The sequence below is a fragment of the Paenibacillus sp. CAA11 genome (genome assembly GCF_003060825.1).
GTDB lineage: Bacteria > Bacillota > Bacilli > Paenibacillales > Paenibacillaceae > Fontibacillus.
Genome location: NZ_CP028922.1, coordinates 15,001 through 130,343 on the forward strand (window position 1 = coordinate 15,001; position 115,343 = coordinate 130,343).

Annotated in this window: 107 protein-coding genes, 1 tRNA gene, 5 rRNA genes and 3 riboswitches (2 of these 116 only partly in view); of the genes, 89 read left to right on the plus strand and 24 right to left on the minus strand. The window is 49.7% G+C overall.

All coding sequences use genetic code 11. The annotated features are described in order from the left end of the window. From DCC85_RS00055 to DCC85_RS00065, 3 genes are all read left to right on the plus strand, one after another. Positions 1–1,770 (plus strand): 23S ribosomal RNA (locus DCC85_RS00055) (it extends 1,161 nt beyond the left edge of the window). A 232-nt stretch (positions 1,771–2,002) separates the two neighbouring features. After that, positions 2,003–2,119 (plus strand): 5S ribosomal RNA (gene rrf / locus DCC85_RS00060). A 231-nt stretch (positions 2,120–2,350) separates the two neighbouring features. After that, complete coding sequence (locus DCC85_RS00065) at positions 2,351–2,776, plus strand: 6,7-dimethyl-8-ribityllumazine synthase (RefSeq protein ID WP_199909955.1); 426 nt, start codon at positions 2,351–2,353, stop codon at positions 2,774–2,776. A gap of 77 nt (positions 2,777–2,853) precedes the next feature. On the opposite strand, the gene DCC85_RS00070 is transcribed toward DCC85_RS00065, so the two are convergent. Next, positions 2,854–3,381: a hypothetical protein gene (locus DCC85_RS00070; protein WP_108463738.1), complete on the minus strand. Its 528-nt coding sequence runs from the start codon at positions 3,379–3,381 to the stop codon at positions 2,854–2,856. A 227-nt stretch (positions 3,382–3,608) separates the two neighbouring features. Here DCC85_RS00070 and DCC85_RS00075 point away from each other — a divergent pair, with 227 nt between their 5' ends. From DCC85_RS00075 to rsmI, 10 genes are all read left to right on the plus strand, one after another. Then, the gene (locus DCC85_RS00075; protein WP_108467640.1) at positions 3,609–3,797 is read left to right on the plus strand and encodes a sigma factor G inhibitor Gin; all 189 of its coding nucleotides are present in this window, start codon (positions 3,609–3,611) and stop codon (positions 3,795–3,797) included. 137 nt (positions 3,798–3,934) lie between these two features. Next, entirely contained in the window at positions 3,935–5,524 is a 1,590-nt protein-coding gene (locus DCC85_RS00080; RefSeq protein WP_108463739.1) for an aminotransferase class I/II-fold pyridoxal phosphate-dependent enzyme, read from the plus strand. 25 nt (positions 5,525–5,549) lie between these two features. Then, on the plus strand, positions 5,550–6,188 hold the full coding sequence (gene tmk / locus DCC85_RS00085; protein WP_199910000.1) for a dTMP kinase: 639 nt from the start codon (positions 5,550–5,552) through the stop codon (positions 6,186–6,188). A gap of 227 nt (positions 6,189–6,415) precedes the next feature. After that, positions 6,416–6,745, plus strand: a complete 330-nt coding sequence (locus DCC85_RS00090; RefSeq protein ID WP_068699021.1) for a cyclic-di-AMP receptor — start codon at positions 6,416–6,418, stop codon at positions 6,743–6,745. Positions 6,746–6,917: 172 nt separating this feature from the next. After that, the gene (locus DCC85_RS00095; protein ID WP_108463741.1) at positions 6,918–7,361 is read left to right on the plus strand and encodes a YaaR family protein; all 444 of its coding nucleotides are present in this window, start codon (positions 6,918–6,920) and stop codon (positions 7,359–7,361) included. A gap of 109 nt (positions 7,362–7,470) precedes the next feature. Further along, on the plus strand, positions 7,471–8,463 hold the full coding sequence (gene holB / locus DCC85_RS00100) for a DNA polymerase III subunit delta' (RefSeq protein ID WP_108463742.1): 993 nt from the start codon (positions 7,471–7,473) through the stop codon (positions 8,461–8,463). Between the two features lie 96 nt (positions 8,464–8,559). After that, positions 8,560–9,360 (plus strand): PSP1 domain-containing protein, encoded by an 801-nt coding sequence (locus DCC85_RS00105; RefSeq protein WP_108463743.1) that lies wholly within the window; start codon positions 8,560–8,562, stop codon positions 9,358–9,360. A gap of 31 nt (positions 9,361–9,391) precedes the next feature. Next, positions 9,392–9,757, plus strand: a complete 366-nt coding sequence (locus DCC85_RS00110; RefSeq protein WP_108463744.1) for an initiation-control protein YabA — start codon at positions 9,392–9,394, stop codon at positions 9,755–9,757. An 82-nt stretch (positions 9,758–9,839) separates the two neighbouring features. Beyond that, positions 9,840–10,601 (plus strand): tRNA1(Val) (adenine(37)-N6)-methyltransferase, encoded by a 762-nt coding sequence (locus DCC85_RS00115; RefSeq protein ID WP_108463745.1) that lies wholly within the window; start codon positions 9,840–9,842, stop codon positions 10,599–10,601. Between the two features lie 2 nt (positions 10,602–10,603). Next, complete coding sequence (gene rsmI, locus DCC85_RS00120; RefSeq protein WP_108463746.1) at positions 10,604–11,488, plus strand: 16S rRNA (cytidine(1402)-2'-O)-methyltransferase; 885 nt, start codon at positions 10,604–10,606, stop codon at positions 11,486–11,488. Positions 11,489–11,649: 161 nt separating this feature from the next. Here the strand turns inward: rsmI and DCC85_RS00125 are convergent, their stop codons facing one another. Continuing rightward, positions 11,650–11,904, minus strand: a complete 255-nt coding sequence (locus tag DCC85_RS00125; RefSeq protein ID WP_068778580.1) for an AbrB/MazE/SpoVT family DNA-binding domain-containing protein — start codon at positions 11,902–11,904, stop codon at positions 11,650–11,652. Between the two features lie 308 nt (positions 11,905–12,212). Here DCC85_RS00125 and DCC85_RS00130 point away from each other — a divergent pair, with 308 nt between their 5' ends. The 13 genes from DCC85_RS00130 to DCC85_RS00190 all read left to right on the plus strand — a co-directional run bounded on the left by DCC85_RS00130 (position 12,213) and on the right by DCC85_RS00190 (position 24,517). Further along, positions 12,213–13,496, plus strand: a complete 1,284-nt coding sequence (locus tag DCC85_RS00130) for an HD domain-containing protein (protein WP_108463747.1) — start codon at positions 12,213–12,215, stop codon at positions 13,494–13,496. A 16-nt stretch (positions 13,497–13,512) separates the two neighbouring features. Continuing rightward, positions 13,513–14,280 (plus strand): TatD family hydrolase, encoded by a 768-nt coding sequence (locus tag DCC85_RS00135; protein ID WP_108463748.1) that lies wholly within the window; start codon positions 13,513–13,515, stop codon positions 14,278–14,280. A 215-nt stretch (positions 14,281–14,495) separates the two neighbouring features. After that, positions 14,496–14,719, plus strand: a riboswitch (cyclic di-AMP (ydaO/yuaA leader). A 266-nt stretch (positions 14,720–14,985) separates the two neighbouring features. Continuing rightward, positions 14,986–16,149: a resuscitation-promoting factor gene (locus DCC85_RS00140; RefSeq protein ID WP_108463749.1), complete on the plus strand. Its 1,164-nt coding sequence runs from the start codon at positions 14,986–14,988 to the stop codon at positions 16,147–16,149. A gap of 108 nt (positions 16,150–16,257) precedes the next feature. After that, positions 16,258–16,803 carry a ribonuclease M5 gene (rnmV, locus tag DCC85_RS00145; protein WP_108463750.1) on the plus strand — a complete coding sequence of 182 codons (546 nt, stop codon included), beginning with the start codon at positions 16,258–16,260 and terminating at the stop codon, positions 16,801–16,803. 7 nt (positions 16,804–16,810) lie between these two features. Further along, positions 16,811–17,695 (plus strand): 16S rRNA (adenine(1518)-N(6)/adenine(1519)-N(6))-dimethyltransferase RsmA, encoded by an 885-nt coding sequence (gene rsmA / locus DCC85_RS00150; protein WP_108463751.1) that lies wholly within the window; start codon positions 16,811–16,813, stop codon positions 17,693–17,695. Positions 17,696–17,787: 92 nt separating this feature from the next. Next, positions 17,788–18,693, plus strand: a complete 906-nt coding sequence (gene yabG, locus DCC85_RS00155) for a sporulation peptidase YabG (RefSeq protein WP_108463752.1) — start codon at positions 17,788–17,790, stop codon at positions 18,691–18,693. Between the two features lie 145 nt (positions 18,694–18,838). After that, positions 18,839–19,114: a biofilm formation stimulator Veg gene (gene veg / locus DCC85_RS00160; RefSeq protein ID WP_108463753.1), complete on the plus strand. Its 276-nt coding sequence runs from the start codon at positions 18,839–18,841 to the stop codon at positions 19,112–19,114. A gap of 129 nt (positions 19,115–19,243) precedes the next feature. After that, entirely contained in the window at positions 19,244–19,423 is a 180-nt protein-coding gene (locus DCC85_RS00165) for a small, acid-soluble spore protein, alpha/beta type (protein WP_108463754.1), read from the plus strand. 192 nt (positions 19,424–19,615) lie between these two features. Continuing rightward, on the plus strand, positions 19,616–20,470 hold the full coding sequence (gene ispE / locus DCC85_RS00170; protein WP_108467641.1) for a 4-(cytidine 5'-diphospho)-2-C-methyl-D-erythritol kinase: 855 nt from the start codon (positions 19,616–19,618) through the stop codon (positions 20,468–20,470). A 100-nt stretch (positions 20,471–20,570) separates the two neighbouring features. Continuing rightward, a complete protein-coding gene (gene purR, locus DCC85_RS00175) occupies positions 20,571–21,404 on the plus strand; it encodes a pur operon repressor (protein ID WP_108463755.1) in 834 nt (277 codons plus the stop codon). A 180-nt stretch (positions 21,405–21,584) separates the two neighbouring features. Continuing rightward, complete coding sequence (spoVG, locus tag DCC85_RS00180) at positions 21,585–21,869, plus strand: septation regulator SpoVG (RefSeq protein WP_108463756.1); 285 nt, start codon at positions 21,585–21,587, stop codon at positions 21,867–21,869. 122 nt (positions 21,870–21,991) lie between these two features. Next, a complete protein-coding gene (gene glmU / locus DCC85_RS00185; protein WP_108463757.1) occupies positions 21,992–23,392 on the plus strand; it encodes a bifunctional UDP-N-acetylglucosamine diphosphorylase/glucosamine-1-phosphate N-acetyltransferase GlmU in 1,401 nt (466 codons plus the stop codon). Between the two features lie 171 nt (positions 23,393–23,563). Further along, a complete protein-coding gene (locus DCC85_RS00190; protein ID WP_108463758.1) occupies positions 23,564–24,517 on the plus strand; it encodes a ribose-phosphate diphosphokinase in 954 nt (317 codons plus the stop codon). 119 nt (positions 24,518–24,636) lie between these two features. Here the strand turns inward: DCC85_RS00190 and DCC85_RS00195 are convergent, their stop codons facing one another. Further along, a complete protein-coding gene (locus DCC85_RS00195) occupies positions 24,637–24,876 on the minus strand; it encodes a hypothetical protein (protein WP_199909956.1) in 240 nt (79 codons plus the stop codon). A gap of 39 nt (positions 24,877–24,915) precedes the next feature. On the opposite strand from DCC85_RS00195, the gene pth reads away from it, so the two are divergent. The 33 genes from pth to lysS all read left to right on the plus strand — a co-directional run bounded on the left by pth (position 24,916) and on the right by lysS (position 59,528). Beyond that, positions 24,916–25,476: an aminoacyl-tRNA hydrolase gene (gene pth, locus DCC85_RS00200; protein ID WP_108463760.1), complete on the plus strand. Its 561-nt coding sequence runs from the start codon at positions 24,916–24,918 to the stop codon at positions 25,474–25,476. 67 nt (positions 25,477–25,543) lie between these two features. Beyond that, positions 25,544–25,774, plus strand: coding sequence for an anti-sigma-F factor Fin (locus tag DCC85_RS00205; protein ID WP_108463761.1), 231 nt, complete (start codon positions 25,544–25,546; stop codon positions 25,772–25,774). A 147-nt stretch (positions 25,775–25,921) separates the two neighbouring features. After that, entirely contained in the window at positions 25,922–29,446 is a 3,525-nt protein-coding gene (gene mfd, locus DCC85_RS00210) for a transcription-repair coupling factor (protein WP_108463762.1), read from the plus strand. After that, positions 29,433–30,503, plus strand: a complete 1,071-nt coding sequence (locus DCC85_RS00215) for a peptidylprolyl isomerase (protein WP_108463763.1) — start codon at positions 29,433–29,435, stop codon at positions 30,501–30,503. The genes mfd and DCC85_RS00215 overlap by 14 nt, the downstream gene beginning before the upstream one ends. A 319-nt stretch (positions 30,504–30,822) precedes the next feature. Next, on the plus strand, positions 30,823–31,365 hold the full coding sequence (spoVT, locus tag DCC85_RS00220; protein WP_108463764.1) for a stage V sporulation protein T: 543 nt from the start codon (positions 30,823–30,825) through the stop codon (positions 31,363–31,365). Positions 31,366–31,524: 159 nt separating this feature from the next. Next, on the plus strand, positions 31,525–33,177 hold the full coding sequence (locus tag DCC85_RS00225; RefSeq protein WP_108467642.1) for a putative polysaccharide biosynthesis protein: 1,653 nt from the start codon (positions 31,525–31,527) through the stop codon (positions 33,175–33,177). A gap of 98 nt (positions 33,178–33,275) precedes the next feature. After that, positions 33,276–34,772 carry a bifunctional methyltransferase/pyrophosphohydrolase YabN gene (gene mazG, locus DCC85_RS00230; RefSeq protein WP_108463765.1) on the plus strand — a complete coding sequence of 499 codons (1,497 nt, stop codon included), beginning with the start codon at positions 33,276–33,278 and terminating at the stop codon, positions 34,770–34,772. Positions 34,773–34,900: 128 nt separating this feature from the next. Next, a complete protein-coding gene (locus tag DCC85_RS00235; protein WP_108463766.1) occupies positions 34,901–35,173 on the plus strand; it encodes an HU family DNA-binding protein in 273 nt (90 codons plus the stop codon). After that, positions 35,173–35,454, plus strand: a complete 282-nt coding sequence (locus tag DCC85_RS00240) for an RNA-binding S4 domain-containing protein (RefSeq protein ID WP_108463767.1) — start codon at positions 35,173–35,175, stop codon at positions 35,452–35,454. Before DCC85_RS00235 ends, DCC85_RS00240 begins: the two co-directional genes overlap by 1 nt. Positions 35,455–35,641: 187 nt before the next feature. After that, positions 35,642–35,923: a sporulation protein YabP gene (gene yabP, locus DCC85_RS00245; protein ID WP_108463768.1), complete on the plus strand. Its 282-nt coding sequence runs from the start codon at positions 35,642–35,644 to the stop codon at positions 35,921–35,923. Beyond that, complete coding sequence (gene yabQ / locus DCC85_RS00250; protein WP_108463769.1) at positions 35,920–36,486, plus strand: spore cortex biosynthesis protein YabQ; 567 nt, start codon at positions 35,920–35,922, stop codon at positions 36,484–36,486. Before yabP ends, yabQ begins: the two co-directional genes overlap by 4 nt. Before the next feature lie 23 nt (positions 36,487–36,509). After that, positions 36,510–36,848: an FtsB family cell division protein gene (locus tag DCC85_RS00255; protein WP_108463770.1), complete on the plus strand. Its 339-nt coding sequence runs from the start codon at positions 36,510–36,512 to the stop codon at positions 36,846–36,848. Between the two features lie 167 nt (positions 36,849–37,015). After that, positions 37,016–37,495 (plus strand): S1 domain-containing RNA-binding protein, encoded by a 480-nt coding sequence (locus DCC85_RS00260; RefSeq protein ID WP_108467643.1) that lies wholly within the window; start codon positions 37,016–37,018, stop codon positions 37,493–37,495. Positions 37,496–37,895: 400 nt separating this feature from the next. Next, positions 37,896–40,397, plus strand: a complete 2,502-nt coding sequence (gene spoIIE, locus DCC85_RS00265; protein ID WP_108463771.1) for a stage II sporulation protein E — start codon at positions 37,896–37,898, stop codon at positions 40,395–40,397. Between the two features lie 214 nt (positions 40,398–40,611). Then, a complete protein-coding gene (locus tag DCC85_RS00270; RefSeq protein WP_108463772.1) occupies positions 40,612–41,352 on the plus strand; it encodes a vWA domain-containing protein in 741 nt (246 codons plus the stop codon). Continuing rightward, complete coding sequence (locus tag DCC85_RS00275; RefSeq protein WP_234414435.1) at positions 41,336–42,271, plus strand: serine/threonine protein kinase; 936 nt, start codon at positions 41,336–41,338, stop codon at positions 42,269–42,271. Before DCC85_RS00270 ends, DCC85_RS00275 begins: the two co-directional genes overlap by 17 nt. A gap of 41 nt (positions 42,272–42,312) precedes the next feature. Then, positions 42,313–43,800, plus strand: a complete 1,488-nt coding sequence (gene tilS, locus DCC85_RS00280; RefSeq protein ID WP_108463774.1) for a tRNA lysidine(34) synthetase TilS — start codon at positions 42,313–42,315, stop codon at positions 43,798–43,800. A 14-nt stretch (positions 43,801–43,814) separates the two neighbouring features. After that, complete coding sequence (gene hpt, locus DCC85_RS00285; protein ID WP_108463775.1) at positions 43,815–44,354, plus strand: hypoxanthine phosphoribosyltransferase; 540 nt, start codon at positions 43,815–43,817, stop codon at positions 44,352–44,354. Between the two features lie 100 nt (positions 44,355–44,454). Continuing rightward, entirely contained in the window at positions 44,455–46,581 is a 2,127-nt protein-coding gene (gene ftsH / locus DCC85_RS00290; protein WP_108463776.1) for an ATP-dependent zinc metalloprotease FtsH, read from the plus strand. A 288-nt stretch (positions 46,582–46,869) separates the two neighbouring features. After that, on the plus strand, positions 46,870–47,808 hold the full coding sequence (nadA, locus tag DCC85_RS00295; RefSeq protein WP_108463777.1) for a quinolinate synthase NadA: 939 nt from the start codon (positions 46,870–46,872) through the stop codon (positions 47,806–47,808). A 35-nt stretch (positions 47,809–47,843) separates the two neighbouring features. Beyond that, positions 47,844–49,457 carry an L-aspartate oxidase gene (gene nadB / locus DCC85_RS00300; RefSeq protein WP_108463778.1) on the plus strand — a complete coding sequence of 538 codons (1,614 nt, stop codon included), beginning with the start codon at positions 47,844–47,846 and terminating at the stop codon, positions 49,455–49,457. Beyond that, positions 49,454–50,320, plus strand: coding sequence for a carboxylating nicotinate-nucleotide diphosphorylase (gene nadC / locus DCC85_RS00305; protein ID WP_108463779.1), 867 nt, complete (start codon positions 49,454–49,456; stop codon positions 50,318–50,320). Before nadB ends, nadC begins: the two co-directional genes overlap by 4 nt. A 4-nt stretch (positions 50,321–50,324) precedes the next feature. Beyond that, on the plus strand, positions 50,325–51,092 hold the full coding sequence (locus DCC85_RS00310) for a type III pantothenate kinase (protein ID WP_108463780.1): 768 nt from the start codon (positions 50,325–50,327) through the stop codon (positions 51,090–51,092). Between the two features lie 95 nt (positions 51,093–51,187). Continuing rightward, positions 51,188–52,069: an Hsp33 family molecular chaperone HslO gene (gene hslO, locus DCC85_RS00315; protein ID WP_108463781.1), complete on the plus strand. Its 882-nt coding sequence runs from the start codon at positions 51,188–51,190 to the stop codon at positions 52,067–52,069. 261 nt (positions 52,070–52,330) lie between these two features. Beyond that, entirely contained in the window at positions 52,331–53,269 is a 939-nt protein-coding gene (gene cysK, locus DCC85_RS00320) for a cysteine synthase A (RefSeq protein ID WP_108463782.1), read from the plus strand. A 147-nt stretch (positions 53,270–53,416) separates the two neighbouring features. Further along, positions 53,417–53,998: an aminodeoxychorismate/anthranilate synthase component II gene (gene pabA, locus DCC85_RS00325; RefSeq protein WP_108463783.1), complete on the plus strand. Its 582-nt coding sequence runs from the start codon at positions 53,417–53,419 to the stop codon at positions 53,996–53,998. A gap of 145 nt (positions 53,999–54,143) precedes the next feature. Beyond that, positions 54,144–54,983 (plus strand): dihydropteroate synthase, encoded by an 840-nt coding sequence (gene folP / locus DCC85_RS00330; protein WP_108463784.1) that lies wholly within the window; start codon positions 54,144–54,146, stop codon positions 54,981–54,983. A 22-nt stretch (positions 54,984–55,005) separates the two neighbouring features. Next, the gene (folB, locus tag DCC85_RS00335) at positions 55,006–55,368 is read left to right on the plus strand and encodes a dihydroneopterin aldolase (protein WP_108463785.1); all 363 of its coding nucleotides are present in this window, start codon (positions 55,006–55,008) and stop codon (positions 55,366–55,368) included. A 9-nt stretch (positions 55,369–55,377) separates the two neighbouring features. Then, positions 55,378–55,923 carry a 2-amino-4-hydroxy-6-hydroxymethyldihydropteridine diphosphokinase gene (gene folK, locus DCC85_RS00340; protein ID WP_108463786.1) on the plus strand — a complete coding sequence of 182 codons (546 nt, stop codon included), beginning with the start codon at positions 55,378–55,380 and terminating at the stop codon, positions 55,921–55,923. Further along, entirely contained in the window at positions 55,875–56,078 is a 204-nt protein-coding gene (locus DCC85_RS00345; protein WP_108463787.1) for a helix-turn-helix domain-containing protein, read from the plus strand. Before folK ends, DCC85_RS00345 begins: the two co-directional genes overlap by 49 nt. 31 nt (positions 56,079–56,109) lie before the next feature. After that, a complete protein-coding gene (gene dusB / locus DCC85_RS00350) occupies positions 56,110–57,111 on the plus strand; it encodes a tRNA dihydrouridine synthase DusB (RefSeq protein WP_108463788.1) in 1,002 nt (333 codons plus the stop codon). 324 nt (positions 57,112–57,435) lie between these two features. Then, entirely contained in the window at positions 57,436–57,912 is a 477-nt protein-coding gene (gene greA, locus DCC85_RS00355; protein WP_108463789.1) for a transcription elongation factor GreA, read from the plus strand. Positions 57,913–58,016: 104 nt separating this feature from the next. After that, the gene (gene lysS, locus DCC85_RS00360) at positions 58,017–59,528 is read left to right on the plus strand and encodes a lysine--tRNA ligase (RefSeq protein WP_108463790.1); all 1,512 of its coding nucleotides are present in this window, start codon (positions 58,017–58,019) and stop codon (positions 59,526–59,528) included. 85 nt (positions 59,529–59,613) lie between these two features. Here lysS and DCC85_RS00365 read toward each other — a convergent pair whose 3' ends face one another. After that, positions 59,614–60,219 (minus strand): TetR/AcrR family transcriptional regulator, encoded by a 606-nt coding sequence (locus DCC85_RS00365; RefSeq protein WP_108463791.1) that lies wholly within the window; start codon positions 60,217–60,219, stop codon positions 59,614–59,616. A gap of 83 nt (positions 60,220–60,302) precedes the next feature. Between DCC85_RS00365 and DCC85_RS00370 the strand changes: the two genes are divergently transcribed. The 14 genes from DCC85_RS00370 (at position 60,303) to ltrA (ending at position 77,365) form a co-directional block, all read left to right on the plus strand. Beyond that, positions 60,303–60,863 (plus strand): hypothetical protein, encoded by a 561-nt coding sequence (locus DCC85_RS00370; protein ID WP_108463792.1) that lies wholly within the window; start codon positions 60,303–60,305, stop codon positions 60,861–60,863. A 283-nt stretch (positions 60,864–61,146) separates the two neighbouring features. Continuing rightward, positions 61,147–62,703 (plus strand): 16S ribosomal RNA (locus DCC85_RS00375). A 452-nt stretch (positions 62,704–63,155) separates the two neighbouring features. Then, positions 63,156–66,086 (plus strand): 23S ribosomal RNA (locus DCC85_RS00380). A 232-nt stretch (positions 66,087–66,318) separates the two neighbouring features. Next, positions 66,319–66,435 (plus strand): 5S ribosomal RNA (gene rrf, locus DCC85_RS00385). The 16S, 23S and 5S rRNA genes sit together here, the layout of an rRNA operon. Before the next feature lie 295 nt (positions 66,436–66,730). Then, the gene (gene guaB / locus DCC85_RS00390; RefSeq protein WP_108463793.1) at positions 66,731–68,188 is read left to right on the plus strand and encodes an IMP dehydrogenase; all 1,458 of its coding nucleotides are present in this window, start codon (positions 66,731–66,733) and stop codon (positions 68,186–68,188) included. Positions 68,189–68,388: 200 nt separating this feature from the next. Then, positions 68,389–69,720 (plus strand): D-alanyl-D-alanine carboxypeptidase family protein, encoded by a 1,332-nt coding sequence (locus DCC85_RS00395; protein WP_108467644.1) that lies wholly within the window; start codon positions 68,389–68,391, stop codon positions 69,718–69,720. Positions 69,721–69,866: 146 nt separating this feature from the next. After that, entirely contained in the window at positions 69,867–70,748 is an 882-nt protein-coding gene (pdxS, locus tag DCC85_RS00400) for a pyridoxal 5'-phosphate synthase lyase subunit PdxS (protein ID WP_108463794.1), read from the plus strand. Positions 70,749–70,770: 22 nt separating this feature from the next. Then, positions 70,771–71,355 carry a pyridoxal 5'-phosphate synthase glutaminase subunit PdxT gene (pdxT, locus tag DCC85_RS00405; RefSeq protein WP_108463795.1) on the plus strand — a complete coding sequence of 195 codons (585 nt, stop codon included), beginning with the start codon at positions 70,771–70,773 and terminating at the stop codon, positions 71,353–71,355. A 124-nt stretch (positions 71,356–71,479) separates the two neighbouring features. Then, the gene (gene serS, locus DCC85_RS00410; protein WP_108463796.1) at positions 71,480–72,763 is read left to right on the plus strand and encodes a serine--tRNA ligase; all 1,284 of its coding nucleotides are present in this window, start codon (positions 71,480–71,482) and stop codon (positions 72,761–72,763) included. Positions 72,764–72,835: 72 nt separating this feature from the next. After that, positions 72,836–72,924: transfer RNA gene (locus tag DCC85_RS00415), tRNA-Ser, on the plus strand. A gap of 147 nt (positions 72,925–73,071) precedes the next feature. Further along, positions 73,072–73,218, plus strand: coding sequence for a small acid-soluble spore protein P (locus DCC85_RS00420; RefSeq protein ID WP_108463797.1), 147 nt, complete (start codon positions 73,072–73,074; stop codon positions 73,216–73,218). A 177-nt stretch (positions 73,219–73,395) separates the two neighbouring features. After that, the gene (locus tag DCC85_RS00425; protein ID WP_108463798.1) at positions 73,396–74,316 is read left to right on the plus strand and encodes a YitT family protein; all 921 of its coding nucleotides are present in this window, start codon (positions 73,396–73,398) and stop codon (positions 74,314–74,316) included. A gap of 95 nt (positions 74,317–74,411) precedes the next feature. Further along, positions 74,412–75,488 (plus strand): putative periplasmic lipoprotein, encoded by a 1,077-nt coding sequence (locus DCC85_RS00430; protein WP_108463799.1) that lies wholly within the window; start codon positions 74,412–74,414, stop codon positions 75,486–75,488. A gap of 476 nt (positions 75,489–75,964) precedes the next feature. Beyond that, the gene (gene ltrA, locus DCC85_RS00435; protein ID WP_108463800.1) at positions 75,965–77,365 is read left to right on the plus strand and encodes a group II intron reverse transcriptase/maturase; all 1,401 of its coding nucleotides are present in this window, start codon (positions 75,965–75,967) and stop codon (positions 77,363–77,365) included. A 44-nt stretch (positions 77,366–77,409) separates the two neighbouring features. Here the strand turns inward: ltrA and tadA are convergent, their stop codons facing one another. After that, positions 77,410–77,931 (minus strand): tRNA adenosine(34) deaminase TadA, encoded by a 522-nt coding sequence (gene tadA / locus DCC85_RS00440; protein WP_108463801.1) that lies wholly within the window; start codon positions 77,929–77,931, stop codon positions 77,410–77,412. 376 nt (positions 77,932–78,307) lie between these two features. Between tadA and DCC85_RS00445 the strand changes: the two genes are divergently transcribed. Together DCC85_RS00445 and DCC85_RS00450 are read left to right on the plus strand one after the other, a co-directional pair. Further along, positions 78,308–80,578, plus strand: coding sequence for an ATP-binding protein (locus DCC85_RS00445; protein ID WP_234414285.1), 2,271 nt, complete (start codon positions 78,308–78,310; stop codon positions 80,576–80,578). Between the two features lie 16 nt (positions 80,579–80,594). Then, entirely contained in the window at positions 80,595–81,293 is a 699-nt protein-coding gene (locus DCC85_RS00450; protein ID WP_108463802.1) for a pseudouridine synthase, read from the plus strand. Positions 81,294–81,383: 90 nt separating this feature from the next. On the opposite strand, the gene motB is transcribed toward DCC85_RS00450, so the two are convergent. Both motB and motA read right to left on the minus strand, forming a co-directional pair. Continuing rightward, complete coding sequence (gene motB, locus DCC85_RS00455) at positions 81,384–82,169, minus strand: flagellar motor protein MotB (protein ID WP_108463803.1); 786 nt, start codon at positions 82,167–82,169, stop codon at positions 81,384–81,386. Then, entirely contained in the window at positions 82,153–82,956 is an 804-nt protein-coding gene (gene motA / locus DCC85_RS00460; RefSeq protein WP_108463804.1) for a flagellar motor stator protein MotA, read from the minus strand. Before motA ends, motB begins: the two co-directional genes overlap by 17 nt. A 181-nt stretch (positions 82,957–83,137) precedes the next feature. Here motA and DCC85_RS00465 point away from each other — a divergent pair, with 181 nt between their 5' ends. From DCC85_RS00465 to rbsK, 3 genes are all read left to right on the plus strand, one after another. Then, a complete protein-coding gene (locus DCC85_RS00465) occupies positions 83,138–83,431 on the plus strand; it encodes a hypothetical protein (RefSeq protein ID WP_108463805.1) in 294 nt (97 codons plus the stop codon). Between the two features lie 166 nt (positions 83,432–83,597). Then, positions 83,598–83,897 carry a 4a-hydroxytetrahydrobiopterin dehydratase gene (locus DCC85_RS00470; protein WP_108467646.1) on the plus strand — a complete coding sequence of 100 codons (300 nt, stop codon included), beginning with the start codon at positions 83,598–83,600 and terminating at the stop codon, positions 83,895–83,897. 45 nt (positions 83,898–83,942) lie between these two features. Continuing rightward, a complete protein-coding gene (gene rbsK, locus DCC85_RS00475; protein ID WP_108463806.1) occupies positions 83,943–84,938 on the plus strand; it encodes a ribokinase in 996 nt (331 codons plus the stop codon). 62 nt (positions 84,939–85,000) lie between these two features. Here the strand turns inward: rbsK and DCC85_RS00480 are convergent, their stop codons facing one another. From DCC85_RS00480 to DCC85_RS00500, 5 genes are all read right to left on the minus strand, one after another. Beyond that, positions 85,001–85,486 (minus strand): GNAT family N-acetyltransferase, encoded by a 486-nt coding sequence (locus DCC85_RS00480; protein ID WP_108463807.1) that lies wholly within the window; start codon positions 85,484–85,486, stop codon positions 85,001–85,003. 343 nt (positions 85,487–85,829) lie between these two features. Further along, complete coding sequence (locus DCC85_RS00485; RefSeq protein WP_108463808.1) at positions 85,830–86,300, minus strand: C40 family peptidase; 471 nt, start codon at positions 86,298–86,300, stop codon at positions 85,830–85,832. 4 nt (positions 86,301–86,304) lie between these two features. Further along, a riboswitch (cyclic di-AMP (ydaO/yuaA leader) is annotated at positions 86,305–86,443 on the minus strand. A gap of 353 nt (positions 86,444–86,796) precedes the next feature. After that, entirely contained in the window at positions 86,797–87,288 is a 492-nt protein-coding gene (locus DCC85_RS00490; protein ID WP_108463809.1) for a C40 family peptidase, read from the minus strand. Positions 87,289–87,294: 6 nt separating this feature from the next. Then, positions 87,295–87,432, minus strand: a riboswitch (cyclic di-AMP (ydaO/yuaA leader). A gap of 232 nt (positions 87,433–87,664) precedes the next feature. After that, a complete protein-coding gene (locus tag DCC85_RS00495; RefSeq protein ID WP_108463810.1) occupies positions 87,665–88,492 on the minus strand; it encodes a hypothetical protein in 828 nt (275 codons plus the stop codon). Between the two features lie 10 nt (positions 88,493–88,502). Beyond that, a complete protein-coding gene (locus DCC85_RS00500; RefSeq protein WP_108463811.1) occupies positions 88,503–90,485 on the minus strand; it encodes a M1 family metallopeptidase in 1,983 nt (660 codons plus the stop codon). A gap of 125 nt (positions 90,486–90,610) precedes the next feature. Between DCC85_RS00500 and DCC85_RS00505 the strand changes: the two genes are divergently transcribed. Further along, positions 90,611–91,126, plus strand: coding sequence for a YwhD family protein (locus DCC85_RS00505; RefSeq protein ID WP_108463812.1), 516 nt, complete (start codon positions 90,611–90,613; stop codon positions 91,124–91,126). Between the two features lie 115 nt (positions 91,127–91,241). Here DCC85_RS00505 and DCC85_RS00510 read toward each other — a convergent pair whose 3' ends face one another. The 9 genes from DCC85_RS00510 to DCC85_RS00550 form a co-directional block, all read right to left on the minus strand. After that, entirely contained in the window at positions 91,242–92,405 is a 1,164-nt protein-coding gene (locus DCC85_RS00510; protein WP_159081726.1) for a copper amine oxidase N-terminal domain-containing protein, read from the minus strand. A 73-nt stretch (positions 92,406–92,478) separates the two neighbouring features. Continuing rightward, positions 92,479–93,276 (minus strand): phosphonate ABC transporter, permease protein PhnE, encoded by a 798-nt coding sequence (phnE, locus tag DCC85_RS00515; RefSeq protein ID WP_108463814.1) that lies wholly within the window; start codon positions 93,274–93,276, stop codon positions 92,479–92,481. After that, positions 93,273–94,082 (minus strand): phosphonate ABC transporter, permease protein PhnE, encoded by an 810-nt coding sequence (gene phnE, locus DCC85_RS00520; protein ID WP_108463815.1) that lies wholly within the window; start codon positions 94,080–94,082, stop codon positions 93,273–93,275. The genes phnE (DCC85_RS00515) and phnE (DCC85_RS00520) overlap by 4 nt, the downstream gene beginning before the upstream one ends. Beyond that, entirely contained in the window at positions 94,079–94,849 is a 771-nt protein-coding gene (phnC, locus tag DCC85_RS00525; protein WP_108463816.1) for a phosphonate ABC transporter ATP-binding protein, read from the minus strand. The genes phnE (DCC85_RS00520) and phnC overlap by 4 nt, the downstream gene beginning before the upstream one ends. A 122-nt stretch (positions 94,850–94,971) precedes the next feature. Beyond that, positions 94,972–95,961, minus strand: coding sequence for a phosphate/phosphite/phosphonate ABC transporter substrate-binding protein (locus DCC85_RS00530; protein ID WP_325048397.1), 990 nt, complete (start codon positions 95,959–95,961; stop codon positions 94,972–94,974). 202 nt (positions 95,962–96,163) lie between these two features. Further along, complete coding sequence (locus DCC85_RS00535) at positions 96,164–98,437, minus strand: heavy metal translocating P-type ATPase (protein ID WP_199909957.1); 2,274 nt, start codon at positions 98,435–98,437, stop codon at positions 96,164–96,166. Continuing rightward, positions 98,430–98,813 (minus strand): ArsR/SmtB family transcription factor, encoded by a 384-nt coding sequence (locus DCC85_RS00540; RefSeq protein ID WP_108463818.1) that lies wholly within the window; start codon positions 98,811–98,813, stop codon positions 98,430–98,432. Before DCC85_RS00540 ends, DCC85_RS00535 begins: the two co-directional genes overlap by 8 nt. A gap of 293 nt (positions 98,814–99,106) precedes the next feature. Then, the gene (locus DCC85_RS00545) at positions 99,107–99,796 is read right to left on the minus strand and encodes a DNA-3-methyladenine glycosylase (protein WP_108463819.1); all 690 of its coding nucleotides are present in this window, start codon (positions 99,794–99,796) and stop codon (positions 99,107–99,109) included. A 64-nt stretch (positions 99,797–99,860) separates the two neighbouring features. Next, a complete protein-coding gene (locus tag DCC85_RS00550) occupies positions 99,861–101,915 on the minus strand; it encodes a transglycosylase domain-containing protein (protein WP_199909958.1) in 2,055 nt (684 codons plus the stop codon). A gap of 295 nt (positions 101,916–102,210) precedes the next feature. Here DCC85_RS00550 and speE point away from each other — a divergent pair, with 295 nt between their 5' ends. After that, entirely contained in the window at positions 102,211–103,038 is an 828-nt protein-coding gene (gene speE / locus DCC85_RS00555) for a polyamine aminopropyltransferase (RefSeq protein ID WP_108463820.1), read from the plus strand. A 71-nt stretch (positions 103,039–103,109) separates the two neighbouring features. Here the strand turns inward: speE and DCC85_RS00560 are convergent, their stop codons facing one another. Both DCC85_RS00560 and DCC85_RS00565 read right to left on the minus strand, forming a co-directional pair. Further along, the gene (locus DCC85_RS00560) at positions 103,110–104,123 is read right to left on the minus strand and encodes a ketoacyl-ACP synthase III (RefSeq protein ID WP_108463821.1); all 1,014 of its coding nucleotides are present in this window, start codon (positions 104,121–104,123) and stop codon (positions 103,110–103,112) included. A 100-nt stretch (positions 104,124–104,223) separates the two neighbouring features. Next, positions 104,224–104,601 (minus strand): hypothetical protein, encoded by a 378-nt coding sequence (locus DCC85_RS00565; RefSeq protein WP_159081727.1) that lies wholly within the window; start codon positions 104,599–104,601, stop codon positions 104,224–104,226. 432 nt (positions 104,602–105,033) lie between these two features. Between DCC85_RS00565 and DCC85_RS00570 the strand changes: the two genes are divergently transcribed. From DCC85_RS00570 to argS, 5 genes are all read left to right on the plus strand, one after another. Further along, positions 105,034–105,891, plus strand: a complete 858-nt coding sequence (locus DCC85_RS00570) for a carbon-nitrogen hydrolase family protein (protein WP_108463823.1) — start codon at positions 105,034–105,036, stop codon at positions 105,889–105,891. A gap of 4 nt (positions 105,892–105,895) precedes the next feature. Continuing rightward, a complete protein-coding gene (locus DCC85_RS00575; protein ID WP_108463824.1) occupies positions 105,896–106,567 on the plus strand; it encodes a GNAT family N-acetyltransferase in 672 nt (223 codons plus the stop codon). Between the two features lie 37 nt (positions 106,568–106,604). Beyond that, entirely contained in the window at positions 106,605–107,276 is a 672-nt protein-coding gene (locus tag DCC85_RS00580) for a GNAT family acetyltransferase (RefSeq protein ID WP_108463825.1), read from the plus strand. A 136-nt stretch (positions 107,277–107,412) separates the two neighbouring features. Then, positions 107,413–107,841: a YwiB family protein gene (locus tag DCC85_RS00585; protein ID WP_108463826.1), complete on the plus strand. Its 429-nt coding sequence runs from the start codon at positions 107,413–107,415 to the stop codon at positions 107,839–107,841. Next, positions 107,838–109,517, plus strand: a complete 1,680-nt coding sequence (gene argS / locus DCC85_RS00590) for an arginine--tRNA ligase (RefSeq protein ID WP_108463827.1) — start codon at positions 107,838–107,840, stop codon at positions 109,515–109,517. Before DCC85_RS00585 ends, argS begins: the two co-directional genes overlap by 4 nt. 145 nt (positions 109,518–109,662) lie before the next feature. Here the strand turns inward: argS and DCC85_RS00595 are convergent, their stop codons facing one another. Then, entirely contained in the window at positions 109,663–110,829 is a 1,167-nt protein-coding gene (locus DCC85_RS00595; RefSeq protein WP_108463828.1) for a S8 family peptidase, read from the minus strand. Between the two features lie 464 nt (positions 110,830–111,293). On the opposite strand from DCC85_RS00595, the gene rpoE reads away from it, so the two are divergent. The 4 genes from rpoE to DCC85_RS00620 form a co-directional block, all read left to right on the plus strand. After that, positions 111,294–111,854, plus strand: coding sequence for a DNA-directed RNA polymerase subunit delta (rpoE, locus tag DCC85_RS00605; protein WP_108463830.1), 561 nt, complete (start codon positions 111,294–111,296; stop codon positions 111,852–111,854). Between the two features lie 406 nt (positions 111,855–112,260). Next, entirely contained in the window at positions 112,261–113,871 is a 1,611-nt protein-coding gene (locus DCC85_RS00610) for a CTP synthase (RefSeq protein WP_108463831.1), read from the plus strand. A 209-nt stretch (positions 113,872–114,080) separates the two neighbouring features. Continuing rightward, entirely contained in the window at positions 114,081–114,458 is a 378-nt protein-coding gene (locus tag DCC85_RS00615) for a response regulator (protein ID WP_108463832.1), read from the plus strand. A gap of 174 nt (positions 114,459–114,632) precedes the next feature. Beyond that, positions 114,633–115,343, plus strand: partial view of a class II fructose-bisphosphate aldolase gene (locus DCC85_RS00620; protein WP_108463833.1) — the 5' portion only. It continues 144 nt past the right edge of the window; only the first 711 of its 855 coding nucleotides appear in the window; the start codon lies at positions 114,633–114,635; the stop codon falls past the right edge of the window.

The following is a 115,343-nucleotide window of genomic DNA, read 5'->3' on the forward strand; positions in this document are numbered from 1 at the left end:
AGTGACTCTGCGCCGAAAATGTAACGGGGCTAAACACACCACCGAAGCTATGGCTTGATGCTTTGCATCAGGGGTAGGGGAGCGTTGTGTATGCGTTGAAGGTGTACCGTAAGGAGCGCTGGAGAGTACACAAGTGAGAATGCCGGTATGAGTAACGAAAAGATCAGTGAGAATCTGATCCGCCGAAAGCCTAAGGGTTCCTGAGGAAGGTTCGTCCGCTCAGGGTAAGTCGGGACCTAAGGCGAGGCCGAAAGGCGTAGTCGAAGGACAACAGGTGGAAATTCCTGTACCACCGTAAACCGTTATGAGCGATGGGGTGACGCAGCAGGGTAGTGACGCGGACTGATGGATGTCCGTCCAAGCAGTGAGGCTGGTGTGTAGGCAAATCCGCACACTTTAAGGCTGGGCTGTGATGGGGAGTGAAAATTACAGTAGCGAAGGTCATGATCTCACACTGCCAAGAAAAGCCTCTAGCCAGGTGAAGGTGCCCGTACCGTAAACCGACACAGGTAGGCGAGAAGAGAATTCTAAGGCGCGCGGAAGAACTCTCGTTAAGGAACTCGGCAAAATGACCCCGTAACTTCGGGAGAAGGGGTGCCTCGGTAGGGTGAATAGCCCGAGGGGGCCGCAGTGAAAAGGCCCAAGCGACTGTTTAGCAAAAACACAGGTCTGTGCGAAGCCGCAAGGCGAAGTATACGGGCTGACGCCTGCCCGGTGCTGGAAGGTTAAGGGGAGCGGTTAGGGAGTAATCCCGAAGCTGTAAACCGAAGCCCCAGTAAACGGCGGCCGTAACTATAACGGTCCTAAGGTAGCGAAATTCCTTGTCAGGTAAATTCTGACCCGCACGAATGGCGTAACGACTTGGGCGCTGTCTCAACGAGAGATCCGGTGAAATTTTAATACCTGTGAAGATGCAGGTTACCCGCGACAAGACGGAAAGACCCCATGGAGCTTTACTGCAGCTTGATATTGGACTTTGATACGATTTGTACAGGATAGGTGGGAGCCTAGGAAGCCGGAGCGCCAGCTTCGGTGGAGGCGACGTTGGGATACCACCCTGATCGTATCGGAGTTCTAACCTGGTACCGTGAACCGGTGCGGGGACAGTGTCAGGTGGGCAGTTTGACTGGGGCGGTCGCCTCCTAAAGAGTAACGGAGGCGCCCCAAGGTTCCCTCAGAATGGTTGGAAATCATTCGAAGAGTGCAAAGGCAAAAGGGAGCTTGACTGCGAGACTGACAAGTCGAGCAGGGACGAAAGTCGGGCTTAGTGATCCGGTGGTACCGCATGGAAGGGCCATCGCTCAACGGATAAAAGCTACCCTGGGGATAACAGGCTTATCTCCCCCAAGAGTCCACATCGACGGGGAGGTTTGGCACCTCGATGTCGGCTCATCGCATCCTGGGGCTGAAGTAGGTCCCAAGGGTTGGGCTGTTCGCCCATTAAAGCGGTACGCGAGCTGGGTTCAGAACGTCGTGAGACAGTTCGGTCCCTATCTGTCGTGGGCGTAGGAAATTTGAGAGGAGCTGTCCTTAGTACGAGAGGACCGGGATGGACGCACCGCTGGTGCACCAGTTGTTCCGCCAGGAGCACAGCTGGGTAGCTAAGTGCGGAAGGGATAAGCGCTGAAAGCATCTAAGCGTGAAGCCCCCCTCAAGATGAGATTTCCCAATTAGTAAGACCCCTTGAAGACGACGAGGTAGATAGGCTGGGGGTGGAAGTGCAGTAATGCATGGAGCTGACCAGTACTAATCGGTCGAGGGCTTATCCTAAAATGACCCCACAAAGTGAAGAAAAGGCTGATGAAGCTGATTCCGAGTACTTTGGCGGGGCCCAGAGAATAACTAGAGCGCAATGAAGTTTCGTATCCAGTTTTCAGGTGATTAAACATCTGAACAATTGTGGGTGGATATCAAGGTTTGATATTTACTCGCAGGCTGTTTTTGAAGGTGGGTTATTTTCCTTGATGAATTTCAGGGAGCGATAGCGACCGGAAAAAACCTGTTTGGTGGCGATAGCGGAGGGGTTCCACACGTACCCATCCCGAACACGACCGTTAAGCCCTCCAGCGCCGATGGTACTTGGACCGCAGGGTCCTGGGAGAGTAGGACGCCGCCAAGCGAAGAACCACTGCCGATTACCGGTGGTGGTTTTTATTTTTTTATAAACTTAATAGATATAGAGGTAAGGATTTTGAAGATCCTATCAAAAGGAATGTAACCGTTTTGTTACATTCCAAAAGGACTCAGCCTTTATAATGAGGTAAGATTGTATTATGTGACTATAGGAACTAAGACGAATGACCTGGAACAATTTCAGCGGAGTAGTTTGAACAGAGGGAAGGGGGATATCATGACGCTGAAGAATAAGGGTTATTTATTCTGCTTCCTAGCGGTGATGTCGGCTGTGCTCATCCTGACTGCTGGCTGTAATTCTACAACAGAGTTATCCTGGAAGGCTTTTGACGGTGCGGCGGTAGAACAAAGCTTCCCTGTGCCTAAGGAAGCCAGTACCACTGAAACAGCACCCAATAATTCAAAGGTAGCCTATGTCCGTTATTCTATGCCTGGATTAAAGGAGACCCTTCCAGAGGAGTATGAGGACGAGATCAAGGCTTGGGGATGGACCGAACAGAAAGAGGCTAAGAAAGGCTCTACTCATGTTTATACGAAGAATAAACAAATCGTACAGCTATCCCTGCAGAAGGATTCTATAGTTATCACTGTACCTAAGGAAGCAAATAAAGTGGTGATTCATGGGTTGGAGAGTAATCCTTAATAATAAGGGTATCCTGAACTAACCTGTACTATAAAATAAGAGTTAAACCTGATCCATAAGGGATCAGGTTTTTTTGATTAAGGCATATAGTAAGATACGTCGTTCTCATTAAATTTAATCATTCCATCTTTACGCTGCCCATGCATTCCTATAAAGGCATAAGTTCTAGGGATGAGCAGCCAGATGTGCCAAAAGAAGAGGGAGCCTACTAGGGCAGGTGGACACCATGGGAGCAGGATTGCAGCTAGACAGAATCCGATCCAGGCTGTGTGGATCGTAACCTTACGCATCGTGCCGTAGGCTACAAATTGGCCAGGCATATAGCCGATCCATGGCATTTTTAAGGAATGGTGCCATCGCTTGCGATAGGAATGACTGATAATGATCAGTACAGAGCGCGAAATCACGTATTGGATCCAGTAGGCGACTGGTGCAGCTAGCAGTACGTATACGAAGCTCATCCAGCCCCATAGGATCAGTGCGGTAATCAACCATATGAACGGAATCACTAGAAGACTATGTATAAAGGGATTAGGAAATGCAATTTTTTTTAACAGGCGATATTGATAGTAGGTCGCATTCGTGTTTTTCTCAGCGACATCCATAAACAAGATAACCTCCTACATCTAAATTAAGGAAAAGCCATTTGAGAAGATCTTACTTCATATATCGGCTAAAGTGAATGATTTCTGTAATGAATCGGGTAGGTACAAACACCCAAAGTTATAGGTCTGCATATGATATAGAAAATATCATCACACTATGAGGAGGTTTAAAAGAGTAGAATCTGTGGCATACTGATAGTAAAAGCGATAAGGTGGGATCGCCTATGATGAACGAAAGTGTTAAACAGGATACCTGTATTATATGCGGACAGCAGAAGAAGGACGGCATTTTTATTGTATCTGAGTTTATCTGCGAAGGCTGTGAGGCTGAAATGGTCCACACAGATGTTAAAGATGAAAAATATCATTATTTCGTACATCGTATGAAGCAAATTTGGATGCAAAGAAATGCATAATTTGATGTGATAAGGGACCTGCAGCAGATACGGGGTCCTTTTTTGCTTATATGTACCCAGGCGGATATGAGCTAGTCGCATGAGGGCTTTTACGATAAAATAGGTAAAAAAGCTTTTTCGGAAGGATTTTCATAGAAATGGATAGATATGAACAGCAGGCTCCACTGCTGCAGGCGCTGAATTGTTATGCAGCCAGAAAGGATGCATCCTTTCATGTGCCCGGCCATAAAGACGGCGCAGCTTATAGAGCAGCTGCAGGAGGCCTCACAGCCGTGCTGAGGGAAGCGATGACCATCGATGCTACGGAGATCACCGGACTGGATGATCTCCACCACCCGGAAGAGGTAATCGCGGAGGCTCAGCGCTTGGCGGCTGTGGCATTCGGCGCCGAAGAGACGTACTTCCTCGTTGGAGGAAGTACGTCAGGTAACCTGGCGCTGATTCTTACCGCCTGTGCATCGCCAGGCGACGTGCTCCTTGTGCAGCGCAATGTCCATAAATCCGTCATTCACGGATTGATGTTGGCCCGCGCACAAGCGGTGTTCCTCGCGCCGGAGGTGGACGGCACGAGTGGTCTGGCCACCATCCCGTCGGTGGAGACGGTGTGTGAGGCCTTGCGCCGCTATCCTGGCGCTAAGGGCGTACTCGTCACACACCCGAACTACTACGGGATGGGGGGAAGCCTCAGGCCGCTGGCTGAGGCTTGTCATGCAGCCGGCCTGCCGCTGCTCGTAGATGAGGCGCATGGCGCTCATTACGGGCTGGCAGCCGGCCTGCCGGAAAGCGCACTGGCTGCTGGTGCGGATGGCGTTGTCCAGTCCACGCATAAGATGCTTACAGCTATGACGATGGGGGCAATGCTTCATGTTCAGGGGCCAAGGCTTGACCGGGGACTCCTTCGCCAGCGTCTAGGGATGATCCAAAGTTCCAGTCCATCCTATTTGATTATGGCGTCGCTCGATCTAAGCCGAAGCTATGTTCAGCAGGAAGGCAAGCAGAGGATCGCAGAGGCGCTGAGTGCTATTCAGCAGCTAAAAGAGGAGTTGCGGAGCCTTAAGTATATCGGATGGGTAGAGTGTACAGAGGCCGATGGATTGACAGAGACTGCAGGGAGAGCGGTACCATTCTATAGCACGCAGGACCCTTTTAAGCTTGTGATATATGATAAAGCAGCGGGCCTTAGCGGTTCGGAGCTCCAGATGAAGCTGGAGGAGCTGGGCTGCGTGCCTGAAATGAGCGATCCGCATTACGTGGTGCTGGCGTTCAGCTTGTCCACTTCAGAGCAGGACATTGTTCGCTTAAGGGAGGCTTTAGCTCATATAGATCTGGAGCTGGTGAGCAATCGGGCAAACCCTAATTATCTGGAGATGGCCTCGGTTCAGGATAGCACCGCCCTAGAAGATGACGAAAATAAGAGGAAGACCTTGAGTGTGGAACTTTCCACGTGGAACATTTTGGAGAATGATCCTATATCAGAGCCGATTTCATTTAGCATGGAACCACCCAAGCCGGCTCTGCTTGAGGAGATTCCTATAAATGAAAGCAAAGGGAGATTGGCCGGGGAGATGGTTATTCCTTACCCTCCAGGTATTCCCCTGTTGTATCCGGGAGAACGAATTAAGGATGCTCATATCAAGCAATGGATTCAGCTTAAGAACACAGGGGCGAAGTTTCAAGGTATTGCAGATCCTTCGCTGAGCAGCATCAAAGTATACCAGATGGAATAGATAAGCGGAGGTTATTATGGAAGGTATTAAGAATAGAGGAGTATTTATTACGCTTGAGGGAGGAGATGGCTCTGGGAAGACATCTATGCTCCCGCTGTTGGAGAGTTGGCTGCAGGAACGTAAGCAGCCTTATATGATTACCCGGGAGCCGGGAGGAATTCGCATTGCTGAAGGCATTCGTGAGATCATTCTCAACCCACTCCATACAGAGATGGATATTCGGACAGAAGCCCTGCTGTATGCAGCTGCCCGCAGTCAGCATCTGGCCGAGAAAGTCTTACCCGCTCTTCAGGAGGGAAAGATCGTCCTCTGTGACCGTTTTATTGACAGCAGTCTTGCTTACCAAGGGTATGCTCGGGGACTTGGCTTGAAAGAGGTGCTGGATATTAACATGTTTGCTGCCGGAGGCCGGTTTCCTGATCTCACTTTTTATTTGGATATTGAACCGGAGATAGGGCTTGCGCGGATCAGATCGGCTGAAGGAAGACATGTTGATCGGTTGGATTTGGAGGCTATTGATTTTCATCACAAAGTAAGAGAAGGTTACCGCAAGGTGCTGGAAATGTACCCTGAGCGGATGGTGGTTATTGATGCTGCCAGGACACAAAGTGAGGTATGTCAAGAGATAACTGGCTATCTTGAGACATTTTTAAAGGATTTTTGATCCGATTTGTCAAATAATCATAGTGAAATTACGTTATAATAGATGATAGATGGACTATGATATGAAGACTCTATTATGGCTTAGCTCATAGTTCGGATAGATAAAGAATGTATGTCAGCTCTACAGCAATATCGGAGCATGTATTCTTTATCGCAGGAATAACTACCATAGACGTATATTATTCCTATAGGGCCTTGAACTTATATTCTACGAGGAGGGGTTTCAACATGAAGCTGATCGTGGCGATTATTCAGGATAAGGACAGCAACCGTCTGTCCGGTGCATTGGTTAAGGCAAATTTCCGGGCCACTAAATTGGCCAGTACGGGTGGATTTCTCCGCGCTGGAAATACGACCTTTATGATCGGGGTCGACGACAGCCAAGTAGAAACTGTGCTGGGCGTTATCCGCAGCAGCTGTAAAGTGCGGGAACAGCTTGTTACTCCGGTGACACCGATGAGCGGTACGACCGATTCATATTTGCCACTTCCCGTTGAGGTTCAGGTCGGAGGAGCTACCGTATTCGTTCTGCCGGTTGACCGCTTCGAGCATTTCTAATCGGCTCTAAGCTTTCACCTGTCTGTGCGTGAAGGAAGCTTTAGGGGTTGTTAGCCTCTTCAGCAGGCAGCTCCAAGGTGCCACTAGAGAAGCGGCTGGGAAGTCCATGCAGGGCCTCTCAGCCGTTTTTCACTAGGTATATTCAGTATGAATAAGATGGGCAGGGGGATTTATGAAAATCGATCCAGGGTTCAGGCCCTTAAATAACGGGAGAAGCGTAACTGAAGGAACAGCTAAGCCCGTTCAGGCCAAGAGCTTCTCCGATGTCATGCATCAGCAGGGAGAACGGGCTACACAGGAAGAACTAAACCGGCGATTCAATGAGATTCAGCAGCAGGGAGACCGGCTTGCTCGCTCGATGACCATTAGAGAGCTAAAGGCTTACCGTCTGCTAGTCAAACGCTTTTTGGAGGATACCGTTAGACGTGGCATCGGTGTGAAGGAAACCAGAGGCTGGGACCGCAGAGGCCGCGGCAAAAGGTACAAGCTGCTTGATGAAATTGATTCAGCCCTCTTGTCGATGGCCGATGATCTGTTAGATACGGAACAGGGTAAGATTGATCTGCTGCAGAAAATTGGAGAAATCCGCGGTCTGCTCATTAATTTAAGCTTCTAGATAGATTGAACTAAAGTTTTACATTAAGCTTGTATTTTATAACGACCTTATACGGTCCTATAACATTCAGTTCTTTAGTTCATTCTATCTGAATAGAAAGTGTGATTATATGTCATTCAAGGAGATCATGGGGCAAGACAACGCTAAGAAACTGCTGCAGGGCAGTCTTGCGCGCAAGCGAATCTCTCATGCTTATGTATTTAATGGTCCTCCGGGAAGCGGGCAGATGCAGATGGCGCTTGCCTTTGTACAAGCCTTATTCTGCACGGAAGGCGGAACCGAGGCCTGTGGACAGTGTCTTGAATGCCGTAAGCTGCTTCACGGCAACCACCCGGACCTTCAAATCGTTACCCCGGACGGTTCGTCTATTAAGATTGACCAAATTCGCGATCTCCAGAGAATTTTCTCCTATCGTTCGGAGACCGGTAACCCTAAGGCCTATATTATTGATCAGGCTGAGAAGATGAATGTCCAGGCGGCGAACAGTCTTTTGAAATTTCTAGAGGAGCCGCCCTCTCCGGCTGTAGCGATTCTGCTGACCGACAACGGCAGGGCACTTCTGCCTACGATTCAATCCCGTGCGCAATGGGTATCATTCAACCCTCTGGAACCTTCTCTTATGCTGCAAAAGCTAAGTGATGAGGGGGTGCCTGTTACCCTTGCCCGGTGTGCAGTTCATCTGTCCGCAGGACTCGATGATTGCCGGGAACTGGTAGCCCAGAATTGGTTTGCAGAAATTAGAAACGTAGTGTTACAATTAGGGAAGGAATCCGCAGGCAGAGGCGGCATTCCGCTGATTAAAGCCCAGCAAAGCGTATTTAAAGCAGGATTGGGCGATCATTTGGCCATGATATTTGATATGTTTCATTTATGGTTCAAAGACATGATTCAAGCGCAGGCTGACAAGCACGATCATATCGTTTTTATAGATGAGTGGGAGTTTATCTCCAAAACTGCCGGAAGCCGCAGCACCGGGGCATGGATTGAATGCATGGCATATGCCGCGGAAGCCAAGAAGAAGCTCCGGTACAATATGAACGGCCAATTATGCTTGGAGCAGTTTTTATTGAATATACAACAAGCGGCTTTCGGTGTGAACTGAAGAGACAAGCTATCCTCCCACCATGTAGGTTAAGAATGCTGCAGGACGTGCGGCTTCCATTAAGCAAGTTGACATGTTATACAAGGGGGTTAGTTTTTGTACACTGTAGTCGGTGTCCGCTTCAAGAAAGCGGGCAAGATATATTACTTTGATCCGCTGGACCTTCCTGTTGAGAAGGATCAGAGCGTGATTGTGGAGACAGCACGCGGGATCGAGTATGGCAAAGTGGTTGTCGGCAAGAAAACGGTGGATGAATCAGATGTGGTGCTTCCGCTGAAGAAAGTGATACGGATTGCTGATGACAGTGATGCCCGTGTTGTGGAGGAGAATAAGCTTGCGGCGAGTAACGCTTTCGTCACATGTTTAAATAAAATTAAAGACCATGATCTGAAAATGAAATTGGTCGATGTCGAATTTACGTTTGATCGCAATAAAATTATTTTTTATTTTACAGCTGAAGGCCGTGTTGACTTTCGTGAGCTTGTCAAAGACTTGGCCAGCATCTTCCGGACTCGAATTGAGCTACGGCAGATCGGAGTACGCGATGAAGCCAAGATGCTTGGAGGTATCGGTCCCTGCGGCCGGGTGCTCTGCTGCTCATCCTGGTTGGGTGATTTTGAGCCCGTATCCATTAAGATGGCGAAGGATCAGAGTCTGTCCCTGAATCCTACGAAGATTTCCGGTCTTTGCGGCCGACTTATGTGCTGTCTGAAATTTGAGCATGATAACTATGAGAGCGTGAAGGAAGAGCTGCCAAGTGTCGGTAAGGTCGTCATCACCTCTCTGGGTGATGGTAAAGTCGTCGGCTTGAATACCGGCGCGCGTACAGTGCATGTACAAATTTTTGAGATGGGTAAGGTTAAAGAACTTCCGCTGGATGACGTAGTCATCAAGTAAATACCATAGAGACTGACTCTGGGGTGGGAACTTGGAGAAAAGAGATATTTTTACACACTTGCACGAACTGGAATTGCAAATGGGGACGGCCCAGGAGGAGCTGAGCGTACTCAAGCTTGAAGTGAAGAAGCTGCTTGAGGAGAATCAGCGTCTGTCGCTTGAGAATGAGCAACTGCGCAAGATTCTTAAGAGGGAGGCCGGAGAACCCGGGGATGTAATCCCTACGGAGGGCGAAGCGGTTTCGGGAGAGACGGAAGAAGGAGAGGATATTGTCGGTGAAGGTTATGACAACCTGGCCCGGCTATATCACGAGGGCTTTCATATTTGTAATGTGTATTACGGACATTTACGTACAGAGGGAGATTGTCTCTTCTGCCTGTCATTTTTGAATAAATAAGAAGCCGTAGGTGCAAACCTACGGTTTTTTTGCAAGTGAAGACTGTAATACGCTAACACGAAGGGAAGAGGAATGGAAGGCGATGAATGAAGTACAGTTAAAAGAAAGTGAGCGGGTGGACGACCTGCTTAATCAGGACTTGCAGATTATCCAGAGTGATGAAGTGTTCAGCTTCTCTATGGATGCTGTGCTGTTGTCCAGATTTGCTTCACTGCCAAGGCGTGGAACTATTCTTGACCTCTGCACCGGGAATGGAGTGATTCCCATTCTTCTATCAGTCCGAACAGAAGCGATGATTGAAGGGATAGAGATCCAGGATAGATTAGCTGATATGGCACGGCGCAGTATAGAAATGAACGGGCTTGAGCATAGAATTACTATTCACGCAGGAGACCTGAGAGAGCTGCCTGCTCTTGTAGGGCATAACAAATACGACGCCATTACGATGAACCCTCCATATATGCCGATGCGTACGGGTGATCTGAAGATCAACCCGCATCAGGCCGCTGCACGTCATGAGATCCATGGTTCTCTGGAAGAGCTGATTCATGCGGCAATGAAACTGGTTAGGCCAGGTGGTAAAGTCTCTATGGTACATAAACCACAGCGGCTGGGAGAAATCATCACATTGCTGCGCCAATACCGGCTTGAACCGAAAAGGATTCGCTTTGTGCATCCGAGAATCGGGATGGAGGCGAATATGGTGCTGATTGAGGCGCTAAGAGACGGTAAGCCGGATATCAGGCTGCTTCCTCCATTGATCGTATATGAAGAGAATGGGGAGTACTGCCCGGAGATTATGGACATTTATTATGGATCTATGAGAGATAAAGGGGATTGTTAATCATGAATTTGAATCTGCAAAAAAGCTTTGAGGAGCAGGCGCCAGATTCCCCTGGCAAGCTGTTTCTGGTCGCGACACCGATTGGCAACCTGGAGGATATGACCTACCGGGCTGTTCGGATCCTTCAGGAGGCCGATCTGATCGCGGCAGAGGACACCCGGCAGACCCGAAAGCTGCTGGCGCATTTTGAAATTACAAACAAGAAGCTGTTCAGCTATCATGAGCATAATAAGGCGGCCAGTGGCCCTGAATTAATACGCTATATAATAGAAGGAAAAAATTTAGCCCTGGTCAGTGATGCCGGATTGCCGGCTATTTCAGACCCTGGAAGTGACCTGGTCAAGCTGGCTTTGGAGGCGGGGATTTCCGTCATTCCTGTCCCTGGAGCCAATGCGGCTTTATCTGCGCTCATTGTATCTGGGCTTGGCACAGAGCGCTTTCAATTTCTTGGTTTTCTGCCGCGGGAGAAAAGGGCTAAGGAGGAGCAGCTGCGTTCGGTTGAAGATTACGAAGGCAGTATTTTGCTGTATGAATCCCCTCACCGCGTAATGAAGACCTTAGAGGCGATTCTTGAGGTACTGGGTGATAGAAGTGTGACGCTCGCCAGAGAGCTTACCAAGAGATATGAAGAAATCGCCCGTGGCACAGCGAGCAGCTGTCTGAAGCATTTAGAAGAACATCCACCCCTGGGGGAATATTGTATCGTCATTGGGGGAGCTGAAGCAGAGGAAGTGCAGCAGCGTAGAGACGCTTGGTGGCAAAACTTGACCCTAGAGGAACATGTAGGTCATTATGTAGAGGAAGGGCTGGATCGCAAAGAAGCTATGAAGAGAACAGCGGGAGACCGAGGGGTGTCAAAGCGGGATATTTATAACGCATTGTTATAATATCCTCCGCTGCGGCGGGCGTGCATGAATATACGGTTTTTTCCTAAATAAGGCAAAAAAATGGCCTTCACAAGGCCGGGTTCAAGCCAAGGAAGGCACCAAGGAGATATGAAAAAGGTTAGAATTAACAGATTCAGTAAAACTATTATATACTATAAATCTTAATTTGTCACAGGTGTAGGAAGCTCACTGAGACATTCGTGGCAAACAATTTTGCCTTTGAAGTAGGTTACATTCTCTGCATTACCGCAGAAAATACATGCAGGCTCATACTTCTTTAACATGATGCGCTCGCCGTCCACATAAATTTCAAGGGCGTCTTTCTCACCGATGCCAAGTGTGCGGCGCAATTCAATAGGGATAACAACCCGTCCCAGTTCATCTACTTTTCTTACAATACCTGTTGATTTCATCATAACCGATGATTGCCCCTCTCGCTATAGTTTAAATGCGTCACGATTCGACACAGTTCTCTTTTTTCTGCTTTTTATAATACCAACCATTGCCAGATTAGTCAACCTATTAATGGATAAAAAAGAAGATTGTTTCCTGAAAAAGTTATTTTAACCTCTAAGAACCCTTATAATAAGGCGTAGATACTTATTTCGTCAACTTTCGCCGCTCTTTAGACAAAGCCATCATGAAACGACATCATTCGACAAAAGTAGTCGACAATAGAGATTATTTTATTTTTTTAGCTTGAATGAAAGGTGGTTCAATTCTTATGTATCGATCACTTCGTGAAGAGAAGGTATTTAAAGATCCGGTTCATAACTACGTTCATGTACAGGACGAAATTATTTGGGCTCTGATTAATACCCCAGAATTTCAGCGGTTGCGGCGTATCCGTCAGTTGGGTACATCTTATTTAACCTTTCATGGGGCAGAACATAGCCGGTTTTCTCATTCTTTAGGCGTCTATGAAATTACGCGCCGGATTATCTCTCAATTCGAACGCAGCGGCTATTCCGGATGGCCTCATGAAGAACGACTGCTGGCATTATGTGCGGCACTTCTTCATGATCTTGGCCACGGCCCCTTCTCTCATTCCATTGAAGAAGCCTTCGATATGAATCATGAAGATTGGACGTGCAAAATTTTGGTGGGGGATACACAGGTAGCGGAGGTCCTTCGAAGAGTGTCTTCGGATTTCCCGGAGAAGGTTGCTGCGGTTATTCGCAAAGACTATGAGAAGCCTATTGTGGTTAACCTGGTATCCAGTCCGCTAGATGCAGATCGAATGGACTACCTGCTGCGCGACGCTTATTTTACAGGCGTGAATTATGGCACCATTGATATGGATCGCATCCTTCGTATGCTGCGTCCCTTTCAGGGGCGGGTGGTTGTCAAGGAATCGGGTATGCATGCTGTCGAGGACTACCTCATGTCGAGGTATCAAATGTATTGGCAGGTGTATTTCCACCCGGTCACCCGGAGCTCGGAAATTCTGCTTAGACAGATCTTCCGCAGAGCCAAAGAGCTTCATCAGCAGGGTTATGGGTTCCGCTTCCTCCCAGATCCTCTTCCGGGGCTCTTTGAGCGGGAGCTGACGGTTACAGAATATCTGCTTCTGGATGAAGCTTTGGTGCAGACGGCCTTCATGCAGTGGACAAATGAAGAAGATGAGCTTCTGGGCAGCCTCTGTGCCAGATTTTTAGATAGAAGGCTGTATAAATATGTAGAACTTGATCATATCGATATGGAAATGGTCGATCAGCTGCGCAGCGCATTCGCACAAGTAGGGCTGAATGCTGAATATGACTTAGAAATTGATTTTCCGACAGACCTGCCTTATGATGTGTTCCGTCCTGATGATGAGCTGAAGGGCAAGGAGATTCTGCTGCTGGACAGGCAGGACAATCTGCGCGAAATTTCTGAGGTATCCGATATCGTTCGTTCGATTAGCGGTCTACACCGTGGCCGTTGCCATTTGTATTATCCGAAGGAGAAGCTGGAAGCGGTAAAGGACCAACTGCCGCAACATATCGCACAACTTTTTGAAGTGTAAGGAGGAACTGTACAATATGCTGTTTGATACTCATACGCATCTGGATGCACCACAATTTGACGAAGATCGGGAGGAGACGATTGCCCGTGCTGTTGAAGCCGGTGTAACCCGGATGGTTAATGTCGGATTTAACCGGGAGACGATCCCTTCGACCATGAAGCTTGCTGAAACTTATGATTTCATATACGCTGCCGTCGGATGGCATCCGCAGGACGCAATTACTATGCTGGACGAGGATTTGGACTGGATTGCTGAGCTGTGCAAGCATGACAAGGTGGTAGCCATTGGGGAAATTGGACTTGATTACTACTGGGATACTTCCCCCAAAGAAGTGCAGCATCAGGTCTTCCGCCGTCAAATCGGATTGGCCCGAGAGCTTGGCATGCCGATTGTCATTCATGATCGTGACGCACATGAGGATATTGTGAAGATTTTGCGGGAAGAGAAGGCCAGCGAAGTTGGAGGCATCATGCATTCGTTTTCAGGAAGCTGGGAAACTGCCAAATTATGTATGAATATGGGATTCCATATCTCGTTTGGCGGGCCGATCACGTTTAAAAATGCAAAGCAGCCTAAAGAGGTCCTAAAACAGGTTCCACTCGATCGTTTGCTCATTGAAACGGACTCCCCATATTTAACACCACACCCATTCCGTGGAAAAAGAAATGAGTCTGCTCACGTTCGTTTAGTGGCTGAGATGGCGGCCGAGCTCAAGGGGATGTCCTTGGAGGAAATCGCGCAAATCACTACCCAAAATGCACTGGAACGATTTGACATTCGCTGATATCGGGAGCAAAACCGATGAAAAAACGAGATTTTGGAAAAGATTAATGTTTTTTAATTAAAAAAACAGAGTTTATTACAGATTTTTAACCATTTTTTTAAAAAAACGTAGTTGATCTCTCCTTTACAACATGGTTCCAAAAAGGATAGAATCTTTTCAGTAATGGATTTGCGTCATTCGGCTACGCCGGAACGTCAGTCCTTACATGGTTCCATGAACCAGTCTCGCTGAATCTCCTATTTCTGGAGAACGGGGGAACCGATGCGCTGAAGCTTGCTTTGATTTAATGCTACTTGATGGGCTTCAAGCATTTCGATTTCTTTACCGGGTCTTTGGGGTGAATTTGAGGTCACTCGCCATGAGCGGGTGAACTGAGATAGGGCGTCTCTCTACGCCCGAACCCGACAGCTAACCCCGTAAGCGTCATATGAGAGAGGCAACCTCGTGCGTCCTATCAAGCATCCAAGACATTTTCGGAAGCCACGAAAGAGTTCCTCTAACTCTTTCTATGGCTTCTTTTGTTTTGAATAAAACTGATAGGCACGTCATACTGTTGTAAAACGGGGGTGACTTTATGCCAAACAGACTGGGGAAGGATGCGGAATGCAGGGCTTTATAGCGTTCCGTAAAAAATCGGTATATAGTCGCGTCATATGTAATCATGCATCAACCTAGACGGCGAGGCTATGGAGGAGGACGGAAGAAGTGGGCGTGTTCAGAAAGAACGAAACAACCCATGGTTCACGATCATCCAGTATGTCTTACGCGTTGCGATGGAAGCATGACAAGGTACGTCTCATTTCAATATTCGCTATATTAGCCATCGCGGTAGTTTGCATCGTATTGGCCTGGGTATACGGTCAGGCGAGCAAGAGCATTCATCTGGTAATTGACGGGAAGGAGCAAACCGTTGAGACTCGAACCTCATCGGTGGGGTCCCTGCTGGATGAACAATCCATCGAGCTTAAACCGCAGGATGATATTTCAGCTGCAGTAGACAGTGAGCTTAAGGACGGCGATCAGATCGTGATTGACCGCGCTGTGAAAGTTACTGTGCTTGCTGACGGCAAGAGCAATAGCTACTACACCACAGAAGATACCGTTAAGAGCGTCTTTACCAAACTAGGCGTTTCTGTATCGGAACAAGATAAAGTGTATCCTTCGCTTTCAGCCGGCATTACTCCCGACTTGAAAATCCGTGTAGTCCGCGTGAACAAACATACGGTAGAGGAGCCGATTACAGTTCCTTATCAGGTCGTGAAGAAGAAAGATCCTACCCTGCTTGTCGGCAAGACCAAGGTGGTTCAGCAAGGCAGCAACGGTAAGGTCGTGAGCCGAGTAGAGAAAGTGTTTCAGGACGGAGAATTTGTCTCTAAGAGATGGCTGAACAAGACGGTCGAGAAGAAGCCCCAGGCGAAGATCATTGCCGTCGGCACGAAGAAGCCCGAGCCGGTTAAGCCTAAGCCCGAGGTCCTGTCTGCCAGCATCACCCGGGAACCCGGAGCGGTGAAGATAAGCCAGAACAATAAGGTCACTAAGGGCGGCGTAAGTTTTAAATATAAAAAGCTGATTAAAAATGTATCCATGACGGCCTACTCCTCGGAGGAAAGCGGAATTGGAACGAAGACAGCATCAGGAACAAGCGTAACGGAAGGCAGAACGATTGCGGTTGACCCGAAAGTGATCCCACTGGGCTGGTGGGTATATATTGAGGGGGTAGGCTTCCGCCGTGCGGAAGATACCGGTGGCGCCATTAAAGGCAACAAAATCGATGTGTATTATGATAGTTTAAAAACGGCCAATAAATTTGGACGTAAGAAGGGCCGCACCGTGTATGTGATTGGACCAACCAAACCGGAGCTGAACTGATCCGTTTACTTTAAGAATATAATTCGTTATTATATTGATATAATTACGTTAAACTAAGAAGAGGAGCTTTCCTCTTCTTTTTGTTTTACACGGAAAGGACGGCGCAAGGTGATTAAGGAAGTCATTGTTGTCGAGGGAAAAGACGATACCGTTGCAATCAAGCGGGCGGTAGAAGCCGACACGATCGAGACGGGAGGCTCGGCTATTGGTCCGGCGGTTCTCCGCCGAATTGAGCTGGCTCAAGAGAGACGGGGCGTGATTATCTTTACAGATCCTGATCATGCAGGGGAACGCATTCGCAAGATTGTTGCCGCGCGCGTGCCAGGCTGTAAACATGCATTCCTGACGCTGGCTGATGCCACTCGGGCAGGAGACATCGGGGTGGAGAATGCGTCCCCTGAAGCGATCAGAGCGGCCCTTGAGCGTGTGCGGAGCGAGGCACCCGAGGAGGAAAGTCTGATCGATTGGGAAGACTTAATAGACGCGGGACTGATTGTGCACCCGCAGGCTGCTGCCCGGCGGCGTTATATGGGCGAGCTGCTCGGCATCGGATACTGCAACGGAAAGCAATTCCACAAGCGCCTTCGGATCTTCCGAATCACACCGCAGGAGTTCGCGGCGGCGCTGAGTCAATTGGAGGACAAAGGGGTCTAGAGGCAATATGAGCATGAGAGAAGATATATCCACGCCGAGGCGCACCAAAGAGATTATTCAGCGGCATGGATTTTCATTTAAGAAAAGTCTGGGTCAGAACTTTCTGATTGACCAGAATATCCTTGGGAAAATCGTGGGCTCCGCGGGTCTGGATGCCTCCAAGGCGGCCTTGGAGATCGGTCCGGGGATTGGGGCCTTAACCGAGAAGCTGGCTGAAGTCAGCAGCAAGGTGGTCGCCATTGAGATTGATCAGCGGCTGATTCCCATCCTGGATGAGGTATTGGAACCTTATCCGCACGTAAAGGTCGTACATGGGGATGTTCTCAAGCTGGACCTGAAGGAGCTGTTTGCGGAGGAGTTCGAAGCAGATACCCGGGTCAGCGTGGTCGCCAATCTCCCTTACTATGTCACCACCCCGATTCTGATGAAGCTGCTAGAGGAGCATCTTCCGCTGGAGAATATCGTGGTGATGATCCAGAAAGAAGTGGCTGAGCGGATGGCCGCCTCCCCGGGAGGCAAGGATTACGGCAGCTTGAGCATAGCGGTGCAGTATTTTAGCGAGCCGGAGCTGGTATGCATTGTACCGCATACGGTATTTATTCCACAGCCGAATGTAGATTCGGCCGTGATTCGGCTCAAGGTACGGAAAGAGCCGCCGGTGCATGTGGAGAATGAGGCGTTCTTCTTTATGCTGGTACAAGCTGCATTTGCCCAGCGTAGGAAGACGATCGCCAACAATCTGAAGAGCCGCTTCTTCGCCAAAGAAGGGCGGGAGGAGCTGGAGAGACTGTTGGCTGAAGCAGAGATTGAGCCTTCGCGGCGTGCGGAGACGTTAAGTATTGAAGAGTTTGCACGCTTAAGTAATATTTTCTACCGCCAGGGATTACAATAAGGAGACCCTGTGATTGCCGTGCAGGAACTTCACCTAATATGGGCTGGAGTGGAACCAATCCGGCCTCTCGCCCATACGATGGGAGAGAGGTGATGGAGTTGACCAACATTGGAGACCTAGTGGTCCGTAAATCATATGGCGGGGACGTCACGTTTCGTGTAACGGAAATGCGAAGCCATCAAGCAATTATCAAAGGGACGGATTTTCGGCTGTTGGCTGATGCTCCGCTGGAGGATCTCATTCATGCCAAAGATGCCGTGCCCAGTGAGAAGTCTCAGAGAGCTTATATCAAAGCGCAGCAGTCTGTGCAGAAGCTCCATCAGGACCGAGAGGCACAGGTAGAGCAGACTCGCAGCCGCCTTGCAGGAGATCGGAACTTAGCCGGGGCACAGTCTTATTTTGAGGTGCCGGGTACGGTGCTGCATTTGGACGGCGATCCTGCTTATCTGAAGAAGAGTCTTGATTTATATAAGAAGCTGCGCGTACCGGCACACGGACAATATGTGCCTGAGAATGCGATGGCCCAGGCTCTATATCGTCTTCTGCCCACCATCCAGCCTGATATCGTCGTGATAACAGGACATGATGGGGTGCTCAAGAGCAGAATTCATGGGGACTTGTACAGCTTGTCCAGTTATAAGAACTCCAGCAATTTCGTGGAAGCGATCCAGATTGCACGCCAGTACGAGCGTAACTTTGATGCATTAACTATTGTGGCTGGAGCCTGCCAATCGCACTTTGAAGCCCTGCTGCAGGCTGGAGCTAATTTTGCCAGCTCTCCGGGCCGGGTGCTGATTCACGCCCTGGATCCGGTCTATATTGCAGCCAAGTCGGCACTGACCTCTGTCCAAGGAACGATCCATATTACAGACGTGTTAAGTCATACGGTTAGTGGAATTCAAGGGGTAGGTGGCATTGAGACCCGAGGAAGTTATCGCATTGGCCTTCCTAAGCCGCAAGATCTGTCAAAGCTGAATGTGGTTCCTTCTGCAATCTAAGTGATTTTTCCATTCATTTACCTTACTTTCAGTTTCCAAAAAAAATCGTTGACAAATTATTTTTCACCCTGATATAATTATTTGTTTATTTGACAAACGCCTCTCTTTTTGATACAATGGACAAGGAAAGAGGTGGTCACAGGGTATGGCGAAAAATGCGCTGTCAGAAATTAAACACAATCTCGATGCTTACGTGGGCCAAAAGATTATGCTGCGGGCGAATGGCGGTCGCCGAAAGACTGTTGAACGCACAGGTGTTTTAGAGGAAACCTACCCCTCTGTCTTTATTGTTAAGCTGGACGAGGAGCAAGAGACGTTTAAGAGAGTGTCTTACAGTTATGCTGATATACTTACTGAATCCGTGGAAGTTACCCTTTGCGACGATACCAGCGGGGTACGGATTTCGTATATGAAGTCGTGAGCATCTAAGTTTTTACTAAAGCGGCGGTCCCTTCAGAAGGGGCCGTTTTTTTATTTGGCGCTGCAGGAAAGTTTCTCAGAGTATGAAGCGCTAAGCGAAATCAAATAATATCCCTAAAGGAGGGATGACATGTCACGCCGCAGAAGAAGTGTAATGTCGGAGAGCTTGAAGGTTGAACTCGCGAAGGAGCTTGGCTTCTATAACACCGTTCAGGAAGAAGGATGGGGTGGAATCAAGGCCAAAGATGCAGGCAATATGGTGAAGCGGGCGATACAGCTTGCTGAACAGGCAGCCTCACGCCAGCCTTAAAGCCTATAAGCTTGGAGCTTCTCTCACAAGAGAGGGCTTCATTTTTTTGTTGGAAGAGGATTTTAGATGAGGTTTCTGTTAAGATATGAAAAATAAGGGCACTGCAAGATATGGGAATAGACTTAGAACTACGTATCCCCTATAATATGTTGAGTCGTTTTTGATGGAGATCCTGGATGGTGGGTGAACGCCTTGAAAATTTATGAGAAAGCGCCGGCCAAGATCAATTTGATGTTGGACGTATTACATAAACGCCCCGATGGGTATCATGAGGTTGAGATGATTATGACGATGGTCGATTTGGCCGATCGTCTTGAATTAAAGGAGCTGCCCGGAGATTCGATTATTATCTCCAGTCAGGCTGGATATATCCCGCTGGACGAGAAGAATCTGGCCTTCCAGGCAGCCCGGCTCATTAAGGAACGTTATCAGGTTCGAAAGGGAGTCCATATCCATCTGGATAAGCATATTCCTGTAGCTGCCGGACTTGCGGGTGGAAGCAGCGATGCCGCTGCGGCACTGCGGGGGCTGAACCGGCTGTGGGACTTAGGGATTACTAGCGAGGAGTTACAAACATTAGGGGCGGAGCTTGGTTCGGATGTACCCTTTTGTGTGACGGGGGGAACGGCACTTGCTACAGGACGCGGAGAACTGCTGACGCCTTTGCCTGATCCGCCTCAATGCTGGGTCGTATTAGCAAAACTACCGATTAACGTATCGACAGCTGAGGTGTATGGGCGCTTCCGCAGCCATAAGGTGCAGAGCCACCCCTCTGCTCAGCAGATGATTCAAGCCATTGAGCAAGGCTCCTTCAGCCAGGTTTGCGAAAGGCTTGGCAATGTGCTGGAGGATGTAACGATGGAGCTTCATCCGGAGGTTAGGCAGCTCAAAGAAACTATGCAGCGCCTAGGTGCGGATGGTGTGCTGATGTCAGGCAGCGGCCCGACGGTGTTTGGGCTTGTTTCAAAAGAAGCTAAAGTGGCTCGCATTTATAACGGGCTTCGTGGATTTTGTAAAGAAGTATATGCCGTACGGTTGTTGACTTAAAATAACTCCTCGCAAAATTACGGGGATATAATTGCATAAACCCGTACAAAAATGGTATATTTGCTATAAAATATTCGGATTTTCTAGCGAGGGGTCTTTCGTGAAAAAATTAAAAAGAAGTGCACGTTTGGTTGAAATGACCCAGTACCTGTTGTTTCGTCCACATCAGCTAATTCCGCTGACGACATTTGCTGACCGGTATGGAGCGGCGAAGTCATCTATTAGTGAGGATTTGGCGATCATTAAGGAAGTGTTCGAGGATGAGGGCACTGGGGAGCTTCATACTTTGGCTGGGGCAGCTGGCGGCGTAAAATTTATCCCTAAGATGGGAGGAAATCGCGCTAAGGAGTTCATTGATCACCTGTGCCAGATGCTCTCCGATCCGGATCGGATTCTGCCGGGCGGTTATCTATATATGTCCGATGTGTTGGGGCTGCCGAACTTAATGAACGAAGCCGGTAAGCTATTTGCCACTGTGTTTGCTGACCGGGCGATCGATGTTATCATGACGGTGGAGACCAAGGGGATTCCTCTTGCCTATGCGACTGGAGCCCAGCTTAACCTGCCTGTTGTCCTAGTCCGCCGTGACCATCAGGTAACGGAAGGGTCGGCTGTTAGCATCAATTATGTCTCAGGCTCCCATAAGAGTCTGCATACGATGACGTTGTCGCGCCGCGCCCTGAAGGAGAAGTCCCGGGTGCTTATCGTGGACGACTTTATGAAGGCGGGAGGTACCATTCAAGGGATGGTGGATCTTTTGGCCGAATTTGATGCTACCGTAGCCGGGGTTGGCGTATTGGTCGAATCGGGCGAAGTAGATACGGAACAAAGGCTTTTACATGATTATGTGTCCCTAGCCACTTTGGCTAATGTGGATCCTAAGGTCAAAGAAATTACAGTGAAGCCAGGTAATTATTTTAGCTCTCGAGCGTAACAGGAACTCTGTCGAAACCAAGCTCAAATGACATCGGATTAGGCTGTAAATTGTCGAATTCATTAATCTGTAAAAAAAATTCCTGATTTTAGGGCTTTTTGTTCGTAAAAAAAAAGGATTTTCGTTTGCTGTGTGGAATATTACACCAAGTCTCCGAATGGAAAAAGGTGGTGAACACACATGCAAATTACGGATGTAAGACTCCGCCGGGTAAGCTCTGAAGGCAGAATGAAGGCAATCGCTTCCATTACCATCGATAACGAATTCGTAGTCCACGATATTCGCGTCATTGATGGCAATAACGGAATGTTTGTTGCTATGCCGAGCAAACGCACGCCGGATGGGGAATTCCGAGACATCGCGCATCCGATTTCTTCCGGAACCCGCGAGAAGATTCAAGCTGCTGTACTCGCAGAGTACGAGCGCGCTGCGGTCGAAGAGGAAGTTATCGAAGAAGGGGCTTAAGTTGTAGGTTAAGTAAGTCTAATTGGGGTTCAAGAAAGAGGGCCATGTAACATGGCTCTCTTTTCTTTTTGTCCAGAATAAGATATATTCAGATATGAGTTCAAGAGAAGGAGGCCGAGGACTTGAAGAGATTAGCCATTGTCCTTGCCGCAGGCCAAGGAAAACGGATGAAGTCCAAGCTTTACAAAGTGCTCCATCCTGTATGCGGTAAACCGATGGTCGGACACGTTTTGGATGCCGTGAATAAAGTGAACTGCGAACGAAGTGTTGTAGTGGTAGGTCACGGGGCAGAAGCCGTTCGATCTTATCTTGGAACAACAGCAGAGTATGTACTGCAAGAGCAACAGCTCGGTACGGGTCATGCCGTAAAGCAGGCGAAGGCGCTTCTAGGCGGCGAGGAAGGAACAACCGTCGTAGTTTGCGGCGATACCCCGCTCGTGACACCGGAGACGCTGGAGGCTCTTTTCGCGCTTCATGAAGAACAGGGTGCCGCGGTTACGGTGCTTACTGCATCGATGGACAACCCTCAAGGGTATGGCCGCGTTATTCGGGGAGCTGACAGTGCGGTGCAGCGCATTGTGGAGCAGAAGGACTGTTCGCCGGAAGAGGATGCCGTTAAGGAGATCAATACCGGCACATACTGCTTCGATAATGCGAAGCTGTTCGCCGCACTTGAGAAGGTTACCAATCAAAATGCACAGCAAGAATACTATTTAACCGATGTAGTCGGCATTCTGGTGGCAGAAGGCGAAAAAGCCTGCGCCCACATGACGAAAGACACAGAAGAATCCATAGGTGTGAATGACCGGGTTGCGCTCTCCGAGGCGGAATCTTTCATGCGCCGGCGTATTGTGAAAAAGCATATGCTGGGCGGCGTAACAATTATTGATCCTAGCTCCACTTATATTGGTGCCGATGTAGAGATCGGCGCGGATACCGTTATTTATCCGGGCACAACGATCAGCGGCAAGACAGTGATTGGCGAAGAATGTATCATCGGGCCTCATTCTGAGATTGAAGACTGTATTCTACGGGATAAAGTTACGGTTAAGCACTCCGTGCTCTGTCAGGCAGAGGCGGGCAGTGAGACTACCATTGGTCCTTTTGCATACCTCCGTCCTGGAGCAAAGCTGGGCGAGCATGTGAAGATCGGAGATTTTGTAGAGATTAAGAACGCAACATTGGATGATGGGTCAAAAGTGTCCCATTTGAGCTATGTAGGGGATGCGCTTGTTGGCAAAAATGTCAATATCGGCTGTGGAGCAATAACGGTCAATTACGATGGTTATAATAAATCCATTACCGAGATTGGAGACGACGCCTTTGTTGGCAGTAATGTCAACCTGGTGGCTCCAGTCAAGATTGGCCGCGGAGCTTATGTGGTAGCCGGATCTACGATTACCCATAATGTGCCTGATAGCGATTTGGCTATTGCACGTCAGCGTCAAGAGAACAAGCCTGGTTATGCGGATAAGATTCGCGCCCGCGCCAAAGCGAAGAAAGAAAGAGAGCAGCAATCATAAATAGCCGCACTCCTTTTTAGCGAAAGAGGCTAGGCATGCACGGAACATTTCAGGTGACCTTGTGGATTGATCTAAAGCCCGGTCATTTGGCTGCCGGGTATGCGGCGTCAGCAAGGGCAGCCGCCCGCAGTTTCTTTAGTTCAATCTATACAGCACGGAGGGTTTTTATTAATGACTTATTTTGATTCTAAGTTGAAGATATTTACTTGTAACTCCAATCCCAAGCTTGCTAACCAGATTGCCGATTATATTGGTATTCCTATGGGTGATTCGGATACTACAAGCTTTAGTGATGGGGAAATTCAGGTGAAGCTGTCGGAAAGTGTGCGTGGCTCACACGTTTACGTCGTTCAGTCGACCTGTGCTCCGGTAAATGATAATCTGATGGAGCTGCTTGTTATGGTAGATGCGCTTAAGCGGGCTTCCGCTAAGAGTATCAACGTTGTGATCCCGTATTACGGATATGCTCGTCAAGACCGTAAAGCTCGCTCGCGCGATCCAATTACAGCAAAGCTTGTAGCGAACCTGATTGAGAAGGCAGGCGCGCACCGGGTCATCACCATGGACCTGCACGCCATGCAGATCCAAGGCTTCTTCGATATTCCAGTGGACCATATGCTGGGTGTGCCTATTTTGGCCCAATATTTCCGCTCGAAGAATATCGAGAACCCGGTTGTTGTATCTCCTGACCACGGCGGCGTAGTACGGGCGCGCAAGCTTGCAGACTTCCTGAATGCCCCTCTGGCTATTATCGATAAGAGACGGCCAGAGCCGAATGTCAGCGAGGTTATGAATATTATCGGTAATATTGAGGGTAAGACGGCGATTCTGATCGATGATATTATCGATACAGCAGGAACCATCGTACTGGGCGCAAATGCGCTGAAGGAAGGCGGAGTTAAAGAGGTGTACGCTTGCTGTACACACCCTGTTCTCTCTGGTCCCGCTATGGAACGGCTGGAGAACTCTCCTCTGAAGGAAGTAATCGTAACCGACTCCATTCCGATTACTCATCCGAACCCGACGAGCAAGCTGAAGGTGCTGTCGGTAGCTCCGCTGCTTGGCGAAGCCATTATTCGTGTGCATGAGGAACTGTCAATCAGTAAGCTGTTTGAGATTGAATAATATAGAAACAACAAATAGGGGTTACCCTTCCCGGCAGTGAATGACGGGAGGAGTAACCCCTGCCTTGCATATTAGGGACATCTCAAATCAAATGAAAGCTGTCCTAGGGACAAGGCTGTTTAATAGCCGGGACGGGAAATGAAGGTGAACGCTATCCGGCTGTATAGCGTTCCACCGATTTCTACAAAATCGGCGTCATATCCCGTAATTCTACCAATTCCCGTGTATACTCCCTTGCGGTAAACCTGAACCGGAATATGGTGTTCAAGATGCTGTCGGAAGTGGGAATCCTGAATGAGCTCGGAGCCGAATGCCAGCAAGGTAGCTTCACCTTCTCTAGTTGAATTGGAGAACCTCATATATTCATTCTATTCTAACAAAAGAAAGGGCGCCAGACCATGAAGTGGATCGTAGGCCTAGGTAATCCAGGGCCAAATTATGACAAAACCAGACATAATATCGGATTTATGGCGCTGGACGAGCTTGCCGCCCGTCACAGCATGGAGATCCGTCAAAATAAATGCAAGGCTTTGATCGGTGAAGGGCACATTGGCGGAACTAAGGTTGCATTGATTAAGCCGATGACCTATATGAACCTGTCGGGGGAATCGGTAAGGGCTTATATGGACTATTACAAGGTGCCTCTGGAAGATCTGATTGTTGTCTATGACGATATGGATACAGAGATCGGGAAAATCCGGCTTCGTTATCAGGGAAGCGCCGGAGGACATAACGGCATTAAGTCGATTATTCAGCATACCGGAACACAGGTGTTTAACCGGGTACGAATGGGGATTTCACGGCCTAATCCAGGTTACCCGATTGTTGATTACGTGCTTTCCCCGTTCCCAAAACAGGAACACGAGCTGCTTAAGAAGTCCATAGAGGATGCATGCGACGCGCTTGAGTATAGCCTCAGCCATACCTTTGAGCAGACGATGGCGAAGTTTAACCGGTAAATAAGGGCTAATAGCCCTTTAATGCGGGCATACTGAGGGTATATTGGAACCTTCAGGAGGCATATAGATGGCTATAAACTATGTTTGCAGGCATTGCCGGACGTTTATCGGAAGAATAGACTCGCCTTCGGTTTCGGAGGCAGAGCTAGGTTTTCATTCCTTGACCCCCGAGGAGCGTAGGGATATAATAGCGTATGATTCCAGCGGTGAAATGACGGTTCGGGTAACTTGTGATTACTGCAAAGAGGCGATGGAGCATCATCCGGAGCTCATGCTTCTAGCGAATCCGCTGCAATAAGACAAGTCAGAATCCGAAAGCCTCTATGACGCTATTGGAGCCTTGGCCACAACGCTGAGGCTTATTTTTGGTTAGAATTAAGAGAACGTATCCTGGAGAGGGAAGGGATCTTCCTTTTTCAGGATGAATATAAGAGAGGTGCCCCTTTTGTTACAAGCACTTATACAAGCTTTTTCTAAAGACCCCGACTTCGGTTCATTAACGGCTGGAGTGGCAGCGGGCATGAAGGAGCAGCTGATTTCCGGCCTGTCGGGTTCATCCCGTCAGGTTATGCTTGCAGCACTGCATGAGGATATTCAGCGCCCTCTGCTTGTGGTTACACATAATATGTTTGCGGCCCAGAAGATTGCTGAAGATTTGCAGGAAGCGCTGTCAGCAGATCAGGTGCTTCTCTACCCGGCCAACGAATTGGTAGCTGCGGAAGCAGCGGTGTCTAGCCCTGAGACGCTGGCTCAGCGTATCGAAGTCCTGCTGAGATGCTCGCAGGGCTTTCGCGGCGTTGTCGTTGTCCCCTTCTCCGGGGTCCGCAGGCTGCTTCCCGCCCCGCAAGCGATGGCTGAGGCCAGCATTACGCTGACGCTGGGAGGGACAATACAGCTTGATTCCTTCCTTAGCAGCATGGTTGAACTGGGCTATGACCGGGTGGAGCGGGTGGAGTCCCGTGGGGAAATGAGTGTACGTGGTGGGATTATTGATTTCTATCCTCTTACGACCCCGCTCGCCTACCGTATTGAGCTGTTCGATGATGAGATTGATTCAATCCGGACCTTCGATCCGGCCGATCAGAGATCGGTAGATCAGGTCAAAGAAGTAGTCATTACACCAAGCAAGGAGCTCATCGCTTCATCGGAGCGCTTGACTCAAGCGGCTGAGGCCGTGAGAGTCCGGCTTGAGGCGCAGCTGGAGAAGATGACAGATCGTCAGGCCAAGCATCGTCTTGAGGAGGAAATCTCCAGAGAGATGGAGATGCTGAGGGAGCATGTGAATTTCCCGGAAATCTATAAATATATTTCTCTGATTTACCCTGAGCATGCTACGCTCTATGATTACATGCCGGAAGATACGCTGCTGATTATGGATGAACCGGCAAGGCTTCAGGAGACGGCGAAGCAGCTGGAGCGGGATGAATCGGAATGGAACCTCCATTTGTTCCAGAACGGCAAGAGCTTGCCAGAGCTTCCGTTGTCTATAGATAACCATAAAGCGCTGCATGATCGGTTCTTCCAGACGCTGTTCCTGTCTCTATTCCTGCGCCAGGTTCCGCATACGCAGCCGCAAAATATTTTGAATTTTGTAAGCCGGGCGATGCAAGACTTCCATGGACAGATGAATGTGCTCAAATCAGAGATGGACAGATGGAAGAAGAGCGGGGCTCATGTCGTGATGCTTGCCAGCAACGAAGAGCGGATGGAGCGAATGCGCCGGGTGCTGCAGGATTATAGCATTGACGAACCTGTACTCCTGCAGGGCAATTTGCAGACTGGATTCGAGCTTCCTTCCGTGCATCTGGTCGTCATTACGGAGGGAGAGATGTTCTCCCAGAAGCAGCGCAAGGCCCGCAAGGTAGGAAGAAATATCGACAATGCTGAGCGTATTAAGAGCTATACGGAGCTTAAGATCGGGGACTATGTGGTTCACCAGAACCACGGGATCGGGAAATACGTAGGCATTGGCACCCTTGAAATTAACGGCATTCATAAGGATTATATGCATATTCTGTATGCTGGCGGGGATAAGCTCTCAGTTCCGATTGATCAGATTGATCTGATTCAGAAATATGTAGGCTCTGAGGATAAGGAGCCTAAGGTATATAAGCTGGGCGGCAACGAGTGGACCCGGGTTAAGAACAAAGTTCGGTCTTCGGTTCAAGACATTGCGGATGATCTGATCAAGCTGTACGCCGAGCGGCAAGCATCGTCTGGGTACGGATTTGAGAAAGATTCGGCAGAACAGCAGGAGTTCGAGGCGATGTTCCCTTATGATGAGACTCGGGATCAGCTTCGGGCCATTGAAGAAATTAAGAAGGATATGGAGAGAAGCCGACCGATGGACCGGCTATTGTGCGGTGATGTAGGCTACGGGAAGACTGAAGTAGCGATTCGGGCCGCATTCAAGGCTGCTATTGAGGGCAAACAGGTTGCTGTGTTGGTGCCGACTACGATTTTGGCCCAGCAGCATTACGAGACGTTCCGCGAGAGATTCTCCGGATATCCGATTAATATTCAGGTTCTCAGCCGTTTTCGGAGCCGTAAGGAGCAGAATGAGACGATCAAAGGGGTACGTGCAGGAACGGTCGATGTTGTCATTGGAACCCATCGCCTGCTCTCGCAGGATATGGTGTTTAAGGATCTTGGTCTTCTGATTGTGGATGAAGAGCAGCGGTTCGGCGTTACCCATAAGGAGAAGCTGAAGAAGCTGAAGGTAAATGTGGACGTGCTGACCTTGACAGCTACTCCGATCCCCCGTACCCTTCACATGTCGATGCTGGGGGTACGGGATCTGTCTGTGATTGAGACCCCGCCGGAGAACCGCTTCCCGGTACAGACCTATGTGGTTGAGCATAGTCAGGCGCTGGTTCGTGAAGCGATTGAGCGGGAGCTTGCCCGCGGCGGGCAAGTGTACTATCTGTATAACCGCGTTCAGGGAATTCAAGAGATGGCTGCTCAGATCTCCGCGCTTGTGCCTGAGGCCAAGGTGGGGATTGGGCATGGGCAAATGTCTGAGCAAGAGCTGGAGAAGACAATCCTTGACTTCTTGGATGGCGAATATGATGTTCTGGTCGCTACAAGCATTATCGAGACCGGTGTAGATATTCCGAACGTAAATACGTTAATCGTACATGATGCGGACAAAATGGGGCTCTCCCAGCTGTATCAGCTGCGCGGGCGCGTTGGACGGTCCAACCGTATTGCTTATGCCTATTTCACTTATCAGCGGGATAAGTCGCTGACAGAGGTTGCAGAGAAGCGTCTGCAATCGATCAAGGAATTCACGGAACTGGGCTCCGGCTTTAAGATCGCGATGCGGGATCTATCAATCCGCGGGGCAGGTAACCTTCTGGGTGCGGAACAGCATGGTTTCATCGCTTCCGTAGGCTTTGACCTGTATTCCCAGATGCTTGCCGAGGAAATTCAGAAGCGTAAGGTAACGATGCTCGGTGAAGAGGCTCCGGCTGAAGAGGCCTTTACAACGACAATTGATCTGAGTATCGATGCCTACCTGCCGCCGGAATATATTTATGACAGTATCCAGAAGATTGAAATCTATAAGAAGGTTGCAGCAGTGGCCTCCTTTGAAGAGGTGGCCGAGCTGGCTGATGAGCTGCTGGACCGCTTCGGAGAGCCGCCTGCGGCTGTTGCCAACCTGCTCTCTGCTGCCCGCCTTAAGCTCTACGGGCGCCTGTGCAGAATTGACTCCATCACCCGGCGTGGAGATGAGGTCATCCTTAAATTCCATGAAGGCGGCATGAAGGATCTAGATGGAGCCAAACTGGCGACAATTGGAAATCGGTACGGAAGACGTGTACAATTTAGTCAAGGGCCCGAGATGGTCATCCATATGAAAGTCAAAGGTATGGAAGATCAGGAAATGCTGGACCTGTTAGAGCAATTCCTTGACGCTATCAAGGATTCATTTAAACCGAAAGGGGAACTACAAAATGTTACGAAGTAACAGCCGTTCCTGGAGAACCCTCCTGATCGCTATGATAGCCGTACTGGCTTTTTCCATGCTTGCAGGATGCGGTAAGAAGAACGATGAAGGCAACAAGACTGCGGAGACCAAGAAGGAAGACCAAACTAAGGTGGTTGCCACCTATGAAGGTGGAACCGTAACAGCGGCTGAGTTTGATCTGGAAAGCCGGATTATGGCATTAAGATCTCCTGAGATGGAACAGTATATGAAAGAGGATAGCATCAGACAGCAGCTGATCAAGCAGTTGATTGCCTTTAAATACTTGGCAGGGAAGGCTGACGCCAAGTCGAAGGAAGAAGGGGTCAAACAGGGTAAAGAGCAGCTTGACCAAGAGAAGAAGCGCCTGGGTGATGACCAGTTCAAGAAAATTCTTGACTCACAAAAAGTTACCGAGGATGAGCTGAAGGAATATTTGACCCGTAATTCCACTGTATTTGAGAGCCAGATTTCCAAGGTAACCGAAGATGAAATGAAGAAGGAATTCGAAAGTAAAAAGGATGACTACACGGTGGCTACCGTGCGTCATATTCTGATTAATTTCCAGGATCCTGAAGGTAAGGAGCGGACCAAGGAGGATGCGCTGAAGCTGGCCAAGGATATTAAGGCTAAGCTGGATAAAGGCGAGGACTTCGCCAAGCTGGCCAAGCAGTACTCTGAGGACCCAGGCTCTAAGGAAGCTGGCGGTCTATACAGCGAAAAGCCTGTAGGAACCTGGGTAGAAGCGTTCAAGAAGGCGGCTCTAACGCTTCCGCTGAATAAGATCAGTGATCCTGTAGAGACGGAATACGGATACCATATTATGCGGGTAGAGAAGCGCAAGACTAGAACCTATGAAGAAATAAGCCAAACGGAGAAGGATACGCTGAAGAATAACATCGCTTCTGCCGCATTGGACAAGTTCATGACAGGCGATCTGGAGAAGACTGTGGTTAAGAAGATTGATCTGCCAAAGGTTAGCAGCAGCAAATCTGGAGCTAAAAACTCTGGAACAACTGGGAACACTGGGACAACAAATGAAGATAAGTCCGGCAAATAACTGCCGGATTCGAATAACAAGGGAAGAAGGCAGCGCGATCTCGCGCTGCTTTTTTACTTTTTTAATGCTTTAAACCGCAACTAAACGACCAAACTGATGTATAAGGTTTTGGGAACAGATGAATACTATGGTCAAGATTTAAGCTAATATGGATAAGCAATGTGCTCTTGAACCAAATTTTCCGGGGACTCAATAAGCTAAAGCAATGTTTTCTGTATCCTAGAACAAAAAACGCCAAGCTGGTGTGCATAAGCGGCTGCCGGCTGCGACCAAACAACAGTAGTTCAAAACTTCTTAAGAAAGCGGGGCAACATGTAAAATGAAAGCTACTGGTATTGTACGTCGTATTGATGATCTTGGACGTGTGGTTATTCCTAAAGAAATACGCCGCACCCTACGGATTCGCGAAGGGGACCCTCTTGAAATCTTTGTGGATCGCGACGGAGAGGTTATTCTTAAAAAATATTCGCCAATCGGCGAGTTGGGGGATTTTGCGAAGGAGTATGCGGAATCCTTATATGAAAGCACCGGGCATATTACGTTAATTTCTGACCGGGACTCCATAATTACGCTAGCTGGTGCATCCAAGAAGGAGTATTTGGATAAGCAGGTGGGGAATCTGCTGGAGAATAGTATGGATAACCGCAAGATTGTCCTTGAGACCAATACCGGAACATATGAGATTAGCAAGGATAATGCAGAGAAAATATCGACATTTGTTATTGCCCCGATTATCGCGGGTGGTGACCCGATCGGAACGGTTGTCCTTATCAATAAGGATGAGTCGGTCAAAATGTCCCAGCTAGAGTCCAAGATGGCGGAGACCGCCGCAGGATTCCTTGGCAAGCAAATGGAGCAGTAAGAAGCAATAAGGCCTTGTCAGCCAATTAGGCTCTCGCCGTTCTTTCCTTACTCGGAAGAAGTGGCGGGAGCTTTTGCGTATAGACCAAAACCTTTTATAATGGAGAGATCAGAACAAGAGAGAAGCCGACCTAAGCAGGCCGGAATCGGGGTAGAGGTCATGAAAGAACGAAGTGCGTCATCCAAGTTGCTTAAGGGAGCGTTGGTGTTAGGCCTGGCGGCTATTGTCACCAAGCTTCTAGGGACGCTGCAGAAGATACCGCTGCAAAACATTGGGGGAGACGGTGTATTTGGCATTTATAATACCGTGTACCCGTTCTATACGCTGATTATTACGCTGGCTATGGCCGGATTTCCAACCGCAGTCGCCAAATTCGTCGCCGAGCGTGAGGCCGCTCAGGATTCGCAAGGCGCAAAGGAAGTACTGCGCGTATCTGTCATCATGATGCTGGTGCTCGGGGTGGCAGCTGCACTGGTGCTTTATTTGGGTGCTCCGCTATTGGCACATTGGATTGGCAGCTCCCAGGTGGCGCTCTCGCTGCGTGCAGCAGCTCCGGCCCTGCTATTCGTGCCTTTGCAAGCCGTGCTTCGCGGCTATTTCCAGGGGCGGCAGGATATGATGCCTACCGCCCTCTCTCAAGTGACAGAGCAGATGGTCCGGGTAGCCTTTATGATTACTCTGCTCTTCTACTTCACGCAGCTTGGAGCAGGCGATAGTGAAATGTCGGCCGGCGCTATAGCCGGTTCGGCAGCCGGCGGCTTGGCGGGTCTTATTGTGACCCTGCTATACTGGGGGCGCCATACCGCCCGAGCAAAGGCCAAGCCTGCACTTGATCCGAAAGCGCAAAGCCGTGGGAAGCTGCAGATTCCGGGGCTGAAGGGAGCTGCCTTATTGAAGCAGATGCTGCTTTATGCGCTCCCGATCTGCTTGGCCGCCCTGGCAGTGCCCCTGCTGAGTCTTGCCGATACGTTTACTTTGCCGCGGCTCCTGCAGCAAGAAGGTATGAAGGAGGCGGAAGCCCTGATCCAGATTGGTGTCTATAATCGGGGAATGCCGCTGGTCCAGCTTGTTGCCATGCTGGCCACCTCCTTGTCGGTGCTGTTTATTCCGGCTATGGCGGAGCTGAAAGTGAAGGGTGACCTTAAGCTGGCCCGCCTTCAGGCGGGAACCGCGATGCGCTGGTTCTGGCTGATCGGCGGGGCGGCGTCCGTAGGTCTGGCTGTGCTGGCAGAGCCGATCAACGTCATGCTCTATGCGGATACCGCCGGCAGCGGGGTGCTGCGCTGGGTCGCCTTGTCCGCCGCGCCAGCCGCGCTGGTCACCGTATCGACAGCCTTGTTGCAGGGCCTGGGCTCCGTGATGGCACCGGCTGTCTATCTGGTGCTGGCTGCGCTGCTTAAGATCGCGCTCAATCTCGCGCTCGTGCCGCACCTTGGCATCACCGGTGCGGCGATTGCGGGCACGGCGGCCTATGTATTGGCCGCCGTACTGAATGCGGCACTGCTAAGCCGCCGTCTGAGCCTGCGTGCCGGCTCCTTGGCGGCAGTGCCGCGAAGCTTGGCCGCCCTGGCCATCATGGCGGCCGCAGTGCTGCTGCTGCGCTGGGGATGCATATCGGCCGGGCTGGGTGCCGGGCGGCTTGCTGCCGCAGCAGAGGGGCTTGCCGGCGTCCTGCTGGGCGCCGTGGTGTTCGTCCTGGCCGCGCTGCGGCTGGACCTGATCCGCGCCGCGGAGCTAGCAGCCCTGCCGCGCGTCGGCCCGAAGCTGGTCAGCGGCCTGCGGCGCCTTGGGCTGCTGCCGAAGGCAAGCTGAAATTTGGTGTCAGGCGAACAGGGATGGTATAGTAGACACAACCATTTATTTTGATCACGGCTAAGAAGTACGGTAGAGAGCAGGAGAGTGGGCAAAAGATGAATGCAACGTTAACCGTCGTCGGTCTCGGATCGGGAGACCCGGATCGGCTGACTTTAGGCAATTTACGGACGCTTCAAGAGGCGAAGCGGCTCTATGTGCGAACCGCAGAGCATCCAGTGTTAGACTGGTTGGCAGCCTCTGGCGTGTCCTTTATGTCTTTTGATGAGGTGTATGAAGCCAAGGGTGATTTCCCCTCCGTGTATGAAGAGATCGCCAGCCGGCTTATCGCGGAAGCTTCTCAAGGGCAGGATGTTGTGTATGCTGTACCGGGCCACCCGATGGTGGCGGAAGCCACTATCAAGCTGCTGCGCGAACGCTGCCCGCAAGCTGGGGTTGACTTACAGATTGTGGGCGGGGAGAGCTTTCTGGATGAAGCCTTTACTCGGCTCGGTTTCGATCCGATTGAAGGCTTCCAGCTGCTTGATGCCTCCGGGATGACGGCGGCTCACCTGCAGCCCTCATTGCATACACTGATTGGACAAGTGTATGATGTCTTTACCGCTTCTGATGTGAAGCTGAGCCTGATGGAACGCTATCCTGAAGACTACGAGATTATAGTTGGACATGCCCTCGGTGTAGAGGGGCAGGAGCGCATTGAGCGCATTCCGCTGTATGAGCTGGACCGGGTGAAGGAGTTCGGCAACCTATCGCTGGTGTACGTGCCGCGCAGTGAGGATGAGGATTTGCGTATTCGTACTTTTGAGCGCCTTCATGAGATTGTCGATATTTTGCGCAGTCCGGAGGGCTGCCCGTGGGATCGGGAGCAGACGCATCAGTCTATTCGCAAGAATCTGATCGAAGAGACGTACGAGGTGCTCGAGACGATTGACGAGGACGACCCGCTCCATATGCAGGAGGAGCTCGGCGATCTGCTACTGCAGATTATGCTCCACGCTCAGATGGAGGAAGAAGAGGGCGTCTTCAACGTTTATGATGTCATTCAGGGGCTGAATGAGAAGCTGATCTTCCGTCATCCGCATGTCTTTGGGGAGCTTAGCGCAGAAGATGCTGAATCAGCACTCTCCAATTGGGAGGCCATGAAGGCTGAGGAGAAGCGCCGGAAGGGTCTGCAGCCTGAGGCTATGTCTGCACTGGACAGCGTTCCAAGAGATCTGCCGGCCCTGATGAAGGCTTATAAGCTGCAGAAGAAAGCGGCGAAGGCTGGATTTGACTGGGAGGATGCTGAGGGAGCAATGGCTAAGCTGGAGGAAGAGCTTCAGGAGCTGAGGGAAGCCATTTCGCAGGGTCAGTCTGCGGAAGAGCAGGCGCTTGAGCTTGGGGATGTTCTGTTCTCTGTAGTCAATGCCGCTCGGTTTATCGGGGTTGACCCCGAAGAGGCGCTCTCCCTGACGAATCGCAAATTTGTCCGACGTTTTAAGTATGTTGAGACAGAGCTCCGGGCGCTGGGGAAACAACCTTCGGACAGTACGCTGGAAGAGATGGACCGATTATGGGACCAAGCTAAGCTCAAAGAGCGCCAGCAGTCCGAATAGCAGCCGGCTTTATAAAAAAATAAAAAAATAAGGCCGGGGCTTGCAGGAATTTTAGAGGTAGAACCAGAATACTGAGTAAGCGTTAACCGCAGTTTTTTATTTTTTTGAATTAATAGGAGGCTTTAATAATGAACAAGACAGACCTGATCAACAATATTTCCAGCAAAAGCGGTTTGACTAAACGTGACGTTGAGCTCGTTCTTAACGGATTCTTGGGCGAAGTTACAGAAGCCCTTGCTGGCGGAGACAAGGTTCAACTGATTGGCTTCGGTACCTTCGAAACTCGCAAACGTTCCAGCCGTACTGGCCGCAACCCGCAAACAGGCGGAACCATCGAGATTCCTGAATCCAATGTGCCAGCCTTCAAAGCAGGCAACAAGCTTAAAGAAGCCGTAAAATAATGCGTGTAGATAAATTCTTGAAGGTATCGCGGTTAATCAAACGGCGGACGGTCGCCAAGGATGTGTCTGACCAAGGCCGGGTTCTGATTAACGGACGGGAAGCCAAACCGAGCAGCACGGTTAAGATTGGAGACGAGATCACAGTCCAATTTGGCCAGAAGCTGGTAACGGTTCGCGTGGAACGGCTGGCCGAGAGTACCCGCAAGGAAGAAGCCGCAACCTTGTATACTTTGGTCAAGGAAGAACCGATCGCGAAGAGCAGCGGCCTGGACTGGAATTAACAATTATTTGCGGCAACCCAAGCATGTCCCTTAGGGACATGCTTTTTTTGGTGCTCCAATACCATAGTTAGCAAGCAGCGACTGCTTCGTTTGGATCGTATTTTATTTATCCTTCTTGCATCTTCTACCGTTCTAAAGCTCTTCCACCTCCCATAAGCTTATATCAGTAGAAGGAGGGGTACATGCCATGAACGATCAAGGAAGAGGGAAGCCGCAGGAGATTAAGCTGTATAGCCGCAAGCTGCTTGAGATTTCCGGCGTTAATAATGTGGAGAGCTTCGACAGTGAGGAATTCCAGCTCCAAACCGAGTTAGGCCGTCTAGTTATTCGAGGCCAGAATCTGCATATTAAAAATTTGGATCTAGAGCAAGGCTTCGTTGCTATTGAAGGGACGGTTCATGCGCTATCCTATCTAAATCCAGGCACCCAAACTAAAAGCAAGGGACTTATCGGCAAGCTGCTGCGATGAATCTGGAGGTACAGGGGCTAACCCTGTTGTACATGCTGTTGGCTGGCGGGATGCTCGGTATTGTATTCGACAGCTACCGGATCATATCCGGGCATCTGCATTTTCCCCGCTGGAGCATACATGGGTTTGATCTGGTCTATTGGGTGGGAGCAGCTCTCTTTGTATTCCGTATGCTCTATCATAGTAACCAAGGGGAATTGCGCTTCTATGTGTTCCTAGGGTTATTTTTGGGGGTCTGGATTTATTTTTTATTCTTAAGTGTTATAACAGAGCGATTTGTGGTAATGTTAATGAAGATAGTTAACCGTATTTATGCTGCATTAGTGCGGATATTCCAGATATTAATTGTAGGCCCGTTACGTCTGGCTTGGAAGGCTGTAAGGCTCCTGCTTGGATTTTCGGGAGTGATCCTGATGTTCTTGCTTCGAACCTTTGGTTTGCCTGTCTGGAGACTGATCGTATGGGCGACTTCTCCACTAGTTCGTCGGCTTCGTATTCCGGACGGGCTTCACTGGCTGAAGAGGAAGGGCTCCGCCTTTTATCACTGGTTGTTTAAGAAATAGATGCTTTGTAGGAGGTGTATGTCATGCGCGCAGCAGCTTCCAGATCAGGCCAGAACAGCCGCAATAGCAAAGACAATTCCGGCGCCAAACGGCGGCTTAAGCTGTGGCTTGCAGTGGTGATTATATTTATAGGATGGGCAATTTATATGTTCATTGCTCAATCCGGCGATATTCATGAGAAGTCCCTGCAGCTCGCGCAGACTAAACAGAACCTGACCATATCCGAACAGAATTTGGAGCAAATGAAGTATGAGATCAACCGTCTGAAGGATCCAGAGTACATTGGCCAGATTGCCCGCAAGAAATATGGTCTCTACCAGCCATGGGAGATACCCATTCACAAGGCAGCGGACGGAAACTAACGATACAAACCGTAAACGGAACGATAGCAGGCTAATTGTTCATTTTCCCTGATAGCACTAGGGGATTCGCCTGGTTGACCTGTTCTGAGTCATTCGGTATAATCAAATCACCGCAGCGGGAATTCTATATCTTGCTGTATATTTTTAAGGGAGGATCATTTTATTTTATGGCAATTGAAGTGGGCACCAAGTTAGAGGGCAAGGTGACAGGCATTACGCATTTTGGAGCATTTGTGGATCTGTCTGGAGGTGTCACGGGTCTCGTTCACATCTCGGAAATCGCTGATAACTATGTCAAGGATGTTAATGATCATTTGAAGATCAACGACGTGGTTACAGTTAAAGTCATCAATGTGGATAAGGATGGCAAGATTGGTTTGTCGATTAAGCAGGCGGTAGATCGCCCTGCTGAATCTAGACCTCCGCGTGCGCCTAGACCGGATCGTCCAAGCGGCGGCAGAGACGGAGATCGTCCTGGCGGTGGTTATAACCGCGACCGGGGTGGACGTTCATTCAAGCCTCCGGCTAATAAAGCTTCATTCGAAGATAAGGTGTCACGCTTCCTGAAAGATAGTGAAGAGCGTATTTCGTCGCTGAAGAAGAACACAGAAGGTAAACGTGGAGGACGCGGCGCCAAACGTATGTAAGTCCATAAAGTCAGAAGCTCCGCTGCTCAAGGCCAGCCTAGCCTGATGATGGAACCCATGATGATATATAAACAAACCGTAGACGCAGGTTTTGCGCTCTACGGTTTTTTTGTCGTTGTCAGCTCGTCCGCCGACAGGTTCCTACGGATTTCCAGTTATCTCCGGGCAAATCGCTAATGCATCTGCGGGAGATGCTCTATCTGCTCCTTGTCCACGAGGGGAACATAGGGACGGGTATAGGCCGTTTTCCGTATGGCAGTCGCGAGTTCGCGTGTTTTTTGGATATACTCTCAATTTGTCGTAAGATTTTTTGAGAGGTACCCCGGTTTCTGACAAACTTTCCATGAGGGCCCGCCTATAATGAGACTTACTTAAAACTTGAGAATGGTGGTGCCCGAATATGGACAAGCGGAACGTGATTGCATTTCCTGGATTAAAAAAAGGCAAGGAGGAGCCTGACGGTAAAGGGTGGTTAGCTGGACTGAAGGAACGGCTGGGAGCCCTGAAGGCAGTTCAGTATATTACGGCCAACCGATGGGGGCTCCTGCTGACTCTAATAGGATTTTTGCTGGGGAAAGCTACAATACTGAATGAGCTTAGCCCTTTTGCTGCAGCCTTTTTTGCAGTCATCCTCTTTATGCGGCGGGATTTGGTTGTTCCGGTGTTTGCCTCGATCCTGCTTGGGTCTTTATTCGCACCCCAGATTCAAGCTGTGACCTTATTATTCGAACTGACCATGATCCTGCTGATGAAAAAAGGAATGGAGTCCTTTGAGCGATCCGAGCTATCCTATGCTCCCCTCATGGTTTTTACCTCAACATTTCTCGTAAACCTGTTCACGGCAGTCATTGAACCTACATTGACCTGGTACTCTATGCTAATGGCGGCGATGGATGCTGTACTGAGCTTTGTGCTTACCCTGGTGTTTATTCAGGCCTTGCCTTTATTTGCGTTCCGCAAAAAGAGTTATCAGCTGAGGAATGAAGAGATACTATGTCTGATCATTCTGCTGGCTTCGGTCATGACTGGTGCGGTAGGCTGGGCAATTTATGGCCTTTCGGTTGAGCATATTTTATCCCGTTATCTTATTCTGGTATTTGCTCTGGTGGGGGGCGCCCCTCTAGGGGCATCGGTTGGAGTCGTTACGGGACTTATTCTCAGTCTGGCCAATACGTCTGCAATTTATCAGATGAGTCTGCTTGCGTTCTCAGGCATGCTCGCCGGAATGCTGCGGGAAGGCAAGAGATGGGCCGCAGGCTTCGGGATGCTTCTAGGCTCTTCTATATTATCGATTTATTTAAGCGGGCCAGGTGATATTATGAAGTCTACTTGGGAGACCTGTGCAGCCGTTGTTCTGTTCCTGCTTACGCCTAAAAGTATAATAGCCGTCGTCTCCCGCTATGTTCCGGGAACACAGGATCACAGCCGATCTCAGCATGAGTATGCAAGGCGCATTCGGGATGTTACTGCAGAACGGGTTACCCAGTTCTCTCAGGTGTTCAAGCAGCTCTCTCGCAGCTTTATACAGGTGCCTTCTTCCGGAGAAGTGGCAAGGCGCGGGGAAGAGCTTGATCACTTCATGAATGCAGCTGCCGAGGGGGCCTGTGCCAGCTGTTACCGAAGAGGCCAATGCTGGGACGGCAAGTTCTATCAAACTTATAAATATATGACCGAAATGATGACGGCGATTGAAGAGAACCCCGAAATGGACAAAACAGAGTTTCCGCCGAAATGGAATAAGCTGTGCTGCAAGACGGATCAGGTCCTCGAAGTGATGAAACGGGAATATGAGCTTTACCAACATGATATGCACTGGAAGCGTCAAATATACGACAGCAGGCAACTGGTGGCTGACCAGCTATCCGGGGTATCCCAGGTCATGGAGGACTTGGCCAAAGAAATAAAAAGAGAAGGACAAGCTATGTACCATCAAGAGGAACAAATTCGTGAGGCACTCCAGCACATGGGTCTATCTATTCATAGTATAGATATTATCTGTCTCGATCATGGTCACGTGGAGATTGAGATTATCCATGCATATACTCGCGGCTTTGATGAATGCCGGAAGCTGATCGCTCCGCTGCTCTCTGATATTCTGGGAGAACAGATTGCCGTGATGACGGAGACGATGAGGGACGCTTCGGGGGGCTTGCAGACGGTCACCTTTGGCTCTGCCAAGACGTATGAAATCACTACGGGTGTGGCAGGTGCAGCTAAGGGAGGTGATCTGCTGTCTGGAGATACATTCAGCAGTGTTGAGCTGGGCAACGGCAAAGTTGCTGTGGCGCTCAGCGATGGGATGGGCAACGGCGAAAGGGCTCGCCTTGAGAGCAGCACAGCTCTTGGAATATTGGAGCAGCTTCTTCAGTCGGGGATGGATGAGACTCTTGCCATCAAGTCCGTGAATTCCGTGCTTATGCTGCGTTCTCCTGATGAGGTTTATGCGACAGTGGATATGGCGCTTATTGATGAATACTCGGCCAAAACTACGTTTTTAAAAATCGGCTCCTCCCCCAGCTTTATCAAGCGCGGAGATGAGGTAATCCAAGTGTCGGCCAGCAATCTTCCTGTGGGGATTATCCAGGATATTGAGGTGGACTTGATTACTCTTCAGCTTCAGCCCGGGGATACCCTAATTATGATGACCGATGGCATCTACGATGCTCCCGGGTATGCAGTGAATAAAGAGCTGTGGATGAAGCGGATGATTCTGGAGATGACCAGCGACGATCCTCAAGCAATAGCCGATAACCTGCTTGAGTCCGTGATCCGCTATCAGAAGGACCAAATTCATGATGATATGACCGTAGTGGTCGCGAAAGTGGAGCATCATCTTCCAGAGTGGTCCACATTGCATGTTCCTGGTGTTCAGCGAATGGAGAGACCTCGAACGGTGAGTTAGAGGCTGACTTGATTGGAGTCTACTTGCATGCAATAGAATGAAGCTAGAAGGGACGGCCTCTTTGGCAGCAGTCTGCCGTGGAGCCGTTTCTCTTTTTTATCATTCCTTCCGAGTTTGAATGGTAGTTTTGGTGGAAATACTAGAGACAAGTAGTTAAGCCAAAACGAGGCTACCGCACGTTTTAAGGGCGATAGCGAAACGGAGGAAGTTAGGGATGAAGCAAATTCTTCTTATTACAGACGGATGTTCGAATGTGGGGGAGAGTCCGGTTATGGCGGCAGCCCGTGCCAAGCAGGAGGGGATTATAGTCAATGTGGTGGGTGTTATTGATTACGGCACAATTGGTGAGTTGGGGGCTCTGGAAATTGCTGAAATTGCCAAGGCAGGCGGCGGCATGAGTCGCTTGGCGGAGACTAAGCAGCTGGCCCGCACGATCCAGATGGTCACCCGCAAAACCGTGGTTCAGACAATTCAGCAGGCGGTTAATAAGGAGTTGAAACAAATTTTGGGAGCGGAGTCTGTGGATGCCCTGCCTCCGGATAAACGGTCACAGGTGGTAGAGGTTATGGATGAGCTGACGGAGATGTCCCCCCTTCAAGTAGCCCTGCTTATTGACACCAGTGCCAGCATGAAGCCTAAGCTGGCTGCTGTGGAAGAAGCGATTCGCGATCTTATGCTTAGCCTTGGTGCCCGTAGAGGAGAGAGCCAGCTGGCTGTATTCCATTTTCCCGGAAGGCATAGTGGTGAAGAGGTGGTGCTTGACATCGACTGGACTTCCGAGCTTGGGAGTGCACGCTCTATGTTCAATCGTCTTGTGATGCGCGGAGCAACACCGACCGGCCCTGCGATGTTAAGAGTGATTGATTTCTTCCGTTATGGTACACTTAATGGATATCTTACGGGTTTGGGTGAAGCCGATGACGGGGAAGGAATTCTCGGTGAATACGTCCACTGATTTTGTTTTGGAGCCAGGAACCCTGATCACAGGGCGCTGGCGAGGTGGGAAATATAAGGTGAAGCGTCTCTTGGGCCAAGGTGCTAACGGGGTGGTTTATTTGGTGCAGACGCCAGGCCGCCCCGAGTCTTATGCGCTTAAGATGGGGTATGACACTATTGATCTTCAGTCCGAAATTAATGTGCTGAAAGCGCTCCAGTTCCAGAGTCATGGACGCGGCATTCCGTCTGCCTCCTCTTATTTGGTGGAAGTGGACGATTACCGTATGAAGGACCAGAAGATCCCATTCTATGTGATGAGATATATCAAGGGCGAGCCGCTCAGTTTTTTTGTCGCCCGCAAGGGGGCTGACTGGTTAGGCCTTGCGGGCCTCAGCCTGCTTCGTCAGCTGCGCAAGCTGCATGAATCCGGCTGGGTCTTCGGCGATCTCAAGCCTGAGAACGTGCTGGTCTCCCCATATGGTGAAGCAGAATTAATTGACTATGGCGGCGTTAGCTTGATCGGCCGGAGTGTGAAGCAATTTACCGAATGGTATGATCGGGGCTTCTGGAACGCGGGCAGCCGCTCGGCGGACGAGGCCTATGATTGGTTCGCCTTCTCCGTAGTCTGCATTCACCTGTTGGCTGGTTCTGAGCTTAAAGCAGCAGCAAGAGGATTGCCCCAGGTACGGAGTGTGCAGGATTTGCTGGCTATCGTGGACAAGGTGCCGCGTCTGGCGCCTTATGCAGGATGGCTTAAGTCAGGGTTAACGGGCAAATTCAGCACTACGACGGAGGCCTGCTTGCGGTGGGAGCAAACCATCCGAAAGCCTTCCGTCCGTAAAACCCTTGCTACGCCGAGGTGGCTTTCTAGGGCCTTCATCCTGTCGCTGGTCCTGCTGGGATGCGCTCTTTATTGGCATATCCGGTACCTACTTTAAGTAGTAAGAGGTATTTTGTAAAAGAAAAGAGGGTTTAGCACATGGATCAGCTTAATTTTGATCGTCTGGTAGCACATGTGCGCAGAACGGCAGAAGCAGCAAAGATGTGGTCTCCCGAAGATACCGTGGTGGTCGCAGTATCGGGGGGACCGGATTCTGTGGCCCTTTTGCACGTTCTTCATCAAATTGCATTAAGTGAAGATTGTCCATTACAGCTGATTGTGGCTCATGTGAATCACGGGTTCCGTCCCGAGGAGTCTCGCGAAGAAGCGGAATTTGTGCGCGAGCTGGCTGCTCAGCTCTCCTGGCCTTTTGAGCTCGCAGAAGTTGACGTGCCAGCCTATATGAAGCAGACCGGAATGGGTGGACAGGAAGCCGCTCGCGAAATGCGCTATACATTTCTTCATCAGGTGGCAGACCTGTACGGGGCTCACAGCATTGCGTTGGCGCATCATGGAGATGACCAGGCTGAAACTGTGCTGCTGCGGTTGCTGCGTGGAAGCGGCCTTACCGGGCTTGCAGGAATGAAGCTCAAACGTAGAGAGAAAAATGTGGAACTTGTTCGTCCCTTCCTTCGTATATACAAGACGGACTTGATTCGTATTTGCCATGAATCCGGTTTTACTTATATAACGGACAGCAGCAATTTAACGAACAAATATGTGAGGAACTCGATTCGCTTGGATGTTTTGCCCTTTTTGGGGCAATATAATGGGCAACTGACGGAATCCTTGAACCGTCTGTCCGTGGTCGCGGGAGATGAAGACGACTATATGCAGCTAGCTGCAGAGGATGCCTTCAAGCGTCTTGCATTCACCCGGTCTGATGGGGGAATCGTGCTTGACATAAAGCCGTTTGTTCAGCTACATGTCGCTTTACAACGGAGGTTGATTAAACTAATATTAACTTATCTGCCTTTAAATAAGGAAGAATCGGATTTTACTAAGATTGAAGCATTGCGGTTAAGAGCTCAACAGGAGCAGCCCACAACCTGGAGGCTAGATCTGGGCGGTGGATCATTATGCCGCCGGGAGTACCATCAATTGGTTTTTCTTCCTCAGGAGGAAGAGGGTAAGCCGTTTCAATTCTGTCTGGAGACTCTTCCCGCCAAGGTAGCCATCCCTGGAACGGGGAAGGTGCTTGAGGTTACAAGGCAGACAGAGTTTAATCATGCTGTATCCTTGATGCCGCATAATCAACACGAAGCCTTGTTTGATGCGGACGAGCTGATTTTTCCGCTTACCGTACGCTCCCGCCAGCCGGGTGACGCGATGAGAATCATGGGATTAAACGGAAGCAAAAAGGTTAAAGATATTTTCATTGATGAGAAAATACCTCCTTCGCTCCGTTCTCGCTGTCCTCTTGTCACGGATGCCGCAGGCCGCATCCTATGGATTCCTGGAATTCGGCGCTCAAGTCATGCGCTTGTTGGACCGGGGTCTTCTGCTGTCATTTCTGTTAAATGGAATGAGGAGGAAGGAGAGGCAGCCGGGTTATCGGTGGGATCAGGCTTTCATAGTATAACTTAGGAGGTTCGCGAAAGTTGCAGAACGATATTCAAGAAGTGCTTATCAGCCGGGAACAGATTCAAGAGAAGGTGGCCGAGCTAGGGGCTGCTTTGAGCAAGGAGTACGAAGGCCGTAATCCGCTCGTTATTTGCATTCTTAAAGGTGCCTTTATATTTATGGCCGATCTCGTAAAGGAGATTACCGTTCCGATCGAGCTTGATTTTATGGCTGTATCCAGTTACGGTGCCTCAACTCAATCCTCAGGAGTTGTGAAGATTATTAAGGATTTGGACACTTCTGTAGAAGGGCGCGATGTACTCATTGTCGAAGACATTATCGACAGCGGTCTGACCTTGAGCTACTTGATCGACGTTCTTGAGCGCCGCAATGCGAAGACCATTAAAGTGGTCACGCTGTTCGATAAGCCGGTGCGCCGTACAGTGGATCTCAAGCCGGATTACACTGGCTTTGTGATGCAGGATGCCTTTATTGTCGGCTATGGTCTGGATTATGCCGAGAAATACCGCAACCTCCCGTATATCGGAGTGCTAAAACCGGAGATTTACACTACCTAAGGCGGTGACTTAAGGCAGTCCCCGACAGGGCCCGCCTCAAGTTGAGATCGCTGGTTGGGCTATGGTAAAATAACTAAAGTGTCTCGAGAGGAGGTAGGGGATGAATCGGTTCATCCGGAATTCTGGTTTTTATTTAATACTTTTCTTAGTCGTGGTGGGCATCGTCCAATTCCTCAGCAGTGGAAATGAGTCGGCCGACACCCCTAGGTATGATCAGCTGCGGCAACAATTGCAGAGCGACAATATCGGGGAAATGACTATTCAATTTGACGGATACACGTACCGTGTGACCGGTAAATACAAGGATAAAGTCGATAACAAGACGAATTTCGCGACTTACATTCCTTATGATTCACAGGCTGTAGGCGAGTTGATCGGCAAGAGTGAGCAGAACAAAGTGCAGCTGTCCGTGAAACCGATGCAGGGCGAAAGCATTTGGCTGACCTTCCTGACTTCTATAGTTCCGCTTGCTATCATGTTCATTCTGTTCTTCTTCTTGTTTAATCAAGCGCAGGGCGGCGGCGGCAAGGTCATGAACTTTGGCAAGAGCCGTGCTCGCCTCTATAATGAAGAGAAGAAGAAGGTTACGTTTGAAGATGTAGCTGGAGCGGATGAGGAGAAGCAGGAACTGGTAGAGGTTGTAGAATTCCTCAAGGACCCTCGCAAGTTCTCAGCTGTGGGTGCGCGTATTCCTAAGGGCGTGCTGCTTGTGGGACCTCCGGGTACAGGTAAGACCCTTCTGGCTCGTGCAGTAGCCGGTGAGGCTGGCGTGCCGTTCTTCAGCATTTCCGGTTCCGACTTTGTGGAAATGTTCGTTGGTGTAGGTGCATCCCGTGTACGTGACCTGTTTGAAAATGCCAAGAAGAACGCTCCATGTATTATTTTCATTGACGAAATTGATGCCGTTGGCCGTCAGCGTGGTGCTGGACTCGGCGGCGGACATGATGAGCGCGAGCAAACGCTGAACCAGTTGCTCGTGGAAATGGACGGCTTTGGAGCAAATGAAGGGATTATCATCGTTGCTGCAACGAACCGTCCTGATATCCTTGACCCGGCCTTGCTTCGTCCGGGACGATTTGACCGTCAAATTACCGTTGACCGTCCTGATGTGAAAGGCCGTGAAGCTGTTCTGAAGGTACATGCTCGCAATAAGCCTTTGACCAAAGATGTGAAGCTGGATGTCATTGCGAAGCGGACCACAGGCTTTACAGGCGCAGACCTGGAGAACCTGCTTAATGAAGCAGCGCTTCTGGCAGCCCGCCGGAATCGCAGAGATATCTCGATGACTGAGGTGGATGAAGCGATCGACCGCGTAATTGTCGGTACAGAGAAGCGCAGCCGTGTCATCAGCGACCGCGAGAAGCGGATTGTGGCCTTCCACGAAGCGGGACACACGATTGTCGGTTACTTCTTGGAGCATGCGGATATGGTGCACAAGGTTACAATTATTCCGCGCGGTCGTGCAGGCGGATATGTAATCATGCTTCCTAAGGAAGACCGCATGCTGGTAACTAAGCAGGAGCTGCTGGACAAAGTAACCGGCCTTCTTGGCGGACGTGTAGCCGAAGAACTCTTTATCGGTGAAATTGGCACAGGCGCTTACAGTGACTTCCAACAAGCTACGGGCATTGTGCGCAGCATGATCGTAGAATACGGTATGAGTGAGAAGCTCGGTCCAATGCAGTTCGGAACATCGCAAGGCCAAGTGTTCCTGGGCCGTGATATCGGACATGAGCAGAATTATAGTGATCAGATTGCTTATGAGATCGACCAAGAGATGCAGCGCTTTATCACGGAATGTTATGAACGCTGCCGTCAGCTGCTGACAGAGCATTCTAAGGAAGTGCATCTGATTGCAGAAACCTTGCTCGAGCTTGAGACTTTGGAATTGGATCAAATCAAGCAATTGATTGAGAACGGTCATATTTCCAAGGATACCGAAGGTGACAGCGAGTCTGGCAACGATCCTGAATCCGGCACTCCTATTGTAGACAATATCGGGGATGTGCGCGTACGGATTCAAGGTAAGGATGAGACGGTACCTAATCCGCCGGAAGGCGATATTCCTAACGATGTACCGGGCGGAAGCGGTAATGATATTACCCGTGACGTACCTGTGGATACACCAGAAGGAACCGTTCGAGACATTCCAGATGCCCCTGAAGGTGGCGAAGGTAACAACAACAATAACAATGGTAGCAACGATGGAGGCAATCGTCCGGTGTAACCGGGAAGCATGCCTGATTCGTTCAGACTTTTGAAAGACCGGAGGCCCGGATAGGGCTTACCGGTCTTTTTTATCATCCGCTCTGCTGTGGACCGGTATGGCTCTGAAAAGAGCAGCATTTCTGCGAGCAAACCCATGACTCGCTGATTGACAGTCGAACAGGTTGTTGTGTAAATTAGGTGTTAAACAATGGAACTTCATTCAAGGTACGGGGAACTAGCAGGAATGCCCGTGACATCATAGCGTTGCATTTGTGAAATAAGGTGCAGCAATATAGGAGGAACAGTGGTGGAGGCATTAGCTTTGGAGCGCAGGGCCGCGCAAAATCGCGAGCTGCAGGAAAGGCTTGTTCAACTGAAGAAGGAACGTAATGCAATTATTCTGGCTCATTATTATCAGCGTGATGAAATTCAGGAAGTCGCCGATTTTCGCGGGGATTCCTTTTTGCTTGCCCAGAAGGCTGCAGCAACTGATGCGGAGGTTATTGTGTTCTGCGGTGTTCACTTCATGGGAGAGAGCGCCAAAATCTTAGCACCTGACAAAACCGTTCTGATTCCCGATGAGCGGGCAGGCTGCCCCATGGCGGATATGGTCAATGTGGATGGCCTTCGCAAACTGAAGGCGCAGCACCCTAATGCCAAGGTTGTTACATATATAAATTCTTCTGCCGAGATTAAAGCAGAGACGGATATTTGCTGTACTTCATCCAATGCGGTCAAGGTCATTCAATCACTGGATGCGGAAGAGATCATCTGGGTGCCGGATAAGAACCTCGGCCACTATGTGCAGCAGCATACAGACAAGAAGCTGATCATCTGGGAAGGATATTGCAACACCCATGATATGCTGAAGGTCAAGGATGTCGTGGAGATGAAGGCCAAGTATCCTGGAGCAGAGTTCGTAGTACACCCGGAATGTCGGCCGGAGGTTGTAGCTATGGGGGATTTCGTAGGCAGTACTACAGCAATTCTGGATTACTGCAAAAATTCAAGTTGTCAGGAGTTTATTGTAGGGACGGAAGACGGTACAGGATATCAACTTCGCAAGGACAGTCCGGATAAGGCCTTTCATTTTGCCACGAAATTTCTCGTATGTCCGAACATGAAGGTTAACAACTTGAAGAAGCTGGTCAAGTGCCTGGAAACGATGCAGCCGTCGATTTATGTGCCCGAGAATGTCGCCGCCAAGGCCAGATTATCCCTAGAGCGCATGTTACAAGTGAAGTAGCATGCGCTACTCTCTGTCTTAAGATGGGTGAGAATATGATACCTCAATATTTGGTTGATTTTGATCTGAGTGAAATGCCGATTCGGGATACAGAGGTCATCGTAATCGGTTCTGGAATTGCTGGTTTGTTCGCAGCCATTCAGGCTGCTAAGAATCAGCGGGTCGTGCTGATCGCGAAGCAAAGACTGCTGGAAAGCAATACAAGATATGCCCAAGGTGGAATTGCAGCGGTAATGTCAGAGGACGACTCACCTGAAGAGCATCATAGGGATACACTGATTGCGGGAGCCGGACTCTGTGATTCGAAAGCGGTACATGTCCTGGTGCATGAGGGTCCTGCGGTAGTACGGGAGTTGATGGAGCTGGGAACCGTCTTCGACCAGGAGAACGGGCATCTCGCCTTAACTCAAGAGGGGGCGCACAGTCATCGGCGGATTTTGCATGCCCATGGGGATGCAACTGGTTATGAAATTGTGCGTGCCTTGGCGGAGCAGGTAAAGGCACACCCCCATATAGAGATCTGGGAGCATCACTTTGTGATTGATCTGATTACCGAGCAGGAAGAATGCTTAGGTGCACTGGTTCAAACACCTGAGGGAAGCAGAGTATTTTTGCGCGGGAATGCGACGGTCTTGTGCACTGGAGGCGGAGGCCAGCTCTATAGATACACCACTAATCCCGAAGTAGCTACGGCCGATGGACTAGCAATGGCTTATCGAGCTGGAGCGGTGCTTCGCGACCTGGAATTTGTGCAGTTTCACCCGACTGCCCTATGTTATGCCGGAGCTCCGCGATTTCTTATTTCCGAGGCGGTACGTGGGGAAGGTGCTGTGCTTAGGAACAGCTTGGGCGATCGATTTATGCCGAAGTATCACCCACAGCTTGAGCTCGCCCCGCGAGATATTGTAGCGAGAGCCATTGTATCTGAGATGGAGACATTACGAAGCTCTTTCGCATACCTGGATATCACGCATGAGAAGCCGGATTTGATCCGGCGCCGGTTCCCGACCATTTATGAGACCTGTCTGAGCTATGGGCTGGATATGACCACGGACTGGATTCCTGTAGCTCCGGCTGCGCATTATATGATGGGAGGCGTCCGCACAGATCTTCACGGGGAGACAAACATTCACAGGTTGTTCGCCTGTGGGGAAGTGTCCTCCACCGGTGTGCATGGAGCGAACCGCCTGGCCAGTAACTCCTTGCTGGAGGCGCTTGTATTCGGACGCCGGATTGTGGAGCGTGTGGGCCAGCTTCAACCGTTAAGCTGTAGTGGGCATGTGAAAATGAGCAGCTTGGGCAGAACGGACAAACCTCCTGTTGATCTGGCTGAGCGAAGACTGAAGCTGCAGAAGACCATGGTGCGTAAAGTCGGCCTGCGCCGGAACGCAGTTCTATTAAAACAAGGGATAGAAGACCTCAAACAGGAGATGTCTATATACAAGGCAAAACTTGAAACGATGGAACAGCTCGAATTTGCTAATATGCTGACTGCTTCCTTGCTCATTGCGGAGTCTGCACTGGCGCGGCCGGAAAGCAGGGGCGGACATTATCGTGAAGATGATCTAGCTGCGGATGATGAGCGGCGTTCAGCTAGACATATGCTGTGCCAGAGGGAAAAAGGAATGCTGGAGGAAATCAATCAATGATATTTAATGGATATAATGAAGGTCTGGCCGATTCGATCCACGAATGGCTTAAGGAGGATGTAGGTTCCGGAGATGTCACCACCCAGGTGACGATTCCTGCAGGCCATGAGTCCAAGGGGATTATTCATGCCAAAGAAAGCGGCATTGCCGCCGGTATCCCGGTAGCACGGCTTGTATTTGAAATTGTAGATCCTACCTTAGTGTTCAAGGCTTATGTACAGGACGGAGACTCTCTTGTAAAGGGAACTGTACTTGCAGAGGTGGAGGGAAGCACGCACAGCATCTTGACTGGGGAGCGTCTCGCCCTGAATCTCATGCAGCGGTTATCCGGAATTGCGACAAGGACGCGGCAGTTTGTAAATGAACTGGACGGGCTATCTACCCGGCTTGTGGACACCCGCAAAACCACACCGGGTCATCGGATGCTGGAGAAATACGCAGTAAGAGTCGGCGGTGGCGCCAACCATCGGTTTGGCCTATATGATGCCGTTATGATCAAGGACAATCATATTAAAGGGGCCGGAGGCATCTCTGCCGCAGTCCAGCGGGCCCGGGCTCAGATTCCGCATACAATGACGATTGAGGTAGAGACGGAGAACTTAGAGCAGGTAGAAGAGGCCTTGTCAGCCGGAGCTGATATTATCATGCTTGATAATATGACCCCGGCCAGTATGGAAGAGGCTGTAAAGCGAATTAAGGCCAAAGCACCGCATGTGCGTGTAGAGGCTTCAGGTAATGTCTCTTTGACAACCGTTAGAGGGATTGCTCAGAGCGGGGTCGATATCATTTCGGTGGGAAGATTAACGTACTCCTTCAACAGCCTGGATATTAGCCTAGATTTAAACGGTAAGAAAGAGGGGTAACGGTATGATTCTTGTAGTGGATGTAGGCAACACGAATATTGTACTTGGGATCTATGAGAATAAGGAGCTTTTGCATCATTTCCGTCTAAGCACAAACCGTCAAGCTACAGTTGATGAATATGGTATAATGATTCACAATCTGTTTCAGATGTCTCATATTGCTGTAGGAGATATTGAAGGCGTAATTATCTCTTCGGTGGTGCCTCCACTGATGTATGTGCTGGAGCAGATGTGTGTAACTTATTTGAAAAAGAAGCCGTTGGTGGTTGGCCCTGGAATCAAGACCGGCCTTAACCTGCGGTATGAGAATCCCCGTGAAGTAGGAGCCGATCGTATTGTGAATGCAGTAGCTGCCGTTGAAGCCTACGGCGGTGAGCCGCTTGTTGTTGTGGACTTTGGAACAGCAACGACTTTTGACTGCATTGATGAGAAGGGAAATTACTTGGGCGGAGCTATTGTGCCGGGAATCGGCATATCGACGGAAGCTTTGTACCAGCGTGCTTCTAAGCTTCCGCGTATTGAATTGGAGAAGCCGAAGAAGGTCATCGGACGCAACACCATTCATGCGATGCAGGCTGGCATCATTTTCGGCTATGCAGGTCAGGTTGATGGTATTGTTAGCCGCATTGCCGGGGAAATGAACGCAAAGCCAAGAGTGATTGCCACCGGCGGTTTGGCTGAGCTGATTGCCAGTGAGGCAGGGACAATTGATGAGGTGGATCCTATGCTGACGCTAGAAGGACTGAGACTGATTTACCAGCGGAATGCTTAAGGGTTAAAGCCTGTAAGAAGGATAGAGGACAGATACAATAACTTAATTATAGCAGTGGCCATAATAGAGCCAACGCTAAAAGGAGGCATGTACCCATGGAACAACAAAAAGACCGGTTAATCCGGGGAACGGCAATGGATGGAAAGGTGCGTGCCTTCGCGGTTCGTACCACAGCACTTGTTGAGGAGCTGCGTGTTAGACATGATACGTATCCTACGACTACTGCGGTGCTGGGACGCACAGTAACGGCGGCTGCCATGATGGGCGCTATGCTGAAGGGCAAAGAGAAGCTAACCGTTCAGATCAAAGGGGACGGGCCTGTTGGCACGATCATGGCAGATGCGAATGCTCAAGGGGAGGTTCGTGGTTACGTCACGAATCCACATGTTCATCTTCCAAGCAACAGTCTGGGTAAGCTGGATGTAGCGGGCGCGGTCGGAACTACCGGGTTCATCCATGTGACGAAGGACCTTGGTCTGAAAGAGCCTTATCGCGGAAGCGTACCTATCATTTCCGGGGAGCTTGGCGAGGATTTCACTTACTACTTTGCGGTATCTGAGCAGACGCCTTCTGCCGTAGGCTTGGGTGTATTGGTTGGTGTAGACAATGAGGTCATTGTGGCTGGCGGATTTATTATTCAGCTCCTTCCGGGCCTGAGTGATGATGAGATTACGGCAATTGAACAGGCTGTGAGTACATTGCCGCCTGTAACTTCACTGCTCGATCAAGGCATGGACCTGGAAGAAATGCTGCGCTGGCTGCTGCCTGATGTGAAGGTCATGGAGGAAATGGACATTAACTTTGCCTGCAGTTGTTCTCGCGAACGCGTGGAGAAGACGCTGATTAGTCTTGGCGAGCAAGAGCTGGAGCAGCTGATTGAGGAAGATGAGACGACAGAGGTTGTATGTGACTTCTGCCGAGAGGCATATACATTTACACGAGCTGAGCTGAGAGAATTGTTGGAACAAGCCAAATAAAATGCAAGTTGTGTGTCTCCCCTGCCCTTGTCTTGTTATGAGTTATAATCATAACGGGCGAAGACAGGGGATTTTTTACACCTCAGGTTGACAAGGCAGACCAGGGATTGTTAATATAATAGTAATAAATACCTACTTATTCACTCGGAAATAATAGATTAACTAAGGTATGTACGATGGATTGACCATTGACAGCTTAGATAAACCGCAAGCCTTTGTGATTCATTAGCAAGATCTTTATATTTTTAAGGAGGACTTACAATGGCCAAAGTTGTAGATAATGTAATCGAACTGATTGGCGGCACACCGCTGGTTCGCTTGAACCGGGTCGTTCCGGAAGATAGTGCAGAGATTTACGTGAAGCTGGAATACCAGAACCCGGGCTCCAGTGTTAAGGACCGGATTGCATACAGCATTGTGGAGGAAGCGGAGAAGGCCGGAAGCCTTAAGCCAGGCGGAACGATCGTAGAAGCGACCAGCGGGAATACGGGAATCGGCCTTGCGCTTGTTGCCGCGGCTAAAGGGTATAAGGCAATTATCGTTATGCCTGAAACCATGAGTATTGAACGCCGCAACCTGCTTCGTGCCTATGGGGCTGAGCTTGTTCTGACTCCAGGCTCCGAAGGGATGAACGGCGCTGTTAAGAAGGCAGAGGAGATTTTGGCTGCAAATCCGGACTACTTCCTGGCCGATCAATTCAAGAACGAAGCCAATGTGAAGATTCACCGGGAGACAACCGGTCCTGAGATAGTGGAGGCCATCGAGTCTCTTGACGGCAAATTGGATGCCTTCGTAGCGGGCATTGGTACCGGCGGCACCATCTCCGGTGCAGGAGAAGTGCTTAAGGACCGTTTTCCAGAGATTAAGATTTATGCGGTTGAGCCTGCGGCATCACCTATCTTAGCTGGCGGCAAGCCTGGACCGCATAAGATCCAAGGCCTGGGCGCAAACTTTGTTCCAGAGATCCTGAATCGTGAAATTTATGATGAGATCATCCATGTAGAGAATGAGGAAGCCTTCGAACAGGCCCGTCTGGTAGCGAAGGAAGAAGGAATTCTCTCCGGTATTTCTTCAGGAGCAGCTGTGTTTGCTGCTCTTAAGGTAGCGAAGGAATTGGGCAAGGGTAAGCGGGTAGTTGCAATTATTCCAAGTAACGGGGAACGTTATTTGAGTACGCCGCTTTATAACTTTGAAGCTTAATCTATTTTTATTGAATTTGAGCTCCGCGTTAATCCGTAAGGAATAGCGTGGGGCTTTTTTCTAAGTGAACCAGCTTCCCTCAATTCCCGAATAACATGTTAAGATGGAAGTATAGAAAGCAGTCGGAAACAAGGAGGAGGCACTGCCATGATCTTGGTCATCGATAACTATGATTCATTCACCTACAATCTTGTGCAGTATTTGGGTGAGCTTGGACAGGAAGTGACAGTACACCGTAATGATGAGATTGATATTAAGGGTATCGAGGCTTTGGCCCCTGATCATATTTTAATATCACCGGGTCCTTGCACCCCTAATGAGGCGGGGATCAGTCTTGAAGTTATTCATCATTTCAAAGGAAAGGTTCCAATCTTTGGCGTCTGCCTTGGACATCAATCCATTGGACAGGCCTTTGGCGGTAAGGTGATTCGTGCAGAGCGCCTAATGCATGGAAAGACTTCACCGATTATTCATCATGGCGGTTCCGTATTTGCCGGACTGCCCTCTCCATTTATCGCTACCCGTTATCATTCGCTGCTGGTTGAGCGGGAGAGCCTTCCGGATTGTCTGGAGATCACAGCAGAAACGGATGAGGGGGAGATTATGGGCCTACGTCATAAGGAATATGACATTGAGGGCGTACAATTTCATCCGGAATCCATTATTACGGATTACGGGCATCAGATTCTTCGTAATTTCCTCAGTCGAAAATCGGCATCGTCAATTTAATCATTTTACTTTAAGCATCAAGAGTAGATAGACTGTTTATTGCACTACCAAGCCGTGGTCTGTTGCTTCTTAGAGATCATGGCTTTTTTTGTTTGATTGGTTAAAAGGGACATTGGAAATGTAATATATAGGAGGTGTTAAGGGTATGCAGCCAGTTAGATATGAAAGAAGCTACGCTTATGGCGGTCTTAGTTTTACATTGGACAAGTCCACCTTAATTATGGGAATCTTAAATGCTACACCGGATTCCTTCTCAGATGGGGGGCGTTACAATAATAGGGAGCGAGCGGTAGCCCATGCTCTTCAGATGATTGAGGATGGCGCGGACATCATCGATATTGGCGGGGAATCGACACGTCCTGGACACGCAAGTGTCAGCCTGGAGGAAGAGCTGGACCGAGTGATTCCAATCGTAAAGGCTGTTCGCGAAGCTGCTCCTCATACTCCCATTTCTGTAGACACCTATAAAGCAGAGGTGGCTAGGCGATCGCTTGAGGCAGGAGCTCATATTATTAATGATATCTGGGGATTTAAAGAAGATCCGCTCATGGCAAAGGTTGCCGCTGAATATGAGTGTCCTGTCATTCTAATGCATAATCGCAAGGATCGAAATTACAACAATCTTCTGGCAGACATCGCCTCTGATTTGTTGGAAAGCGTCGAAATTGCACGGCAGGCCGGGGTGTCGGATTGCAATATTATTCTCGATCCAGGCATTGGCTTTGCCAAGGATTATCATGAGAATCTTGAAGTAATGAGGTCGCTTGACCAGCTGGTGAAGCTTGGATATCCGCTGCTCTTAGGCACTTCGCGCAAAAGATTCATTCGTACGGCTCTTGATGTACCGATCGAAGAGACTGCCTTCGGAACAGCGGCTACAGTTGCTTTAGGTATCGCTCAGGGCTGCCAAATTGTTCGAGTTCATGATGTCAAGGAAATGAAACGCACAGCGGCAATGTGTGATGCCATGCTGTCTACCCCATAAAAGGTAAGGAGAAGTGTAAGTTATGGATAAAATGCGGATAAGCCGTATGGAGTACTATGGTTATCACGGTGTTTTTGAAGAGGAGCGCAAGCTCGGCGCAAGATACTATGTTGACCTGGAGCTTCAGCTGGATCTAAGGGAAGCCGGGAAGAATGATGATCTGAGCAAGACGGTGAATTATGCAGAGATTCATGAGACGGTTAAGGAAGCGGTTGAGAAAACCAGCTTCAAACTCATAGAAGCCCTAGCTGAACATATTGCATCTGTCGTACTGGACACTTATACTGTTATAGATGCGCTTACGGTCAAGGTGACCAAGCCGCATCCTCCGTTCGACATTCATTTTGAAGGTGTAACGGTAGAATTGTTTAGGACGAGAAAGTGAGAGCCTGGTATGAATTCAATTCCTTCCTCTGAGTATTCAGAGGCTTATATTGCATTAGGGGCCAATTTGGGAGATCGGGAAGGCACGCTTCTGGAAGCGCTGGAGCGGCTCGATCGACATTCTGAAATTAAGGTCCTTCGCTGCTCATCGTTATATGAGACTGATCCTGTAGGGTATCTGGATCAGCCTAACTTCATCAATATGGCGATTGCAGTCCGCACCCGTCTTCAGCCTGAAGAACTGCTGACTTATATGCTGGAGACAGAACTTGAGCTTGGACGGCAGCGTCTTATTCGCAACGGTCCGCGAACCGTAGATTTGGATCTGCTCTGGATGGGGGGAATCACAATGGAGACGCCCCTGCTTACACTTCCCCATCCACGTATGATGGAACGGGCATTCGTGCTCGTCCCGCTTGCAGATATCACTGAAGAGGACCAGACAGGCCTCTCGGATTTGGTTCGGACCGCTTTAGAGCAAGGGGGCGGAAAGGAAGGAGTCCGCTTTTGGAAAACATGCAGCTGGCGCAGCGAATCCGCGCCTTCCGAAAATTAAAAGGCTACACGCAGCAAGAACTGGCTAAGGAGTCTGGAATCTCGCTAGCGATTTTAGGGGCTATTGAGCGGGGAAATCGTAAAGCGGAAGATCAAATTTTATCTAAAATTGCAGAGGTTCTGGGCATTTCGGTAACGGAACTGACGAAAGAATAAGAATTGTCTTTTCTTTAAGAGAGGTGAAACCATGCTAAAGATCGGCGATATTGAAATGAAAAATCAGGTTGTGCTTGCTCCGATGGCGGGCGTATGCAATCCAGCCTTCCGTCTCATTGCTAAGGAGTTCGGGGCCGGGCTTGTATGTGCGGAGATGGTTAGCGGCAAGGCTATCGTGCATGGCAATCAGCGGACACGGGAGATGCTGTTCGTGGATGAGCGGGAGAAGCCGCTAAGCCTACAGATCTTTGGCGGGGACCGCGATTCGCTTGTTGAAGCTGCTAAGGTGGTAGACCAAGAGACAAATGCCGACATTATCGACATCAATATGGGCTGCCCTGCACCAAAGGTAACGAAAGCTGATGCTGGTGCACGCTGGCTGCTTGATCCCAATAAGATTCATGAAATGGTGTCGGCTGTTGTTGCGGCTGTAAGCAAGCCAGTCACTGTAAAGATGCGCATTGGCTGGGATTCGGATCATATTTTTGTGGTTGAGAATGCCAAAGCCGTTGAGCAGGCGGGCGGTAAAGCTGTTAGTATTCATGGACGGACTCGGGAACAGCAGTATACAGGACGCGCCGATTGGGGATTTATAAAACAGGCAAAAGAAGCCTTGTCGATTCCTGTTATTGGTAACGGGGATGTGGCTACGCCTGAAGATGCACGCCGTATGCTTGATGAGACGGGCTGTGATGGCGTCATGATCGGCCGGGGGGCACTCGGCAATCCGTGGATGCTTTACCGTACAGTGGAATATTTGAAAACAGGCAAGCTGATTAGCGAGCCGACAGCAGAAGAAAAGATTCGTATTGCTATTTTGCATATGGACCGGTTGATTGCCCTGCGTGGAGAAGATGTGGCCGTTCGGGAGATGCGCAAGCATTTGGCTTGGTATCTTAAGGGCTTAGAAGGCGCAGCTCGCGTTAAAGATGTTATTATGGAAGAGACGAAACGGGACGAAATGGTGCGTATTCTGGAGAATTATGTTGAAGGATTGCAGAAGGAGCATCGGGAAACCGTTGAATCGGCTTAAAGGCCGTTACTTCTCCTGAATTTGAAATATTTTGTTTGTGAACATCTGCAGTTTAGTTCATTTTGGTGTCATTGACATTTCGCAGTGGTTCCCCTATAATTTCTCAGTATAAATTCGCCTTTGGGGATAACTTCCACGATAAGGGATGTTCTCATCCCTGCGAGATAGCATATGATATTCTAATAACGATACGTGAACTTTCACGGCCGGCGTCCGAATGGGGCGTCTGCTGCCTCCGTGATGATAGGCTCTTGTCTTAAGAGGCCTGACGCCTGGGGTGCAGAGGGCGAAAATTATTTTTTCATGACAGGAGAATCGGTTGAGATGAGCGACAAAGAAGTCATTCTTACGCAAGATGGTCTGAAGAGACTGGAAGAGGAACTGGAAAACCTGAAGTCCGTGAAACGCCGTGAAGTTGCGGAGCGGATTAAAGTAGCCATTGGCTACGGTGATATCAGTGAGAACTCTGAGTATGAAGATGCGAAGAACGAGCAGGCTTTTATCGAAGGCCGCATTATTACATTGGAGAAAATGCTGCGCAATGCGCGGATTATCAATAATGATGAGATCGACACGGATACGGTAAGCATCGGATCCACTGTTATTGTGGAGGATATGGAGTTTGGCGACAAGATGGAATATGCCATTGTTGGTACCGCTGAGTCCGATCCGCTTCAGAACAAAATTTCTAATGAAAGCCCTGTCGGCAGAGCTATTCTGGGTAAGCGAAAGGGTGAGGTTGTGGACGTAATCGTTCCAGCTGGCACGATTCAATATAAAATCTTGGATATTAAGAAATAAGGCACAGCCGAAAGTAGACGGTGTAAGAAGCTTCCTTAAGGAGGCTTCTTTCCCTGTTTTTACGATATAGAGTATAGTTTGGTGAAGGAGTTGGACATAGGAACATGAGTGAACAAACAACAAACCAAGAATTAGAAGTCAGCGAGCTGCTGCAGATACGACGCGATAAATTGGACGAGCTTCGCGGTCTCGGTGTTGATCCATTCGGTAAGAAGTACGAAAGAACCCACAATGCCGGCGACATTCTTAACGCGTATGACGGGCTTACGAAGGAAGAGCTTGAAGAGAAGAAAGTTCAGGTGCGTATTGCCGGAAGAATCATGGCAAAGCGTACGATGGGTAAGGCAAGCTTTGCTCACATCCAGGATTTGAGCGGTAAGATTCAAATTTATGTTCGTCAGGACAGCGTGCCTGAAACCGAGTATGCTGCTTTTGGAATTCTCGATCTCGGGGATATTATCGGTGTCAGCGGTGAGGTCTTCAAGACCAAGACAGGTGAGACAACCATTAAGGCTGAACACATTGAAGTTCTGACCAAATCGCTATATCCTTTGCCTGACAAGTATCATGGCTTGAAGGATGTGGAGCTTCGTTACCGTCAACGTTATGTTGATTTGATCATTAATCCTGAAGTCCAACAAACCTTTATTACCCGTTCTCGGATTATCCAGTCCATGCGCCGTTACTTGGATTCCCTTGGATATCTGGAAGTGGAAACACCAACATTGCATAATATTGCTGGGGGAGCGGCTGCTCGTCCATTTGTAACCCATCATAATGCGCTGGATATGGAGCTTTACATGCGTATTGCGATTGAGCTGCATCTGAAGCGGCTGATTGTTGGTGGTTTGGAGAAGGTATATGAGATCGGACGTGTATACCGTAACGAAGGGATTTCCACACGCCATAACCCTGAATTTACGATGATCGAGCTTTATGAAGCTTATGCTGACTACAAAGATATTATGGCTCTGACTGAGAATATGATTGCCCATATCGCTCAGGATGTGCTCGGCACCCAAGTTATTAACTATCAAGGCCATGAAGTGAATCTGAAGCCGCAATGGCGCCGGGTATCCATGGTAGATGCAGTTAAGGAAGTAACAGGCGTGGACTTTAGCGTGCACATGACCGATGAAGAGGCTCATCGCATTGCCAAAGAGCATAAAGTACCTGTTGAGAAGCATATGACCTTTGGTCATATTCTGAATGCCTTCTTCGAACAATTTGTAGAAGAGACGCTCATTCAGCCGACATTTATTACAGGACATCCGGTGGAAATTTCACCACTTGCCAAGAAGAATGAAGAGGACCCACGCTTTACAGACCGGTTTGAGCTGTTTATTGTAGCGCGTGAGCATGCCAATGCATTTACCGAGCTGAACGATCCGATTGATCAGCGTCAGCGGTTCGAAGCTCAACTGAAGGAACGTGAGCAGGGTAATGATGAGGCTCATGAAATGGATGATGATTTTATTCGGGCGCTAGAATATGGTATGCCTCCAACAGGGGGACTGGGTATTGGGGTAGACCGCTTGATTATGCTGTTAACAAACGCGGCATCAATCCGCGATGTTCTGCTCTTCCCGCATATGCGTTCTCGTTCAGGGGAGTAAGCTCATAATTGTATCCAACTATAATAAAGGAACGGTATTCTAGTCGAAGCTAGAACCGTTCCTTTTTTGCTATCTGTAAGGGTACCTATTCTATATTTATCCCGTCTTTTAGTAAGGACTGTAGATGATGAAGGACAATGGCCCTCATCTGTTCACTCGTAAAATCTTCTGGCTGCGATATGCCGTGAATGGCCAAACCGTCAACCATAGCATGCAGGCGCTTTGCCTCCAGCTCCGGATCTATATCAGGCTTGGCTATCTCATATTCGATAAGGGATTTTATCATTATAGTAAACATCCCGCGCATCTCCCGATAAACCTGCTGGCTTAGGGGCTTTAGTATCTGGTCAGACATAGCTTTGGCCGTAAAAGCAAACCACACCTCCATTTCGGCCCTGCGTTCATCATCTAATGGTAGTAATTCTTCAGTGAGTGATGTGATACCTGTGAGCAAGGAGTCGTCCGCATGCTGAAGCGCCCTATTCTTGACCCTGTCAGATACCAAACTCATCGAATATTCTAATAATTCAGACTGAGAGTTGAAATAGTGACGAAGCGACCCTGGTGATAAGCCAGCTTCTTCGGCTACATACCGAACGGAGACGCGTTCAAGTCCATCCCTCCGTATAATTCGCCAGGCGGCCTCTGCAACCAGTTGTTTCTGTTTTTCATGATCTACGATTTTTGGCATAGCTATATTATATCATGATTGATTATTTAGTACAGGTGTGCTACATTTAAATAGTACATTTGTGTTAAAAAGAGGAGGATATCATGATTTTAACGTTAATTATAGCGTGTGAAGTTGCTTTTTGGGTATTCGTTGTCTCAGGACTAGCCGTCCGTTATTTGTTTCGTAAGAAGCAGTTAGGAGCTGTTCTATTGTGGTGTACTCCTCTAATTGACCTCATTCTAATTGGGGCAACTGTAACGGAACTTCATAATGGAGCAACAGCCAGCTTCTTTCACGGACTAGCCGCGGTTTATGTTGGGGTTACGCTTGCCCTTGGTCATAGCATGATTAATTGGGCTGATCGTCAATTTGCATATCGGTTTGCAGGCGGGCCAAAGCCTTCGCGCGGTCCCCGGTATGGATCCGCACATGCTAAGAAGGAACGTCAAGGCTGGTATCGTCATTTACTGGCCTGGATGATTGGTTCAGCCATACTAGGAATAATGGTCCTTTGGATAGGAGATGCTAAACGAACAGAGCAATTGTCATTAATGGTTGTTCGTTGGGCAATGATTCTGGGAATAGATTTTTTGATCAGTTTCAGTTATACCTTGTGGCCTAGGAGCCATAAACAAACTAATAGGGACAGCAGCCTTCACTAATAACCACATAAAGTTTGATAAATAGCTTGCTTTTAATCTGTCGTCATGGTATATTATAAATCCGGCCGCAAGTTAGTCATTTTATTGATTAACTAAAGCATAAACAACTTCGAAAAAAAGTGTTGCATTGCTGAGTCGGTTGTGATAAGATATAAGAGTTGATGCCGACGGGTTCGGTTGAGACGAAAGAATAGTTTGATCTTTGAAAACTGAACAACGAGTGAGATATAAATGAGAAATTAAGTTTTCTCGTCAGTTTCAAAATGAGTCACAAGCTTTACCTTTAATGGAGAGTTTGATCCTGGCTCAGGACGAACGCTGGCGGCGTGCCTAATACATGCAAGTCGAGCGGAGTTATTTAGAAGCTTGCTTCTAAATAACTTAGCGGCGGACGGGTGAGTAACACGTAGGCAACCTGCCTGTAAGACTGGGATAACTACCGGAAACGGTAGCTAATACCGGATACACAAGTTCCTCGCATGAGGGATTTGGGAAAGACGGAGCAATCTGTCACTTACGGATGGGCCTGCGGCGCATTAGCTAGTTGGTGGGGTAACGGCTCACCAAGGCGACGATGCGTAGCCGACCTGAGAGGGTGAACGGCCACACTGGGACTGAGACACGGCCCAGACTCCTACGGGAGGCAGCAGTAGGGAATCTTCCGCAATGGACGAAAGTCTGACGGAGCAACGCCGCGTGAGTGATGAAGGTTTTCGGATCGTAAAGCTCTGTTGCCAGGGAAGAACGCTTGAGAGAGTAACTGCTCTTGAGGTGACGGTACCTGAGAAGAAAGCCCCGGCTAACTACGTGCCAGCAGCCGCGGTAATACGTAGGGGGCAAGCGTTGTCCGGAATTATTGGGCGTAAAGCGCGCGCAGGCGGCCATTTAAGTCTGGTGTTTAATCCTGGAGCTCAACTCCGGGTCGCACTGGAAACTGGGTGGCTTGAGTGCAGAAGAGGAGAGTGGAATTCCACGTGTAGCGGTGAAATGCGTAGAGATGTGGAGGAACACCAGTGGCGAAGGCGACTCTCTGGGCTGTAACTGACGCTGAGGCGCGAAAGCGTGGGGAGCAAACAGGATTAGATACCCTGGTAGTCCACGCCGTAAACGATGAATGCTAGGTGTTAGGGGTTTCGATACCCTTGGTGCCGAAGTTAACACATTAAGCATTCCGCCTGGGGAGTACGGTCGCAAGACTGAAACTCAAAGGAATTGACGGGGACCCGCACAAGCAGTGGAGTATGTGGTTTAATTCGAAGCAACGCGAAGAACCTTACCAGGTCTTGACATCCCTCTGACCGGTACAGAGATGTACCTTTCCTTTACGGACAGAGGAGACAGGTGGTGCATGGTTGTCGTCAGCTCGTGTCGTGAGATGTTGGGTTAAGTCCCGCAACGAGCGCAACCCTTAACTTTAGTTGCCAGCAGGTCAAGCTGGGCACTCTAGAGTGACTGCCGGTGACAAACCGGAGGAAGGTGGGGATGACGTCAAATCATCATGCCCCTTATGACCTGGGCTACACACGTACTACAATGGCCGGTACAACGGGAAGCGAAGGAGCGATCTGGAGCGAATCCTAGAAAAGCCGGTCTCAGTTCGGATTGCAGGCTGCAACTCGCCTGCATGAAGTCGGAATTGCTAGTAATCGCGGATCAGCATGCCGCGGTGAATACGTTCCCGGGTCTTGTACACACCGCCCGTCACACCACGAGAGTTTACAACACCCGAAGTCGGTGAGGTAACCCGCAAGGGGGCCAGCCGCCGAAGGTGGGGTAGACGATTGGGGTGAAGTCGTAACAAGGTAGCCGTATCGGAAGGTGCGGCTGGATCACCTCCTTTCTATGGAGAATCGTCTTCGGTGGTGAAGACATTCAAATATCGGTTAACCTGGAGTTAACCAAACCATCTCACTCGTTGGTCAGTTTTGAGAGCTCAAACTCTCAGGACTGTCGCTTCCAAAACTTGCTTGTAGTTAAGTGAGTATGGATGTGATAAGATGATCTTCCGGCTGATAAAGCTGGCAGGTTGACAGAAATTTTGAACAGCACCTCAAGGTGATTGTCCCCAAATTTCGTCCTTGATCCTTGAAAACTGGATAACGAAACGAAATTGCGTTTTAGAAACATCTCTTTAGCTGAAACTTGTGATCGAAGAGAACAAGTGAAGTGATAGCTACAGAGCGAGGTATTTTGGAGACGATCGATCCTTTGTGAGTGGGTTTCAACGTTGATTCATTTCAATCGAGAAACCAAGGAACAACAGAGCGTGTCGGCCCAAAAACCGAGCGATTAGGTTAAGCTATTAAGAGCACACGGAGGATGCCTAGGCGCTAGGAGCCGAAGAAGGACGTGGCGAACAACGATACGGCCTCGGGGAGCTGTAAGCAAGCTTTGATCCGGGGATGTCCGAATGGGGAAACCCGGCTGGTGTAATAGCCAGTCACTCATACCTGAATACATAGGGTATGAAGAGGCAGACCAGGGGAACTGAAACATCTAAGTACCCTGAGGAAGAGAAAACAAGAGTGATTCCGTCAGTAGCGGCGAGCGAACGCGGAACAGCCTAAACCAGAGAGCTTGCTCTCTGGGGTTGTGGGACGTCTCACATGGAGTTACAAAGGAACAGGTTAGTTGAAGAGGTCTGGAAAGGCCCGCCAGAGAAGGTAAAAGCCCTGTAGGTGAAAATGTGTTCCCTCCGAGACGGATCCCGAGTAGTGCGGGGCACGTGAAACCCCGTATGAATCCGCCAGGACCATCTGGTAAGGCTAAATACTCCCTAGCGACCGATAGCGAAGCAGTACCGTGAGGGAAAGGTGAAAAGCACCCCGGAAGGGGAGTGAAACAGAACCTGAAACCGTGTGCTTACAAGAAGTCAGAGTCCTCTATATGGATGATGGCGTGCCTTTTGTAGAATGAACCGGCGAGTTACGTTCACGTGCAAGGTTAAGGTGAAGAGCCGAAGCCGCAGCGAAAGCGAGTCTGAATAGGGCGAATTGAGTACGTGGGCGTAGACCCGAAACCGTGTGATCTACCCCTGTCCAGGGTGAAGGTGCGGTAACACGCACTGGAGGCCCGAACCCACGAACGTTGAAAAGTTCGGGGATGAGGTGGGGGTAGCGGAGAAATTCCAATCGAACTCGGAGATAGCTGGTTCTCCCCGAAATAGCTTTAGGGCTAGCCTCGGAAGAAAAGAGTCGTGGAGGTAGAGCACTGATTGGGTGCGGGGCCCGCCAAGGGTTACCAAGCTCAGTCAAACTCCGAATGCCATGGACTCATATCCGGGAGTCAGACAGTGAGTGCTAAGATCCATTGTCAAAAGGGAAACAGCCCAGACCATCAGCTAAGGTCCCCAAGTGTGTGTTAAGTGGGAAAGGATGTGGAGTTGCACAGACAACCAGGATGTTGGCTTAGAAGCAGCCACCATTTAAAGAGTGCGTAATAGCTCACTGGTCGAGTGACTCTGCGCCGAAAATGTAACGGGGCTAAACACACCACCGAAGCTATGGCTTGATGCTTTGCATCAGGGGTAGGGGAGCGTTGTGTATGCGTTGAAGGTGTACCGTAAGGAGCGCTGGAGAGTACACAAGTGAGAATGCCGGTATGAGTAACGAAAAGATCAGTGAGAATCTGATCCGCCGAAAGCCTAAGGGTTCCTGAGGAAGGTTCGTCCGCTCAGGGTAAGTCGGGACCTAAGGCGAGGCCGAAAGGCGTAGTCGAAGGACAACAGGTGGAAATTCCTGTACCACCGTAAACCGTTATGAGCGATGGGGTGACGCAGCAGGGTAGTGACGCGGACTGATGGATGTCCGTCCAAGCAGTGAGGCTGGTGTGTAGGCAAATCCGCACACTTTAAGGCTGGGCTGTGATGGGGAGTGAAAATTACAGTAGCGAAGGTCATGATCTCACACTGCCAAGAAAAGCCTCTAGCCAGGTGAAGGTGCCCGTACCGTAAACCGACACAGGTAGGCGAGAAGAGAATTCTAAGGCGCGCGGAAGAACTCTCGTTAAGGAACTCGGCAAAATGACCCCGTAACTTCGGGAGAAGGGGTGCCTCGGTAGGGTGAATAGCCCGAGGGGGCCGCAGTGAAAAGGCCCAAGCGACTGTTTAGCAAAAACACAGGTCTGTGCGAAGCCGCAAGGCGAAGTATACGGGCTGACGCCTGCCCGGTGCTGGAAGGTTAAGGGGAGCGGTTAGGGAGTAATCCCGAAGCTGTGAACCGAAGCCCCAGTAAACGGCGGCCGTAACTATAACGGTCCTAAGGTAGCGAAATTCCTTGTCAGGTAAATTCTGACCCGCACGAATGGCGTAACGACTTGGGCGCTGTCTCAACGAGAGATCCGGTGAAATTTTAATACCTGTGAAGATGCAGGTTACCCGCGACAAGACGGAAAGACCCCATGGAGCTTTACTGCAGCTTGATATTGGACTTTGATACGATTTGTACAGGATAGGTGGGAGCCTAGGAAGCCGGAGCGCCAGCTTCGGTGGAGGCGACGTTGGGATACCACCCTGATCGTATCGGAGTTCTAACCTGGTACCGTGAACCGGTGCGGGGACAGTGTCAGGTGGGCAGTTTGACTGGGGCGGTCGCCTCCTAAAGAGTAACGGAGGCGCCCCAAGGTTCCCTCAGAATGGTTGGAAATCATTCGAAGAGTGCAAAGGCAAAAGGGAGCTTGACTGCGAGACTGACAAGTCGAGCAGGGACGAAAGTCGGGCTTAGTGATCCGGTGGTACCGCATGGAAGGGCCATCGCTCAACGGATAAAAGCTACCCTGGGGATAACAGGCTTATCTCCCCCAAGAGTCCACATCGACGGGGAGGTTTGGCACCTCGATGTCGGCTCATCGCATCCTGGGGCTGAAGTAGGTCCCAAGGGTTGGGCTGTTCGCCCATTAAAGCGGTACGCGAGCTGGGTTCAGAACGTCGTGAGACAGTTCGGTCCCTATCTGTCGTGGGCGTAGGAAATTTGAGAGGAGCTGTCCTTAGTACGAGAGGACCGGGATGGACGCACCGCTGGTGCACCAGTTGTTCCGCCAGGAGCACAGCTGGGTAGCTAAGTGCGGAAGGGATAAGCGCTGAAAGCATCTAAGCGTGAAGCCCCCCTCAAGATGAGATTTCCCAATTAGTAAGACCCCTTGAAGACGACGAGGTAGATAGGCTGGGGGTGGAAGTGCAGTAATGCATGGAGCTGACCAGTACTAATCGGTCGAGGGCTTATCCTAAAATGACCCCACAAAGTGAAGAAAAGGCTGATGAAGCTGATTCCGAGTACTTTGGCGGGGCCCAGAGAATAACTAGAGCGCAATGAAGTTTCGTATCCAGTTTTCAGGTGATTAAACATCTGAACAATTGTGGGTGGATATCAAGGTTTGATATTTACTCGCAGGCTGTTTTTGAAGGTGGGTTATTTTCCTTGATGAATTTCAGGGAGCGATAGCGACCGGAAAAAACCTGTTTGGTGGCGATAGCGGAGGGGTTCCACACGTACCCATCCCGAACACGACCGTTAAGCCCTCCAGCGCCGATGGTACTTGGACCGCAGGGTCCTGGGAGAGTAGGACGCCGCCAAGCAGATATTGAGAGCATCGTTGATGATATATCAACGGTGCTTTCTTTGTTTATCTCCCTGTATAAGGAGATAACAAAGAGCGTACACTTTAGCTAAGTCTAATAAACAAGGCTGTTGTGCACTGTGGAAGGACACTGGTTTTTGCAGAAAAGGCACCTTGGTTTTCACACCGGTTTTTCTTGACAGCCTATATCCCCTTTGCTAAGATGGTAAAAATATATTCCCGTAAGATGACTCCGGCCTTGGTGCATAAGGATTTTGGCCGCTGGGACAGTGAATTTAAGGAGGACAACCCAGGTGTGGGAGAATAAGTTTACCAAAGAAGGTCTAACGTTTGATGATGTGCTTTTGATTCCGCGCAAATCTGAAGTGCTGCCTAAAGAGGTGGATGTGTCCACGAAATTAAGCGACAGCGTGAAACTTAATATTCCTCTGATCAGTGCCGGGATGGACACTGTAACGGAAGCAGCCTTGGCCATCGCCATTGCAAGAGAAGGCGGCATTGGAATTATTCATAAGAATATGACGATTGAGCAACAAGCTGAAGAAGTGGATCGGGTAAAACGGTCGGAAAGCGGGGTTATCACGAACCCGTTCTCTTTAACTCCTGATCATCTTGTATCGGATGCAGAACGTGTTATGGGTAAATTTCGGATCTCGGGTGTCCCAATTGTAAATGACCAGCAAAAGCTAGTGGGCATCATAACGAATCGTGATCTTCGTTTTATTCATGATTACAGTATAAAGATTAAAGAAGTAATGACCAAAGAGAACTTAGTGACAGCGCCTGTTGGCACAACGCTTCAAGAAGCGGAAGTTATCCTTCAACAGCATAAGATTGAGAAGTTGCCATTGGTGGATGAACAGAATGTTCTCAAAGGCCTGATCACCATTAAGGATATTGAGAAGGCCATTCAATTCCCGAATGCTGCGAAGGATGCTCAAGGTCGTCTGCTGGTTGGAGCAGCTGTGGGCATCTCTAAGGACACTTTTGAGCGGACAGAGGCATTAGTCAAAGCAGGTGCGGATGTAATTACAGTGGACTCAGCGCATGGCCATCATATTAATATTGTTGATGCGGTTCGCGAGCTGCGTAAGCTTTATCCGAACCTTACGATTATTGCCGGCAATGTAGCTACAGGAGAAGGTACTCGAGAGCTGATCGAAGCCGGTGCTTCTGTAGTAAAAGTAGGGATTGGGCCAGGTTCCATCTGTACTACCCGGGTCATTGCAGGTATTGGTGTTCCTCAAATTACAGCTATTTATGATTGTGCTTCAGTAGCTCGTGAATATGGTGTACCGATCATTGCTGATGGCGGTATCAAATATTCCGGTGAGATTACAAAGGCTATTGCAGCTGGAGCAAGTGCGGTCATGCTGGGCAGCTTGTTTGCTGGAACGGAAGAAAGCCCTGGTGAGTCGGAAATCTATCAAGGACGCCGCTATAAGGTGTATCGGGGTATGGGCTCCCTTAGTGCTATGAAGCAGGGGAGCAAAGATCGTTACTTCCAAGATGATGATAAGAAAATGGTTCCTGAAGGAATCGAGGGTCGGGTTGCTTATAAAGGACCATTGTCCGATACGATTCATCAGTTGCTGGGCGGATTGCGTTCGGGTATGGGATACTGTGGTACCAAGAATTTGAACGAGCTTTGCAACGATACAGAGTTTGTACGCATTACCGGCGCTGGTCTTCGCGAAAGCCATCCGCATGATGTTCAAATCACGAAGGAAGCACCTAACTATTCATTATAATTTTCGGGATTGGTAATATGTTCAAGGGCAGACTCGGCTTTTCAGGCCGGGTCTGTCTTTTTTTTGCGTAATGGCCTATGATAGAATAGTTGATAGGAAAGCGAGTATATCCGAGGGGAGTTTAAGATTCATTGAAACCGAAGAAGATAACTAACAGAACATATAAACGGCGTATCCTGAAAAAGGGCGTAGCGTCCGTAATGCTCATAAATATGCTGTGTTTCTCCGTCCTGCCTGCTGCTGTCTTGGCTGAAGGGACTAATGCTGTACAGACTCAAGCAGCTGCAGCAACTACTAGTACAAGCCAATTGAATGTCGCGCTACCGCAAGCACCTCAGCTTAATGTAAAGTCTGCCGTTCTGATCGAGGCATCTACGGGGCAAGTGCTGCTCTCTACAGGAAACAGTAATGAACCTTTGCCTCCGGCTAGTATGACGAAGATGATGACAGAGTATATCGTGGCTGATTTGGTCAAGCAGGGAAAGCTAAGCTGGGACACAGTAGTCACAGTGAAGGAGAATGCTGCAAAATCCATCGGTTCACGGATATTTTTGGCGGAAGGCGATAAACATACGGTCAAGGAGCTGTACATAGCAATGGCGGTTGGCTCTGCCAACGATGCTACCGTAGCTCTGGCAGAACATGTGGCTGGCTCTGAGCAAGCCTTTGTCAAAATGATGAATGATGAGGCCAAGCGAATGGGTCTGAAGACGGCTTACTTTGCAAATGCTACAGGCCTGAGCATTGCGGATATGCCAGAGAAGTACCAACCTGCAGATAAAAGCAAGGAAACGGTAATGTCTGCTATGGATGCGGCGATTCTGGCGCGTAATATTGTTGAAGATCACCCGGACTTTAAAGATTTCACCACAATCCAGTCATACAAGTTCCGTGAACGCGACAAGAAGCCGATTATTAATTATAACTGGATGCTCGAAGCCAATGCTAGCAATCAAAACTTTAAGAAATACGCTTATCCGGGTCTCGATGGTATGAAGACAGGTCATACAAATGCTGCGGGGCAGTGCTTCACAGGTACTGCAGAGCGCAATGGGATGCGCCTAATTAGTGTTGTAATGGGCGCTGATTCTGAGGGGCACCGCTTTACAGAGACAGCGAAAGTGCTGGACTATGGGTTTAACAATTTCGAAGTAAAACAAGTAGTTGCACCGAAGTCTACAGTTAAGGGCGCAGAGACTGTGGACGTGAAGAAGGGTAAGGATAAATCCGTGCCGCTCGTTACAGATCAAGAGGTTAAATTTGCACTGCCTAAAGGTGCAGATTTAAGCAAGGTTACGTCTAAGGTTAGCTTGACAGAGCAGGGTAAGCTTACTGCTCCTGTTAAAGCGGGAACGAAGGTAGGTACGGTAACTTACTCGTATAAAGTGGATGGGTCTAACCAAACCCTACAGAAGACTGTCAATCTGATTACGGCTCAAGAGGTTGAGAAGGCAGGCTGGTTTAAACTGTTCCTTCGCGCGATTGGAGACTTCTTCTCTGACCTGTTTAATAGCATTAAGAACTTGTTCTAATCCTTGAAGTATTCCGAGTGTTTGAGTTGTGTATTTAAGGGCGATCATGTAAAATTAAAAGTTAGATTATCATGGAAATATGGTTAAACTGCAGATGGCGTAAACAGCCCGAAGCAGCTGAGGATATAATACGGGAGGCATGAGACATGGAAACTGGAACATCTCGGGTTAAAAGAGGTATGGCTGAAATGCAAAAAGGCGGCGTCATTATGGACGTCATGAACGCTGAGCAGGCTAAAATTGCCGAAGCGGCAGGAGCCACAGCAGTAATGGCGCTTGAGCGGGTACCTTCGGATATCCGTGCAGCTGGCGGCGTTGCCCGTATGGCTGACCCGACTATTGTTGAGGAAGTTATGAAGGTTGTGTCGATTCCAGTTATGGCTAAAGCACGGATCGGTCACTACGTAGAAGCCAAAGTATTGGAATCCCTTGGTGTGGATTACCTTGATGAGAGTGAAGTATTAACACCTGCAGATGAAGTCTTCCACATTGACAAGCGTGACTTTACCGTACCGTTTGTTTGCGGAGCTAAGGATCTGGGTGAAGCGCTTCGTCGTATTGGAGAAGGTGCATCCATGATTCGTACGAAGGGTGAGCCAGGAACTGGTAACATCGTTGAGGCTGTACGTCATATGCGTCTTATTAACAGCCAAATCCGAAAAGTCCAAAACATGTCCAAGGATGAGCTGTATGCAGAAGCCAAGAACCTCGGTGTGGCTTACGACTTGCTGCTTGAGGTGCATGAGAACGGCAAGCTTCCGGTTGTAAACTTTGCAGCAGGCGGAGTAGCGACTCCTGCAGATGCGGCATTGATGATGCATTTGGGAGCAGATGGCGTATTTGTTGGTTCCGGTATTTTCAAATCCGATAGCCCAGAGAAGTTTGCTCGTGCAATTGTAGAAGCAACTACTCACTATACAGACTATAAATTGATTGCAGAGGTTTCCAAGAACTTGGGGACGCCTATGAAAGGCATCGAGATTTCGAAGCTGGCTGCTGCCGATCGGATGTCTGACCGCGGCTGGTAAGGCGTAGAAAGAAGGACAGATTATGAAGATTGGAGTTCTGGCGCTCCAGGGCGCTGTTGCAGAGCATTTGAGAAGCATAGAGCTTGCGGGAGCCCAAGGTGTTGCCGTAAAGAAGATAGAGCAGTTGGACGACATTCAAGGACTTATCATTCCTGGTGGCGAAAGTACGACCATCGGAAAGCTCATGCGGAAATACGGATTCATTGATGCGATTCGGCAATTTTCTTCAGAAGGAAAGCCTTTGTTCGGAACTTGTGCAGGGTTAATCGTGCTGGCTAAGACCATTGAGGGCGGTGAGGAGCCGCATCTGGGAGTCATGGATATCCAGGTGTCCCGGAATGCCTTTGGACGTCAGCGGGAGAGCTTTGAAACAGACCTTCCGATGAAGGGGATCGACAATCCGGTGCGCGCTGTGTTTATTCGTGCACCTCTAATTACCGCAGTGGGCGAGAATGTTGAGGTTCTGTCTACTTATAAGGAAGAGATCGTAACGGCACGGCAGGGACATTTACTAGCGACCTCATTCCATCCAGAGCTGACGGATGACTATGCGATGCATAAATATTTTGTAGATATGGTCAAGAGCAGCCAGGCAGCTTCAAAATAATCCTTAGGGATTCATCTGAAGTTTAACTTGCCTTGGAAGTGCTGGCCGAATCTCATTAAGGGGCGGGGAGGAACCGCCTCTTTTGAGGTTTTGGCATAGAGTTGTCTTTAGGAGGGACTACCTAATGTTAGATGTAAAAATATTACGCAACGATTTTAGCCGGGTTGAAGAAGCGCTGAAGGCTCGAGGTAAATCTTTGGACTTAATCGCCGATTTCCCCAAATTGGACGAGAAGCGCCGTGAGCTGCTGCAGGAAAGTGAACAGCTTAAGAATCGTCGCAACGTTGTATCTGGTGAAGTAGCCAAACGTAAGAAGAATAAGGAGAACGCTGACGAGCTGATTGTTGAAATGCGCGAAGTGGGTGACCGTATTAAGGCACTCGATGAAGAAGTGAGACAGCTCGAAGCTCAAATTGATGAGCTGATGCTGGCCATTCCGAATATTCCGAATGAAAGCGTTCCTGTCGGAGCTTCTGAGGAAGATAATGTAGAGATTCGGCGGTGGAGTGAGCCTCGTGAATTCAGCTTCACGCCAAAGCCGCATTGGGATATTGCTACAGAGCTAGGTATTCTGGATTTTGAAGCTGGGGCGAAGGTAACTGGATCGAGATTTACGTTCTACAAAGGACTAGGGGCTCGTCTAGAGCGCGCACTGATTAACTTTATGATGGATCTTCACAGCAATGACCATGGTTATGAAGAGGTGCTGCCGCCTTATATCGTTAACCGTGACAGTCTCTATGGTACAGGTCAGTTGCCTAAGTTTGAAGAGGACCTCTTCAAATTGACGGAAGACGGTTACTATTTGATTCCTACCGCAGAGGTGCCGGTAACGAATTATCACCGGGAAGAGATTCTCGATGCCGACAGCCTTCCTCGTTATTATGTAGCCTACAGCTCTTGTTTCCGGTCAGAAGCCGGTGCGGCTGGACGAGATACACGGGGACTGATTCGCCAGCACCAATTTAACAAGGTAGAGCTCATTAAGCTGGTTCACCCTGAATCATCTTATGAAGAGTTGGAGAAAATGACAACGAATGCAGAACGTGTACTGCAGCTGTTGAAGCTGCCTTACCGCGTACTGGCTCTCTGTACAGGGGATATGGGCTTCACAGCGGCTAAAACCTATGACCTTGAGGTTTGGTTGCCTGAAAGCGGTATGTACCGGGAGATTTCCTCTTGCTCCAACGTAGAGGATTTTCAAGCCCGTCGTGCGAATATCCGATTCCGTCCAGAGCCAAAGGCTAAGCCTGAATTTGTGCACACCCTGAATGGCTCAGGGCTTGCTGTTGGGCGTACCGTTGCTGCCATTTTGGAGAATTATCAACAAGAGGATGGCAGTGTTGTGGTTCCGGAAGTGCTTAGACCTTATATGGGTGGGTTGGAAGTTATTACCTTGAAGAAATAACTTGAAATCACCCTGCGTGTTATGATAAGATCTGTTTGTTACGTTGTATTGATGAACAGCATCTTATCATATGGAGAGATACCGAAGCGGTCATAACGGGGCGGTCTTGAAAACCGTTAGGGTGCAAGCCCACGTGGGTTCGAATCCCACTCTCTCCGCCATACATATTACTGCCAACCGTTGTCCTTAGAGGACAGCGGTTTTTTATTGTGACCAGAACTATCCACACATAGCTGGAGCGTTTTTATCAAAAAATGATACTGACTTAAAATTAGATTCCATCATACAACCAAGAGGAGGACTATGGGATGAGCAAACCAAGAAGTATGCCGGTCCCTGGGGTGCAGCCAAAGCAGGAACGCCGTAAAGGTCAAGGAGGTCCTGAGCCGTTATCGGGTTCTAAGAAGGTTAAGAATCGTAATCATGTGGGTCATCTTAATCCGGAGGGAAGCTAAGTAAGAAACCTATATATAGCCTAAGTAGCCTCGGCAGTTAAGCCGGGGCTTTATCATTTTTTCTTGCGATTTGTAAAGACACACTATCAAAATAGTGTCATAATAGAAATAAGGTTACTACATAATACACAGCTCGTAAGCAGGAATGGGAGATGAATTTATTTATAGAAGGAAGTGATGCCATTGATAAATTTACCGGATCAGTTACCAGCCAAGTTTACACCCCCTAACCCCGCTCCACAACACAACAAACGGACAGCTATAAACATTATGCTCCGCTGTCTATTTATCATTATTGGGGCCGTCATTTACGCGGTTGCCCTTGAGTTATTCCTTGTACCTAATCAGATTACAGACGGAGGCATCACAGGCGTTGCCGTGATTGTAGCCTATTTAAGTGAATGGTCTTTAGGATTGTTCTTATTCCTCTTTAATTTGCCTTTTCTCCTTATCGGATATAAACAAATTGGAAAAACTTTTGCTCTGTCTACCTTGCTTGGTATTGTGGTGATGTCTGTGGTCACGGTACTGCTTCATCATGTAGATGGTGTGGTCAAAGATACGCTGCTCGCCTTTGTGTTCGGTGGTATATTGCTGGGCTTGGGCTCAGGCATCGCCATTCGCTTTGGCGGATCTCTCGATGGGACCGAAATCGTTGCCATTCTCCTTGCGAAGAAGCTTCCCTTCTCTGTGGGAGAAATTATTATGTTTTTTAACCTGTTCATATTGGGAAGCGCAGGTTTTATTTTTGGGTGGGATCAGGCGTTGTTCTCGATTCTTGCGTACTATATCGCATCCAAAGCGATTGATATTACCGTAGATGGATTAAATGAATCTAAATCGGTGTGGATTATCAGCGAACGAATTGACGATATAGGGGATGCTATTATCAACCGTTTGGGCCGGGGGGTAACTTATCTTGCGGGAGAAGGTGGTTTTTCCGGTGATCCTAAGAAGGTAATCTTTTGTGTCATCACCCGTCTGGAAGAGGCTAAGCTTAAAGAAATTGTCAACCAGTTTGATGAAAATGCGTTCTTAGCGGTTGGAAATATACATGATGTAAAAGGTGGGAGATTTAAGAAACGGGCAATCCATTAAATTCATAATTAGGGTTTCTCCTGGAGCTTAAATCGTTTATCATAGATATGTATTGATTTTTTTTTATTTATAAGAGGGAAAAAGGGGAGAAACGAATGAAGAGGAAGTTTTTTAGCATCACGATTATGCTGGTCATGTCTTTGGTACTTGTCCTCTCCGGATGTAGCACCAAGAAGGAATCCAAAGAGGCTCTGCAAAATGCAGCACTTAACGCGTTCAAGATGGATTCCTATGTACTGAATAATCAAATTCAAATTAAAGATTTGTCGCTAAACATTCCTGAAGGCGATACACAGGAAATGCAAAGCGTTGTTCAAATGCTGAAAAATGCACAAATCAACATTACTCAAGTTTACCAAAAGGATCCTATGCAGACAGAAGCTACTTTTGAAGTGAAACTGCAGGGAGATGTATCTACAACGATCTCAATTCCAATCATCTTTACTAAAGAGAAAATGTATGTGAAGGTCCCTAGCATTCCGTTCTACCCGCTTCCAGAATCTGTTGTGGGTAAGTTCCTGGTCCTGGACATGAAGGAACTAGCTGAGCAGGAAGGTACAGAATTCAATCCGGATATGTTCAATATTGACAAGACTCAGAAGCTGGTTGGTGAAATTTCCAAAGCTGCCTTTGAGGAATATGATTCTGGGAAGTACTTTAAGGACATCGACCCTAAGGATGCCAGCCTTCCAGAGGGTGTAGAAGCCAAGCAAGTGGTTCAGTTCTTCATCACCAACGATAATGTAAAAGATGCAATCACGATTCTTGTCAACAAAGTAGCCCCTAAAGTGCTAGACATCCTCAACAAAGAGGAATACCGGAAAATGCTTCAGCTGACTACAGATGATATTGCTGATGCTAAGAAGCAACTATCTGAAGGCGATCAAGCTGAGCTGAGCAAGGGACTGGATGACTTGAAGAAATTCTTAAAAGTCAACACGTTCAATGTGAATACGGCGATTAACAAGGATGAGTTCCCAGTGTACCAGAACCTGAATGGTGACTTGCAATTCAATGATCCTGATTCGGATGAGAACATCAGAATTTCCTTCGAGGCGAAGAGCACTTATACGAAGATTAATGAGAAGCCTGAATTCAAATATGGCATTCCGGCCGATGCTCTCACCATGGAGCAATTTCAAGAAGCAATGAGTTCGGTAGGTATGGAATAATCAAGAGAACAATAATAACCCCCGCGCCTTTGGCGCGGGGGTTGTTTATTGTGCGCCCGGCATGGGCGATAACTCGGCGGTGAAAGTCCGCTACAGGCTTGGCAGTAGGAACTGTTAGCTGAAGGCAAGGGTGTCCGCCGCGAGGCGGAATCTGAAGGAAGCCGGAGGCAAACCCTCGGTCTGACGAACAGAAATCACATAGAAGGCATCATGGGACGGACGAGCTTGCACTACAAAGCAAAGTCCAATACTGCCCGAATCCCATGGTGTAAATGTGGCAGATAGATGAGGGGAAGGTTATCGCTCTTACCCGGGGAGGTCTCACAGACGACAAGTAGGAAAAAAAAAAACCGAAAGACGGAGTAAAGCTTGCTGTGAGAAGTCAGCAGAGGCCATAGTACCCGGAAGGTTTTTTTTTCGGGGAAGGGCCGAACAATCGTAAGTCTCGAGTACATACCGAAAGGAGAGCTGACGCGATGAAAGCAGAATACCGAAAGGGCTACCTGCAAAGGGATAGCGTGGAACGCGAAGAGCATGCGGGAGTGCGGAGCGCCGGTACTCGGGAACGTAAAGAAAGAGGCGGTGCAACAGACCTGCTGGAGCAGATTCTGGACAGAGACAATCTGAACAGAGCCTACAAACAGGTCAAACGCAACCATGGAGCGCCAGGAATCGACGGAATGACCGTAGAAGACGCGCTACCCTGGCTGCAGGAACATAGAGACGAGCTGTTGCAAAAGATCCGGGAAGGCAGATACAAGCCCAGCCCAGTACGGCGCAAGGAAATTCCCAAAGCAGATGGAAGCGGAGTACGGAAGCTTGGCATACCCACGGTCGTAGACCGAGTGATTCAGCAGGCAGTCGCCCAGCAGCTCCAGCCCCTGTTCGAGCCGCTCTTCTCGGAGGGAAGCTATGGCTACCGCCCCGGTCGGAGCGCACAACAGGCCATTCGCAAGGTGAAAGACTATGCAGAACAGGGATACGGCTACGCAGTAGAAATCGACCTCTCCAAATACTTCGACACGCTGAATCATGAGCTGCTTATGCATCTTTTGCGCAAACAAATTCAGGACAGACGCGTAACCGAACTGATTAAGAGATACCTGAAAAGTGGGGTTATGGAGAACGGGGTGCACTGCAAAACAGAAGAAGGCTCCCCTCAGGGAGGCCCCCTGTCGCCGCTTCTGGCGAACATCTACCTGAACGAATTTGACCAAGAGATGAAAGGCCGCGGAGTGAACGTCATCCGCTATGCGGACGATATTGTGGTGCTTGCCAAAAGCAAACGGGCAGCGGTGCGGCTACTGGAATCCTGCGGAAAGTACCTGGAGACCAAACTGAGACTCCAGATCAATACGCAGAAAAGTAAGGTCGGTAGCGTAGTGGCTCGAAAGCACTTCAAATTTCTCGGCTTTGCCCTGGGAAAGAACAAGAACGGCATGTATATCCGTGCCCATGGACAATCCCTCGCAAAAGCGAAGAAGAAGTTGAAAGAACTCACAAGTCGCAGCCAGGGCAGAAATGTTCGCCAAGTCATGGAAAAGGTAAAAGTCTACATTCGGGGATGGATTGGTTACTACTATGTGGCCGACATGAAACGGATCCTGCAAAGCTGGAGCGAATGGTTGCGAAGACGACTGCGGATGTACATCTGGAAACAGTGGAAAAAGCCGCGAACAAAAGTACAAAACCTGCGGAAGCTGGGGATACCGGAATGGCAGGCTTACCAGTGGGGCAATTCCCGTCTCGGGTACTGGCGCATCGCCGGAAGTCCAGTGTTGTCTCGTTCCATAACAAACAAAAAGCTCGTACAGGCAGGATATTATGACTTTCCTGCGCAATACGAGCGTTTACGTAAATTGCACTTATGCGGTTGAACCGCCGTATACCGAACGGTACGTACGGTGGTGTGAGAGGTCGGCTACTCATCTAATGAATAGCCTCCTACTCGATTGCCACGAAGCTTACGGAAGAATTGGGTAAGCAGCGAAGCGCATTCCTCTTGCAAAATGCCGGATACAACTTGGGTTCTGTGGTTAAAGCGGGGCTCTTGCAGCAAATTCATTAGAGTTCCGGCACAGCCTGCCTTCGGATCGGCCGTTCCGTAAATGACTTCCGGAATTCTGCACTGCACGATAGCTCCTGCACACATAGGGCAAGGCTCCAGCGTAACATATAACCTGCAATCAAGCAGCCTCCAGGCGCCAATGCGGTCACAGGCTTCACGTATAGCAATCATCTCAGCATGAGCGGTACCGTCATGAGCGGTCTCCCTTAAGTTATGGCCACGCCCTACGATTTCATTGCCGCGTACGATAACTGCACCAATAGGCACTTCTCCTATGGCTTCTGCTTTACGGGCCTCCTCTATGGCCTGCTGCATCCAATAAGTATGGGAATCCTCTTCAAATAGAACCTCGACTGAATTTGTATTTAATGTCATATGGCTTTAAAGCCCTCCTTTTATCCACCACTGTCCAACGAACAGGCATTCGTTTGTTAACATGTTGTGCGCAAATTTGTGCATAACTACCCCCATATCCACAGCTTTATACACAGTTGAGGATAATAGTTTGTGTACTTGTGCCCAACCTGTGAATAACTTTGTGAATTACTCCAGTAAAAAAGGTAGTTTTGTTCATAACTTTTTTCTGATGGCCTTTTTTACTCATTGTATGGGATAGAAACTAGGAAGATCAACATCTATGCAAACTGTGTCGATAAATGTATCATTAAGGTAGAAATTGTGCCATTTATAACCAGGTGCATGGAGTTGAAAAGGTGTGTCCATATCTATAAAGTATAAGCTCACGATTATAATGTCCTTATCCGTTTTTGCGATATTAATTTTGAATCTAATCCTCAGTTTTATTTCCAGTGAGGCTAATCTGCGCCGGGACAGTGAGTCTAAGTTTATGCTGACTGCTCAGCAGATTGCGGCCGCTATTGATCAAAGCCGGTATAGTTCAGATTATGTGGAACGGCAAATTGCCCAGAAGCTTAGAACGGCAGCGCTGATTGCTGCGGATAAGCTCGGGCCTGATATTGAGCAGATTGAGACCAGTGATTTAGCTGAGCTGAGCCGGTTGACAGGAGTTAGCGGGTTCTCCCTTATGGTCCAGAGACAGGATGATATTGTTGTCACCAAATCTACGGATCCAAAGGAGATTGGGATATCCACAAAAAACTGGGGATACTGGTATAAGGCACTGAAGCAGCTGTTTGCACGCCAGTCGGTAGAAGTTCAGCAAGGACAGTCCTTTAAAGACTTCTGGTCGGGGCCGTTTGACATATCCTTCTCGAATCCGAACAATATCGATAAGTGGGGATATTACCAAGATGGGAAGCGGAATTATCTGATCAATCCCTTCATCCGATCTTCCGATATTGAAGAATATCACCAGGCTATGAGCCCTGAGGGAATTCTGCAGAAGACAATGGAGGTTAATTCAGGGATTGTGGAAATTACCGGGATTAATCCTGATCAATTTATTCTTCATTATGATTCCTCATTAGGAAAGCGCTTTGGCAATCAGTTTGGAGCAAGAAATAGGCCGAAGCCGCTGCTCTTTGGAACCTATCAGATGCCTGGAGACCAGACCGTAAAGCTGACACAGGAAGCATTGGAGAAGAAACAAACCTTAATTAACAATATGACCTATAATGGAAAGCGATATATTGAGAGCTTTGTCCCAATTACTAAAATCGGCAAGGAGCCCTATGTCATTCGCATGCTCTCCAACGATGTGACGCTCTCGACTGTTCTCTGGAGCCAGCTTCGCAGCCAGGTGATAGTATCGCTAGTGTTGTTTATAATCGTAGTTCTCGTATGTTACTTCTTTGCGTGCAGGATGATCCGCCCTATTCAGGATATTCTAGTTAAGGTAAATGATATGGCAAACGGTCAACTTGATGCCCGGCTGCAGGTGCGGCGCAGGGATGAGCTGGGACTGCTTGCAGAGCGCATTAATGTCATGGCTTGCAATTTAGGAGGGTATACAGAGAAGCTGCGCCAAAAGAATGAGGAGAACCGCTTTATGAGAGAGCATCTGGAATCTGTAATTAACCAAACGGCAGATGCTATACAACTAACTGATCTGGAGGGGCGCACGCTTCGGATCAATAAAGCCTTTGAACAGCTGTTTGGATGGGAGGCCTCAGAGGTTGTTGGGAGCCGACTTCAATTCATCCCACCAGAATTGCAGGCGGAATGGGATTTCCGGGATAGCCAACTGCACAGCGGACACCAGCTAGGTGCTGCGGAGACCAGGAGACGCTGTAAGGATGGTACTGAGATTGAAGTCAGTATCAGCCAGTCGCCGATTGTGGATGAACAAGGACAAATTACTTCATTCATCTCCATTTATCGGGATATGACAGAGCATAATAAAATGGAGGAGCTGCTCCGCAGGTCAGAGAAGCTGACCACGGTGGGCCAGCTTGCAGCAGGGGTTGCCCATGAAATCCGAAACCCGCTCACGACCCTGCGTGGCTTTCTCCAGCTTCAACAGAGCAGTGGGAAGGTGAGTCCGCAGCATACGGATCTGATGCTGTCCGAGCTTGACCGCATTAATATGATTGTGAGTGAGTTTTTAATTTTGGCTAAACCACAAGCCACCCATTTTCAAATAAAAGATATAAGATATATTATGGGCGATGTGATTTCGCTTCTGGACAGCATGGCCCATATGTATGGCATTCAGTTCCTAACCGACTTTGCTAAAGAGCCCCTCTATGTACATTGTGAGGAGAATCAGCTCAAGCAAGTATTTATTAACCTGCTCAAGAATGCGGTCGAGGCTATGCCTCAAGGGGGCATGATCGGCTTGGAGATAAAAGCGGAAGAGGATCAAGTTAAGGTATGGATTGTCGATGAAGGGGAAGGAGTTCCTAAAGAGATGCTGTCTAAGCTGGGTGAGCCCTTCTTCACAAGCAAGGAGCATGGCACAGGGCTTGGATTGATGGTCAGCCAGCGGATCATTGAGGTGCACAAGGGCACTTTGGTGATAGACAGCGTAGTAGGCTGGGGAACACTTGTTACGATCTCCTTGCCGAAGATTCAGCCAGAAGAAGCACAGCAACCGGTATAGGAGAGGATGATATAAAGTGCGTATCAATAAGTGGATCAGCGAGACAGGGTATTGCTCGCGCAGAGAGGCGGATAAGCTCGTACAAGCGGGCAAGGTGACGATTAATGGCCAGGTCGCCGAGCTTGGGAGCCAGGCCGAGGATGGAGATGACGTCCGAATTGAAGGGCGTCCACTGGCAGCCAAAAGCAAACATGTTTATATTGCGCTGAACAAGCCTGTAGGTATTACTAGCACAACAGAGGGCCATATTAAGGGCAATATTGTAGACTTTGTAGGTCACCCGGAGCGAATCTTCCCGATCGGAAGATTGGACAAGGATTCGGAAGGCTTAATCCTCATGACAAATGATGGGGACATCGTTAACAAGATCCTAAGGGCAGAAGGCAAGCATGAGAAGGAGTATATTGTTACAGTCAATAAGCCTATCACGCCCCGTTTTGTACAAGCTATGTCGGAAGGGGTTCGCATCCTCGGAGAAATGACACTGCCCTGCAAAGTTACGCGTATCAGCGATAACGTTTTTCGTATTATTCTGACAGAGGGCAAGAATCGGCAAATCCGCAGAATGTGCGCTTCACTTGGCTATGAGGTAAGACGTCTACAGCGAATCCGAGTGATGAATATTCACTTAGGCGCCCTAAAGCGGGGGGCTTGGCGTGATCTTACGCCGGAGGAGAAGGAGGAGCTCGGTAGGCAGCTGAATTATAAGCTTTGAGATATTAGATTAAATACGAGGAAAAAAAGCCTCTGCATTGGATGCAATCCTGCGATCCATCTTGCAGAGGCTTTACTGTAGAGAAAATACTCATGGGGTTACAGAGATTTTTGCTTCCCCATCCTGATACTTCCGGATGATGGATATCTCAACCCGACGATTCTTCGCTCGTCCGTCATTCGTATCGTTAGATGCTACTGGATGATACTCTCCATAGCCGATCGGGCTGAACATCTTAGGCTGCAGCTTGTCATTCAGCAGGAGAATCTCCATGAAGTTACGGGCACGGGCAAAGCTAAGGTCCCAGTTGGAAGCATACTCATTGTTGTCAATCGGAACATTATCGGTGTGACCCGATACCAAGATTTCATAATCCGGGAACTGGGTCAGCATACCGGAGATGGACTTGGCGAGAATGCGGGCCTCAGGCTTCACTGCAGCTTTACCTGAAGGGAACAAGGCTTTATCGCTGATGGTGATCATCAGCTGGGACTGGTTCAGCTTCGTGCTGAGCTGAGAAGTTAGTCCGTTATCTTTAATATATTTATCCAGCTGCCTTTTGAGCTTCTCCAAGTCTTCCTGCTCACGGCGCATCAGCTCATTCTTCTTCTTCTGTGCACTGGTCACTTCGAGCGTCTCAGTCGGCTTGACCGTTGTCTGTCCATCTATGGAACTATTGTCGAGCACTCCGACGCCGCCGTTGAAGGCTGAGCTGAAGGCCTCGCTCATCTCTTCGAATTTCTTGGCATCCAGTGTGCTCATTCCATAGAGAACGATGAAAAGTGCGAGCAGCAGGGTCATCAAGTCAGAATAAGGAAGCAGCCAGCTCTCGTCATTGTGCTCTTCATGATGTTCGTGTTTATTCTTTTTGCTCACCGCTGCCACCTTCCTTAGCCTGGAGTTTAGCGCGTTCTGCCGGTGTCAGGAAGACAGTCAGTTTTTGTTGGATAGCGATCGTGGAGATCCCCGATTGAATGGACAGTAATCCTTCGACCATCATCAGGCGAACTTCCATTTCACGCTTGGACATCCGTTTGAGCTTGTTAGAGATAGGATGCCATAGGACATAACCAGTAAAGATACCAAGCAGGGTGGCAATAAAGGCTGCTGCGATCGCATGGGACAGCTTCTCCATATCACTCATATCGGCAAGGGCGGCAATCAGACCGATTACAGCACCGAGTACCCCGAGTGTAGGTGCATACATCCCAGCTTGGGAAAAGACTAGTGCGCCCGCTCTGTGGCGCTCTTCGGTTGCAGCAATGTCCTCAGCAAGAACGTCGCTGACGAATTCCTGATCATTACCGTCAATAATCATCCGCATGCCGCTGCGCAGGAAGGCGTCATCAATCTCTTCGACCTTGCTCTCAAGGGCGAGAAGTCCTTCGCGGCGGGTAATGGAGGCCCACTCCATAAACAGCGTGATAACCTCTTCCTTGCTGATCATTTTCTTCGGGAAGAGGAGAGCTTTAAAGATGCTGGGGAGACGTTTCATTTCGGACATTGGGAAAGCAACAAACAGAGATGCGAGAGTACCAACGAGAATAATAACATAGGCCGCCGGGTTGTTAACCAGGTTGATAATCGGTGCGCCCTTGAGGAACATCCCTAGTACCAGGGCAATCAAGCCTAGGGCAATACCGATCAGTGTTGAAATTTCCATGAATACACCTCATCCGTGAGATAAAATTGATTCCTTTCGGACCTTCCGGCATCCTTCCGGGAAGGTAGAAAAAAGCATGTTATCTTTTTTATCGACAGAATTCACTTTTTTTTTAAGTGGTTTTTTCCGGTATAATAAAAGCAAGCGGTTTAATTATGATAAAAATAAGGAGGCTGACCTCTTGGGTGTAAAACATGGCAGGGATTATGCGCTGATCTTGGCAGACCTGACGGATGCGATGAGTGCAATTCCGGACAGCTACGTCTTTTTTGAAATGGAAGAATCGGATTGGACAAGTCTGTCGGGGGAGGAGCGGCACGAGGTAAGAGAAGCCTTAGCCGAGGATCTATTCTTTGCTCTAGGCAGTGAGCCTGTAATTTCCGTAGGCAGTGCTGTGGTGATCTATGACGGGGAAGGACACCGAATCAATGTGCTGGTAGGTGAGGAAGAGTTGACTTCGGTTAAGCTGATCTAGAGCGCTGGACTTACCCTGGTTTCTGGATTTACCTAAGAGCCCATGGTAATATAGGTGGGATACGGGGAAGCAATAGGAATGCTGTTATCCCCACTTGTACCAGCTTATCAAACAGCTGAAACGTGCAAAAATGACCGATGTTTTCATATATGAGGAGGAAGCAGTAATGCCATTTACACCGGAAGAAGTGATTACGCATTTAGAGAATTTGGAGGGCTGGGAGCTGGAGGAAGGGCGCTGGATTGTCCGGAAATACACCTTCTCGAACTATATGAAGGGCATCGCCTTCGTGGATGAAGTGGCGGCAATCTCAGAAGCGTTCAATCACCACCCGTTCATCACAATCGACTATAAGACAGTGACGCTTCGATTAACTTCTTGGGAAGAGGGCGGCATTACCGCGGTGGATATAAAGGAAGCACAGCAATATAATGAAGCCTTCGAGAAGATGCGTTCGGCTGAATAACTGCAGAAGGATCGTTCGCTCTGAGAAGAGGAGGCTTCGTGTTATATGAAGGATAACGCTGGTTTACCTAAGGAGAAGATTGGACGTTCTCCGAGAGTTGTCGTTGTGGGGAGCCTGAACTTAGATATGGTGACCCAAATGGAAAAGGTCCCGGCAGCGGGAGAGACGGTGATGGGAGAACAGCTTCATCTATTGCCTGGAGGCAAAGGAGCTAATCAGGCGGTGGCGGCTGCCAGGCTGGGAGCTTCGGTATCCGTGGTGGGCATGGTTGGTGAGGATGAATTTGGGCACCGTCTGCTTGATGAGTTGGCGAAGTCCGGGGTGGACAACTCCAGTGTTCAGAGGCTGCCCGAGGTTCGGACAGGCGTAGCTTCGATCTGGCTGGATGGGGAGGACAATCGCATTGTCGTGGTCCCCGGCGCCAATGCCCACCTGACCGCAGAGCGGATTGAGGCGCTGGAGGTACAGGCGCTTCTGCGCGAAGCGGATGTGGTGCTGCTCCAGCTGGAGATCCCGCTGGCTGCGGCTCAGCGCGCAGCCGAGACCGCGGCCCAGGCCGGCGCGGTCGTCGTGCTGAACCCGGCCCCGGTTCCGGCCGGGGGCATCCCTGCGGCGCTGCTCAGCACAGCCAGCGCCATCACCCCGAACCGCAGCGAGCTGGCGGTTCTGAGCGGGTGCGCTGCCGCAGAGCAGGCAGCGCTGGGCCGCGCGATGGCCGAGCTGGCTGAGACGGCGGGAGCCGCCGTCGTCACCACGCTCGGCGCGCAGGGCGCGGCCTATGTTGGCGCACCGGAACCGGATGCGCCTGCGGGTGAGCCGGCTATTGCAGCGGCTCATCGGGTCCGCGCCGTCGATACGACCGGCGCGGGGGACTGTTTCAGCGCCGCGCTTGCGGTGGCGCTGGGGGAGGGCGCAGCGTTAGCTGACGCCGTGCAGTTTGCGCTCGCGGCTTCAGCCTTGGCCGTGACGAAGCTCGGCGCCCAGGAAGGCATGCCAACCCGAGCCGAGGTGGAGGCCTTCCAGGCCGCTGCCCAAGCATAATATATGCAAAAACGCCAGGATTACAGGCAGGAGCCGTGTCCCTGGCGTTCTTTTGTATTACGCTAGTCTTTTAACACCATACAGTAGAAAGGCTTTGGCCCGTCAGGGGTCTGGCGCTCATAGAGGTCGGTAATAGTGAAGCCGGCCTTCTGATAAGCACGAATGGCTCGGTTGTTCCAGGTCAGCACCTCCAGGTCAATTTCATGATCTGGGTTTCTTTGGCGTGCGCCGTCGGCAATGGCCCGGACAAAGGCCTCTCCCTGTCCGTGACCGCACAGATCGGGTCTCATGCCGATACCAAGCCGGGTAACGCCCTGCATGGGGAAGTACTGGGCAAATCCGCACAAGTTGTCATCCTGGTCGAGGACAGATACATATTGTTCTCGGCGCAGCAGGGGATCGCCAAATTCAACCTCAAGGGCCTTCATCTGCTCCCAGGGAAGCCAGCCGTATATATTGTAAGGAGGCTCATATACCCAGGAGCAAATAATCTCTGCATGAGCTTCCTCCATCGAAGCGATGTGGAATGGAGGGGGAGAGTTTTTCATAGGGCGTTCCTCCTTTTTACAGTGAAAGACTTAAGACCTTAAGAACAATGTACCCGATTGGGCTGGTTGAATGCAAAATGGCGTGCTAAGCAAAATTTTATAAGATGGGCGATAGATGTTTCAGGATCGGACCAAGGGGTATAAAAGCGGTAGGAAGATCATAGAAGTTGGTTTAGGACCAATGAAGTATATTGTAAAAAAATTTTTTGGAACCTTTTGCCTGGTTGCTGCGTTATAACATGTAGGATGGCAAAAAAAAGACCGCAAGTCGATTCCGGCAAGAATCGCCCGCGGTCATGCATAGGCAATGCGGTTATGTCAGCTTTGACCTTTGTGCGGAAGGTTAAAGCTCTGTTGCAAACAAACGATAAGTATACTTGCTCAAAATGCGTTTAGCTCCAACGTAACGGTTTTGATAATAGCTGTTGCTTAATTTGTCGATGTGGATGCCTTTAGAGGAAGAGGCATGCGCAAACTTTCCATTTCCAACGTAAATACCAACATGAGATACACCGTTACCTAAGGTGTTGAAGAAGACCAAATCTCCTTCTTTCAGTTGGCTCTTAGCTACACTGGTTCCCTGTTTGAACTGTGCTTTCGATTGACGCGCCAGTGTTACGCCCATTTTCTTGAACACATATTTGGTAAATCCGGAACAGTCAAAGCCTTTGACGGTGGTTCCACCCATTTTGTAGGGCGTTCCATATACCGAATTTACGACTTTGTCCAAGTTGGAGTCAGCGAAGGCATTACCTGTACCCATGGTGAACAGAATAGTCAAGCTCATCGCCGCTGCTGTCAGTGTCTTTCTCAAGATGTCAAACTCCTTCCAAGGCCTGCGAGGTTAGCTTGAGGATTCGGTTGAAGGTTCCCTATGACCCTCTGTAATCGAGGTCAATTCACCCATAACTGGTTCCCCCGTTTCCCAGGTGCTTGGGAATTCGGCTGGTTATTGTTAGTGCACCTGTGGTTGAAATAGCCTTTACCCCAAGGGGTAAGGGTTATTTGTTCATTCGAATCTAGTGGATTCGAATCTTAGGTTGGAAGAACGCAATACCTTTCCGGGGAACTCGCGTTTCCTCATTCCGACGTACGACCAATGATTACAAAGTTGTTACCATTTACTTGATCATTGTAACAAATGGGTTAGGCTTTGGCAAGTTTTGCTCTCACTTTTTTTGGGAAAACGGCTAAATCTGCGGTTTATTGCCTTTGGGGAGGGGTAATAGATGGTACGATGTAGAAATAGAAAAAAACCCGCAGAATCGATTCCGGCAAGAATCGCTGCGGGCTCAGCACAGGAGGTTTTCTTATTCTACATCGTCGTTGTCTTGGGACTCGTCGGCGACGGATTCGAAAACATCATTGCTCATAATGCGTTTAGCTCCAACGTAACGTTTGACGTAATAGCTGTCGCTCAAATTGCTAACGGTAACTCCTTTAGAGGAAGAGGCATGGGCAAACTTTCCGTCGCCGACATATACCCCAACGTGGGAGATCCCTTTGCCTGAGGTGTTGAAGAACACTAAGTCTCCAGCAATCAGTTCACTTTTGTCTATTGCCGTACCCATCTTGAACTGGGATCCAGATTGGTGAGGAAGCTTGATGCCGAGCTTATTGAACACATATCTTGTAAATCCGGAGCAATCAAATCCACTTGTAGTAGTTCCGCCAGATTTATAAGGTGTGCCAATAGCCGAATCGACAACAGAGTCCAATTTGGTATCAGCAAAAGCGCTTCCAGTTCCTAAGGTAAACATAATGGCAAAACTTACAGCTGCTGCGGTCAACTTCTTCTTCAAACTGACGTAAACTCCTTCCAACGCCTGCGAGGTTAGCTTAAGGATTCGGTTGAAGGTTCCCTATGATCCCTCTCTTGCGAGATCAATTCACCCAAAACGGTTCCCCCGCTTCCCGGATGCTCGGGAATTAGGCTTTCTTATATATTTTGCATCTAAAAGTAGATATTCGACATATCTGTCGAAATTCCTGCTAAATTATTAAAAAAGAATTACAAAGTTGTTACTTTACTTTCATTGGTGTTATTGTAACAAACACAGGTATCTTTTGGCAACGAGTAATTGCGAGATTTTGAGTGATGAGAGCATCAAAAAGACCTCCGTCGTCAGGCGGAGGCCTTATCAGACCTGGGAAGTACAAGATGGTCCGACTATTTGATTAATTTTTTTGATAACTTTTTTTCCAGAGATGATATTGCGAGGATACCGACCAGATACGGAAGAAACTGCGAATAAATGGATAGGATTGCTGCAGGATTAGTCCAATAAGGCCCGTCCAGATCCAGGCGGCTGTGCTGAACATGCCTGCGGCCAGAAGGGCAGCAGCGCCGAGGATACAGGATACGGCAAGCACAGCCGGCAGTTTGCGAACATATTGCATGAGAGAAGGGGCAATCCCTGTTTGCGAGAGCCATCCGAATGTGACATAGAGCAGGCCTTGCTTGACGAGATAACTCCAAATCCCGAGACTGGCCAGAATGACGCCAAACTTGAGCATTGCGCCGGTCGTGCCTTGCAGAAGTCCCGGAAGCAGGCTGTAAAGCTCAGGCAGAAGCCAAATAGACGGGATTAATATTAAGAGCAGTTCTATAGCATAGAGGATGGCTACAGGCTTCCAGCATTTGCGCATTCCTTGGAAGAACAGCCAGCCGGCCCCCTCCTCATCTGCCTCGCCCAATAATCCGTTATATATGCCGGCCCTGATGAGAGGAGTAAGTATCAAGCGGAAGAGGAACATGCCTGCAATAAGGCCGAGCACCAGCTTCACGTCCGAGCTGGTCTGCAGCTCATGTTGGCCTTCTATAAGGTACAGGAGGCGGCTAAGCTGTCCAACCTCTGATTCAGGGTAGCGCCTTAGGGCCGGAGCAATTACGGAGTCTACAATCCGGTATAGGAATACTCCCCAAAGCAGCTGGTACAGAAATAAGAGGATTGCAACCGCAATTTGTCTCTTCGCGCTGCCCAGACCTTGTTTTATATAATGCATGTTTGTCACCTCACCAGGATAGCGATCCAAGCAGCGCTTCGAGCAGCTTGGTGACGCTTAAGTTTAGGCGTGAACGAATTACGGGATCAACCTCTGCCTTGAGGTAGTTGTTCATATGCTTGTTCTCCAGCACCAGGGTGTAAGCCGGGTCAACCATGGCCCAAGCCAGTGGCTCCTTGTAGCTGAACTTGAACCGGGTCAGGGCTGTCTTGGCATCCCACGTCTTGCGTTCTGTATGTCCATCCTTGAAGACAAAGACAAGAGGAACCTCGTGAGCGATGCCGCTCTTACGGCTGACATCGACCCAGGATTCATAACCGGTCCCGTTCTTGCCCGGGTGAATCGTGATATCCTGAATGGCGTAATCGGGCATATGTCCGCCATATACATATTGATTGAAGTAATTCTTCCAGGATTGCCCCGTTGTCTTTTCGACCACCTTTTGAAAATCGGAGGTAGCGGGGTGCTTAAAACGATATTTGGCGCTATATGCAGCCATCACTTTAGCCATCTTTTTACTGCCCAGCTGGCGTTCTAAGTCCTTCAGAAGCAGCTTGCCCCTCGTGTAGGCGTTTTGCGCGTAAACCTCAGCAGAGCCATATTTCCAGGCCGATAATTGGAGAGGCATCGGCGAAGTCACAAGGCTGGATTGGATAGGAAGATTGGAGACTATGCCATATTCCTGCTCCATGAGCTTGTCTTCAGCGTAGGAGGCAAAGCCCTCATCAAGCCAAGGCTCCTCAAATTCATTGCTGGCAATGATGCCATAGAAATATTGATGGGCGATTTCATGGATCACGGTTCGCTCTAGATCGTAGCCGGGAGATTCACTGCTTGCCCCGAAGGCAGTCACGAGCGTAGGGTATTCCATACCTCCTGCTCCATTGCCATCCTTCGGGGGAACGACGATGGATAATGTGGAGTAGGGATAGCTCCCAAACCACTTGCTGTAGGCGGAGAGTGCAGCCTTGGCTGCATAGAAATAGCGTTCCTTCAGGTCCTTATGAGCAGGGTCAAGATACAGCTTGATCCGCACACCGGGGACCTGAGCTGAGGAGAAGGGCTCCTCTGCATAGACGAAGTGAGGTGAAGCTGACCAGGCGAAGTCATGGACATCATCAGCGTAGAACTGATAGGTTTTTCGGTCATTCTTTATGATCGCTGACTTGGTAGGGAACCCGGTAGCAGCCACTATATAATCAGCCGGGACGTTGATCCGTACACTGAATATACCGAAGTCGGAATAAAATTCAGAGGTACCATGATATTGATGGAGATTCCAGCCTTCGGCCGAGCGATTTCGGATCCCCGCTGGTTCATAGACGCTCATCTTAGGGAACCATTGTCCGGCCATCACGAAGTCTCCGGCTGTTCCCATACGGGCAAATACCTTGGGCAGTTGAACCTCAAAATTAATTTGAAGCGTCAGCTCCTCCCCTCCCTTCACCGGGCGAGGCAGCCTGACCTTGACTAAGGTCTTGTCCGTCACATTCCCGTCATCCGGCTGAACATACTGAACGCGATGAAGCAGAGAAATTCCATCCGTGGTTCGTATGTCCTTCAGCTTCATGCTCCCCCAGCCATCCTTGGGCATCGAGTCTCCTCTAAGCTTGCCGCCGGATTCCTTCATAAATGTGCTGTTCTCTGACTCGAATGCATTTGGATATAAGTGAAGATAAATTTCGTTGACCGTTTTCTGTCCCGGATGTGTCCAGGTGAGGGTCTGTGAACCGGTCAAGGTTCGCTTTTGGGCGTCCAGGCTGACATCAATGTGATATTCCGTTACCCGATGGCTAAGCACCTCCGCACTAGGCTGCTGGACGCTTTCCTTAGGGCTCGGGTTCGCAGCCTTGGTGACAGGGGGCTTGCCCTTTTCTGGAGCAAGCGAAAGGAAAGCTTGCTGTGCTGGGTCCCTGATTGCAAGAATCGCGCCTGCAAGCAGCAGTAGAGCGGCTGCGGCTAAAATTTTTTTTTTGTGCTTTGGTGCAGTCATACCCTTCATACCTCCCGTTGACAAGCATCTACAGCATGTATATGTTTGCATTTGGAAGATTATTAGCTAAAATAAAATTAAGGTACAAAGGCGTGCATGAAAGCGCGCTGGATGTGGAGGGACTCATGGATAATAACCAACCGAAAGCAGGCAAGAAGCCGCTAGCGTTAAATATTGTAAGCAGTAACGAGAAAAGCAAGCATAAGGGATTCGGAGCCGGTTCGATTGACCTGAACAACGTATCTCCAGTCATTATTGATGGCGGTGAAGCGAAGATTGATATCGGAGCTATGCATGCCAAGAGTAAGGTAGAACGTGGAATTAAATTCTCGGCGAACCGGGAGGATGTTCCGGCAGGCCGACAGGTTTGGGTTGTATGGGTGGCTGTGGACCGGACACCAGAAGGACAATTCTATGGTGGGGCCACGGCTTGCGAGATGTGGATTGATACGGAGAATAAACGCGGATGGAAGATCCTAGCCGACCATGTAAACAAGCTGGACTATGCGCTGAAGCGGCGGATTATGCTGGATGAGCTAGGGCCAGAGGATAAGGCGGCGCTGAAGCAGCTGCTCGTCTCGCATAATGCAGATTGGTGGGCGCGCTCTTCAGATGAATTGAAGGCGGTGCTGGAAGGGTAACTTGATTTGAATTTACACCCATTCCCAAGAGAATAGGTACAACGCAAAGCAGCCTCCTTATGCAGATCATTATGATCTGTTATAAGGAGGCTGCTTGCATTTATAAAGTGGTGAATTAGAATGGCAGCTCCATTGTTAACGTCTGTCCGTTCTTTTGACCTTCGAGTCCCCAGTTAAACTTGAGGGTCTTCCCCGAACGACCGGCATAAGTCAAGCGATATCTGTAATAATCTGGGGTCTGCTTTTCAATCTTCGTAGCGGTCTCCTTGTCAAATAACTGCTTGTAAAGTACGGAGGACTCCCCTGTGGCCCGGTTAACCAGCATGAGATCACCTGTGCGATGCTGGCGGATGAGCAGAAACTCAGCTTCAAGGGTCTCTACACTGTAGACATCCTTGGTGGTACCGGCAATCCGGTCAAGGTTAAAGCTCTCCACTACCTGGCCCTGCGGGGTAACCAGCTCCATACGATGACCGGTGTTCATGACAATGTTGCCTTTATAAGAAGCCGCGTTAGGGTAAATGTACCCGTAGAAGTCAGGGTTCATCCCTGCGGCTTCCAAGGACATTTGGGCTTGCTTGACGATCTTTCCTTTATAAAGGATTACCCGTATCCATTCGTCGTGGATATGAGGCTCACCATAGGAATTGTTTATATCCAGGACATAGGTTTCGCCACCGGCATTGCGGATTTTCATATCCATCCAGTCAAGTTCCCTGGAACTAATGGTGCCGCTGCGGACAGGCAGCTGTCCGCTTGTGCCGGAATAAAGCACGTCGGCCGACTTGTTCAGCCAGAATAGCTTGTTGCCCAGGCTGTTCATCGTATATTTTTTCTCATAGGGTAAGGTTACAAATTCCTTGGTCTTCCATTTTACAGGAATGGAGAACGCTTTGCTGAAGAGGGCCTCTGGAACATAGGTCACTCCACTCTTCACCAGGGGGGCTGCATTTAGGGTCAGCCGTTTAGTTCCTTTTATCATGATGACAGGTTTACCCGGGGTTAGTTCGGCATATTGGGTAATCCCGGTAATTTCAGTCTTGCGCGTTTGGGTATTCCATTTAACTTGAAGGTCCAGAAGTTCAGCGACGTCCTTGAGAGGTAGATATGTAACTCCTGCTTTCTTAAAAGGGGTATGTCCTAAGCCCGCTTCAAATGAAGCCTTCTGCTTGTTAGCGGCTTCTGCGGCAGGTGCAGGGGTAATAGATGTTCCAACAAGTGGTATAGCGATGAGAAGAGCAGCAGCAGTGCAGATTATCGTCTTATGCAGTTTATTCATAATAGAAAAAACCTCCTTCATGTTATTTAACGTAAGAAGGAGGGGAAATGTTCCATATGTGGGATTTCGTAAGTTAAATAATTTTTTTACGCAGCCAGCCGGAGATGAGGTCTGTCAAGGTGACAAGGATAATAATGCCGTACAGTATAATCGCTACTCTGCTCCAGTTCCGGGAATCCAGAGCAAAGATCAGCGGGGTGCCAATGCCTCCGGCGCCAACCAGTCCAAGCGTGGTGGCCGAACGGATATTGATTTCGAAGCGATAGATAGAGTAAGAAAGGAAGGCTGGGACGATCTGCGGAATGACGGCATAGCGAAGAATCTGCAGACGATTCGCTCCGCAGGCGATCATGGCTTCCTCCGGACCGCGATCAATGCCTTCTATCGTCTCCGAGAACAGCTTGGCCAGCATCCCGATAGAGTGAATCCCCAAGGCGAGTACCCCGGCGAAGGCACCGGGGCCGACAGCCTTGATGAACAGAATGGCTACAATAATCTCCGGGAACACCCGGATGATGCTAAGTACAATTTTGCCTGGCACAGAGATAACCCGTGTGCGGCTCATATTGGCAGATGCCCAGAAGGCAAAGGGAATGCACAGCACCGCGGAAATGACGGTACCCAAGATCGAGATGCTGAGCGTGTCGAGCAGTCCGCGCAGCAGGTCTTCACCGTCCGGTAAGTAAATATAGGACCAGTCCGGATGAAGGAATCCGTTCAGGATGGCTGCAGAGACGGTCTTGGCCATTTCCTGAAAGCCCTCAAAGCGGATTCCACTGAAGGCCCACCAATAGATAAGTATGAGAGCCAATGCGATCAAGCTAAAGCGGATGCGTGACCACGGGCTTTTCTTAAGTGTTGTTGTATTCATAGCAGTTTCCTCCGAATTCGGCTGCTTCCATAATCAATGAGCAGAACAATAGCTAAGGTGAGTAGGATAATAATCGCTGACCGGTCATAGCGTAATTGACCGAGTGAACGGTTCAGCAGGAGACCGATCCCTCCGGCTCCAACCAGCCCAAGAACGGAGGCCGCTCTAACGTTGACCTCGAAGGTGTACAGGACAAATGAAATGAACTGCCCCATCACCTGAGGGACTACCCCATATCTGATCCATTGAAGCTTATTGGCCCCGACAGCGGTCATGGCTTCCAGCGGCCCTGGATCAATCGCCTCAACCGCCTCGTAGGTCAGCTTGGCGATCATGCCGAAGGAGAAGAAGATGAGCGCAAGCACACCTGCAAAGGGGCCGATGCCAAGCACCGCCACAAAAATAGAGGCGAAGAGCAGATCGGGAATCGTTCGCACCAGATTTAAGATGAAGCGAAATATACCGGCGACCCAGCGGTTCGGAATGACATTATAGGCTGACAGCAAGGACACAGGGACAGCCAGTATAGCCCCGAAGGTGGTGCCGATAATTGCAATTTGAACCGTCTCCATCATCGGCTTCCAGATCTTATCGAGGTACTTCCAATCTGGCGGGAACATCTGAGCGAGCAGATCGCCCATTTGCGGCAGGCCGACAACGAGCTGGTACGGCGTTACACCGCTGCGCCATGAACAAAGCAGTACAACAATGATTCCAAACAGCCAGATGCTGTAGCGTTTGTAGCGGTTGGGAGCGTCAGGAATGGAGCTCGGCGTTCTCTTCCCAAGCGGTGCCTCGGCCCTCATTGTACACCTCCGAGCACCTCGTCCGAGCGGATAGCCCGTCCGTAAATCTCGGCAAATTTCTCATCAGTTGCTTCCTCTACAGGACCATCAAACACCACTTCCCCAGCACGAAGCCCGATAATGCGGGTCGCATAGTCCCGGGCAAGGTCGATAAAGTGCAGGTTCACTACGGTTGTAATTTTGAGCTCCCGGTTAATCCGCTTCAGGTCGTTCATGACCTGACGGGTAGTCAGCGGGTCAAGCGAAGCAACCGGTTCGTCGGCCAGAATAATTTTGGCCTCCTGAGCGAGCGCCCGGGCGATGACAACTCGCTGTTGCTGGCCGCCGGACAGCTCATCCGCACGGGAATAGGCCTTCTCTTGAATATTCACCCGCTGCAGGGCGCTTAGCGCAAGGTCGGTGTCTTCCTTGGGGAACCAGCCCAGCAGGGAGCGGAGGGTAGAGTGATAGGCTACCCGGCCGGAGAGGACATTTTTTAGGACGGAGACGCGCTTTACTAGATTGAAGCTTTGAAAGATCATCCCGATATTGCGGCGGATTAGCCGCAGCTGCGAGCCTGACGCCTTGGTGATGGACTCGCCATTGATGCGGATCTCACCTTCGGTAATATCATGCAGGCGGTTGATAGAGCGCAGAAAGGTGGACTTTCCGGCCCCGGACAGACCGACAATGACGACAAATTCTCCTTCTTCAATGGTCAGGTTTATATTTTTGAGTCCGGTTGTTCCGTTCGGGTAAGTTTTCGTGACATTTACGAATTCGATCATAGCTAACCAACTCTCTATAGAATGAAATTAAAACAACACCGCCATGGCATCTCTCCATGGACGGTGTCGCAGTTGACGATAGTACGTGAAGTCCTACAAAGCCGCACGAGGCTTGAATAAGATTAGTTGCCTTCTACCAGCTTGGCATATTCGCGAACCGGTTCAAAGTTCTTGTCGTCGCCTGGCGTGTAACCGGCATGCGTGTAAATATCCTTGATGATTTGGCCGCCCTCGGGATCTTTTACAATATCCATAAAGGCTTGCTGAATCTTGGTTCTCCATTCATTATCCATGTCGCTGCGTACGGTAACGGTATCGTTCGGGATGCCTACGGTGTAGTGCAGGATCCGAGTCTTCTCAAATACGTCTGGAACATCCTTCTTTACATTGTTGCGAGCGTCTTGGAATACGGCTACAGCGTCAACTTGTCCGTTGAGCAGGGCCATAATTGCCGCGTCATGTCCCTTGATGGTCACGCCCTGAACATCTGTGTCAGGGTCCACGCCGGCTTTTTTCATCTCAGCAGCAGGGAACACATAGCCTGCAGAGGACGTTACGTCCTGCCAGCCCATTTTCTTGCCTTTGAGGTCTTCAAGCTTTTTAATAGGAGAATCCTTCATGACTACGATTTCCGCTTTATAAAAGTCAACTAGTTCTTCTGTGGGTTCACCAGTTTCATCTTTGACCCCGTAGCGTTGGGCTTGAAGGAGGAGATCGCCGGCTTTCTTGTTATCATGCACTTGGACATAAGCGTTCGGAGGCAGGAAGCCAATATCAATTTGCTTGGAAGCCATAGCTTCTACAATAGTGTTGTAATCAGTAGACACCGATACGGTTACCGGAATGCCCAGCTTGTCCTGAAGCAGTGTAGCCAGAGGCTTCGTCTTCGCTTCAAGCGTCTCTGCATTCTGTGATGGAACGAACTGCACACGCAGCTCTTTAGGCACAAAGCCTGTAGAAGTATCTGCAGCAGGGGTCTCGGTCTTCGTTCCGTTCCCTGTGTTTGCTGCATTCTTATTGTCAGCTGAATTTGAACTGTTGGAACCGCAGGCAGTAATGCTTGCCGCTACAGCAAAAGTCATACATAAGGCCAAAAATTTTTTTCTAAACAAAATGGATTTCCCCCTAGCAAAATTTTGCGGGAAGGCTTGATGGTTAAGCCCGCAAGGAAAAGTGTACCAGCCTTGTCTTGGAGAAGGGTTAACGCACATCGGCAGATATGTAAAAATTGTATTAACTTATTGGGGAATGTAAAAATACCGCCCCAAGTGACCTTAGGGCGGTTGCAATAGCACATATGAGGCTGTGAGGGGATTAAGATTTATCTTTGCCTAGAAAAATGGATAGACCGAGCAAGGTCACGATGATGGTTGCTCCCATATCGGATAATACGGCTATCCAGAGGGTGAGCAGCCCCGGGATCGTCAGCAGCAGGGCAATCAGTTTGAGTGCCAGGGAGATTCCGATATTCCAGCGGATGACCTTTGCGGCCCGCCGGGCAATGGATATAGCTGCCGGAAGACGGCCCAAATGGTCCTGCATCAGGACAATATCCGCCGTCTCAACCGCACTGTCGGTGCCTTTGCCCATGGCGATGCCTAAGTTTGCCGCCGCAAGAGCCGGCGCATCGTTAATGCCATCGCCGACCATGGCCACTCTCCAGTGGCCGGACAGCTCACGGACACGCTCAGCCTTCTGCGCGGGCAGCAGGCCAGCGTACCAGTCGGTGACGCCGACGCGCTGCGCGATTCGCTGCGCTGTGGCTGCATGGTCGCCCGTCAGCATGACGGTATGGGCGATGCCGGCCCCATGCAGCCGGGCGATGACGTCCGGGCTCTCCGGACGCAGCTGGTCGGCGAGGCCGAACAGGCCGAGAACGCCCTGAGCGTCCAGCACGGCGACCACGGTGAGCCCGTCATCCTTCATACGCTGCAGATCGGCAGCCGCGCGCTCAAGCGCGGCCGGCGCTTGTGCGGTTTGAGCGAGCAGGGCCTCGCTGCCGGCCCAATAGGTCTTGCCGTCCAGCTCAGCCTGGACGCCTTGGCCGGGCAGCGTCACGAAGTTCGCTGCCTCACCGGCCTGAGCCACGCCGGCCGGACTGGCGGCGATATGGCGCATAATCGCCTGGGCGAGCGGATGGAGTGAGTTCGCCTCCAGGGCGGATGCTACCCTATGGAACCGCTCGGGATCATAGACCGATTCGCGAATGACAGCTGGCCGGCCTTCGGTTAAGGTGCCGGTCTTGTCAAAGGCGACCGCGTCAATCTTCGCCAGCTGCTCCAGGTGGACGCCTCCCTTGACGAGTACGCCGATGCGGGCTGTACGGGCCATGCCGCTGACCAGGGCAATCGGCGAGGACAGCACCAGGGAGCAGGGGCAGCCTACAATAAGAATGGCTAAGCCCTCATAGAGCCATTTCATCCAGGAAGCGCCGAACAGAAGAGGCGGAACTAATACGACCAGGGCAGCAATGGCCATAATCGCTGGCGTATAGTACTTCGCGAAGGTGTCGATGAACAGCTCAGTCGGCGTCTTCGTATCCTGGGCTTCGCGAACGAGGTGCATAATCTTGGCAAGCGACGAATCCTCATAGGCTTTACTGATTCGAACGCGCAGCAAACCGTCCGTGTTGATGCTTCCGCCGAAGACTTCATCGCCGGGCTGCTTGGTGACCGGAACGGATTCTCCAGTCACGGCGGCCTCGTTCACAGCGCTGTGGCCTTCTTCGATGCGTCCGTCGGAAGGAATTTGCTCTCCCGGGCGAACCAGAACCAGATCACCGGCCTGCAAGCGGGAGACGGGGACCGTAGCTGTGCTGCCGTCCTTAAGCAGGACAGCCTGCTTCGGCGCTGCATTCAGCAGGCTCTCGATCGAGCGGCGGGCCCGTTCCATGCCGTAGCCCTCAAGCAGCTCATTCAGGCCGAACAGCAGGGCTACAAGCGTAGCCTCCTTCCACTCGCCGATCAATACGGCACCGGTGAGCGCAACGGTCATCAGCGTGTCCATGTTAAACCGCAGGCGAGTCAGATTACGCAGCCCACGCAGGAAGGTGGAGTAGCCGCTGAGGACAATGGCGGCCAAGTACAGGCCTACCTTCAGCGCTTGCGGCAGCAGGTCACCGGCTAGCAGAGCTGCGCCATACAAGACGGCGGCGACGATGAGAAGGCGCTGGATCAGGCGATCGCCGCCATGGCTGTGTCCATGAGCGTGTCCGTGCTCATGTCCGTGCTCATGTCCATGGTCGTGGGAATGCCCGTGTTCATGAGTATGGGGATGATCATCTTCTTGTTCATGCCCATGAGCATGTCCATGTCCATGCTCATGTTCCGCTTGGTTCTCGGGATCCGTTGGATTCTGGGAGCCAAGCTCAGCTCCGTCTCTTCGCAGAATTCGCTTAACCTCAGTGAGGTTGACATTTGGGTCGACGAGCAGCCGACTGCTGTTATAGTGCAAGGTGGCTGTCTCGCCATGGGGCAGCCTGCGGATATCTTCCTGAAGCTCGCGCGCACAATTCGCGCAGGATAACCCCTTGACCGGATATTCCACTTGCTGACGATCCGGCATAGCATTGCTTCGCTGGCTACTCATGATGACTCTTCTCCCTTTGGTGGGCAAGCGTCATACTCATCAGCGTATGGATATGATCATCCTCCAGAGCGTAGTAGACGTTCTTGCCTTCCTTGCGAGATTTGGTAATATGCGCGGCTTTGAGCTGACGAAGATGATGGGAAGCAGTTGCGATCGAGCAACCCAGCAGCTCGGCAATATCACAGACACAGAGCTCCTCAGCCTGGTCCAGCAGAAAGGCAATCTGTACGCGGGTAGGATCGGATAGAGCTTTAAAAATCTGCGACATGCCATGAATTTCTTCCGGATGAACCAAGCCTTTAAGCGGGGCGGTCTTGTCCGGATGGGTACATATGATTTCACAAACTTCGGCTTCTGTCTTGGCAGCTTCACTCATCTTGTAAAATCTCCTTTCATACAGAGGATTAAATCACTTATTCAATAACTAAACTCTTTGGATAACTCAACCCTGTTGGCAATAGATCGTAATGTTTACGAATATTCAAACAATCGTTTGAATGTTAATATCAGTATACTCCTGTTCTTGTATATATTCAAAGAGGCATTTGAATGAATAGATGTATTTTTTCTTAACCATATAAAAAGGCAGATAAACCGTCACCTTTGGTTCATCCACCTTCCTTGAGCTTATTTTCCTAGAGAATCTTCTGAAATACGAATCCGTAATCCTTAGAAATCGGTCAGTCCTTCATAATCCACCGCATTCTTGTCTTTTACCGAAACATACGGGTGATCGGCAATAAAGAACCGCCATGGAGCTTCAGCATACTCTTCGGCATAGGGGATATTGATTCGTATCCCGGCCTTGACCGTAAACGATTGGCGGGGGTCTCCTGCCTCCAAATATAGAGGGCCCTCTGTATCTCCAAAAGAAACTCCGTTCAGCGATTTGTCGATGCGTAGCGCACGGCACAGCTTTCCCGGACCGTTGCTGAGATCGGCGGGTTTCCGGTAGCTTCTTCCCCGATAAAGGGCCATCCGCCGCTCATCTTCTGCTGTCAGAGGCTCCACGGCGCGAATTAGCACAGCTTGCGGATCTCCCTTTGCGCCTGTCACCACATTCAGGCAGTGGTACATGCCATAGATGAGATAAATATAGGCTATGCCGCCCTCTCCGAACATGACCTCGGTACGGGCCGTGTTACGGCCGCCATAGGCGTGGCTTCCCTTGTCCTCCACACCGCCGTAGCTTTCCGTCTCAATAATCCGGCAGCGAATTTCGCCATCCTCGGTCCGGCGTACAAGCGTATGCCCCAGAAGCCGGGGCGCCGCCTCCAGCGCGGAGTGTCTTCGCAAGGAGGCGGAGGAGACGATGCTTTCTCTCCGAGCGGCTGGCTCCTTATGGTTGCTCTTGGTCATGGCGCTCCCTCCAGTCTGCTTTATGAAGCAGTCGTTCTATAAGTATATAACCTTCGGAGGCCGTTTACTCCATCCACCATCGTTTTAGATCGCTCCACCAGGAGTGATTTTTTTGCTCGTCCGTCTTAGGGGCAGGGGTAGGCTCTGCCTTGCCGTGGGCACTGCAGGTTTCCTTCGGCTCCGTTCCGGCAATGAAGACCTCAAGGCGCTTGTTCGGGCAGTCGGGAGTGGATCGCTTCCCTGTTGATGGGTCGATGTACACACTGACCACGCCTGAGGGGATGGGAAATATTTTCGGCGGCACCTTTTCTAGAGCCTTCTCCGTATACTGAGCGAAGATAGGGGCTGCTTTGCGGGAGCCTTCGGTGCTTAGCGTCTTGTCCTTGTCGTAGCCAACCCATACAGCAGTGGACAGCTCGGGCGTAAAGCCGACCAGCCAGGCATCCGTACTGGTTGTTCCGGTCTTTCCTGCAACCGGCCGCTTCAGCTTGGAGCTGACCCGATTGCCGGTTCCCCCGGTCTCGAACACGCTCTCCATCAGGTGGGTGAGAACATAGGCTGCCGCGGGTTCGACGATTTGCTCTGATTTGGCCTTCTCGGGAGCCTCATACAATACCTTTCCGAAGGGATCCGTTATCTTCAGCACAGCCACCGGCTTGACACTTGTCCCTTGGTTGCTGATGACCGCGAAGGCAGAGGCCATTTCGAACGGGCTTACCGGCGATGTGCCGAGTGCCAGAGAAGGGACGGGATTGAGCGTGCTCTCGATGCCCATTTTCTTAGCCAAGTCCGCTACCTTGTCTGCTCCAACCGTCAAAATTGTATTTACCGCATATATATTGTCCGAGGCTGCGATTGCCTGGCGCATATCGATTTCTCCAAGATATTTATCCCCGAAGTTTTTGGGGCTGTAAGTTTTGCGGTTATCGTCGTAATGGAACAGTGTAGGCTGGCTGACAAAACGGCTGACACCAGTCATTTTCTTGGAAGAAAGCGCTGTTAGGTACATAATCGGCTTGAAGGAGGAACCTGGCTGTCTCGTTTTGGCAAACACATGGTTGTACTGGCTGCGTACGTAATTCGTTCCCCCGACCAGAGCTTTAATATGCCCGTTCCGTGGATCTATAGAGATGAGGGCGGCCTCCAGCTCCTTGTCTGAGCCTACGCCTCCCGCTACAGCCTGCTCCGCCGCCTGCTGAGCTTCAGGGTCAAGTGTCGTATAGACCTGCAATCCTCCTTGCTCCAGCAGCTTCTCATCGAACCCGAGCTCGTTCACCACCACGTTCCTTACATAATCTCGGAAGTACGGGGCTTTGTCCTCTGTAGTCCGTTTGGAAGGAGGCAGGAATTTCAGAAGCTGGGTATAGGCCTCATTTGCCTGCTGGTGTGTAATGGCTCCTGTCTCTACCATAGCGTCCAGGATGATTCTCTGCCGGTCCTTAGCATTCTTCATGTGGTTGTAAGGAGAGTAATAGGTAGGCCCTTTAGGAATGCCGGCTAGCATGGCGCTCTCAGCCAGGGACAAGTCTTTGGCGGATTTGCCAAAATACATTTTGGAAGCCGCCTCGATCCCGTAAGCGCCGTGGCCGTAGTAGATTTCATTTAGATACATCTGAAGAATTTCGTCCTTGCTGTATTTCATCTCAAGCTGAGCGGTATACATGGCCTCCTTGACCTTGCGGCTCCATGTGCGCTCATGGGTAAGATACAGGTTCCGGGCCAGCTGCTGGGTCAGTGTACTGGCCCCTTGCACTTTGTCCATGTGCTCCAGATTAATGAGCGTAGCGCGGGCCATGCCCTTAAAGTCAAAGCCGACATGGTTATAGAAATGGCGGTCCTCCACGGCAAGCGTAGCTTGAACTAGGTAAGGAGAAATCTGCTTCAGCGTCACACTTTTGCGATTTTTCTCCCCTGAGGAGAAAACGGCAATGGCTTTGCCCGCTGCATCCAGCATTTGTGAGTTCTGTTCAGAGTCTGCCGGGGGCAATGGAGCTTGATACAGATAAACCAGCAGTATGCCAAGAGCTAGGACCCCTAGCAGTGCAGCCGATAATGCATATTTGAGAAGCCGCTGCCATAAAGGGTGGGACTTGGGGTTCGTACGGGATAGACGCTGCAACGATGATTCCTCCTCAAAGCAAAAGAATGGATGGAAGAAGGCGGTATCCTGGCAGATGAGAAGATCCTTATGCCTATAGCCGTCTTCTTGATTGCTTTATCCTAAGTATGGGAAAGTTTGGGCGCGATATTCATAGTTGCATTTTAGGCTTGATTTAATATAATCAATTTGTTTGGTACAATATAGGAAGAGAAGCTTTCAAAGGAAGTGAATCTGAAGAGGACCCCCGGCCTAATGTGGTACGGGCCTGGATATAGCGGCTAAACACTATTCTGACGGAAAGAAGGTAGATACGATGGAATTGTGGTTTACAGAGAAACAAACGCCCTCCTTCGGCATCACAGCGAAGATTAAGGAGACGCTTGTTACAGAGAAGACGGATTTTCAGGACTTGGCGATGATTGATACCGAGGAATTTGGGCGCATGCTGGTATTAGATGGCATGGTCATGACTACGATCAAGGATGAATTCGTCTATCATGAAATGGTCGCGCATCCAGCACTGTTCACGCATCCCAATCCCAAGCATGTGCTTGTGGTCGGCGGGGGAGATGGCGGCGTGATTCGCGAGATCGTCAAGCACCCGGAAGTAGAGAAGGCTGTACTTGTTGATATCGATGGCAAAGTCATTGAATACTCCAAGAAATATCTGCCTGAGATTGCCGGAGAACTGGACAACCCGCGGGTTGAGGTTCAGGTAAATGACGGATACATGCATATTCTGGAGAATAAGAATAAATATGATGTGATCTTTGTGGACTCCACAGAACCGGTTGGCCCGGCAGCACCGCTGTTCGAGCGCGGCTTCTACCAAGGGATTTATGAGGCATTGAAGGATGACGGTATCTTTGTTGCGCAGACGGATAACCCTTGGTTCAAAGCAGACCTGATCCAGCAGGTGAACCGTGACGTGAAGGAGATCTTCCCAATTGTTCGCGTGTATGGGGCGAATATTCCAACTTACCCTTCCGGCTTATGGACCTTTACCTTGGGCAGCAAGACTTATGACCCGCTGGAAGTGGATGAGACAAAGATTCCGGAAATCGAGACTAAGTATTATACACCGCGTCTGCATAAGGCAGCTTTTGCTCTGCCTAAATTTGTAGAAGATCTGGTGAAATAGGATATAGAATTACCTTAGAACAAGACGAGCAGGGGCTAGCCCCTGCTCGTCTTTGTTATATTGCTTATTAATTAGTATTTCATAAGTGCACAGGAGGAGATGCTTCCCGCCCCCACCGACCAGAACAGGATATAATCGCCCCGCTGGATTTCTCCATCTTCTACAGCATGATGCAGTGCAAGGAAAGGAGAACTGGTACCCGTATAGCCATAGCGGTCTCCGACAAACTTGAACTTATGCCCAGGCTCGCCAAGCTCTTCACGGACTCTGCTAATGTTCTTCTTCGACAATTGGGAGAGGAAGTACATCTTGACCTGATCCTTGGATATTTGATTACGCTCAAGCAGCTCCTCAATGGACTGTGCGGCAAGCAGGAAGCTTGCGCCCCCATCGTCATTGGTATCCCAGTAGATCCGTTTGTCCTCTTCGGTTAAGGAAGTATCGTAAATGCGGGACATTCCTTTGCCCGGCAGCGCCATCACATTGTAACGGTAGGATTTGGTCAGCATAACAGAGTCCATAAAGCCTTGATGCTGCTCCTCCCCTTCAAGATCCTTGGCTTCCAAGAGAACAGCGCAGGCGGCATCGCCAAAGTTGGGATAGGTCAGTTCATTGGTGGTCCGTGAGAACCGGTTCATCTGCTCGGCTCCCACAATTAGGGCCCGCTTGATTCTTGAATCAGCCTGCATATATTTAGCTACCTGATCCATGGCAATTACCATGCCTACACAGTTCGTATTCATGTCGTAAACCAGTGAAGCATCCTTGCCCTCCAGAGCATGGTGGATGTGAATAGCATTGGATGGGGCAATGTATTCAGGGGTGCCCGAGGAGAAGACAATGATGTCCAGATCGGCACCGGTTAGCCCTGTCTTCTGTAGAAGACGCCTTGAAGCTTCAATGGCCATGGTGAGAGAGTTCTCTTCAGGCTTGTCCGAAATGTAGCGGGATTCGCGCCCGAACGCTTCCAGCATCCGGCGGATGTCTTTGCCTTGCTTATCAAAATGATCAATATAATAGCTGTTCTCTACCCGATTGTCGGGATGATAGATAGCTGTATCGGTAATGATAATGCTGCGTTTCATGGAAGACCCCTCCCGGGCAGATTAAGATAATATAGCAGTTTATAAATAGAAACTGCCGGTAATCAGCAGTTTCATGGATTAATGATTAATCAGGGCTAGATTACTTCGCGCAAACTTCCCATGCTTTCTCTGCGCTATCAACGAATTGACCGGTAAACCCTTGAACGCCACGAGCAATTCGGCGAAGCTGCATAGCTGCAACCGTATTGGTAGGGTTAACGAAGACGACGTGCTTGAATCCGGTTTCCATATACAGCTTGAACAGCTTTTCCAAGGCAGGTACGGATTCAGGCTGGAATACGCCCATTTTGGCGCAGTCAATCAGCAACGAATACTCCTTGGCATCAATTCCTCCGACAATGTTATTGTAGTTCTGCAGCGTTTTTGCTGCTGCATCAGGGGCTGGGAACCCATCAAGTACAGCGTGTACTACTTTTTTGGCCTTGTCGATTTCGATTACAGTGTTTGAAGACATCATTCATACCTCTTTTGTAATGGAATGTAGTTACAAGTCAAAATTATAGTCTACAAATTACCATTATTTCAATGAAAAAATAGGAAATAAGTTCTAGTTACTTTATAGATATGTCATATTTGAAACAAATTAGTTCTTTAGTCTTATGAATACGCATCCATGGAAGGGGATAATATCCAAATATTTGATTTTTTAGCTTCGTTTCTTTCTGCTTGTAGTGAAGGCCGTTAGGAGCTTGTTGCTCAGCAAAATTCTCCCCGTTTCTACAAGATTTTTCTTAAGGCAGAATTAGAACCTTCACATTTTGCGGCTAAGAATGCAGAGCAAGGTTACATCCCGTTTAGTTAAGAAAGGATTTATGGTTAACGAATCGCAGCATCTTCGCTATAATGAAATCCAGTAATCATACCTATCAGGGTCAAGGAGGATCTATCATTGAAGATTCGCGTATCCGCTGTGCAGTACCATCTTCATACCATACAATCATTTGATGAGTTTGCTAGGCAGTGCGAACACTACCTCAAGACGGCTGAAGAATTCGGAGCAGAGTTCGTGCTGTTTCCCGAATTTCTAACAACACAGCTTATGTCTATTGGCGATGCGGAGGGGCGCGCACTGAATATTACGGACCTTCCTGATTTCACCGATTCTTATAGAGAGCTGTTTTCCTCGTTTGCCAAGCGGTTTGGTGTTCATATTATCGGAGGAACCCACGTTATTCGCCGGGGAGATAAGATATATAATGTAGCGCATTTATTCTATCCGGACGGACGCATCGCGGAGCAGGCCAAGCTTCACATTACACCGGCAGAGGTGGAAGGCTGGAACATGGGGGCTGGAGAAGGGCTTCAGGTGTTTGAGACCGAGAAGGGAACGATTGCGGTGCTTACCTGTTATGACATCGAGTTTCCTGAAATTGTCCGTATGGCGAAGGCTAGAGGAGCGGATGTAATTTTTTGTCCATCCTGTACGGATGATCGCCACGGATTTTACCGGGTTCGCTATACAAGCCATGCCCGGGCCATCGAGAACCAGGTGTACGTTGTGCTTACCGGAACCGTAGGTTTTCTTCCGACCGTGGATCTAATGCGGGCGAATTTTGGCCAGGCGGCTATTATTACGCCGAACGACATTCCATTCCCGCCGGGTGGAATTCTGGCTGAAGGTGTAATTAATGACGATATGATCGTGACTGCCGATTTGGATCTCGATTTGCTGGCAGAGGTGCGGGAGAAGGGCTCGGTAACTACCTGGCGTGACCGCCGGACAGATCTATATCCGGATTGGGAGTAAGTCTATGGCAGGAAAAACAGAGGTCTATGTATTTGACGGAGATCGGCCAGTTCCAGCAGTAATCCGCCAATATACCGAGGAAGACTTCACAGAGCTGATCCGAATTCAATCGGAGGCGTTCCCGCCGCCCTATCCACCGGAGATGTGGTGGAATGAAGAACAGCTGCGCAATCATGTGAGGCTCTTTCCGGAGGGAGCGCTGTGCATCGAGGTAGAAGACGTGCTGGCCGGTTCCGTGACAGGACTGATCGTTCAGTTTGACCCGGCGCATCCGGGACATACGTGGTCTGAGATTACAGACGACGGGTATATCCGCAATCATCAGCCGGACGGAAATTCGCTGTACGTGGCAGACATTTGCGTTCGTCCCCGGTATCGCAAGCTGGGCCTAGGTAAATGGCTCATCCAGTCGCTGTATCATACCGTGGTGCATCTGGGGCTCGAGCGGCTGCTCGGTGCCGGACGGATGCCGGGGTATGGGAAGGTCGCAGACCAGATGACGGCGGAGCAGTATTTAGATGCGGTTGTCCGAGGGGAGCTGCGCGATCCGGTGATTACCTTCCTGCTCCGCTGCGGCCGAACGCCCCTTGGCGTGACCGCTAACTATTTGGAGGACGAGGAATCCCGGAATTACGCTGCGTTAATGGAATGGAAGAACCCTTTTTATTCGAAGTGATCCTGCTTGATCATAACCTAGGGAGGCTGAAGCTAGCATGGAATATATCCGTATTACGAGCATTGAAGACCCTAATTTCCGCAAGATGCATGATTTGATGGGAAAGGTGTTTCCTCCTGAGGAGGTTCTCGAATTCTCCTTGTGGAAGGAGCCGCTGGAGGATCCGGGTATACGGGTGTTTGCTGCGGTGCATGAAGGAGAGGTCGTGGGCTCGACCGAGTACCGTTATTATGAGGATTGGAACGTGGCGATGACGGACTTTACGATTATTGGACGGGAAGGTCTTGGTATTGGCCGTTTCCTGGCTCAGCATCGGCTTCGCGACTTAAATGAATTGGCTGAGAAGAATGGCAAGCAGCTCTATGGTATGTTTGCGGAAATCTATGATCCTTATCGTGTAGAAGACTTGGGGTTTGGCGGTGTGAAGCCGATGAATCCCTATGTCCGCCGCGAGGTGCTGTCCCACCTTGGCTACAAACGGCTGGATTTCAAATACGTTCATCCGTCTTGGGGCAATGACGGGGAGGCCGTAGAAGGTCTGGATCTGTGCTTCATGCCTTCGGATGATGCCCTGCAGGAGCTTAAGACAGAACTGGTTACTGCCTTCTTAAAGCGCTACTATACCGTACTGCCCAACAAGCCTGCAAAGTGGCTGGCGATGGTGGACCGGCTTGAGCGCCAGGATACTGTTGCCCTGCTTCCTTTGTAACATGGGATAAGCTTGGGATCGTGCCGCCTTTACGGTTCACAGGAACTTTTGGTTTGAGAAGAGGGACTTTGGATCAATATGTATGATAGAGTATAAGGATCAGTTCGTATTACTTGGAAAAAAGGGGGCGAAGCCGATGACGGACAGCCGTACTGCAGCCCTAACACTTCGCAGCCGCCAGGAGAACGGCGAGACTACGGTTCAAGAGCTTCGTGGTGAGGTATTCACCAAGGGAAGCTCGGTGTTTGTTCGCTACGAAGAGCCGGAGAAAGGTCCGAAGGGCGGGGTTACCCGCACCATGATTAGAATTTCGGATAACGTGTTGAAAATTATGCGGCATGGTGAGGTGGAGTCCGAGCAGACATTCCAGCAGGGACAGCGCCTTCCGGGCTTTTACCGATCACCCTACACGACATTTCAGCTCTCCACAGCAACCCACTCTCTTCATAAGAAGATGAATGGAGCCTCGGGAAGCATTGAATGGACTTATGATTTATACGTTTTTGAAGAACTGTCGGGGCAATTTGCTCTCAGTTTGCACATACAGGAGGATAATATAGAATGACCAAGAATCCATTGGAACAAGTTCATGAAGCGGTCAAAGAGGCGGTTGTCTCGGCGATCGTTGCAGCTGGTTTAGCTGCAAAGGAGGAAATTCCTGCAATTGCCTTAGAAGTGCCTAAGGACAAGGCGCATGGTGACCTGGCTACCAATGCAGCCATGCAGCTGACGAAGATTGCGAAGAAGAATCCGCGGATGATCGCAGAGGAGATTCTAAAAAACCTCGACCAGAGCAAGGCCTCTATTGAGAAGGCGGAAATTGCCGGACCGGGCTTTATTAACTTCACTTTAAGCAAGAGCTACCTGTATCCGGTAGTGGAACAAGTGTATGCACAGGGCAAGGATTACGGGCGAGTGTCTGCCGGGCAAGGCCTGAAGGTACAGGTAGAGTTCGTCAGCGCGAATCCTACGGGAAGCCTACATTTGGGGCATGCTCGCGGCGCTGCTGTAGGCGATGCACTTTGCAACGTTCTCGATTTTGCGGGATACAATGTTACCCGTGAATATTACATTAATGACGCGGGCAACCAGATTAACAACCTGAGCAAGTCGATTGAAGCCCGCTACCTGCAGGAGCTGGGACAGTCTGCCGAGATGCCTGAGGATGGTTACCATGGAGAGGATATTCGCGGCTTTGCCAAGGAGCTCGTGGCTGAGAAGGGCGATTCCCTGATGTCCCTCACACCGGAGGAGCGTGCAGAGTTCTTCCGCAAATACGGGCTGGAGAAGGAACTGAACAAGATCAAGCGCGACTTGGCCCGCTTCCGGGTGCATTTTGATGAATGGTTCAGTGAGACCTCCTTGTACCAGAACGGCCAAGTCGAGGCTTCGCTTGAAGAGCTTCGCGCCAAGGGTCAAACCTATGAGCAGGACGGCGCAACCTGGTTGAAGACCACCGAGTACGGAGACGATAAGGATCGGGTATTGGTGAAAAATGACGGCTCCTATACTTATCTGACGCCAGATATCTCCTATCACCGGAACAAATTTAACCGCGGTTTTGATCGCATGATCAATATCTTCGGTGCGGACCATCATGGCTATATCCCTCGTCTGAAGGCTGCCATGCAGGCGCTCGGCAACGATCCAGACAAGCTTGTAGTGCTGATCGCTCAAATGGTGAGCCTGTTCCAGGACGGGGAGAAGGTTAAGATGTCCAAGCGGACAGGCAAGGCTGTGACCATGGTAGATCTGATGGATGAGGTTGGCATCGACGCCATCCGTTATTTCTTCACCATGCGCAGTATGGATTCCCATTTGGACTTCGATATGGATCTCGCCATTTCGACATCCAATGAGAATCCGGTATTCTACGTGCAGTATGCTCATGCCCGCGTATGCAGCATCTTCCGTCAGGCGGAGGAGCAGGGGATTCCGCTTCCGACTCCTTCTTCTGTGAATTACGCGAAGCTGACGGCCGAGCATGAATATGATCTTCTGCGCAAAATCGGCGAGCTTCCTGAGGAAGTCGCTACAGCAGCTCAGAACTATGCACCGCACCGGCTGGTGCGTTATGTGTATGAGCTGGCTTCCCTGTTCCACAGCTATTACAAGGCGGAGCGCGTCATCACAGAGGACGCGGAACAGACTGCAGCGCGCCTCGCGCTGCTGGGAGCCGTTCGCACCACGCTTGCGAACGTCTTGAAGCTCATCGGCGTAGAAGCGCCTGAGCGCATGTAACTGACCGCGCGCCTTAAGCCTTGCGCGTTCGAAGAATAAGCCGCTATCCCTGCCAGGGGCCCCTTGCTGAATCATCAGCGGGGTCTCGGGCCTTTGGGGTAGCGGCTTTTGGGCGTTTTCGCGCTCAGCGCCTCGCGCAGCCGCTTTAGCTGTCGCTGCCGGCTGGCTTGCTCCGCTTGCGGACCAGGCGCAGCGCGTCGACCTCGCCGGGGAGGGACCGGCTCTTCTCGGCTGCGGCAGGGACTACGCTGCGTGCGGTGCGCCGCAGCAACGCCTTGATCTCGTCCGGTGGAAGGCCCGGACTTCGAGCAAGCAAGAGGGCGATAGCACCGCTGACATGCGAGGTAGCCATAGAGGTGCCGTTCATATCCTTGTGGGTTCCGCCGATCCAGCAGGAGCGAATCTGCTCTCCCGGGGCATAGATATCCACATAAGTGCCGCGATTGCTGAATTTGGCGATTCGGCGGTCCTTTCCGGTTGCGCCAATAGAGATTGTCTCGGGGTAGCGTGCAGGATAATCGGCGTAGCGACGCTTTTTATCATTGCCTGAAGAGGCGACAATGACAACTCCTGCCTGATGGGCCTTCCGTACAATATCTTCAAGAGCCTTATTCTTGGTCTTCATCCCGAAGCTCATATTGATAATTTGCATCCGATTCTGTACGCACCAGTCGATGCCCAAGATGATATCGGATACATAGGCCGCGCCGTTGTGATCGAACGCTTTGACCGGATAAATAATAGCGCGCGGGGCTACCCCGATAATGCCGCTGCTTCCAGCAGCAGCGATGGTGCCTGCAATATGGGTGCCATGCCCATTGTCATCGTGGGGAGCCGATAAGCGGTTTAGAAGATTCACGCCCCTGGCTAGAGAATATCGCAAATCGGGATGGCTGAAGTCAGCTCCGGTGTCGATGACTCCAATCCGCACCTGTAGTCCTGTAGAGGTGGACCAGACTTCGGGAGCCCGAATTCGCTTCACACCCCAAGGGATTGTAGCGGATGGCTTGCTGTCTTTTTTCGGAACGGAGATGGCATGAAGCTGAACACGGGCGTCCGGCTCGATTCGGATAGCTTGCCGGTAACACGCCGGAATATCAGTAAGAGTCAGCGGACAGACGAAGGCCTGCAATAAGGAGGATGGGCGGATTTTGCGCAGAGCATTTCGCTTGGGAAATTGCTTTTTAAGTTCTGCCAGGCATTCCAAGTACTGATTGGGGCGGTTAAAGGTGATGATTCGGCGCTGGCCCTCGCTGTTCGGGGAAGCCTCAAGGCGTTCGCCAAGAAAGCGGAGGAATTCGGAATAATCCATGGTTTTGCCCCTCCTGACCATAGCGTGTTGAAGTATCATATGAAGCTGTCCTGTATCAGGAATGGGGAAGCTGCCCCGGTCGAAGGGATTTAGGCTGGAATGGAGCAGGCATATAAGCTATAAATTTCAAGAATTTAAGGCGTCCCTGCTCGTGTCAATGTGGGGAAACAAACATACGATGGAAGAAGGGAGCCAAGGTAACGGCTTCCCTATCCGGAGGGTGTGGTTCCGCTTTCATCCCCCGGAACGGATACAGTCGGCAAGAGCAGGGCTCATTATGAGCCCTGCCTCTTGTTTTTTCTATGGGGATAGCATGCAGCAGGCAGAGAAAAACTTGCTTTTTCCTGCCAAATAGGTTTTACTATTGTGTGATATGGATAAGTTAGTGATACGCCTGCCCAGGAACCATAGCCTGGCCATGGCATCGCGATACGTAAATATTGCGTGAGAGGAAGTGTCCGTAAGTGAGTAGCTCGCTCAATTTGAAAATCGACCCGGAGAAGGTTAACGAGATTCCCATGGTCGATTTGGCCTTTATGGTACTGAAAGCAGCCAACACCCCTTACTACTACCGTGATTTGATGAATGAAGTAGCTAAGCTTCGGGGGATGTCGGAAGAGGAAATTAACGAAGCCATTGCCCAGTTATATACAGAGATCAATATCGACGGACGGTTTGCCTGTGTTGGAACCAATCTGTGGGGGTTGAAGCGCTGGTATCCGGTTAACAGTTCGGAGGACCCAATCGCAAGCTCCAAGCGTCCGCGCATTATCAATGATGAAGACGATGATGACGACATCGAAGATTTCACCGATGAAGAGGATACTTATACCTCCGATGACGATGAGGACTACGATGCAATGGATGAAGACGGCGATGACGACCTGTTCTCCGATGATGACGACGACGCCGACGTAGAAGTAGATGATGACGGCTTGCTCGATGATGAAGAGATTGACGAAGAGGATTCGGAAGACGAAGATTCCAACGACGGAGACTACGACGAAGAATCTAAGGAAGACTGATGACACAAAGCTCTGGAGACCGGGCGGCAAGCAAGCCATCCCTTCAGAGCTTTTTTCATGTGGGATGCCTGCTTGACAGCAGGGAAGGTAACGAGTAAACTATTGCATGGGCTTATGATTTATACCTATAAATACTTAATTTTAAAAGTGCCCCGACCTATTCGGGTGTCACTTTTTTTGTTTTTTTAGGGTGTTTTTCGGCTGATTGGGCCGTAATTGGGTTACGCTATGAGCTATAACGATGAACGAAAGACCGCCAGGGTAGTCCCCCTTTCTTTGGGACATGCCCTTAGAGCAATGCGCTTTTTTCGTCGACAGTTCATTCATACAGTTAGTTAGAATTTCTGGATTTATCATCATTTGAACATGCCGTTGCCCGGCATACGTCTATTTAGGAGGTTTCAACGTGACAAAGTATATTTTCGTAACAGGCGGAGTTGTGTCTTCTCTCGGCAAAGGGATTACCGCAGCATCGCTCGGCAGATTGCTCAAGAACAGAGGGTTGAAGGTCACTATCCAGAAATTCGATCCCTATATTAACGTGGACCCAGGCACGATGAGTCCATATCAGCATGGAGAAGTGTTCGTTACCGACGATGGCGCAGAGACAGATTTGGACCTCGGTCACTACGAGCGTTTTATCGATATCAACCTATCGAAGAATAGTAATGTGACTACGGGTAAAGTTTATTCCTCTGTTATTAGTAAGGAGCGCCGGGGAGAATATTTGGGCGGAACTGTGCAGGTCATTCCTCACATTACGAACGAAATTAAAGAGCGAGTATTCCGTGCAGGCCGTGAAGCGGGTTCGGACGTGGTCATTACCGAGATCGGCGGCACGGTTGGCGATATTGAGAGTCTTCCATTCCTAGAGGCCATTCGCCAGATTAAGAGCGATATTGGCCGGGAGAATGTGATGTACATCCATGTTACGCTTATTCCTTACATTAAAGCAGCTGGCGAGGTGAAGACGAAGCCAACCCAGCATAGTGTGAAGGAGCTGCGCAGCATTGGGATTCAGCCGAATGTGATCGTATGCCGCACAGAGCATGAGCTGTCGGAAGACATGAAGGCCAAAATTGCGCTGTTCTGCGACATTGATGCTAATGCCGTTGTGGAATGCCGTGATGCGGCTACTTTGTATGAAGTACCGCTCAACTTGAGAAATGAAGGCTTGGATGAAATTGTAGTCGATTACCTCAAGCTGACTACGCCAGCACCGGACATGAGCGAATGGGAAAGCCTCGTTGAGCGTATCAGCCGTCTTGAGAAAACCGTGGAGATCGCCATTGTCGGCAAGTATGTTGCCCTGCATGATGCCTACCTCAGTGTAGTGGAATCTCTTTCCCACGCCGGATTTGATGCAAATGCGGAAGTGAAGATCCGCTGGGTTAACGCAGAGGAAATTACCGAGGACAATGTACAGGACAGCCTGAAGGGTGTCAACGGTATTCTGGTGCCAGGCGGTTTTGGGGACCGGGGAATCGAAGGCAAAATTACCACGATCCGCTATGCTCGTGAGAATAACATTCCATTCTTTGGGATCTGCCTCGGTATGCAGGTGGCCGTGATTGAATATGCCCGCGCTTTGGCCGGCATGGATGGTGCGAACAGCTCGGAGATTAATCCATCCACCGAGTATCCGGTGATCGACTTGCTGCCAGAGCAGAAGGATATCGAGGACTTGGGCGGCACAATGCGCCTTGGCTTGTACCCTTGTAAGCTGGTGCCAGGATCCCTGGCTATGAGCTGCTATAATGATGAGCTTGTATATGAGAGACACCGCCATCGGTATGAATTTAACAATGCTTATCGTGAGACGATTGAACGGGCAGGCTTGCGCATTTCCGGAACTTCTCCTGACGGACGTCTGGTGGAAATCGTAGAGCTTCCGAACCATCCTTGGTTCCTGGCTGTACAGTTCCATCCGGAATTCACTTCCCGTCCGAACCGTCCGCAGCCATTATTCCGTGAATTTGTAAAAGCCTCACTAGCTTACTCTGAAGAGAATCTGTAATACAGATTCACTGCCTTTCTCATGGTCAGACATTTGTCCTAGGAAGACTATGGAAATATTCTTCTCCTTTTTTCCAGAACAGAAGGGGATTTACAGCTAGGTGGCGAATAGTCTTAACAGACAATTATGCTTTTGGACCGGAAGTAAGGTGAAATCCGAGGAGACTCACGGCTGTTCACCCGAAACGGCCGATTTCTGGGGGGTTGCTCATGGAACGTAAGAAAGTGTTGATTGTAGACGATCAGAACGGCATTCGTATATTGCTTATGGAAGTGTTTAGCAGCGAGGGATATCAGACATTCCAAGCAGCCAATGGCAAGTTGGCTCTCGAGATCGTGCAGAAGGATAATCCTGACCTTGTTCTCTTGGACATGAAGATTCCTGGAATGGACGGGCTGGAGATTCTTAAACATATCAAGAAGGTCAATCCGGAGACGAAGGTTATTATGATGACCGCCTACGGTGAGCTTGACATGATCAAGGAAGCCACAGAGCTAGGGGCCTTGATGCACTTCACCAAGCCATTTGATATTGATGAGATGCGTCTCGCGGTGAATCATCAGCTGCAAGGGCCCTCTGTGCTATAGAACTCCTTTATAGGGAGTTCTTTTTTTATGTACAATTTTCGAAAACAAAATGTAAATTTCACAAAGGATGTAAAAGCTTGTTTAGTATTTTTCACGGAATGTGGTATAATAATCAAGTGAGATTGTCGGCTAAAAAATATACAAATAACTTATTTTTTCCTAGGAGGATGCAACATGCCATTAGTATCCATGACAGACATGCTGAACAAAGCACTTGAAGGGAAATACGCAGTAGGTCAATACAACATCAACAACCTTGAGTGGACTCAAGCGATTCTGGCTGCAGCTGAAGAAGAGAAATCCCCAGTAATTCTGGGTGTATCTGAAGGTGCTGCCCGTCACATGAGCGGCTTCAAGACCGTTGTTAAGATGGTTGAAGGCTTGATTGAGGACATGAAGATCACTGTTCCTGTAGCCATTCACCTTGACCATGGTTCCAGCTTTGAGAAATGTAAAGAAGCTATCGATGCTGGCTTCACTTCCGTTATGATCGACGCTTCCCATGGTCCAATCGAAGACAACATTGCAACAACTAAGAAAGTTGTCGAATATGCTCACGCTAAAGGCGTTTCTGTAGAAGCAGAAGTAGGCCTTGTTGGTGGACAAGAAGACGACGTAGTTGCTGACGTAATGTACGCTAAGCTGGATGACTGCGTTCGTATCGTTAAAGAAACTGGCATTGACACTTTGGCTCCTGCACTCGGTTCCGTTCATGGACCATACAAAGGTGAGCCAAACCTTGGATTCAAGGAAATGGAAGAAATTCGCGACGCGATCAAGCTTCCACTGGTTCTGCATGGCGGTACAGGCATTCCTACTCATGACATCAAGAAAGCTATCTCCTTGGGTACTTCCAAGATCAACGTGAACACAGAGAACCAAATT

What these genes read in the sequence shown, in the direction of transcription:
- DCC85_RS00065 (WP_199909955.1), top strand. Translation starts at nt 2,351, where the DNA reads ATGACGCTGAAGAATAAGGGTTATTTATTCTGCTTCCTAGCGGTGATG.
- DCC85_RS00070 (WP_108463738.1), bottom strand. Translation starts at nt 3,381, where the DNA reads ATGGATGTCGCTGAGAAAAACACGAATGCGACCTACTATCAATATCGC.
- DCC85_RS00075 (WP_108467640.1), top strand. Translation starts at nt 3,609, where the DNA reads ATGAACGAAAGTGTTAAACAGGATACCTGTATTATATGCGGACAGCAG.
- DCC85_RS00080 (WP_108463739.1), top strand. Translation starts at nt 3,935, where the DNA reads ATGGATAGATATGAACAGCAGGCTCCACTGCTGCAGGCGCTGAATTGT.
- DCC85_RS00090 (WP_068699021.1), top strand. Translation starts at nt 6,416, where the DNA reads ATGAAGCTGATCGTGGCGATTATTCAGGATAAGGACAGCAACCGTCTG.
- DCC85_RS00095 (WP_108463741.1), top strand. Translation starts at nt 6,918, where the DNA reads ATGAAAATCGATCCAGGGTTCAGGCCCTTAAATAACGGGAGAAGCGTA.
- holB (WP_108463742.1), top strand. Translation starts at nt 7,471, where the DNA reads ATGTCATTCAAGGAGATCATGGGGCAAGACAACGCTAAGAAACTGCTG.
- DCC85_RS00115 (WP_108463745.1), top strand. Translation starts at nt 9,840, where the DNA reads ATGAATGAAGTACAGTTAAAAGAAAGTGAGCGGGTGGACGACCTGCTT.
- rsmI (WP_108463746.1), top strand. Translation starts at nt 10,604, where the DNA reads ATGAATTTGAATCTGCAAAAAAGCTTTGAGGAGCAGGCGCCAGATTCC.
- DCC85_RS00125 (WP_068778580.1), bottom strand. Translation starts at nt 11,904, where the DNA reads ATGATGAAATCAACAGGTATTGTAAGAAAAGTAGATGAACTGGGACGG.
- DCC85_RS00130 (WP_108463747.1), top strand. Translation starts at nt 12,213, where the DNA reads ATGTATCGATCACTTCGTGAAGAGAAGGTATTTAAAGATCCGGTTCAT.
- DCC85_RS00135 (WP_108463748.1), top strand. Translation starts at nt 13,513, where the DNA reads ATGCTGTTTGATACTCATACGCATCTGGATGCACCACAATTTGACGAA.
- rsmA (WP_108463751.1), top strand. Translation starts at nt 16,811, where the DNA reads ATGAGCATGAGAGAAGATATATCCACGCCGAGGCGCACCAAAGAGATT.
- yabG (WP_108463752.1), top strand. Translation starts at nt 17,788, where the DNA reads ATGGAGTTGACCAACATTGGAGACCTAGTGGTCCGTAAATCATATGGC.
- veg (WP_108463753.1), top strand. Translation starts at nt 18,839, where the DNA reads ATGGCGAAAAATGCGCTGTCAGAAATTAAACACAATCTCGATGCTTAC.
- DCC85_RS00165 (WP_108463754.1), top strand. Translation starts at nt 19,244, where the DNA reads ATGTCACGCCGCAGAAGAAGTGTAATGTCGGAGAGCTTGAAGGTTGAA.
- spoVG (WP_108463756.1), top strand. Translation starts at nt 21,585, where the DNA reads ATGCAAATTACGGATGTAAGACTCCGCCGGGTAAGCTCTGAAGGCAGA.
- DCC85_RS00190 (WP_108463758.1), top strand. Translation starts at nt 23,564, where the DNA reads ATGACTTATTTTGATTCTAAGTTGAAGATATTTACTTGTAACTCCAAT.
- DCC85_RS00195 (WP_199909956.1), bottom strand. Translation starts at nt 24,876, where the DNA reads ATGAGGTTCTCCAATTCAACTAGAGAAGGTGAAGCTACCTTGCTGGCA.
- pth (WP_108463760.1), top strand. Translation starts at nt 24,916, where the DNA reads ATGAAGTGGATCGTAGGCCTAGGTAATCCAGGGCCAAATTATGACAAA.
- DCC85_RS00205 (WP_108463761.1), top strand. Translation starts at nt 25,544, where the DNA reads ATGGCTATAAACTATGTTTGCAGGCATTGCCGGACGTTTATCGGAAGA.
- DCC85_RS00215 (WP_108463763.1), top strand. Translation starts at nt 29,433, where the DNA reads ATGTTACGAAGTAACAGCCGTTCCTGGAGAACCCTCCTGATCGCTATG.
- spoVT (WP_108463764.1), top strand. Translation starts at nt 30,823, where the DNA reads ATGAAAGCTACTGGTATTGTACGTCGTATTGATGATCTTGGACGTGTG.
- DCC85_RS00225 (WP_108467642.1), top strand. Translation starts at nt 31,525, where the DNA reads ATGAAAGAACGAAGTGCGTCATCCAAGTTGCTTAAGGGAGCGTTGGTG.
- mazG (WP_108463765.1), top strand. Translation starts at nt 33,276, where the DNA reads ATGAATGCAACGTTAACCGTCGTCGGTCTCGGATCGGGAGACCCGGAT.
- DCC85_RS00235 (WP_108463766.1), top strand. Translation starts at nt 34,901, where the DNA reads ATGAACAAGACAGACCTGATCAACAATATTTCCAGCAAAAGCGGTTTG.
- DCC85_RS00240 (WP_108463767.1), top strand. Translation starts at nt 35,173, where the DNA reads ATGCGTGTAGATAAATTCTTGAAGGTATCGCGGTTAATCAAACGGCGG.
- yabP (WP_108463768.1), top strand. Translation starts at nt 35,642, where the DNA reads ATGAACGATCAAGGAAGAGGGAAGCCGCAGGAGATTAAGCTGTATAGC.
- yabQ (WP_108463769.1), top strand. Translation starts at nt 35,920, where the DNA reads ATGAATCTGGAGGTACAGGGGCTAACCCTGTTGTACATGCTGTTGGCT.
- DCC85_RS00255 (WP_108463770.1), top strand. Translation starts at nt 36,510, where the DNA reads ATGCGCGCAGCAGCTTCCAGATCAGGCCAGAACAGCCGCAATAGCAAA.
- DCC85_RS00260 (WP_108467643.1), top strand. Translation starts at nt 37,016, where the DNA reads ATGGCAATTGAAGTGGGCACCAAGTTAGAGGGCAAGGTGACAGGCATT.
- spoIIE (WP_108463771.1), top strand. Translation starts at nt 37,896, where the DNA reads ATGGACAAGCGGAACGTGATTGCATTTCCTGGATTAAAAAAAGGCAAG.
- DCC85_RS00270 (WP_108463772.1), top strand. Translation starts at nt 40,612, where the DNA reads ATGAAGCAAATTCTTCTTATTACAGACGGATGTTCGAATGTGGGGGAG.
- tilS (WP_108463774.1), top strand. Translation starts at nt 42,313, where the DNA reads ATGGATCAGCTTAATTTTGATCGTCTGGTAGCACATGTGCGCAGAACG.
- ftsH (WP_108463776.1), top strand. Translation starts at nt 44,455, where the DNA reads ATGAATCGGTTCATCCGGAATTCTGGTTTTTATTTAATACTTTTCTTA.
- nadB (WP_108463778.1), top strand. Translation starts at nt 47,844, where the DNA reads ATGATACCTCAATATTTGGTTGATTTTGATCTGAGTGAAATGCCGATT.
- nadC (WP_108463779.1), top strand. Translation starts at nt 49,454, where the DNA reads ATGATATTTAATGGATATAATGAAGGTCTGGCCGATTCGATCCACGAA.
- DCC85_RS00310 (WP_108463780.1), top strand. Translation starts at nt 50,325, where the DNA reads ATGATTCTTGTAGTGGATGTAGGCAACACGAATATTGTACTTGGGATC.
- hslO (WP_108463781.1), top strand. Translation starts at nt 51,188, where the DNA reads ATGGAACAACAAAAAGACCGGTTAATCCGGGGAACGGCAATGGATGGA.
- cysK (WP_108463782.1), top strand. Translation starts at nt 52,331, where the DNA reads ATGGCCAAAGTTGTAGATAATGTAATCGAACTGATTGGCGGCACACCG.
- pabA (WP_108463783.1), top strand. Translation starts at nt 53,417, where the DNA reads ATGATCTTGGTCATCGATAACTATGATTCATTCACCTACAATCTTGTG.
- folP (WP_108463784.1), top strand. Translation starts at nt 54,144, where the DNA reads ATGCAGCCAGTTAGATATGAAAGAAGCTACGCTTATGGCGGTCTTAGT.
- folB (WP_108463785.1), top strand. Translation starts at nt 55,006, where the DNA reads ATGGATAAAATGCGGATAAGCCGTATGGAGTACTATGGTTATCACGGT.
- folK (WP_108463786.1), top strand. Translation starts at nt 55,378, where the DNA reads ATGAATTCAATTCCTTCCTCTGAGTATTCAGAGGCTTATATTGCATTA.
- dusB (WP_108463788.1), top strand. Translation starts at nt 56,110, where the DNA reads ATGCTAAAGATCGGCGATATTGAAATGAAAAATCAGGTTGTGCTTGCT.
- greA (WP_108463789.1), top strand. Translation starts at nt 57,436, where the DNA reads ATGAGCGACAAAGAAGTCATTCTTACGCAAGATGGTCTGAAGAGACTG.
- lysS (WP_108463790.1), top strand. Translation starts at nt 58,017, where the DNA reads ATGAGTGAACAAACAACAAACCAAGAATTAGAAGTCAGCGAGCTGCTG.
- DCC85_RS00365 (WP_108463791.1), bottom strand. Translation starts at nt 60,219, where the DNA reads ATGCCAAAAATCGTAGATCATGAAAAACAGAAACAACTGGTTGCAGAG.
- DCC85_RS00370 (WP_108463792.1), top strand. Translation starts at nt 60,303, where the DNA reads ATGATTTTAACGTTAATTATAGCGTGTGAAGTTGCTTTTTGGGTATTC.
- DCC85_RS00395 (WP_108467644.1), top strand. Translation starts at nt 68,389, where the DNA reads ATGCTCATAAATATGCTGTGTTTCTCCGTCCTGCCTGCTGCTGTCTTG.
- pdxS (WP_108463794.1), top strand. Translation starts at nt 69,867, where the DNA reads ATGGAAACTGGAACATCTCGGGTTAAAAGAGGTATGGCTGAAATGCAA.
- pdxT (WP_108463795.1), top strand. Translation starts at nt 70,771, where the DNA reads ATGAAGATTGGAGTTCTGGCGCTCCAGGGCGCTGTTGCAGAGCATTTG.
- serS (WP_108463796.1), top strand. Translation starts at nt 71,480, where the DNA reads ATGTTAGATGTAAAAATATTACGCAACGATTTTAGCCGGGTTGAAGAA.
- DCC85_RS00420 (WP_108463797.1), top strand. Translation starts at nt 73,072, where the DNA reads ATGAGCAAACCAAGAAGTATGCCGGTCCCTGGGGTGCAGCCAAAGCAG.
- DCC85_RS00425 (WP_108463798.1), top strand. Translation starts at nt 73,396, where the DNA reads ATGCCATTGATAAATTTACCGGATCAGTTACCAGCCAAGTTTACACCC.
- DCC85_RS00430 (WP_108463799.1), top strand. Translation starts at nt 74,412, where the DNA reads ATGAAGAGGAAGTTTTTTAGCATCACGATTATGCTGGTCATGTCTTTG.
- ltrA (WP_108463800.1), top strand. Translation starts at nt 75,965, where the DNA reads ATGAAAGCAGAATACCGAAAGGGCTACCTGCAAAGGGATAGCGTGGAA.
- tadA (WP_108463801.1), bottom strand. Translation starts at nt 77,931, where the DNA reads ATGACATTAAATACAAATTCAGTCGAGGTTCTATTTGAAGAGGATTCC.
- DCC85_RS00445 (WP_234414285.1), top strand. Translation starts at nt 78,308, where the DNA reads ATGTCCTTATCCGTTTTTGCGATATTAATTTTGAATCTAATCCTCAGT.
- motA (WP_108463804.1), bottom strand. Translation starts at nt 82,956, where the DNA reads ATGGAAATTTCAACACTGATCGGTATTGCCCTAGGCTTGATTGCCCTG.
- DCC85_RS00470 (WP_108467646.1), top strand. Translation starts at nt 83,598, where the DNA reads ATGCCATTTACACCGGAAGAAGTGATTACGCATTTAGAGAATTTGGAG.
- rbsK (WP_108463806.1), top strand. Translation starts at nt 83,943, where the DNA reads ATGAAGGATAACGCTGGTTTACCTAAGGAGAAGATTGGACGTTCTCCG.
- DCC85_RS00480 (WP_108463807.1), bottom strand. Translation starts at nt 85,486, where the DNA reads ATGAAAAACTCTCCCCCTCCATTCCACATCGCTTCGATGGAGGAAGCT.
- DCC85_RS00495 (WP_108463810.1), bottom strand. Translation starts at nt 88,492, where the DNA reads ATGCATTATATAAAACAAGGTCTGGGCAGCGCGAAGAGACAAATTGCG.
- DCC85_RS00500 (WP_108463811.1), bottom strand. Translation starts at nt 90,485, where the DNA reads ATGACTGCACCAAAGCACAAAAAAAAAATTTTAGCCGCAGCCGCTCTA.
- DCC85_RS00505 (WP_108463812.1), top strand. Translation starts at nt 90,611, where the DNA reads ATGGATAATAACCAACCGAAAGCAGGCAAGAAGCCGCTAGCGTTAAAT.
- DCC85_RS00510 (WP_159081726.1), bottom strand. Translation starts at nt 92,405, where the DNA reads ATGAATAAACTGCATAAGACGATAATCTGCACTGCTGCTGCTCTTCTC.
- phnE (WP_108463814.1), bottom strand. Translation starts at nt 93,276, where the DNA reads ATGAATACAACAACACTTAAGAAAAGCCCGTGGTCACGCATCCGCTTT.
- phnE (WP_108463815.1), bottom strand. Translation starts at nt 94,082, where the DNA reads ATGAGGGCCGAGGCACCGCTTGGGAAGAGAACGCCGAGCTCCATTCCT.
- phnC (WP_108463816.1), bottom strand. Translation starts at nt 94,849, where the DNA reads ATGATCGAATTCGTAAATGTCACGAAAACTTACCCGAACGGAACAACC.
- DCC85_RS00535 (WP_199909957.1), bottom strand. Translation starts at nt 98,437, where the DNA reads ATGAGTAGCCAGCGAAGCAATGCTATGCCGGATCGTCAGCAAGTGGAA.
- DCC85_RS00540 (WP_108463818.1), bottom strand. Translation starts at nt 98,813, where the DNA reads ATGAGTGAAGCTGCCAAGACAGAAGCCGAAGTTTGTGAAATCATATGT.
- DCC85_RS00545 (WP_108463819.1), bottom strand. Translation starts at nt 99,796, where the DNA reads ATGACCAAGAGCAACCATAAGGAGCCAGCCGCTCGGAGAGAAAGCATC.
- speE (WP_108463820.1), top strand. Translation starts at nt 102,211, where the DNA reads ATGGAATTGTGGTTTACAGAGAAACAAACGCCCTCCTTCGGCATCACA.
- DCC85_RS00560 (WP_108463821.1), bottom strand. Translation starts at nt 104,123, where the DNA reads ATGAAACGCAGCATTATCATTACCGATACAGCTATCTATCATCCCGAC.
- DCC85_RS00565 (WP_159081727.1), bottom strand. Translation starts at nt 104,601, where the DNA reads ATGATGTCTTCAAACACTGTAATCGAAATCGACAAGGCCAAAAAAGTA.
- DCC85_RS00575 (WP_108463824.1), top strand. Translation starts at nt 105,896, where the DNA reads ATGGCAGGAAAAACAGAGGTCTATGTATTTGACGGAGATCGGCCAGTT.
- DCC85_RS00580 (WP_108463825.1), top strand. Translation starts at nt 106,605, where the DNA reads ATGGAATATATCCGTATTACGAGCATTGAAGACCCTAATTTCCGCAAG.
- DCC85_RS00585 (WP_108463826.1), top strand. Translation starts at nt 107,413, where the DNA reads ATGACGGACAGCCGTACTGCAGCCCTAACACTTCGCAGCCGCCAGGAG.
- argS (WP_108463827.1), top strand. Translation starts at nt 107,838, where the DNA reads ATGACCAAGAATCCATTGGAACAAGTTCATGAAGCGGTCAAAGAGGCG.
- DCC85_RS00595 (WP_108463828.1), bottom strand. Translation starts at nt 110,829, where the DNA reads ATGGATTATTCCGAATTCCTCCGCTTTCTTGGCGAACGCCTTGAGGCT.
- DCC85_RS00615 (WP_108463832.1), top strand. Translation starts at nt 114,081, where the DNA reads ATGGAACGTAAGAAAGTGTTGATTGTAGACGATCAGAACGGCATTCGT.